The organism is Oceanobacillus luteolus, from assembly GCF_042678205.1.
GTDB lineage: Bacteria > Bacillota > Bacilli > Bacillales > Amphibacillaceae > Oceanobacillus > Oceanobacillus luteolus.
The window spans coordinates 1-91,982 of sequence record NZ_JBHUDE010000011.1 but is presented as its reverse complement, the minus strand read 5'-3'; the positions used below and the strand labels follow the sequence as shown (position 1 = coordinate 91,982).

Genomic DNA, 91,982 nt, shown 5'->3' with positions numbered 1-91,982 from the left:
TTATAAGGACGTTATCCGAGTGCATAAAACACCTTCCCTAATCGAACGTGAGAGGTTCTCACGTGCTACGAGCACATAAAAAACTTACCTAATCAAACGTGAGAGCTTCTTGCATGCTACAAGTGCATAAAATACTCTTCCTAATCGAACGTGAGAGGCTCTAACGTTCTACGAGTACATAAAACACCTTCCCTAATCGAACGTGAGAGGCTCTAACGTGCTACGAGTACATAAAACACCTTCCCTAATCAAACATGAGAGGTTCTCACGTGCTACGAGTTCATGATGATACCTTCTAATCGACAATTACTCCAAATATTAGAATGTGGTTTGTTTTTTATGAATATAGTTCTCTTTCTTTATTGCAACAAAAAATAATAGAGAAAGGAGAATAGATATGGCGCATTATAACCTTATCTATGACTTCAAGCACACTTTAGTGGGGGAGAGCAGGTTATTGAATGACAAGGGGAACAAACAGACTATTACCTTGAGGCTGAGCTCTCAAGAAATCGGATCAGGCGGGCGTAATGATACCTTCGTCGTTCAATTACAGGCGCAGGTTCAGCGTATGTGGTTCACTGTAAAGACGGCTTCGTTCCCAAGGAATGGGATGAAAGAGGTAAAGTGGACTGGTATGGCTGGTACTTCATATCGACTACGTATGGAGAAATCAACAGATGATGTCCGGGTAATCGGCGTTGGTGTACTGCATAACTAAGCTGGCATCATGAATTGACAGTATGCACGACAATATTATAAGTATTCTTGTTTCTTATGAAATCTCCATCCCGGTATTTTGTAGTGTAAACCCTTACAAATATAATATAAATGACCATGATTAAACAATAGAAGATTGCCCTAGAGAAAAAGTGGGTGTTTTTCCAGTAAATGGAGGGTAAAAATAACACAGCACCATATTTGGATGTGTTATTTTTTGCAAAAGGAGCAGGATTGCCTTAAGCACGTTGTATGCAAAAGAACCTCAAATTATATTGGGTTCTCAATAAGTTATTCTTTCGCTTTCAGTTCACAATACTTCTTCACAAGATCGGAAGAATGACTCGCGTGCTCGATGAGTTTGTTTAGAAGTTGCTTTTCTTTTTCCGACAGGTCTTCATCCATCAGACATTTTGTGTAAAGTGTTTGGGTTTCTCTGGCTTTGCAGAAACAAGCCATCCCAAATCTTCCATTTTGATAACAATCACCCCCATCATCTACTTTTTATTATCAGCTTTAATGACATCGGAAAGATGCTTTATGATAGCTTCTAAATTATCTAATTTGCGTTCAAATCTAGCGAACAGGTAAATGGTTATAGCGATAGGGAACCCGAAGTTCCCTATTATCGAAATCCAAATAGGGATTAATTCTGGAATCATGTGGCATCCTCTCCAATCTTATAAAGTCTGAAAGGTGCTACTCATTAGAACCGTCTTATCGATTGGCTTTACCATCATATGGTGCGTATATCTAGTAAAGTGATTTCGATTTTTAAGATTAAATCAATAAAATAATTATTTCTATGGTTGTATTTTGAGAGTTCAAAATCTCTTTAGTATGTAGAAGGGGGGTGAGCTAAATGTTAATCATCTTGTAATTGAGAAAAGTTGGTTGGACTATACATCAAAAGGATGTGTAACATGCCTGCAAGCAGGAAGGGACTTACGGAGAATAGTGTGGGCAATATTTTTTACTATATTGCATGTGAAAGGCGATACTCATTATAAAAAACAAAAAACGCTCCATCCCTTGAAGGATAAGCGTTTTAAAATATGGAGCATGCGGGGCTCGAACCCGCGACCTCTTGCATGCCATGCAAGCACTCTCCCAGCTGAGCTAATGCCCCGTTAATAGTAAGAACAATATTTATTATAGGAGTAAACTAGAAATATTTCAAGTGAATTGTTATCGAATTAAAACAGTCTATGATTAGGTTAGGGACTATATAACCTTTTTCAAGAAATAATAGGAATAACGTCCTTTTTCCAGTCTGATTTAACGAAAAATTAATAGTAATATAAAAAATTACATGTAATATTTAAGATATCCGGTAAATAAGCGGAGGAAATTAAACTGAGGAGGGAAAAAAATGAGAAATCCAGTAAGTGAGAAGGCATTTCATCTACTGCTTGCTTTTGCTTTAGTCCTAATGAGTTTTACTGGCGTATTTGCTATTATTTCAACGGCTGAGAGCAATGAAGTTACGGCGGATGAATTGTTTATATCAGAGTATGTGGAAGGCAGTTCCTTTAATAAAGCGATTGAAATTTATAATGGGACTGGTGAGGCTGTCGATTTATCAGATTATCAAATATCACTTTATTCCAATGGAGCAGCACAAGCAACGCAATCATTGAATCTTTCTGGAACATTGGAGCATGGGGATGTTTACGTTCTTGCTCATGGTAGTGCAGATTCAGCTATCCTCTCGATTGCAGACGTTACGAATAATACAGTTATTAATTTTAATGGTGATGACGCTTTATCTCTAAATAAAAATAGCGAAGTCATTGATGTAGTTGGAGAAATTGGCGTTCGGGAAAACTTTGGCCAGGATAAGACTCTTGTCCGAGGGTCTGGAGTGACTGGACCAGTAACTGTTTATCAGGTATTAGATTGGGATGAGTATGCATCAAATACGTTTGCTTATTTAGGCAGTCATGTCATGGATGGCGTTGATCCTGTTGATCCACCAGAAGAACCGGGAGAGCCGGGGAATCCGGATGTTGATGAATATACGATTGATGAAGCTCGTCAACTTGCTGACGGGACAGTCGTCCGAGTGGAAGGAATTGTTACAGCAGATAGTCGCGCTTTAAGTAATGGTGCACAGTTTACAACTTATATTCAAGACGAGACAGCAGGCATTAATCTTTTTGCTTATAACCAAGATGCATTGCCTGATGTTAATAAAGGCGACAAAATTGTCGTTACAGGAGAACTCGCTACTTACAACGGGTTAAAAGAAGTAGTTCCTGCATCAATTGAAGTAGTGGCAGAAAATCAACCACTGCCAGAACCGAAGCAGATTACATTGGAAGATTTACAGAACCCGCAAATTGCAGAAAACTATGAAGGTCAACTTGTCGAGGTGCAAGGTTTCATAAACAACATCCCAGCTAGTCCGGCGGGTGGTGGGTATAATGTTTCCTTGATTGATGGAGACTTTAACGGTACAACTCTCCGTGTAATGGAAAACGCTCTGGATATTACACAAGTGGAGGAAGATTTCTGGTATGATATCACAGCAATTGTCAGCCAATATAATACATACCAGCTCATTCCTACAGAACAAGCTGACATTGTGAAAAGTGAAGTACAACCAGACCCGCCATCAGCTTCCGGGTATTATGAAGCAACTGTTGAAAGAATTACAGATGGAGATACAATTCGCATTCAAGATCCTGTATTTGGTGAAACTCGTATTCGATTCTTGAATATGGATACAGCAGAAACTTATGCAGCCAAAAACAAAGATCCAAAACGGGCCGAAATTAACGCGAACCAAAAGTATTATGGAGATTTAGCGACAGAGCATATTTCAACACTTATTCAGCCAGGAGATAAAATCTATCTGAAAGTAGGCGATCAGCCAACTGATGATTACGGTAGAATTTTGGCTGAAGTAATCCGTGAAGACGGCTTAAACGTCAACTTGGAAATGGTCCGTGCTGGATTCGCTTCAACTTACTTCCTTGCCCCGATTGATGAAGAAGCTTATCCAGTATATCAGGAGGCAGTAAGAACTGCTGAGGAACAAGGATTGGGGATTTGGAATCCAGAGAACCCATTATTGGAACTTCCATTTGCTTTCCGGGCGAATGATGACCAAAAAGGATTCCTTCGCTATGTAGGTAATTCTGACACGATGGAATATGTCGAACCTGATTTATGGTCAACTGTTCCAGTAGATAAACGTATTTTCTTTGTTAGTGCAGAGGAAGCAGAATCTTATGGTTTCCGCCCAGAAGGTTCTGAAGAAGAACCTGAAGAACCAGTAGATCCGGAAGAGCCGGTTGAACCTGAAGAACCGAACTATGTCGTGATTGAACCGAAGAAAAATAATGGTACTGCTACTATTCATAATAAAGAATTTGATAAGGTTCAAGATGGCGATCATGTATTAATCAACATTTATAACGAGAAAAAATCTCGCAGTCTCTTATTGAATAAGAAACAAGTTGACTTGTTGAAGGAAAAGAATGCTTATCTGACGGTCACAGATGGAACGAAGTCAGAGACGTTTAAAATGACAGATGTAAAAACATCCGTTTTAAAAGTAACTTTAAAGTAAAGATGGTAGCTGACTCAAGCATATTGCTTGAGTCTTTTTTATCTTAACGCTTCACGAATCATTTAGACTCGGATAGAATAAAGACATATATTTGGAAGTGTTCATTCCTAAGGGGGTAATTATATGGAGGAGAACAGAAAACAAATTGTTGAAAGAATCGCTAATCGTGAAGCTTTGATAGGTATTGGACTGGCATTATTTAATTTTATATGGTGGTTCGGATTTGCATATGGGCTAGGCAGTAAAGACCCATCAGAGTATACATATATTTTGGGTTTTCCAGCTTGGTTCTTTTACAGTTGCGTTTTGGGCTTTATCGTGATGGTGGTTATCTTAATCATCGTCATAAAGAAGTTTTTTGTTGATGTGCCATTAGATGAAGAGGAGAAGCGGAAATCATGAACTGGGAAGCGATTATACCATTATTACTATTTTTAATGATCATAAGCATCGTTGGGGTGTGGGCGAGTAAATATGTAAGAACGACGGATAGTTTTCTCCAAGAGTACTTTTTAGGCGGGAGAAGTCTTGGTGGTTTTGTTCTTGCAATGACGATGGTGACGACATATGGGAGTGCCAGCAGCTTCCTAAGTGGGCCTGGAGCAGCTTACAATGAAGGGTTAGGCTGGGTGTTGCTTTCTATGGCCCAACTCGTTACAGGATATTTCACACTAATGATTTTGGGTAAAAAGTTTGCCGTTGTCACACGACAGTATAAGGCTGTCACGATCGTTGACTACTTAAAAGAACGCTATCAGTCAAAATGGGTCGTCATTATTTCTGCCATCAGCATTTTATTATTCTTATTTTCTGCCATGTCAGCACAATGGATCGGTGGTGGCAGACTGATTCAGTCTTTAACGGGACTTTCTTATTTCTCATCTTTATTGATTTTCTCTATATCTATTCTTATTTACGTCATTATCGGCGGATATCGTTCGATTGCACTTACAGATGCGATTCAGGGAATCATTATGGTCTTTGGAACGTTGGTTTTACTGATAGGTGTTATTGTTGCAGGAGGCGGGGTTCCACAAATCATTTCAGATATGGCTGCTGAGAATCCGAATCTGATTACCCCATTTGGTGCGGAAGGGACACTTACTCCAGCGTTTGTATCGTCATTTTGGGTGCTCGTTGGGGTCGGAGTCGTAGCCTTACCACAAATCGCTATTCGTACGATGTCTTATAAAAATTCAAGAGCGATGCACCGGGGCATTATTATCAGCACAGTTGTTGTTGGATTCATTATGCTGAATATGCATTTAATTGGAGCACTTTCACGTCCTGTGTTACCTGGTATTGAAATAGGGGATACGGTAATGCCGCTTGTGGCACAAGAAGTATTGCCGAACTGGCTGACCGGAATTGTCCTTGCTGCACCGATGGCGGCGATTATGACGACAGTAAACTCCTTATTGCTCTTAGTTAGTTCAACCATTGTAAAGGATGTTTATTTAAATTATATTGAGCCGACCGCTGCGGAGAATAAAGTACGTAAAATTAGTATGGGAATAACCACGTTACTTGGAATCATTGTTATTTTATTATCTTTGCAGCCGCCGGATCTGATTATTTGGTTGAATCTTTTCTCTATGGGAGGTCTGGAAGCGACTTTCCTATGGCCAATCGTTCTAGGTCTTTACTGGAAAACAGGTAATAAATACGGAGCAATTGCTTCGATGGCAACGGGTGTAGGTAGTTATATTGTTTTTGAAAGTTTCTACCCACAACCATTCGGCATGCATTCCGTTGTCACATCAATTCTTATCTCTCTATTAGGTTATGTGCTGGTAAGTCTTGTAACAAAGGGGAAGATAAAAACTATTTGAAGATTGGACAGGGGGGAAACTCTCTGTCCATTTTTAGCATATCCATAAACCTAACTCCGTCTAGGGTCGGAGGATATTTCATACGATAGCATGTTGGAAAGAGAGCTTTTTTTTAATAAGCTAAGCTTAAGAATAAAGGGATGGGAGTGGTTTTAAATGGTGGGATTTTTTCATAAAATGGGGCATCCGATTGTACAAGAAAATACAGTAGAAGCTGAAGAAATTCGAGAGCTTGCTGTATATTCTGATGTGACGAATATATATTTTTCCGTTCATGATAAAAAACAAGTTCATTTGGTGCTTGAAACGTTTGAGAAGGGACCTGAACTTGGGGTACAGTTCATGGATCGAAGGTTGGAAATTAATCTGGAATTCCTTAAGAAAAGAAGTTTTATCCAAATGAAACAAAATACCAGTACACTTACGATATATTTACCTAGAGATTGTGCTGACTACTATCATATCCATTCTTCAGTTGGTAATATCCGGTTTACAGATTTATTTTTTATTGAAGGGAAGTTCAAGACAGGCGCTGGGAATATTAAAGTTGAGGATGTGGATGCGGAAAAAATTACAATAGAGTCCGGTGCAGGAAATATCAGATTGAATCGCGTTAATACAGAGGATTTACATGCCGTTTCAGGGGCAGGAAGTATAAAAGGGAGAGAATGCAGAGGGAAAATAAATATTAAATCAGGTGCAGGTAATGTTGATTTCCATGTGGATGGTGAGGATGATTTATCCATGAAATCTGGAGCGGGAAATATTAGCGTAGGATTCTCAGGTATTGCTAATCTGAATGCGGCTTTACAAGTAAGTGCAGGATTTGGTAACGTTCAAACAGATTTCCCACTGGAAGGAAAAAAGCCAAGTAACTTATCAGGAGTACTTGGTAATGGTGATAAACAATTTATCTTTAAAACAGGTGTCGGAAATATTAACCTATATTATCCCTGAAAAATATAAATGCTGAGAAAGAACACACGATAAAGGAATTCGTGTGTTTTTTTAATTGTCGTTAATTACGGAATGATAATTTTGCTTGGATATATGATAGAATGTATTTATTCTTTATAAGAAAAGTGCCAACTATTATACAACTTTAAAATCTAAGCAGTTCTGATTTCCTCTATAGACAAGAGGAAGCAATTGTTTTAGGGATTGCTTTGAGGAGGGTATCTATGCCTAACCAAAAAAGAATTAGAGATTATGGAATTAAGATAGGAAAATTGGAACCAGGTTTTTATAACTCGATCACGGATGTTGAGGGAGTGACTGTTGGCCATGTCACACTTGATGAACAAGATATTCAAACTGGAGTAACTGCGATTTTACCCCATCAAGGAAATGTCTTTAAAGAAAAGCTGGTCGCCTCCAGTCATGTCATTAATGGATTTGGGAAGTCGATAGGAACGATTCAAATCAATGAATTAGGCACATTGGAATCTCCTATATTATTAACTAATACATTAAGCATCGGAACAGCCACTGATGCATTAATCGGTTATATGCTAGAACAAAATCCTGAAATCGGCAGAACAACCGGTACAGTTAATCCAGTTGTATGTGAATGTAATGATATGGAACTCAATGACATTCGGAAGCGCTCCATTACGGAGGAACATGTTATTCAAGCATTGCGTCAAACATCAAAAGAGGTAATGGAAGGTTCTGTTGGTGCGGGAAGGGGAATGCTTTGTTATTCATTAAAAGGCGGTATAGGAACTTCCTCAAGGCTAATGGAATTGAACCATGGTACATATACAATGGGGGTTTTGGTTTTATCTAATTTTGGTACGTTAAGCGATTTAAAGGTGAATGGAAAAGCTGTCGGGGAAGAGCTGAAAAGAGCCCTGCCAAAAGCAAGGGAAGAGAAAGATAAAGGCTCCATCATCGTTATCGTCGCTACGGATTTACCTGTAACAGAAAGGCAGTTGAATCGGATAATCAAGAGGTCCGTGACGGGATTGTCCCGTACTGGATCCACCATCGCAAATGGTAGTGGGGAAGTGGTGATTGGATTTTCAACAGCTACGAAAATTCCTCATCAAAAGCCATCACATCTTCTCTCAATCCCCATGATACATGTGGAGGATATGGATATAGCCTTCCGAGCGGTTGGAGAGGCTACCGAAGAGGCGGTATTAAATTCACTTGTAACAGCAACGCGTGTTTCGGGACGAGATGGGAATGAAAGACTTGCTTTTAAGGATGTAGTAGAAGAGTATAATATAGAGTTAGGATAATAGGAAAAGGTGGTTTTCTGTGTGTCAGATGAACCACCATTATTTACTTCATTAGAAAGGAAGCACCATCTATTACTTCAATGTCATCCCTCTGCTTTACTTCCCCCATTAATTGAAAAAGTGCCTCATCTTTCCGCTTTGCTTCAATCATACAGTCGATTTGCGGGACACTTCCTTTAATTGCATGGAGGAATTGAAAGAACATATCGCTGTCTACATAGTCGGCATGGTGACGAAATGCTTTCTCGTTCTTTGGACTGGAAATATGCATTTTAATCGGGAGTGGAGAATGTTTCCAGGTGTCCACTACTCGATCCCAATGGGTTTCCCAATTTTGGTGTTGATGATGAGCGAGGTGATGGTGATAATCAAAGACTAAAGGGATGTCCAACTTTTCACATAAGTACAGCGTATCATCTAAGGTAAATGACGTATCGTCGTTCTCAAGCATAATCATGTTTTGGATAACCTTTGGGACGTCCATCCAATTATCGATGAACCGCTCGAGTGACTTATCCGTTTCCTTATAATTGCCGCCGACATGCATGACACAACGATGTGTCGGGTCAACCTTCATTGCTTTTAACAATAAATAATGCATCTTTAAAGTGCGGATGGAATTCTTCAAGACCTGTTTCTCTTTTGAGTTAATAAGAACAAAATGATCTGGATGGAAATCGATTCGTATTCCATGTTCTTCTGCAAAGTTTCCGAGCTTACGCAAGGCTTCATATAATTCCAGTCTAAAAGTTCTTTATGGTTTGCTAATGGAATGAGGCGAGAGGTTAATCGATAAAAATGAATGTCTGAGGCGGCATTATGTTTTAAGAGCCTCAGGGTATTCTGGATATTCGAAAGTGCGATACGCTCCAATTTACGAATCGCGGCTTCCCGATCAGATATTTTATTGAATTGGGCAAATGTCATCGTTTGGGATGGGGATGCGTTCGTCAGTTCCATACTCATTGCAACATAGCCGAGCCGTACAATTGTCACGTTTAACCACCTCATTGATTTTACATTATTTAATCACCATTCTACAGCAGCGCCTGATATACGTTTAACACTACGTATTCGAGATATCTCCTCAACCAGCCTGTGCATGGCCAAGTTTTTTTGTTTTGCTTCAATCATGATGTCGAAATCCTGATTCAGTTCTTTAGCCAATTTTAAGAAAGGAAGGATAAATTCTAAAGATACATGATCAGCATGTGAACGATATGCCTTTTCAGACTTTGGTGAAGATATATGTACTTTAGGTATTAGGTGAAAGTCATTCCATGTAGCGAAAATACGCGGTAAGTAGTCAGCTAAGTCACTTTCCGTTGGATTCGCCATATGGTGATGATAATCCAAGAGCATAGGAATACGCTCTCGTTCACACGTTATCAGAGTCTCCGAGACGTTATATGTTTTATCATCATTTTCCAAAGTCATGACATTTTTTATTTGAATTGGCAATTGTTTAAGATTCTGATGAAATCTAGTTAATGTTTTTTTCTTATCGCCGTAAGCCCCACCTATATGAATATTGATCAAACCTTGTTCCTCTGCATTCATCGCCTGGAGCATATCATAATGATATTGCATATCCACAACGGCATTTCTCGTCACTTCTTCTCTGGCGCTTGTAAAAAGTGTAAATTGATTAGGATGAAAACTTACCCTTAATTTAAATTTTTGTATAAGATCTCCAATTTCCTTCCATTCACGTTTGAAAGGAGTGATGAAGTCCCATTTCACTTCGGGGTGAGTGGCTAAAGGAACGAGTGAACTTGAAAGACGATATAATTCAATTTGATGTGCGATATTATAATATAAAATTCTTTTTGTATGATGAAGGTTTTGTGCAGTGACTGATTTTAATTTTTCCATTCTTTCTTCTTTTGGAAGCGATGAGTAGCGTGCAAATGTTAAAGCCTTTGACGGGCTGGCATCCCATAAATCCAATGCATTAGCTACGTATCCAAATCTAATTTTCATTTCCTTCCCCCTAAAGCTTTTAATATTAATATCTGTAATTGTTAATGGATGTATGCAGAAATGAAGATGGAGAAAATTTATAGGGTGTAAGATGGTATAGAAAGGGAAATTGAAGTGTAAGTAAACTTTTATGATAACTAATTTAGGTTATTATAATGATTAATGTTACTATTGATAGAAGTCGTCACTAGGATAACACTCATGATAAATTTAAGGAGCAAACAGTATGTCTAATAAAAAGTCCAATTATCGAAAAGACGCCAAATCGATAAGTGTTGAAGTAAAAGAAGCTGATGAACTATTAGCATTTCTATTAAAGGTAATGTCTAACCGAAGCAGGAATTCCGTCAAATCAATCCTTGCTAGAGGTCAAGTGACGGTCGATGATCATATCGAAAAGCAGTTTAATTATAACTTAAAGCCAGGTCAAAGGGTTACTATTTTAAAGAATAAAGCTGCAGTGAAGCAAGATGTATTGATCGGAATGAAAATACTTTATGAAGATGAACATATTATCGTTATAAATAAAGAAGCTGGATTATTATCTATTGCGACAGAAAGTGAAAAACAGCAGACAGCATTACACCAATTAATGAAATATGTGAAAAGAGAAGACCCGGACAACCGGATATTCGTAGTGCATCGTTTGGATAAGGACACGTCGGGTGTCATGATGTTTGCAAAAAGTGAACAAGTAAAAAGGAAACTGCAGGATAATTGGAACCAGACTGTTAAAGAGCGGATATATGTAGCGTTGGTTGAAGGTAAGGTATCCAAGCGGGAAGGCTATATTACTTCTTGGCTGCGAGAAACAAAAACACATCTCATGTATTCCAGTCAAACACCAAATGATGGCTTATTTGCGAAAACTAGATATAGGGTCATCCAAGGGAATAATGAATTTTCATTGTTGGAAGTGAGTCTGGAAACCGGCCGAAAAAATCAAATTCGTGTCCATATGCAGGATTTGGGCCATCCTGTTGTAGGTGATAAAAAATATGGATCAAAGAAGAGAAATGCGATTGGCAGGCTTGGGTTACATGCAAGGACCTTAACTTTCCTTCACCCGGTAACAAATAAACAAATATCTTTTAAAGCTGATATACCAGCATCATTTCTTAATAAATCCAAATAAACGATTGTTTTAAAAAATGCATTTTGGACGAATAAGCAACGAAAGTCTTTTAATGATAACTCATGGAATTTCAAAGATGTGAATAATAACGGTGTATTTTCAAACACTAATAAAAACTTCACACTAGGAGGAATGATCTTGAGTAATAAGAAAAGACAGTTCAAGGAAAACACACAAAGTGGGGAGCATCGCAACGGACGAAAAAGTCAATACAAAAATTATAATGCTGAAAAAGGTGAAGCCCCTAACGAATACTTGAGTAAAAGGGATTAACAATCTAGTTATTGACATAAAAATAAACATCATCGCTTTAAACAGCCATGATGTTTTTTCATTTGTATTCATTTGACCTCATTTTATCTTGTTTTTAAATGAAATGCTACCTGTTTAAAATCCCTTTTTGTAAATAGATCATTTCTTTAGCCAGTTTTTCCATTCTGTCATGGATTCTTTCATCAATAATTTCATTGCTTTCAATATCAAATGCATCATTATGAATAAAAACATTCCCTGTCGGGGTTAGCCCTTTGAAATAATTTAAAATGGATCCCAAGTGGTATTCCAAAACAAGAAAATGTCTATTTGTCCAACCTGTTGCGACCATCCCGGTCACTTTATTTTTAAAAGCATATTCAGGTAGATGATCCAGCAAGTTTTTTAATGCACCAGACAAGGATGCCTGATAGATAGGGGTCCCGAACACTAAGAAGTCAGCAGCTAATATTTTTTTGACGACGTTCCAGGTGTCTTCGTTATATCCTGATAAAGGAAGGCCTGAAGCGAATTCAATATCGTAATCCCTTAAGTCGATTAATTCCGTTTTTATCGAAGGGTCATGGCGTCTAGCTGCAGCAAGTACACCACCAACAGCAACGGATGTTTTTTCTCCGGCAAGTGCTCCTGATACACCAACAAGTTTCATTATCCATCCCTCTTTTCTTTAAAGAGTTTCATGAGACTCGAAGCTCCATATATTTAAAGGTTATATTATGGAAGATTATCTCATTTTGGACTAGTCAAGGTCAATATAATCGGATTGCCAATTCACCCTATATTTCTCCAGATCTACTCTACCTGAAGCATCCACTTCAACTCCCTCTGCCTGCAAGGACATCATTTGTTCGTAGTAAGTGGCCTCATCTTGTATAGCAATTTGTCCTTTTGCATTAATTACCCGATGCCATGGCAGATGATGTTTTTTACTCATACTATGGAGAATCCGTGCTACTTGGCGTGCAGCTTTCGGATGTCCTGAAAGCTTGGCAATTTGGCCATATGTCATGACTTTTCCTTCGGGGATTTTTTTGATAACTTGTATCACTTTTTCGGTAAATGGTAACATATTTGCACTTCCTTTTTAATAAAAGTGTAAATGAACTTTAGTAAACTGTCATATTCTCACTACCTTACTACAAGGGAGCGAGCTACCACTACAAAAATCCTTTGTATAATTATATATTATTAATATATATAAATAACATATATTATACTTATCGGACAAATCTTAGTAATATTTAATTAGTGGGAGAGTTAGTAAATCAAAAGGGGGAATCACTATGATTATTGGATTGCATCATGTTCAAATTACTATTCCCAAAAATACGGAAGAGCAAGCTAAAGACTTTTACTGTAATATTTTAGGATTGCCTGAAATCGAGAAACCTGAACCGCTAAAAGGACGAGGAGGATTCTGGTTGAGGGTAGGGGATAGGGATGTTCACGTGGGAACGGAAGATGATGTGGATAGGACGAAGACCAAAGCCCATATTGCATATCAAGTTGAAGATATAGCTTATTGGAAGGGTACATTAGAACAACATGATATTAAAGTAATTGAATCCGTTCCTATACCTGGTTTTGACCGGTTCGAATTCAGAGATCCATTCGGGAATAGGGTGGAAATGATACAAACGATTTAAATAAATACAAGGCTTAGGGATGCTGATATGCAATCCTAAGCCTTGTATTTTATTGCAAATGTACAGGATGTAAGACCCGCCTTCTAATATAAGGCCTGCTCGATAGAAAAGGTGGGGACCCTTGACTGAATGAATATTCACATTATAGTTTTTCTGCAAAATCCATGAAGTACTCAAGGGAGCGCTGATTACCGAGTGACCCTTTATTTACCACACGATCAACTGGCTGTCCCATAAGGATTTTTTTGACAGGTACTTCTAATTTTTTACCGTTCAACGTTTTTGGCAAATCCGGAGCAGCATAGATTTCAGTTGGTACATGTCTTGGTGAGCAGTACTCCCGAATATGTTTTTTGATTTCTGTTTTTAAATCATCAGTAAGTTCATAGCCTTCTTTTAATACGACGAACAATGGAGTAACCGAATCACCAGAAGGAGAAGGGATGTCGACAATTAAGCTGTCTTCAATCTCCGGAATTTTATCAACGGCCCGATAAATCTCAGCTGTACCAATCCGAATTCCACCTCGGTTAATTGTTGCATCAGAACGACCATAAATGATACAAGTTCCGCGATCCGTTACTTTGATGTAATCTCCATGACTCCAGATTCCATCATATAAGTCGAAATAACTTTCATAGAGACGTACTCCATTTTCATCGTTCCAGAAGAAAATTGGCATCGATGGAAATGGTTCGGTCAAGACGAGTTCACCGACTTGATTAATATGCGCTTCACCTAACTCGTCAAAGCTTTCGACTTTGGCTCCAAGTCCGCGACATTGCAATTCACCTGCATATACTGGTAAAGTTGGTGCTCCAATGACAAAAGCTGTACAAACATCGGTACCGCCACTTACTGAAGCAATCCACAGGTCATCTTTTACATTGTCATAGCACCACTGGAAGCCTTCTGGAGGAAGTGGAGAACCGGTTGAACTGATATTTTTCAGCGCACTTAGATCGAATTTATCCTTAGGCACCAGACCGTCTTTCATACATGCAGTGATATAGCTTGCGCTCGTGCCAAAAACAGTCATCTTTGTATCCTCAGCAAGCTTCCATAGTGTATCAGTAGAAGGGTAAGCCGGATTACCGTCATATAGAATAATCGTCGTGCCTGTAAGCAATCCACCTACAAGGAAGTTCCACATCATCCAGCCGGTCGTTGTGAACCAGAAAAATCGTTCGTTTTCATCCAAGTCACAGTGGAAAGAAATTGCTTTAAAATGCTCAATTAAAATACCGCCCTGACTATGTACAATTGGCTTTGGTTTCCCAGTTGTTCCAGAAGAGAATAAAATCCATAACGGATCGTTGAACTCCACATGCTCATAGGTTAAGGCAACATTTTCCGTAGATTGAGTAGCTTTCTCCCAAGTAGTTGGATTCTTTAAATCACTGAAGTCGGCATCTGCATCCAAATAAGGTATAACAATGGTAGCTTCCAGTGAAGAGAGCTCAGACTGAATATCTTTTACGGTTTGTAGTCTATTGAATTTTTTTCCGCCATAGCCGTATCCGTCTATGGTAAACATCACTTTAGGGTTGATTTGTTTGAATCGGTCAATTACGCTCTGTGTTCCGAAGTCTGGTGAAGCACTGGACCAAATGGCTCCTAAGCTGGCAGTAGCCAAGAATGCTACAATTGTTTCATAATTATTGGCACTATAGCTTACGACCCGATCACCTTTCTCCACGCCTAGTTGTTTCAATGTTTGTTGGACTGCTGCGGTGTCTTGATAAAGTTTTCCCCAGCTGACTTCATGAAGCCCAGGTCGTACTTCCGAAGTATGGATGATGGCCGTTTTCTCTAAATCTCTATTTCTGAAGATATGTTCTGTGTAGTTGATTGTTGCGCCTTCAAACCATTTAGCACCAGGCATTTTACGTTCTGATAAAACAGAATGGTATGGGGTTTCGGACTGGATATCAAAGTATCCCCAAAGTGATTCCCAGAAGTCTTCCACATCGGTCACCGACCAGTCCCAAAGTTTATCGTAACTGTCGAATGATAAGTTCTTCTCTTTTTTTAGCCAATTCATGTAGTGATTTAGATTGCTATTTTCTATTCTATCTTTCGTAGGTTCCCAAAGTAGGGTACCTTCTTTTAGACGCTCCATATGTACGACCTCCTTCAATTATGTGTGAATTAATATCATTATATGAAAACGCTTTCTAGTTGTAAAGATAACTACTAATCTAATTGAGTGTTAGGAGTATACTACTATCATATCAAACTTTTTACCCAACGTATCCCTTCTTCAACGAATTTTCGGGTAGGGTTGGAATGTGGCGTGTGCTCAAAAATAAAAAAGACATCTGAACTTTTTGCAAGGAGTTTTATTAAGTACCCAACATTATAATAGGAGGGTGCTGTCTCATGTGATGGATGAACTGGTACCCAGATGTACTTGTTTTGCTGAAATTCAACATTATGCAAATGGACTACTTTAATATGGTCTTTCCACTTTTCGATATAACTCGATGTCTCATCCTCCACGGCCAATAAATAATCACCGATATCGATACAGATGTTTATTCCATACTTATCCCATATTTCTATTGGGAAAGAATGGAGGGCCTCAATTCCAAAGGTTGAACGATTATGCCCGAGTTTTGGTTCACACACGATGGGGATGGAGAATTTTTCTTGCAAGATACTTAATTTTTTTAAAGCATCTTCGATCACTAGATTCACGTCGTCCGTTATTTTATCTTTGAAATATGGGAAATGGACCAGAATATACTCTGCCCCAAATTTAGACATCAACTCGACTTCAGATTCAAATTGTATCCAAGCTTCCTCTGAATGGAATTGTACTTTTTCCAGTAAATCATATTTGCTTTGGTTTCTGTACAATGGGGAATGCAAGCCAAATGTTTTATTTTCTTCTTTTAAGAGTTTTAGAAACTGATGAAATGCAGCTTCATCAGGAAATTCTCCTATCTCGATATGATTAATGTGATCATAAGTAAATAATTGAGACAGCTTTGCAGGTTCAGACATGATGATACTTCCGGAAAGCCCGATAGAGCGTGGCAATTCATCCTCCTCCTTTACTTTTAATTTTTCTTTAAAAAATGGTTCAACATTGTTACGTTTGCCTCGAAAAAATGTTTGTTCTTTTCTATTCCTCGTCGTATCGACCAGCCAATGCTGTTGAAGGCATCTGTAAAACGATAAAAGGGAAGTACAGCTTCCAGGTCTATCAATGGTCTTACACTGCTATATCCTGTTTTGTAGTTCTCCAGCAAGCTGATATCATAGCTTAAAAAGTCCCGATACAATTTAGTGAAATCAATTTCGGTAGACCCGAAACGTACACTTTCAAAATCGATGATACCTGTAACTTTATCGTTATCCACAATTATATTTGCCGGACGGAAATCCATATGGACGAAACTCGGTCCATCCGGTTCAGGCAGTTGGCTTTTTATGTTCTCAAACTTTTCCAGGGCCAAATGGTACGTACTCTCATCTAAAACAGTCTTTACATCTTGGGCAAAACTGTGAAATTGCTTGTCTATAAATGAAGACCAATTGGGAAATTCATTCTGTATACCGGCTAACAAATGAGCTGGAGGTGGTATGTTGTGCATTTGAGCGTGGATGACTCCAACTTGGTATGCGATGGAACGTGAGTCTCTTGCTGATAAAGGCCGTCCTTCTAATTCAGATAATAAAAAAGCGCCTGGAATTTCCTCATCCCCAGGCCAATAATCCAGAAGCTTAGGAATAGGTATGTTGTCTTGTAGAATTTGATAGGCTTCTAATTCTCTTTGGTATTTCAAAGTTGTATAGGGGATTTTTATGTAAACATGATCACTTTCTGGTAATCTGCACTTATATACCATAGAACTATGTGAATCATCTACTTCATCAATGTTTGTAATCTGCAATCCGAATTGCTTAATGACTTGAGTTAACATATCAAACTCCTTTACATGTATTAAACACAGACTTACTTTCCCATATTAAGGTTTTATCGTAATATATCCGACTAAAGCCAGAAAGAACACAAATGTTTCTAGATTAACGAAAGTTTGGTTTGGCTTTACATTTGTAATACCCTTCATCTGCTTTACTACACTCTGCTCCAACACGATGAGTAAATAATAGAAGAAGAATAGACTAAAAAGAAACATGATAGCAGCCATCATCATCTCATCATTTTTCCAAAACGAAACACCTAAAAACCAGGCCCATATACACTTGAAAATATTAGCTAATCCTTCCATAGGGTTGGATATTACCGCCATCATGTAATCTCCATGCATTTCAGATATCTGATGATCATTATGCTTTACGATATATGAAATATGACCAGCTTGAAGTGCCATTGCAATAACAATCATGACTAGATAAATGAGTCCGAATATTGTCCCAACCAGCAGCAAATCTGTATTCAATAATCGATAAAAAGTTAAAGGTAAGGGCAGCCACATCGCATACATGAATGTCATTAGTACATGAAGGAAAGCGTACTCATTATCTTTCATCAACTTTCGAAAAGTGGAAGCGATCAGCACAAAAATTGAAATCCCGACCCATCCCATTATCATACTGGAGGCTATCATACGTTCACCCTAACTCATTAATTATCAAAGCATACCGAGTTGTATAGCAACAAAGAAAGCTGTAGTTAATAAACCGAGACAAACTAACCTGGTAAGGGTAAGTCTATATATTTTACGATTTGCAACGTGCTTCCATTGCATAAAGACTCGTAGACATTCAGTAGTGAATATCATGACAAACAGGAAATACCATGGTTGCCAGTACCACAGGGGTTCTTCAGGCAGCCTTGAAACATTGATAACATATCCGATGAACATTAAAACCATAAATACGACTCTAGTTGTTCGATCCAACTTCTTATGAAATGGATTCATGAACGTTGATGCATAATATTTGTCTTCTTCCCTCTCTATTCGAAACAATTTTCTAAGCAAAAAATAGATAAGGAAAATGAGCACTGCAAAAGTAGCTAGAAGGATAAACAGTTGCAACCAAAAGGTAGATTTTACTCCATAAGGTGCAGTTGACATTAAAAAATCCTTTCATTTAAAAATTCATTTATTTCCATATATTTAGTTTATACATATTAGTAATAGAAGTAAATCATTTAAAAACGAGTTCGCAAAATAAAAAACTCCTAAGCGCTGCTTAGGAGTTTAACTTAATCTTTTTTTATTACTGCTTGCGTCATTTGATGCCAGACGGACCCTTTTGCTTCTTTACCGCCTTTGATTCGTTCGAGTGCGAGTTTAACCTGCATACGCACTTCGAATTCCGGATCGTCCAATTTAGCTTCAAGTGCGGGAATTGCACTTTCATCGCCGACTTCGTATAAGAACATGGCACCTCTCCAACGTACGATTTGACTAGGATCATCAAGGGTTTTGATCATTTCGGGAATTGCTTCTTTAAATCCTAGGTCTGATAGACAATCGCCCGCCGTGCGTCTTACGTTTACTGCTTTATCTTGTAAAGCTTTATAAAGTAGTGGGAGCACTTCTGGCTCCTCAATCATTCCAAGATACGCAGTGGCTAAACGCCGAACGGAAGCTTTAGCATCATCCAATGCCTTGTCCAATAAGGGAAGATGCTTGAGAGTAGGCTCAATAATTCTATCAAGGGCAGCATATCGTACTTTCCAATCCGGATCATCCATGATTTCTAAAGGAATGTCTACATCTTTATCTTCAGTACGTTCGGATGCATCTTGATTTTCGAGTGCTAATTTCACCAATTCATTCAGCCGTTCTTCATTATAAGTGGCCATTATTTCTTCCACTATATCGTTACCAACTTCATTCCAGTTCCCGTAGCGGGGATCCTGCTCAACCCATTTCCGTTCAAAAATAAAAGTATCTGATGCTGCAGAAGCTTCCATAATCGCTTTTTGGAAAGGTTCTGGAAGACCAAATCTTTTTTCTTCATCGCCTTCCTCGAGCTTCACTTGGATTGGAATGCCGCGGTAAAATTGAATAAATACTTTTATCTCCCCGAAGTCTGTTGCTGGTGCACTAGTCTCTAAAAATTCCAACTCATCTAAATCTTCATCTGTACCCAGAACATCGCGTACCTGTGGTAATATTTCTTCCCAGGGGGTTTTAGGGGCTCTGGCTAATGCGATGAAGTCAACAACACGATATATATTTTTGACCCCTTGAATTTGGAAAAGTTTCTGTACATTGTGTGGAGCATCTGTTAGGTCGTCTGTATGTTTATAGTTGTAGTTTTCACCAGCTGGCAACTCCTCACTGACATTTATTTTCATGGAATGAGGACTTGGTGTAGGTTCAATTGAAACAATTCTCATGGTTTTACCTCCTCTAAACTTGTGGATCATCGGAACCATTTCTTTATTTTATCGAGGATGGTGCTTTCTGTTTCTTCCTGTTGCTCCTCTATTGGTTCTTCTTCCTTAATAAATATTTCTTCTTTATCAATAGCGTAGTCGTAAGTTAAGACAGCGCCGATGTCTGTTTTATTCTCTTCATCTGTTACGGTCGTGTATGGAATATTGTATTTTGCAGCGAGTGCCTTTTCCTCTTTTAAAAAGCGATAAGATACATGTCCATTCATGATCAGTCTCGCTTTAGGATGTTCTTTCATGGCGGCTTCCAATTTTTTAAGTCCAGAATCGCTCATAACTTGTCCAATCGTAAGTGCAATTACAATTCTCTCTCTTAATGTCCCTAGAAAGCGAATCCTTTCTCCTTCTTTTGGAAGGCGGACACCGTGAATTCCTTCTGTTAAATAGTCATCGACACTTTTTTTTGTCATTATGTTCAATCCTTTAGATGTGTTTTTCTTTAATGTACGTGATAAATAGCTAAAAATCAACCAGAGCGTAGGCTGTAAATAAAAATCAGGCCTCCATGGAAATGAAGGCCTGATCTGTCTATTTACCTTTCACTCTTCTTTCCGCAGCCTTGCTTCTCGCTTGAGCTTCGCGATCGTCGGTATCCGCCAGCTCAACGGAATACTCTACATCAATACCGTCACTTTCACGCAATTGTTGTTTTGGCGTCTGTGCGAAACGGGAATTCTTATTTTTATTATGCTCGTCTCTACCCATGGTAAGCCTCCTTTATATAAAGCTCTACATGGATAGTATGTGCATCTTGTCCATTTTTACGACTATCTTCTGTCGCCACCAAGTAAATCGAATAATCCGCCAGCGATGCTACCTTCTTCTTTAGAGCCACCACGTTGAGGTGCTGCAGCAAAGATTCTACTTGCTAAACGGGAGAATGGTAATGATTGCACCCATACTGTTCCTGGTCCTCTGAGTGTTGCAAAGAATAGTCCTTCACCACCGAATAGAGCAGTTTTGATGCCGCCGACATATTCGATGTTATAATCCACATCACCAGTCATGGCAACAAGACAACCTGTATCCACCCGTAAGGACTCTCCAACATCTAATACTTTTTTATGGACTGTTCCGCCTGCATGAACGAACGCCATTCCGTCTCCTTCAAGTTTTTGCATGATAAAGCCTTCTCCACCAAAGAAGCCAACACCTATTTTACGTTGGAATTCCACGCCTACACTAACTCCTTTAGCAGCTGCGAGAAATGCATCTTTTTGACAGATGATTTTTCCGTTTTTCTCGCTAAGGTCCATTGGTATGATTTTACCGGGGTAAGGGGAAGCAAAAGATACTTTTTTCTTGCCGATTCCTTCGTTCGTAAAAGTTGTCATGAATAAACTTTCTCCAGTGATCACTCGTTTACCAGCTCCGATAAGTTTACCCATAAGTCCTGGTTTTTCATCCTCTGAGCCATCTCCAAAAATAGTTTCCATTTGAATATGATCTTCCATCATCATTAAGCTTCCTGCTTCAGCTATTACTGTTTCTTGCGGATCTAATTCAACTTCTACAAATTGCATGTCATCTCCGTGAATAATGTAATCAATCTCATGGTTATTCATACATGCTATCCCCTTTTCATTTTAGTAATTCTATTACGGGAAAAAACGAAAAAGGATTCATTTTAAATTTTATTATAAGCAAAGAGGACACGAAAATAGGCAGGTCCTATTTTCGTGTCCCTAAAAGACCACGGTGCAACGATGTTAGTGTGGCATCTGGCCTTGTATTTTCGCAAAACTGTTCATATAAGCTTGCATATCTTCGTCTTTTAACTGAGGAACTTGATAATATTTATTTTTGTTTTGGTAAAGGTAAATTTCAAACGCCATTTCAATCAAGTTTGGAATACTGTCAGCAAACACACGACGCATGACAGGGTTGGTTGCTTCCAAAGCTGTCATAGTGAAATGAGAGGCACAAGCTTTCAAGTGTCCCATCATAAAGCTGGAAAAACAAGAGTCGTTAAGTTCATTCACAGATTGTGCAGGTGTTTTTGGTTGACTCGCTTCCATACCGTATACGGTGTTATTGTCAAAAGGCATATTATAAGTCTGAGTCTTGACTGCTGGTTCTTGACCTGTCTGTAAAGTTTCCACAATCGTATTATACAGCTGTGTCAAATATGATTTCTGTCTAGTCATCAGTTGTTTTAATTCAGGATCTTGAATATGTGGTTCGTATAACACACTATGCTCAAGGGCTGCAACTAAACCGCTGATTGCTTCATGGGAGTCAAATAATTCATGGCCACCGTGACTGTTTTGTGCAGACATCTGGGTAGAACTTTGGAAATCCTCATTTTGCTGTTGATTGAACAATCGAATAACCTCCTTCATATTTTCCGTATTATTTTCTTCCGATTGAGAGATGTTATACATGGGAAATAGAGGGAAGGCTTTATTTTCCCTAATTGGCTTGAAGTAAGTTAGTTCCGGAAGATAAAACCGCTTTACTTTCCCTAATTGATGTGAAGCGAGTTAGTTCTGAAGATATAACCGGTTTATTTTCCCTAATTTGCGTAAAGTGAGTTAGTTCCCTAAGATAAAGCATTTTTACTTTCCTAAAACAGCATGAAGCAAATTAATTCGGTAAGATAAAAGCTCTCCTACATTAAATTTCGCACCATGAAGCTTGTTTTGGTATGATGAGGTTAAGAAATTTAATGAAGGGGGAGGGCTTTTCATGAAGGAGAAAAATCCAATTCAATTGGACGACCGAATTTCGTTGATTGATGGGTTTGATATGGATATTCCGAACAGAACAGGTACATATGTCATTGATGAAGAGGAATTGACGCTTGTAGAAGTGGGGCCAAGTCCATCCGTGAGATATATTAAAAGAGGTTTGGAGGAACTGGGTCATACGTTTGCGGATGTGAAGTATATCATCGTGACCCATGTCCATTTAGATCATGCTGGGGGCGCTGGATTTCTATTGCAGCAATGTCCCAATGCAACATTAATTGTTCATCCAAGGGGAGGAAGACATTTAATTGACCCATCTAAATTAGCGGCAGGGGCAAGAGCTATTTATGGGGATAGTTTCTCGGAAATATATGACCCGATCGTGCCTGTACCTGCAGACAGGGTTGTGGAAAAGTCAGAAGGGGATACACTGAAAATAGGGGCGAACTGTACACTGGAGTTTTGGGATACGCCTGGTCATGCGAAACATCACTTCAGCATTTACGATCCGGTAAGTAATGGAATCTTTACGGGAGATACGACAGGTGTCCGTTATGAGTTGTTACTGCAGGAAGGGGTAGAGTTATACCTGCCAACTACTTCGCCGAATCATTTTAATCCAAATGATATGCATGCTTCCATCAAGCGGGTTCAAGAAAAAAATGTAGATCGGATCTACTTCGGGCATTTTAGTATGACAGAGAACCCGGATGCTGCTTTGAAACAAGTGGCAGACTGGTTGGATATCTACATGGATATATCTGAAGAGGTAATAGAGGAAGGCGGCGATTATAATGAAATTGCCAATCAGATTATGGCAAGAGTGAAATCGCATCTTCAAGGATTCGGTATTCATGACGATCATGAAGTCTATATCATTCTTAACCTTGATATTCAGATATGTGCTTTAGGTATCATGGATTATTTTAAAAAAATCAAGCAATAAAAATAAGGGTCAATCTGGAAATTCCGGATTGACCCAACTTCTTAGTTTGAAAGTACATCTTCGTCCAATTCAAGCATGATTGGACAATGATCGCTGCCCATTACTGATGGATGAGCCACTGATTCTACCAGTGCATTCTCCAGCCGCTGTGATACGATAAAATAATCTATCCTCCAGCCGATATTCCGCTCACGGACGGTTTTCATGTATGACCACCACGTATAAATGCCTTCCGTATCTGGGTGGAAGTAGCGTAATGTATCAATAAAACCATTCGATAACAAACGGGACATTTTTTCTCTTTCTTCTACTGTGAAACCAGAGTTCCCATAATTTGTTTTATAGTTGCGAATATCAACCTCTTGATGAGCTACGTTCAGATCTCCGCAGTAAATGACAGGTTTCTGTTTATCGAGTTCCAACAAGTAGGTGAAAATTTTATCTTCCCACTGTAGTCGTTCTTCAAGTCTTGTTAAGTCCCTTTTTGCATTCGGAGTATACACATTGACGAGATAAAAATCTTCATATTCCAATGTGATGATTCGACCTTCCTCTTCTGTTTCCTCTTCGCCGACACCGTAGTGTACATGGAGCGGCTTTTTCTTCGTAAAGACAGCTGTACCGGAGTAACCTTTTCTTTGTGCGTAATTCCAGTACTGATAGTACCCGTCTAAATTCAGATCGATTTGGCCTTCTTGAACCTTCGATTCCTGGATGCAAAAGATGTCAGCATCCACCTCAGAAAAGTAATCCAAGAACCCTTTACGGACACAGGCACGGATCCCGTTTACATTCCATGATACTAATTTCATATTATGTATGAACTCCCTTTGTCTCGCTTCAAAAAGCATGTTTTCCACAAACTCCATTGTAACATAAAGAGCTGTTTTCCTCGTGGAGAAGGGATTCTTTGATAAGATTCGTATTGACAGTATAGTGTACTAAGCATATAATACATCATGAAGAGTGTATCAACCATCTAATACGCTTAAATTCAAAATCAAGAACGACTTATTCTTTATATATTTTTTATCCTCTATGTATTAAGTATTTAATACAAGGGTGAACCAACAACAGGAAATGAGGAGGGGCATATTGAAAATTACGTTTAATAAACGAGATCCGGTTTACGTACAAGTAATGCAGCATTTCAAGGAACAAATTGCGAGTGGAAAATATGAACCGGGACAGGAAATCCCTTCCCGACGTGAACTGGCGAACCAGCTTAAAATTAATCCAAATACAGCACAACGAGCATACAAAGAAATGGAGGAAGCGGGCTTGATTTTTACAGAGGGGAATAATCCGAGTCGTATTACGAAAGATGAACAAGTTTTACGCAATCTGCGCACCGAATTGATTGAAGAAGCTGTGGACACATTTATAGCTGCAGTGAAACCGGTGAATATACCGATGGATGACTTGATCCGTTTAATAAAAGAGAAGTATGAAAAGCAAAAGGGGGAGCATAGTTGATTGAAGTTAAGAATGTTACAAAGAAATATGGCCGGAAAAAAGTGCTTCAAGGTGTCTCCTTTACAGCGAATAAAGGGGAAATAACTTGTCTGATTGGTGTGAATGGAGTAGGGAAAACGACCATTCTAAATGGGATTATGAATCTGACACCAATGACAAGTGGAGAAATATTAATCGATGGGGAAAAGCTGACAAAGGAATCTTATGAAAAAATAGCTTTTATTCCTGATGCAATTACGATGCTTCCGCACATGAAAATTGCTGAAGCGATTCAGTTTATGAAAGACTTTTATAACAGCTGGAATGATGAAAGGGCAGAAGAGCTATTGGGCTTTTTTAGACTGAAGAAAGAAGAGCGGATTTCAAGTTTATCGAAAGGGAATGTCGCAAAAGTAAATTTGCTGCTCGGTCTTGCGCTTGATGTTGACTATTTATTAATGGATGAACCTTTTTCAGGGATCGATATATTCAGCCGTGAACAAATCGCTGATGTATTTACGAGTCATTTGGTGGAAGATCGCGGTGTTGTCATTACGACCCATGAAATCAATGATATTGAGCATCTCATCGATAAAGTGGTCTTACTTGATGATGGAACAATCGTAAGGGAATTCCATACAGAGGAAATGCGTGAGATGGAAGGGAAGTCTGTAGTTGATGTAATGAGGGAGGTATATCGTGGATGAATTATATAAAATTGTTGAATTTTGAATTGAGTCGATTTATTAAAATTTATTTCGTGCTTATAATTATTACGATTATCTCTCAACTTATCAGTACTTACAGTGTGGCTAAAAATTATATGAACCAATTTAATCTCGCGGTATACAGAGATGGGATTTCGATTGAAAAGTATGTGGAACAATTCGGTCAGGTCAGTCTAATGGATTTACAACACTCAGGCTGGTTCAATTTGCCGATTGTTATTGCAGCGGTGACGTTGCTGTTATATTGTTTTTTCATCTGGTATCGGGATTGGCTTGGTAAAAATACGTTTATTTATCGGCTGCTTATGCTTCCGACAGCGAGGATTAATATTTATCTTTCAAAGGCAACGGCAATCTTCCTTATGGTACTTGGGCTCGTCGCTCTTCAGGTCATTTTATTGCTGATTGAAGGAAAAATATTTAAATGGATGGTCCCGGCTAATTTACGGCATGATTATTCGATAATGGAATACCTGGCTAATACGGTTGGAGACCTGTACCTTGGAGTACTTATCCCTATGAATTTCATTCAGTTTTTAATTCATTATGGAATTGGTTTTATGTTTGTCTTTGTACTGTTCACCTCCATTCTTTTTGAAAGATGTTTCAAATGGAAAGGTATTATCTTTGGAGTTGTTTATGCATTAGTTTCAATGAGTATCTTTTTCATCCCATTTATCCTGGAAATCATCTTTGCGAAGAGGTATTTATATCCTATGGAATTATTTGTTGTGGAAATTGTATTAGGATTAATCGTTACAGCAATGAGTATATGGATCGCTCATTATCTATTGAACAGAAAGATTACGGTATAGGGGGGAGTTTCATGAAGCGTTATTGGAAAGTCATCATCTTACCGATATTTATTATCATCACCTTTGGTGTACTTTATGTTCATCATGCGATTGCTAAGAACGGACTGCCGGAATTTGAATTGGTGACCGTAGAAGGGGATAAAAAGATTGGTGAACAATTAATGATATATGGCGATTATCACACGAATAATGATTCCATGTGGCATTCATTCAGACTGACAGCAGATGGTATTGTTTACCAACGGGACTTAAATTTCTTTGAGCAATATAATAATTTCTTCGAGTCAAATGTAATACAAAAGTTAATTGAGGAAGATTCGGGTTTTATGAGAGGGAAAACAGAAGAGTCCAACTTATTTGTGGATACAGATAAACAGCTAGCATATGTCGGCCCTGACTTCATACACAATCAAATGGAAGTGGATGTCCAGAATAAGGAAAGCGGAGATAGGACTTCTTTTCGTCTCGACATCCCGGAAAGATCAAAATATCATCAAATCTATGTCGAAGAAGTACAGATGATTGAAGATACACTTTATGCTGTGACGATAAATTATTTTGGAGAGAACAAAGATGTAATGATATATGAAATTTCCATCGATGAAGAAAAAATTATTGATCATTATCCTTTGATGGAATTACCATTCCTAGATTCGGTGAATGTATTGAGTAACGATACTGATATTGGTCAGAAAGAACAGATTGTTGTCAGCGTGGATCACATCGAGGTTACAAGTGATGGCCACCACTTAGCGGAGAGTGAGTATTTCACATATCATTTTGAAACGAAGGAGAGTAAGCCAATAACTTTCCCTGATGATTTTACAGATAAACCTGAAGATCCATTTGGAGCAGAGGATTATCTGTCGCAAGGCCATATCGTTACTGGAAAAGATAATTTGTATTTTATTAACTTTACACCAGATGGGCTTACTTATTATGTGTATGACCTTGTACAACATAAGTTTGAGGAAGAAGAGAGCATTACTCTCGGAACAAGCGTATTAGAGGGATTGTATGGCATTTATCCTGAGGGGGATTCCCTTTATTTATATAGCCAGGTCAATGAAAATGGTATTCAGTTCCGTAAGGTATTTATGGTTGACTTAGTGAATGCAGAGAATTTGTATGAAGGTGAAATTCGTATGGTAGATGGAGATGAAACAAACGTATACGGGTTGGAAATATTCCGGATTCAGGAGAGATAATATCATGAAAACGTGGTTGGCATCAGCTTTCAACCACGTTTTGATATATTTTATCAAGTTTTTCCTGTAGCAGATCCATATGGACGATCCTTGCTTCTCGTATATATTCCTTTCCTTCCACGAATAATAAAAGTACAGGCACCGTAAAAATGGAAAAATGACCAGCTACTGCTTCTACTTTATCCGCATGGAGATGTCCTAACTTAATTTTAGGATATGATTTCATCAACTCTTGGACTTTCGGCAAGAGGGCATGACAAACACTGCAATTATCCCGTGAAATATAAAGAAAGGCTAAGGAATGATCTTCAATAAAGGTATTAATCTCATCTATCGTTTCGAGTTCCTGGAAATCATTCATTACAATACCTCCAATAGAATTTGGTATTTATTCATTATACCCGTTTCCTTCAGCCTATCCAGAAATATGTTTACCAGAATCATTAGTTGGATAAAGGATAGAAAAGGATATGAGGTGAGTGTCATGAATGATAAACAGAAGAAGGAATTTGAAAAAATGGAGAATTCGAAGCGATCGACAGCACATGACGAAGACCGTACGAAACTTGATGAGTTTAAAAAGCAGCAACTTGTAGATGATATTCCTCTGGAAGATTTGAAGATTGAGCAGGAAGATGAACGTAAAAAACACAAAACAAAAGACGACTCTCAAAGTGAACGAAAATATAAATAGTATAATAAGTATTTGAGGCTAATCATTTTCTTACCGATAGGCTACTGGAGGTGAGTGGTATGCCGACAGAAATGATTATTCGACTTATTCTGGCTGCGATTTTGTTCGTTGTGATTGTTATTATATTGGTGCGTTTCCGCCGCGGAAAGTCAAATACAGATGCACGTGACTCTCTTGAAATAATGAAGGAAAGATATGAAAAAGGCGAGATTACCAAGGAAGATTATGAGGAGCAAAAAAGAAGAAGAGGTAAAGCTTGATAGCTAAATAAAAAGAGCATTTGCTTATTGGGCAAATGCTCTTTTTATTTTATTCGTTGTTATATTTTAAAGCGGGTAAATTTCTCATCAAGTGGGGTCCGTTCTTTCGGTGCAGGTTTTTCATCAAAGTATCCTAGGTGAATAAACCCGACAATCTTTTCATTCTTTTTCACATCTAATATTTCTTTTACCTTATCATCATAAATATGTGGGTTTGTTTTCCAAACCACACCAAGTTGTTTTTCCCAAGCAAGCAACCAGAAATTCTGAATCATGGTCGCAATCGCACCGAAGTTCTCATCCCATTGCTTCTCTAATTCGGGTACTTCCATTATTGCAACGAGAATAGCGTTTGGTTCATTTAAATAGTTTTCCCGATTTTCCCGCATATTTTCAGGATAAGTTTCAGCGACTCGTTTGGCGAACACTGGAAGCTCCTCTTTTCCAACAAAAACAAATCTCCATGGTTGACGCATACCATGGGTAGGTGCCCAGCGGGCATCATTCAACAATTCTCGAACTGTTTCCTCTTCGACTGGTTTGTCATTATACCCTTTTTTAATCGCCCGGCGTTCCCGGATTATTTTTGCTAAATTAGATTTTTCCATAGCACATTCCCCTAATCTATATGATATGTAAATTGTAGTGCAGCCGTAACCTTAAAGCAAATAAACACATTATTGTGAGATGAATCACTGACAAGATGAAGAAATAAAGTAAAATGGTAGTATAGATAAAATAGGAGGCTGCTTATGACTTTTTACAACACCCTTGTATTTATACATATTTTTTCAGCGATTCTCGGAATGGGACCTGGGCTTGTCATGACAGCGGTAGTGACGCTCTCTAAACCTGCTACAATGAGTGAGTTGAAGCATTCATTTAAAATTAGAAATACTTTACATATCTTTACGATGGTAGGTGGAATTTTATTACTCGTTACGGGACTATTGATGGGAGTTTTGCATCCATATTGGTTTTCTCAAGGCTGGTATATTACTAGTCTCATCTTGTATCTAGTTGCGCTTGCGATGGGCCCGTTTGTACTTAAACCACGGTCAACACCTATAAAGCAAATGTTTATTCATGTAGAAGGGGAAACCATTCCGAGTACATATGCTGATTTATCTAAGGAATTGTTCTTATATGAACGTATCATTAATATCTTGTTTATCATTATCATTTCACTTATGATATTAAAACCATTTTGATAAAGTTTGAGTTCCTGCATAATCGGTAATTATCCATTGTAAATCCTTTTGAAATATGTTAAAATCGTAAAAATTTACCCGAAAACTATTTGGGTGTAGGTGTTAATTAAAATTACGATCAAAGGAGGATTACGAATGGGACGAGTCACACTAGAGGAACTTTTCCTCCATCCGATTACACAAAAATATCTCAAGCGATCAGGCATAGCCCATGCAGTATCAGTGGCGGAATATGCTTATATCTTTGCAAAACGCTTTAATGTAAATGTTGATTATGCAACAAAAGCAGCTCTGCTTCATGATATAGGGCATTATACATGGTATCGTGATGGAGAATGGGATTACGACCTGTATAAAGAGAATGATATTCATGCAATCAAGGGTGCAAGCCGTGCCCATAAACTATTAATCTCGCTTGGTGAAGAGCGTCATGCAGCAAAGAAGATTGCTATTGCGATTTTGCTTCATACAGATTCTTATTTACCAGAAGGCCATTTAGAGCTGGATCCACTCCAACAGGTTGTAGCCATGGCAGATGAGGCGGACGAAGAAGGTGGCGGCAATCACCATTATAAGCGGATTGATAATGATACAGCACTGGAAAGAATTCGTGCGCTTGATGCCCAGATTGCGAATGGAAAAAATAAAACTCAGGGTGTCGGTTGATGACATAACATACCCCTGAGTTTTTGTGTACATTAATTTTCTGTAAAGTATTCTTCGAGCGTTAAATCATTTTCCCAAATCTCTGTCGCTGCTCGAACTCCGACATAGCGCAGGTGCCAAGGTTCGTATTGGTATTGGGTGATCTCTTCTTTACCTTCAGGGTAACGAATAATAAATCCGAATTCATGGGCATGTTCTGCAACCCATTTTCCTTCCGGAGTATTACCGAAGTCAGTAGTCAGTTGATAATTCACTGCTTCGCTCGTAATATCCATAGAAAGGCCGGTTTGGTGTTCCGATTCTCCAGGACGTGCACTGAATACATTCGCTTCCTCTTCACCATGTTCTTGTGAATAGGAATCAAACAAAGCGACTTGGCGATCATAGGAACGATAGCCGGATTGTGCGTATAGTTGATGACCCGCTTCCTCGGCTGCTGCAAATAACTCTTCTAATGCTTCAGCAGCAGGAGCACGTAACTGTTTTTTAGGAAGGTCTTCCTCAAAAGGAAATGCCACATCTGGTACTACGAGATCATGGGGTTCATAGTGATCAGGAAGAGCTTGATTTTTGTTGACGACAGCTAGCAAATCATAAGGATTTCCTGTGACTTCAGAACCCGAATCAGTAAATACAGGCTCTGCAAGCGGCGGTAATCCCACTCCGGCTTCAATTGTTATGCCTTCTTCTAATACTTTCTTTAAAGCTATACGTGTTTCTTCATCGTAAATACCTGTAACATCAAGTTCTTCTGTCTGTAACTGAAAGTCTGTAATTGCCCAGGATAGAATGTCTGAATAAATCCCATCTGTGGGGATGGTATATCCTATTTGTGTCAGTGCCTCTTGAAGTTGAAGCACAGGCTCGCCTTCATCTTTTTTCTGTAATTCTGCTTCTGGAAACTCAATATTCTCGGCGACCTCAGGAGCCGCGTCATTTGTTTGTTTCTCTTCTATAGTAGATTCCTCTTCAGATTTATCATCAACAGGCGCTTCATTGTTTGCACATGCAGTTAGAAGTAATGTAAGTATTGATAAAGTAACTAATTTCGATTTCATTTTAATCCCTACAATCTTTGAGAGTTTCTTGGTCCACGCTCCATTTTCTCACAGGAATTGGGGAAGGGCAAGATACATTTTGAGGAGGAAATAATGTTCATAAAGACGTCATGATAATAGTGGAAAATGAGTTGCAAATTACCGCATACTTGCATATAATCTAAATAGACTAACCAGTCAGTTTTATTAGGTGGGTGTAAACGTGCCAAAAATTTCAGATGAAGCAAAAGAACAAAGAAGAGATAAAATATTACAAGCAGCATTAGAATGTTTCTCCACAAAAGGTTATTATGCATCTACTGTGGATGATATCGTAAAGAGTTGTGGTTTAAGTAAAGGTGCGGTCTATAACTACTTTAAAGGCAAAGAGGAGATATTTTTAAGCCTCCTTGAGCAGCGCAGTGAAACAATTCTACATGATTTAAAAGAGCGTTTGGCCGAGATTTCAAGTCCATTAGAAAAATTGAAATACTGGATAAGAACCGATATACCTTATAACCTCGAAAAGAAAAAATTCATGCACGTTCATATTGAATCTTGGTTGTATGCCACTGACGCCCCACATGTACAGAAGGAGTTAAAAGCACGCTTTGACACCCTGTATCAATTAACTGAAGAAATAATCAAAGAAGGCCAAAGGATTGGTGAAATCAACCCCGAAATCGATTCCGATTCGGCTACAGCTATGTTTTGGTCCCTACATGACGGGATCTGGCTTCACGCATCTATTGGTTACGATGAAGAAAAGTTAGAAAAAAGAATAATAGAAATGGAAAAAACTATGCTTGCTTATTTAACAACTAGTTGAAAAGCAGGCAATCTATATAACCTTAAATAAACCGACTAGTCATTTTAATTAGAAGGAGGAAAAATGATGTTAATCTGGTTTAATCGATATAATAAGCTACGTAAATCTACGGTTAAAGATTATGCTCAGACGTATGAACAGAATGAAGCGCAATTAGTGCGTGAACGAGTAACCCTTGAATATGATGTTTTACGATCAGCTTTAAAATAATCGGCAAGAAAAGAGCATTCGTTTAAGTCGGACGAATGCTTTTTTTATTTTAATTAGACCCCTGCAGCAGCCATTCCTAACAATGTTCCCAGGATTCCACATGCAACGCCCATCACCATAATAATCGTCGCATGTGTGTCGTTGTGTACGCCGGTCTTTTTCAATAAATAGCCCATAATGAAAGCTCCTGCCCCAAAAAGTATTGGTATAAACACGAGAGAGGTCAGTACAAAAATCCAGCCAAATAACTTAAAGACAAAACCATTTTTTTTAGGTTCAATTGTATCGGAGGGATTCGAGTGATTGAGGTTTTCCTTGAAGCGGTAACCACATGAAAAGCAAAAGTTTACGTTTTGGTCAGTTTGTGTACCACAATGAGGGCAGAACATGGAAATTCCTCCCTTCCTAATTTAAATATATATGATTAAGAGGGAGGAATTATTCTATTGATTATCTTAGTTTATGCATTTGCTTCGCTATTTTCTGCAAATAGTTTTGCGATTTCAATGATGACTTTGCTTGCTTTTTCCATGTTGTCGACAGAAATATATTCGAACTTGCCGTGGAAGTTTTCGCCACCTGTAAAAATGTTAGGAGTCGGTAGTCCCATGTATGAAAGTTGGGAACCATCTGTACCACCGCGAATAGGTTCGATTACCGGTTCAATGTCTAAGTTTTTCATTGCTTGGCTTGCAATATCGACGACCTCTTTTACTGGCTCAATTTTTTCGCGCATGTTGTAGTATTGATCATTCATTTCAAGAATGACTTGATTCTCACCATATTTGGCTTTCATCTCTTCCACAAAACCTTTTAGCGTTGCTTTTCTGTCTTCGAACTTCTCTTTATCATGATCGCGGATAATATAGTAAACTTGCGTAGTTTCTACATCCCCTCGAATCGAGATAAGGTGGTAGAACCCTTCGTAGCCTTCTGTATATTCGGGTGCTTCCTTCTCAGGAAATTTACCAATAAATTCAGTTGCAAGCTTACCGGAGTTCACCATTTTATTCTTTGCAGTTCCTGGGTGCACATTATTACCTTTAAATGTCACCTTCGCAGCAGCTGCATTGAAGCTTTCATACTGTAATTCTCCAAGTGGTCCACCATCAACAGTGTAAGCAAATTTCGCATCAAAACGCTTCACATCAAAATGATGCGGTCCACGTCCGATTTCTTCATCAGGCGTAAAAGCAACTCGAATTCTTCCATGCTCAATTTCCGGATGTTGAATGAGATAATTCATAGCTGTCATAATTTCGGCTATACCAGCTTTATTATCAGCTCCGAGTAAGGTCGTTCCATCCGTCGTAACTAAAGTATGGCCCTTATAGCTTGGCAGCTCTGGGAACTCTTTTCGAGATAGAATTACTCCTAGATCTTCATTTAAAGTAATATCTTCTCCATCAAAGTTTTCAATGACTTGTGGATTGACATTCTTGCCTGTAAAATCAGTTGCTGTATCTAAGTGGGCAAGGAAGCCGATAGTAGGAACATCCTTATCTGTATTGGCAGGAAGGGTTGCCATTAAATAACCATTTTCATCCGCTTCTATATCTTCCATACCAATTTCTTTCAACTCTTTAATGAGGACTTCCACTAGTTCCAATTGTCCTTTTGTTGTAGGCACAGTGTCAGAATCTTCATTGGATTGCGTATCGATTTTTGCGTAGGTTGTCAATCTTTTTATTAATTCCTCTTTCATCGAAGTACACTCCTTATGTAATTTTAGTATTGAACGTGTTATTGTATAGAATAACAGTATTTTAACATAATTATATCGGAACTCGAAATAGTTTATAGTTCTTGCCATCACCATACCGTTATCGCAGTTTGAGGAAAAATCTTTCTAGTATGTTAGGAAACATATACAATTAAATTAGTAGAAAAACATGGAGGGGTTTTATGACGAACTTAATCAGTGTCGAACGCTTAAAAAGACGTCTGGAAAATGGGCAAAATAATACAGTAGTTGTAGACGTTAGATTTAAACTGGATGATGAAGATGCAGGCAGAAAAATGTACCTCGAAGGGCATCTGCCTGGAGCGGTTTATTTAGACTTGAATCGGGACTTGTCAGGGAAAGTGGAGAAGCATGGAGGTACCCATCCTTTGCCGGATTTCCCTACATTTATTAAAAAGTTGGAGAATATCGGAATCAATCATGAGACAACGGTTGTTATATATGATGAAGGAAATGACATGTTTGCTGCAAGGCTTTGGTGGCTGCTGGAAGCGATTGGCCATGAAAGAGTATATATATTGGAGGGCGGCTTCAAACAGTGGGTAGAAGATGGAAATGAAATCACCTCCGATATTCCAAAACTTGAACCCAAAAAATTCCATGCTCAATTCAACGAAGATAAAATCGTCGATATGAAAACGGTGAGAGAAAAACTGGAGACAAATGCTGTGCTGATTGACTCTCGAGCGGAAAACCGTTACTTAGGTGACTTTGAACCATTTTACAGTAAAGCAGGCCATATACCAGGTGCCAAAAATTTTCCTTGGCAAGCAGTTCTCACAGAAGATGGGAGATGGCTGAAAGGCGAAGAACTGCAAGAACATTTCTCGAGCTTGGATAAGGAAGAGGAAGTCATTGTTTCATGTGGATCTGGGGTATCTGCTTGTGTAAATATATTGGCACTGAAGGCTGCTGGATTTAAACAAGTTCGTCTTTACCCGGGAAGCTTTAGTGATTGGATCTCCTATGATGAAAATGAAATTGAGATTGGTGAGGGAGAGTTATGAGCCGCTCCCGTTGCAGTTGGGTGACAACAGACCCGGTTTATCTGGATTATCATGACAACGAATGGGGCAGGCCGGTGTATGATGATCGGAAGTTATTTGAGTTGCTGACGTTGGAAGGTGCTCAAGCCGGCTTAAGTTGGGTCACCATTTTAAAACGGAGAGAAAATTATCGTAAAGCTTTCGATAACTTCCAACCTGAAATTATTGCTGGATATAATGAGGAGAAGGTAGAAAGTCTTTTGCAGAATGAAGGAATCATCCGTAATCGTAGAAAGATATTATCCGTCATCCAAAATGCAAAAGCCTTCCTTGAATTACAAGCCGAGTTTGGTAGTTTCGCAGCTTATGTCTGGCAATTTGTAGATGGTAAATCACTGGTGAATCATTGGGAGCAGGTGGAGGATGTCCCAGCAAAAACGGAAATATCTGAGAAGCTTAGCAAGGACTTGAAGCGAAGAAATTTCTCCTTTGTCGGACCAACGATTTGTTATGCCTATATGCAAGCAGCTGGTTTAGTGAATGATCATGTGAAAAGTTGCTTTTTATATGGCGAGATAAATGACTAAAGATAAAGACAGGCCGAGTGATTATGGCCTGTCTTTATCTTTGCGTCTTTATCTTAAGTAATATTTTTCGCTTCTATTACTTAAACACTCTTTTTACTGCAGCTTCAAATTCGCTGAAGAATTGAGGGCGATTTACCTCACTTAAGCCATGGTCCATATTCATAACAATGGCTTCATTGTACCACTGTTGTTCTTTGTAACCGGCATTAAAGATTTTCCAAATCTTCGGACCAACTTCTTCAAGGTCTTTTTCCAAGGATAAAAGATTGTCCAGACGATCGGCAACGATTAGCTGTTTTACTTCGAGGTCGGCTGTTTTTAATGTGTCAATTGTATGTTGTTTTCTTTCTTTCCATGTCTTTGATTTGTCCTCCGTATGTGCTTGGACAAGATTAGCCACATGTTTACCGAATTCAGCTCTTATTTCCTCAATCTCGATGGGAGTGTCTTCAACGACATCATGAAGAAAAGCTGCACATATTAGAGCTTCACTCGCTCCTGCACTTTCCAATATATTTGCGACGCGTATGGGATGTGTGATATAGGGGATGTTTCCTGCCTTTCGAAAGTGTCCTTTGTGGGCGTTTTCAGCGAAACGTTTCGCTTTTTCCTTCACTTTTCCTCATCCTTCCAACGATTTATAAATGATGGGATCCTATAATTGCCAATCTGCAGCTAGTGTCTTTTTAAGTTCATCATATGCCGCCTGACCAAGTGCATTTTTGATTCGTTCTTCCAATGCCTGTTTTAATGCTTTATTTTCTTCATAGCAATTCAGCCCCAACTGGGTCAATTGTACATACTTATTGCGTTTATTTTCATCTAAGTTAGTCAGTTTTACTAGGCCTTGTGCTTCCAGTTTTCTTATCAGTTTATGAGTTCCTTGACGAGTAATTTCCCCATTTTTACATACATCGGCAAGCATTTCCTGACCATAATTAATGCGATCCAATATAAACCACTCTGATTTTGTAAGCTGAATTTCATTTTTATTATTCCATCTATCTTCTATTGCTTTACGTATTTCTCTATTTTTTTTACTTAATAAATCAAATAAGTCTTTTTCGTTTAACTCCTCTTCCAAAGAAGAAACACCTCTACTTCTATTAAGATTGTCTTCTGTACTATACAAAGCGAAGTGAAGGGTTGTCAACTAGTTGACAAATTGTTGAAATTGTATTACAATTAGAACTGAAGCTCTACGGAATGAGCCTGAGAAAATGGAGGTTGGCAAATGTTTAAAGTCGGTGATTTGATTATCTATTCCACACATGGGGTATGTAAAATTGATGACATTTGCGAGAAAAGCTTTAAAGACGTGACACGTAATTATTATATTCTCCATCCACTGGATGATCCGAATTTAACAATCAGCGTGCCCGTAGATAATGATCAGGTCATCATGTTGGACATCATGGAGAAGAAAGAAGCAAGAAACATCCTGAAGTCTTTTGAAGAACCTGGTATTGAATGGATCGATGATGCGAAAGCACGTAATAAAAAGTATAATAGCATCATTAATAGTGGTGATCGTGACAAAATCATTAAGATTGCCAACACACTTATGCGCAAACAAAAAGAAGCTGAGCTTAATAAAGAGCGCATGTATGACCAAGATACAAAAATGCTTGAACACATTCAGCGGATTATGTTCCAAGAATTGGCAGCATCCCTAGAAACAACCGTTGAACAAATCGTTGACCGAATCAATTCAATGATACCGGCAAAGGTTTCATAATATAAAGAAGAAATTGACCTCGTTTCATTGGAAACGAGGTCAATTTTCTTTGTATTGGCTCCCGGAAAGGAGACCACAATATGAAGGTAGCTCGTATGGTGGCATCAAAGTTGCTTCTCCTTTCAATTCAGGTGTAAAACAAGTAGAATAGCTAATAGAATAAATTTTACTTTTCGGAGGTACCCATACATGGATAAAGGAATTAACCAAAGAAAGACAGAACATATCCGACTTTGTTTAACTGGAAACGTAGAAGGTGTCAACAAAACAACGGGCCTGGAAGGGATTCATTTCATACATAATGCATTACCAGAAATAAATTTTGATTCCATTACATTAGAAACGAGTTTTTTAGGAAAAGCATTAAAAGCCCCGTTTTTAGTCAGTTCTATGACTGGTGGTTCAGAGCTTGCCACAACCATCAATCAAAACTTGGCTATTGCTACTGAGGAAAAGGGCTGGGTCATGGCAATTGGCTCTACACGTGCATTTTTAGAAAGCGATCAATATAAAGAATCATTCCTTATCCGTGAGCAAGCTCCGACTGTACCGTTAATTGTAAATATTGGAGCGGTTCAATTTAATTATGGATATGGTGCAGAGGAATGTCAGCGGATAATTGATAAAACAGGTGCCGACTCTATTGTGCTGCATTTAAACAGCATGCAAGAAATTGTACAAGACGGGGGAGATGTGAATTTCGAAAACCTTCTTCCTAAAATTGAACAAGTATGTAAAACGCTTGAAGTCCCAGTTGGAGTAAAAGAGGTTGGATTCGGTATCGATGGGGAGGCTGCTCAAAGGTTATATAATGCAGGCATTTCCTATATTGATGTAGCAGGTGCTGGCGGTACTTCTTGGAGTCAAGTTGAAAAATTACGTTCCCGCAATAAATTGAAAAAGGCTGCAGCAGAAGCATTCAATAACTGGGGAATTCCTACGAAAGATTGTATCGTATCTGTACGAAGCAAGCTCCCGGAAGCACCTCTTGTAGCGAGTGGTGGTATGAGTACTGGTGTCGATGCGGCTAAAGCAATTACAATTGGTGCAGATATTATTGGATTTGCCCGTCATTTGCTGAAAGCAGCTACCGAATCACCGGAAGCAGTCCTTGAGACGATGGAGCAAATCGAATTAGAGCTCAAGATGACCATGTTTGGTATTGGTGTGAAAAACTTGGATGAATTGAGAAATACAAAACGTGTTAATATCATGGGTACTTCACTTATGGATGAAATGTAAAAAGTTTTATCCCTCCTTGCACTGGGTAAATGAATGATAGAGCTAGGAGGGATAACTATGGTATGGACACTTGAGGATTATCCTCCATCAATGAAGAACTTATCAGATATTGTTAGAAAAAAGGCAATTGATATCGCAAACGCGATGGTGGATGAAGGTTATAAAGAGGAAGATGCCATTCCAATTGCTATCAGTCAGGCGAAAGAATGGGAAGATAGCGCTGAGGATGAAGAGATTGAGCATTTTCGTAAATATGGGAAGGTGACGACCCGTTCTCCAGAAGGCCAAAAGTATGAAAGTAATCCGGAGAGAATGGAAGAAGGAGAGGTTGTCCGCCCGCATGAAGATGGCTGGGCAGTGGAATCGGAAGGCGCTCAAAAACCAAGTAACGTTTTTGATACAAAAAAAGAAGCGATTCAACGAGCAAAGGAAATAGCTGAAAACAAAGGTACATCTGTTACTGTCCATAAAAAGGACAGAACGATCCAAGAGAAATATTCATTTAAAGAAGAATAAAACAGTGAGGCTGAAATGCTTTGCTGTTTTTTTGTTTATAAAAGAGGAGATGGTACTACCCTGTGACTTTTAGAAATGTGCAAGGCCAACTCTTGAGATAAGCACATTATTTCATTCTAAAAAGCCCCTGTGCTACAATGAATGCAACTTAATGGAGTGATGAAAAATTTTCATTTCGGAAGACGGTTTCATACGTTATACTAGTTATCGTTATGTTAGTGAAAAAGGAGATTCAAAGTAAATGCTAATTGAAATATGGTCAGATTTTGTGTGCCCTTTTTGTTATATAGGAAAGAGACGGTTGGAAGCAGCCCTAGAAGGATTTCAACATAAAGAAGCGGTGACGATAGAATATAGGAGTTATCAGCTTGATCCAACTGCGAAGCATATACCGGGGAAAAATTTCTATGAAACATTCTCTGAGTTGAAGGGTATGCCGATCAAACAGGTGAAAACGATGAATCACCAAGTAGCAGAGCAGGCTCGAGCTGTTGGCTTGGACTTCCGGTTTGATACGATGCAATACACCAATACGTTTGATGCTCATCGATTATTTCACTATGCAAAACGTCAAGGTAAGGGAAATGCAATTACCGAACGATTCCTCCATGCTTATTTTACAGAATCCGCGTTGTTAAGTGATAAGGAAACGTTGGTGAAACTTTCCGTTGAGGTTGGGTTGGATGAAGAGAAAGTAAGGGAACTATTACAATCTGAAAAATATACTCAAAAAGTAAGTGAGGATATCGCCGTAGCACAACAAATCGGAGTACAAGGTGTACCGTTTTTCGTTTTTAATGAAAAATATGCTGTTTCAGGAGCGCAATCTAGTGATGTATTTTCTCAAGTACTTGAGAAGGTATGGGAAGAAGAGGAAAGCAATCCAGCAGCGAAAAAAGGGAAAGCGAAAACATCCTATTGTACGGATGAAGGCTGTGTTGAGCACGAATGAGGTATCGTGGTCAACCAGTGGACTTACATGAAGAACTTTACCGGTAAAAAACTACGTTTGTTTATTCAAAGAGATTTCTTTTGATAGATGTATCAAAAAGGGTTCTGCACAACTGTAGTTGTGCAGAACCCTTAGTTTACTTATTCTAAATTTTTTCTGTTATTAGTGAGAATTAAAGTATACACAAAAACGGCAACCATCTTGCATATGGACCGGGATATGCATATCATAAACTTCTTTCAATGCTTCTGAATTAATAATTTCATGTGTAGGGCCATTTTTTACGAGACGTCCATCTCTTAAAGCGACGATTTGATCGGAATAAACGGAAGCAAAGTTAATGTCATGTAATACAATCACAACTGTTTTTCCTAGTTCATCAACAAGTTTGCGTAGTATTTTCATGATTTGCACAGAGTGCTTCATATCTAAATTATTTAATGGCTCATCTAATAGAATATATTCGGTATCTTGTGCAATAATCATTGAAATAAAAGCACGCTGTCTTTGACCGCCAGAAAGTTCATCCAAGAATTTATGTTGGATATCTGAAAGGTTCAAATACTCTAATGCCTGATCAACGATTCTATTATCTTCAGCATTTAGTCGACCTTTTGAATATGGATATCGGCCAAACGAGACCAATTGTCGAATTGTAAGTTTTACATTTAGGTAATTTGATTGTCGTAAAATGGCAATTCGCTTCGCAAATTCATTAGATTTTATATTTTTTACATTATTTTTGTCAAGTAACACTTCACCTGTATCTGCATCCAGTAGTCGGCTTACCATTGAAAGTAACGTTGATTTTCCCGCGCCATTTGGACCGATAAACGAGGTGATCTGTCTAGGCTTGATTTCAACCGAGACATCATTAATGATTGATTTATTTCCAAATCTTTTTGATAACCCTTTTATTTCGATCATTCCTCAACCCTGCTTTCCCTATGTAATTATCTAGACGGAATAATTAAAGCCAGTAAAGCTAATAATAATTATGGATATATGTTTAAGGATAAATGTCCTCAAGTTCTTCTACAATTTCATATTAAAAATTTCTCCAGCTATAAAAGCTACTTTATAAGAATTATCAATAATGATAATCATTATCACTATATTCATTTTATATGATGTCGGTAGGAAAATCAATGCTTGTGCTTAAGAATAGTCTGTAAAATCTCCCTTATTAACTTCAAATTTTGAGATGGAAGGAAATTCTGATCTACTGTCAATGGATAGATATTGGAACATCGTAAGCGGATAGGAGTGGTTATAGGAGGAGTCTAGTACACAATAATAATATTTTATTATAAAAATAATTTCATTAAATTATAATTGACAACTTTTTTGGATTTGCTATACTTTGATTAGGTTATTGAGATTGATTCTCAATATCAATTGTTTGTATTTTTTAAGTGCACTATAGTATATTTATGCTTTAATTCTTCAAAATTGCGCATAAAAATAAAACAAAGTTATTATCAACTCAATAATCTAAAACACTTACAAGGGGAGAAATTAAAGAAATGGGAAAATCAAAATATATTAATTCATCATTCATAGTATTAATTTTTGCAATTTTAGTTTTGTTCTTAGCAGCTTGCTCTGGATCAAGTGATGATGCAGAGAATGCGGAAGATACAGCAAATAATTCAGCTGGAACAGAAGAGAAGGAAGACGAGTCTACTGAAGATGCAACTATTGAAATAACGGACGCACATGGTACGGTTGCTGTTCCAGTGAATCCACAGAATGTAGTGGCTCTTGATAACCGTACATTTGAAACTCTAGCTGATTGGGGTATTGAATTAGCGGCTGCTCCTGTGGATCTAATACCTGAAGACAATCCTTATAAAAATGATGATTCCATTCAAAATATTGGAAACCATCGTGAACCAAATTTAGAAATTATCGCTGCGGTAGATCCTGAACTTGTAATCGTCGGTCAAAGGTTTGCAAGCTATTACGAAGATATTAAAGCATTGGTACCAAATGCTGTCGTTATCGACTTGAATATCGACGTTTCTGAAGAGGCTGAAACACCAGGTGATAATTTGGTTAATGGATTTAAAGATATTACAACTTCCCTAGGCCAAATTTTTGATAAAAATGAAGAAGCTGAAGCGTTGATTGCTGAGTTTGATCAATCAATTGAAGAAGCTAAAGCCGCATATAACGGGACAGATAGAATTATGAGTGTTATAGTATCTGGTGGAGATATTAATTTTGCAGCTCCCCAAACTGGTCGTGTATGGGGGCCATTATATGATATATTTGGTTGGACTTCAGCTTTAGAAATTGATCAAGCTTCTGCAGACCACCAAGGTGATGATATTTCTGTTGAAGCAATCGCGGAAACTGATCCTGATTGGATTTTTGTAATGGACCGTGATGCTGCGGTATCTTCTGAAACGGATGCAGTTCCAGCTCGTGATGTAATCGATGGAGCACCTGCCCTTCAAAACACAACAGCAGTTAAAGAAGGACAAATCGTGTATGCACCGGCGGATACTTATACAAATGAATCAATTCAAACCTTTACTGAATTATTTAACGATCTTGCTGAAGCTCTAGCTGAGTAGATAGAGGAGTATAACTATAGTGCCGAAAAATACAATAGAAAAAACGTTCGGGGCTGGTAATTTACAGCCCCCGCGACGTTATAATAAGGAGAAAATATGGACGAAGCCTTTTATAATAGCAGTCATTATTGTTATTATTCTAGGTGTTATTTCTTTGTTTACTGGAGTTTATGATATTAGAGGGCGAGAAGACGGGATGGATATGTTTTTTATAACTCGTATCCCAAGGACAGCTGCGATTATGCTGACTGGAGCAGCTATGGCAATGTCAGGGCTTGTCATGCAGCTTATCACCCAAAACCGTTTCGTTGAACCGACAACAACTGGGACAATCGAATGGGCGGGCTTAGGTTTAATTCTAGCTTACTTATTATTTCCTGGACCAACATTAGTCCTTAGAATGACTTTCGCAATCATTTTTTCCTTTATTGGAACGATGATTTTCTTTTTGTTTTTAAGAAGAGTTAGACTACGTTCTTCATTAATCGTACCAATTATTGGAATTATGCTTGGAGCGGTCATTTCTGCATTTTCTACATTTGTTGGACTGGCTTTTAACATGTCGCAAAATATTGAATCCTGGTTTGTGGGTTCGTTCTCTTCTATTCAAGTTGGAAGATATGAATTTTTATGGTTAATTGTTGTCATTAGTGTTCTTATTTATATCTATGCGAACAAGCTCACTTTAGCAGGCTTAGGAGAAGATGTTTCAACAAGTCTTGGTGTGAACTATAACCGGATTGTTCTTATTGGTACTGGACTTATTGCTGTTGCAGTTGGAATTGTAGCATCTGTGATTGGTAATCTGCCATTTCTAGGTTTAATCGTGCCTAATATCGTTTCCATGTTTAGAGGTGATGATCTGAGAAGTAACTTGCCTTGGGTAAGTGTCATTGGTATGGGTGCTTTGCTTGCTTCAGATATAATCTCTCGAACTATTATTATGCCTTTTGAGGTACCTGTTTCTCTGATACTCGGAACAGTAGGTGCAATCGTATTCATTACTATTCTATTAAGAAGAAGGAGGCTAGGTTAACAAATTGGAAACTACAAACAACAAAGTCGTCAAAATTAATTCTAGCCTTCCTAATGAAGATAAACCGTCTAAAGCTTTTCGGTCCAAGAAAGAAGAAAGGCGTTATTGGATCCTTTTAATTACACTGATCGTTTTGGGTGGTCTTGCTGCGTTTGGACTATTAGTGTATAACAATCCGGTTCCAGTAGATTCCCCTTCCTTTATTCCAGTTGTTGAAAGAAGATTGGATGCCCTTACTGCAATGTTTATTGCTGTAATCTGCCAAAGCTTGGCGACTGTTGCTTTCCAATCAGTAACGAATAATAGGATTATAACTCCTTCACTATTAGGATTTGAAGCACTGTATTCAACAATTCAAACTAGTACAATGTTTTACTTTGGTGCCAGTGTATTTATCGGATTTAGCGGCACTGGACCATTTTTAACCCAAGTTATTATTATGATTGTGCTCTGTTTGGTACTTTATGGTTGGTTACTTTCAGGAAAGTATGGGAATCTCCAGTTAATGCTTCTAGTCGGAATTATTATTGGTACCGGACTTCGGTCATTATCATCTTTTATGCGAAAACTACTTGCACCGTCTGAGTTTGATGTTTTACAGGCGAGATTATTCGGTTCTGTCAATAATGCAGACCCTGAATACTTTCATATTGCAATACCAATTGTAATCATTGTGGCATTACTGCTCCTTGTTTATTCAAAACGATTAAATGTAATGTCACTTGGTAAAGATATCGCTAGTTCTTTAGGAGTAAACTATCGATTTAGTGTCATTTATGTTCTTGTTTTAGTTTCCATATTAATGTCAGTATCAACTGCTTTAGTTGGACCACTAACTTTCTTTGGGTTTTTAGTTGCGACTCTAAGTTATCAGTTGGCACAAACTTATGATCATCGATACATATTTCCGATGGCTCTTGCATCCGGTTTCTTAATTTTATCAGGTGCATATTTTATCATGTATCATGTATTTAATGCTCAAGGTGTCGTTTCTGTTATTATCGAAATGGTTGGTGGTATAACATTCTTAGTCATCATTTTAAGGAGAAAGACTTTGTAACAAAGAACAAATATTTATTGGAATCAGACTGTATTACATTTTCTAATTTGACCAGAGTATGGGACATAAAGGATCTTATTGAAAAAAGGCGTTTAATGAGATGAATAAAGCAAATACCCAAGTATTTTGTTAAAACTTCATGTTCATTAATAAAGATAAGAACTTTTGTCCCGGCTCTTCAGTTTTGAAGTGAATCTACCCTAGTATTCCCCTGTAACCAGCCCCCATAAACCTTCTTGCAGAAAGTGCCTCATCAATTCCCAGTGCTTCCAATTGCATGGTCAACAAGTTACCCTAAGGTCATTATAATTTATAGTGTTTTTCCCTTGTGTTTAAGAAAAGTGAAGGATGAACGGATCATTGTATATGACTTTAGCCTTAATCACACTTTCGTTATTGAATTATTAGGGTGTTTTATGTTTTACTGGAGTAAGACCAATTAGGAGGTAATAATTAAATGAAGAAAAGAATCCTGCTTATTACAGCATTATTTTTAACGTTGCTATTAGCTGCATGTAATAATGATGACACAGAGAAAGCGGATGACAATAAGGATACAGAAGAGCAAGCAACAGAAACTGTGGAGATTTCTGATGAGGAAAAGGTTGATAATGACTCCGTCGTCTTGAATATTAATGGTACTGAGATCAACGGAGCTAAATATAATAATGTTTATAAACAATACAAAACAATGCTTCATATGTATGGACAAGATGTAAGTGATTTGGACATGTTGAAGGATGAAACAGTTCTGATTCTAACTGAGCAGGAATTGATTCGTCAGGATGCACTCGATAGTGGAATTGAAGTGACGGAAGAAGATGCTCAAGAAGAGATTGACAATATCATTGAGACAAATGGAGAAGAAGCTATTCAAACCATGCTTGAAGAATATGATTTATCTGAAGAACAGTTCAGAGAACAATTGATGGATGACTTGTTGATGGTCCGTTATATTGAGTCTGAATTTACTGTTGAAGTGACCGATGAAGAAGTGGAAGAACAATATAACCAGATGAAAGAACAGAGTGAAGAAGTGGGCGAACTTCAGGAATATGAAGAACTGATCCGCCAAAGCGTCATGGAGCAGAAGCAAAGAGAAATGTTGGAAGCTCGTATCGAAGAATTAAAAGAAGAAGCTGAAATTGAGACGTTGATTTAAGACAACAGTAGGATGACGCACAGAAAGTTGTGCGTCATCCTATTTTTATTTTTTCAGAAGTTTATCGAGCACCTGGAAAAACGTGTCCATCTCTACTTCCGTACCAATTGTAATTCGTAAATATTCGTTAATGAGTGGTTTATTAAAGTATCTCACTAAGATCTTATTTTCTTTTAACTGTTCATACAGGCTGGAAGCTTCCTTGTCTGGATGAGTTGCAAATAGGAAGTTTGCTTGAGAGGGAAGCACGTTAAATCCACGTTTTCTCAATTCCTGAGTGGCCCAAATCCTTGTCCTTTTAATTTTCTCCCTTGTTGCTTCAAAGTAAACTTTATCTTTCATTGCTGCAATACCGCCAGCAATAGCTAGGCGATCAATTGTATAAGAATTAAAGGAATCTTTTATCCTGATGAGCCCCTCAATTAATTCAGGTGAGCCAAGAGCAAATCCTAAGCGAAGTCCAGCAAGAGAACGGGATTTGGACATCGTTTGAATAACGAGTAAGTTATCATATTTATGAAGCAGCTTGACTGCAGATTCCTCGGCAAAATCAATATATGCTTCATCAACAATAACAACCCGATCCCGATTATGCTGAAGAATATCTTCAATTGCCTCGAGCTGTAAATAGAGGCTAGTTGGTGCGTTCGGATTTGGGAAAATAACGCCGCCTTCTGAACTGTGAAAATCACTTGCCTGAATAGAGAAGTCCGCTTGTAAAGGAACTTCCTCTACTGGTATGTTAAAGAGTTTGGCATAAACCGGGTAAAAGCTATAAGAGACTTCTGGGTAACGGATTTTCCTCCCGGATTCAAAGAAAGCCATAAACGAAAAGGCAAGCACTTCATCTGAACCGTTTCCGATAAATACGCTGTCCTTACCCAATCCATAATAGTCAGCGATCTCATTTCTCAGCTCATCCACTGTTGGACTTGGATAGAGTCTGAGAGACTGATCTGCTTCCTTCTTTATCGCATCTAAAACCAGAGGGGAGGGAGGATATGGGTTCTCGTTCGTATTTAGCTTAATGATTTTCGGATCATTCAGCTGTTCCCCTGGAATATATGGATCACTACGTTTTACTGCACTGCTCCAAAATTTACTCACGGTTTTGACCTTCCTTTGTCAGATGGCGTTTTAATAATTCCGCTTTAATTTCATTTAGAGTTACTCCTGACGTCTCCATCACGACAAGAAGGTGATAGAACAAATCGGAGATTTCGGCTGTCAGCTCCTCTTTATCTTCATTTTTTGCAGCAATGATAACCTCGCTCGTTTCCTCGCCAACCTTCTTCAACATTTTGTCGATACCTTTTTCAAACAAATACGTCGTATATGCTCCTGGGACAGGGTTTTCCCGTCTGTCTTTAATTTTGTCAATGACTTGCGTTACGATATCCAGAGATGGTAACTCTTTTTGGTCGAGCGTTTCATTAAAGCAAGTCACTTCACCGGTATGGCAGGCAGGGCCAAGGGGCTCGACTTGGACAAGTAGAGCATCTTTATCACAGTCATAGTTGATACGCTTTACCAGCTGTTTATTACCTGACGTTTCCCCTTTGTTCCATAAGGACTGTCTGGAACGGGAATAAAACCAGGTTTCACCTGTTTCAATTGTTTTTTCCAATGACTCTTTATTCATATAAGCAAGGGTCAATACTGTACCGCTTGCTGCATCTTGGACGACAGCAGGCAGGAGCCCGTTTTCATCAAATGCTAAATCTTCTAGTTGGATTGTCATTCTTTTATCCCCCTGACCAAAACATTTTCATTTGCAAGATATTCTTTCAATGCAGGTATTTTAATTTCGCCAAAGTGGAATACAGATGCTGCAAGGGCCCCAGCTGCACTGCCCTCTGTCAGTGCTTCTTTAAAGTGTTCGGGTTTTCCAGCTCCACCGCTTGCGATTACCGGTACATCTACAGCTTCGGCGATTTTCTTGGTTAATGCTATATTATAACCCGACTTCGCACCGTCATCGTCTATGGCATTCACGACGACTTCACCTGCTCCAAGTGTTACTCCTTTGATTGCCCATTCAATTGCATCAATGCCGGTATCCACCTGTCCTCCTTTGGAAAAGACATTCCACTTCCCAGGTGCAACCTCTTTAGCATCTAATGCAAATACAATAGTTTCACTCCCGTATTTCTGTGAAGCTTCACTAATGAGATCTGGGTTTTCGATGGCGGCACTGTTGATTGAAACTTTGTCAGCACCGGCTTGTAATACTTTTTCAATATCTGCAATGGAACTAATTCCACCACCTACGGTAAAAGGTACTTGGATTACTTTTGCGATGTTCTCGACAAGGTCGATAAAAACATTTCTCTTCTCTACAGATGCTGTAATGTCATATAGAACAAGTTCATCTACTTGATCTTTATTATATTGCTTTGTAAGCTCTACTGGATCTGCGACCTCTTGAATGTTTTGAAACTGTTGTCCTTTCACGACTCGGCCATTTTTGACGTCGAGACAAGCGATGATATTCTTCTTTTCCATCTTCTCACCATCCATCAGGTTCTTGAAATTTAATGTGCCGTCGTATAGTGCTTTTCCAATAATTGCACCGTACATCTTTTGTTCCCTTAACCTCTTAACATCTTCTTCTGTTGTCACGCCGCCGGAAGCAATGACATCAATCGTTGTTGCTTGATTGACCGCTTGGAGCTCCTCAAAATTTGGTCCTTGCAGCATGCCATCTTTCAAAATATCGGTGTAAACAATTGTTTGAACACCGACTTCTTCCAAATCTTTCACGAGATCAAGTGCCTTGACTGTGCTTTCTTTAGTCCAGCCGTCTGTTGCAACAAAACCATTACGGGCATCAATTGAAACTGCAATTCTTTCGCCGAATTTTTCCACTGCTTCACGCAAAAATTCTGGGTTTTGAATGGCGGCTGTACCAATGATGACTCGGCTCACTTCCCGGTTCAAGTAATTTTCAATTACTTCTATCGAACGGATGCCACCACCAACCTGAATGGGGATGGATACAGTTTGCGCAATCTCTGCAATCAGACCTTGATTAATCGACTTTCCTGTTTTGGCACCATCCAAATCAACAATATGGATATACTCCGCACCTTGTCTCTCCCATTCTTTCGCGACTTCCACAGGGTTATCATTGTAAATCGTTTCTTTATTATAATCTCCTTGGGTTAGACGTACGCATTTACCTCCAAGAATATCAATTGCCGGGAATAAAATCATGAAATCATCTCCTGTAAATTTATAGGACGCCTTTTGTAGACGGAACACCTTTGATTCTTGAATTAATTATTGTTGCTTGGTCTAATGCTCTTCCGAAGCCTTTAAAAATTGCTTCAATCATATGATGGCTGTTTCTGCCATATGCGAGATTAATGTGAAGAGTAATTTTTGCATTGCTTGCAAACGCTTGGAAGAACTCTTCGACAAGCTCAGTATCGAAATCACCGACTTTGTCTTTTAATCCTTCCACATTATATACAAGGAAAGAGCGGCCGCTAATATCGAGGGATACGTTGACCAACGCCTCATCCATCGGAGAAGTGACCGATGCATATCTCGTAATGCCTTCTTTTGTTCCTAAAGCTTCCCGGAAAGCTTGACCGAGAGCAATTCCAATATCTTCGACAGAGTGATGTTGATCCACCTCGAGGTCGCCGTCACATTTCACCTTTAAGTCAAACAAGCCATGCTTTGTCATCAGTGTTAACATATGATCGAAAAAACCGATACCTGTATTAAAATCACCTTGTCCGGTACCATCTATATTAAGGTCTAACTTGATCTTTGTTTCCGCAGTATCTCTGGCAATTGAATAACTACGCATCCTGATCATCCTTTCTGATTTGAATAGCATTTGCGTGGGCAGACAAGCCTTCTACGTTTGCTAGTGTAATAATTTGATCGCTGACATCTTCCAATGCTTGTCTCGGGTAACTGATGATCGTTGATTTCTTCAAGAAGTCATAGACACCAAGCCCTGAGGCGAACCTTGCTGTACCACTTGTTGGCAGCGTATGGTTTGGCCCGGCAAAGTAATCTCCCAACGGTTCAGGTGAATAGCTTCCTAGGAAAATTGCTCCAGCATGTTTAATCTGAGGTAAAAGCTCCGTTGGATGCTCGACCATCAATTCCAGATGCTCCGCTGCGATAATATTGGCCACTTGAGCTGCTGACTCCAGGCTGTCTACGATGATTATTCTGCCGTTTGCCTCGATGGAAGCATCAATGATTTCCTTTCGTTCCAGTCTACTAGTCTGTAAAACGATCTCTTCCTGGATAGAGTCTGCAAGTTGTTCGCTCGTAGTAATACAAATCGCTCGGGCAGATTCATCATGCTCCGCTTGAGATAAAAGGTCAGCAGCTACATATCGTGGGTTTGCTTTCTCGTCAGCAATAATACAAATCTCACTTGGACCAGCAATCATATCGATGCCGACTGTGCCATATACCCACTTTTTGGCTCGAGCAACATAAGCATTGCCGGGACCGACAATTTTATCTACCTTTTTTACCGTTTCTGTTCCGTAGGCAAGCGCTGCGATCGCTTGTGCTCCGCCTATCTTATAAATCTTTTTGATTCCTAAAAGCTCAGCGGCAAGCAGCACATAAGGGTTTACTTTTCCATCTTTACCAGGCGGGGTAGTAATTACAATCTCCTTTACTCCAGCCAGTTGCGCAGGGATCACTGTCATTAAAACGGTGGAAGGGTAGCCGGCTTTTCCGCCCGGAACATAGACACCAACACGATCAATAGGGGTAATCTTTTGGCCAAGCATTATTCCATTGTCTTGTTCAACTAGCCAAGATTTCTCCTTCTGTTCGTTATGATAGGCACGGATATTTTTTGCTGCTTGCTTCAAAGCGGTAAGGAATTCTGGAGTTGTGAATTGCTTTGCCTCACGAAATTCTTTTTCAGAAACAACTAAATCATCGAGGGTCACCCCGTCGAATTGTTTCGTATATTCATATAGTGCTTTATCCTGCTTTTCTCGTACTTTACGGATAATCCCGAGAACTGCATCGTCCAGGGCAGCGTCATTTTCTTCTGCGCTGGTAGAATTATTCCATTCTGCGATATATTCTTCTGCAGTAATTATTCTCATGCTGGTCACTCCAATGCATTTTTTAGTTGGTCAATGAAGTCTTTTACTTCCGTTGATTTAGTTGCAAAACTAGCTTTATTTACAATGAGGCGGGTACTAATGTACTCGATATCTTCCAAAACCACCAAGCCGTTTTCCTTCAATGTACTACCGGTTTCCACAATATCGACGATGACATCGGCAAGCCCGATGAGTGGCGCCAATTCAACAGAACCATTCAATTTGACGATTTCAATGGACTGGCCAACATTTGAAAAATACTTCTTCGCTACGTTAGGATACTTTGTGGCAACGGTTAACGTTTGGTTGGAATCTGCCGTGTAATCAGGAAATCCGGCAACAGAGAATTTACATTTACCAATTTTCAAATCGAGCAGCTCGTAGACATCGGCTCGGGATTCAAGAATATTATCTTTTCCGACGATGCCTATGTCTGCTGCCCCTCTTTCTACATAAGTCGGAACGTCGACAGCTTTTACGAAGATTAATTTAATCGTTCGTTCTTCATTAAAGAAAACAAGTTTTCGGCTATCTGCGTGAAAGTCAATAAAATGCATGCCGGCTTTCTCCAACGTTTCAATGGTATGTTTAGCTGGTCGTCCTTTCGCTAATGCAATCGTAAGCTTCTCCATTTTAGGCCCCCCCTTTTTCAACTAATCGAATCAATTCTTCCGTTGTTTCGAAAGTCTGTTCCGTCTCATCTATTAGTACATTTTTATCTTCTAGAAAAAGGATTCCAGCTTCAGCAGTTCCAATTTCGAGTTGTTTTGTAATCACTCTATACTCTTGCTCTCTTAAAGATTGAGCTGCTTCCAATGCTTTACGCCTTTGTTTCGCTACATAGTAAAGTGTTAATGGAGCAGGTTCGTTTCTAACATCGGTAAGTTTATGTTGATTTATTGCTTCAAGTAAGTCATCAACTTCATAGGCAAACCCAATGGCAGGCATATCTTTACCGAATTGTTTGCCCAATTGATCATAACGTCCGCCCATTAGGACAGGTTTTCCGATATTTTCGACGAAGCCTTGGAAAATAACATCCGTGTAATAATCCATGTTATTGATTAGCCCAAGATTCAACGTAATAAAGTCCAGCACATCATAATCTTCAAGAACCTCTATGACAGCCAGCAAATTATCCAGGATATGTTGCATCCGTTCATTTTGGATAATAGACTTTGTCTCTTCCAATACTGCTGACGGACTGCCGTAAAGAAGTGGAATGGCATAAAGTGCTTCTTGTATTTCAGAAGGTAAATCAAGCTTAGTTAAAAAGGGCTCCATCTCAACCATATTTTTGGATTGAATCAGTTCCTGAAGTTGTTGCAGGTCTTGCGGTGATAAGTTTGCCTGTTCAATCAATTCCTTGAAAAACCCTGCGTGACCAATTTCGATTTTAAAATTGTTGAACCCAATCTCTTTCAACGTATGAACGGCGAGTGCGATAACTTCAGCATCGGCTTCCGGCTTTTTATTTCCGAACAATTCCACACCAGCCTGGGTACTTTCTTTTTCTGTGCTTTCACCATTCGGATGGCGGTATACATTAAAAACATAGAAGAGCCTTTGCTCACTTCCATTGATTTCCCGGTCAGTAACTGTCAAACGTGTCATCGGAATCGTTCCATCTGGCCGAAGCACGAGGACTTTCCCAGATCTATCAATTACTTTAATCATTTCATCTTTATTCACTGTTTGCTGGATGGAATTATACATATCGTAATCTTCAAAAGTTGGGGTATGTACTTGTTCATAACCATATGTTGAAAAACGGCTTTTCAATTTATGGATGAGCTGGTTCTTAATTTTGTAATTCATGACCGCTCGATTACTGGATTTCTCGATACCGTTCCGCATTTCTTATTCTCCCTCCAAAAACTTTATTGATTTATCACTTTATCACTTCATCTAATTAAAGTTATATAGTATTATAATAATTATGATAGATTATAAAGTCAAATGATTTCTTCACGAAATTTTATGAAAAGCTAGATTAATAGCCGAAAGATAAGACAAAGGAGAGAGCAGCATGTTTGATTACCATATGCACAGTAATTTCTCGGCCGATTGTGAAACGCCGATGGAGAAAACAGTTGAAAGAGCAATTGAATTGGGATTAAAGGAAATCTGTTTTACTGACCATATTGACTATGATTACCCGGATAAAGATTGGATATTTGAATTTGATCTAAAAGAGTATGATAAAAAAATTAAAGAGGTCCAAGAGAGATACCGTAATCAAATCCGAATTAAAAAAGGAGTGGAGATTGGGCTTCAGCCACATATCCTCCAGAGATATGAAGATATGATGGAACAAGAACAGTTCGATTTTGTCATTTGTTCCTTACATGCGACGGAAAAAAAGGATTTGCATTTCGGTGAGTTCTTTGAAGGAAAAACAGTGGATGAGGCATACGAAATTTACTATACGGAGCTGTTGACATGTGTAAGGGATTTTAAGGAATTCAGTGTACTTGGCCATCTTGATTTAGTGAAACGCTATACGAAGGAAAAAAGCAAAAATAACTTCCATCATATTATTAAGGAAATATTTGCTGAAATCATCCCAGCAGGAAAGGGGATTGAAGTGAATACTTCTGGCTATCGTTATGGTTTGGAATCTGGTATGCCAAGTCTTGATATATTGAAGTTGTATAAAGATTGTGGGGGAGAGATCATCACATTAGGTTCAGATTCTCATGTGGTGGACACACTTGCAGTTGAATTTCCACTTGCCATCGCTCATTTGAAGGAAGCGGGTTTTAAATATATATGTACATTTACGGATGGTAAGCCAGAGTTTCATTACATTGATAATTTATAATAAAGGTGACTTTTTTACGAATTTCACATGAAGCAGGGATGAGTACCGTCTCGCTATGCTATAATAAAAAAGAAAATAGGCCACTGCTATTTGGCAGTGGCTAATATTCTTCCATTACATATTGGTTAACAAGCAAGGTGAGTGAATTTGAATGAATAAAGGAAATATCATCACAGGTCTTTTTGCATTATTACTTTTACTCGGACTGGGGGGTTATTCATTGATGCCGAAAAATACAAAGTCAGAAGGATATGTAGGAATACCGACTGTCTTTGTACATGGATATAAAGGAACCGTCAATTCTTTCGGCAATATGCTCCAACGTTTTGAAAATGAGTATAAATATGGGGTAGTAGGGATGACTTATTTTGTGAACGCTGATGGTTCCCTTCATACACAACATTTGGCCCGAAGTAATGGTAAACCGTTATTCATTCAAGTCGTTTTTGAAAATAATCGTACCAGTTTTGCAGAGACGACAAATTATCTTGCGAATGTGCTGCACAATCTTAAAAGTACGTATCAAATAGACACGGTGAATCTCGTAGGACATTCAATGGGTGGGATAGTGTCCTTAAAGTACATCATGGAATATGATGGTAAGGCATACCCCCGTGTAGAGAAACTTGTGACCATCGGCAGTCCGTTCGCTGGTATCTTTGATCCGAATTATTTTATTACACATACGGATAGAGGAGCAGAGGATTTGAAGATGGACTCGCTTGCATTAAGAATGCTCCATACGTCCACCTTCCCAGAACATGTGAAAGTACTTAGTATTGGAAGTACAGGCGACGCTGTTGCGGTTCCTGAAAGTGTAGCCCAACTCAGAAAAATTGTCCCATCAAGCCAACTGAAAGAAGTGATGTTGGAAGATGAGACTTTAGGACATAGCGCACTTCATGAACATGCAGGGGTAGATCAATTGATTTATCGTTTTTTGTGGCAAGATTTAGCACAATAACTTAAACTATAGAAGCAAGCTAAAATGAAATGATATTCCATGGTGAATAATGGATGGAATTTTTTATTAAAGGATGATATACGTTGACAATGAATGACCCAATTTATAATAAACTAACGCAGATTACTGCGGAGGAAAATGTATTGAAAGACGAACCTCTAAAAGAGCATACGTACACACGACTTGGCGGTAAAGCCGATTACTATGTGACTCCTTCAACTTATCAGGAAGTGCAGGAAATCGTTTTGCTGGCAAATCAGGAAGATGTAGAATTTACTTTGCTCGGCAATGGTTCGAATTTAATCGTCCGTGATGGCGGAATTCGCGGAATCGTAATGAATCTGCAAAAATTGGCTACGATAAAAGCAGATGGAGATAGTGTCATTGCGGAAAGTGGCGCAAGAATTATTGATGCATCCAGATTTGCATTGAATGAACGGCTTACCGGTTTAGAATTTGCTTGTGGTATTCCTGGTTCTGTAGGCGGGGCGTTGTATATGAATGCCGGTGCTTACGGCGGTGAAATTAAAGATGTTCTCAGAAGTACGCTTGTCTGCACGAAAGATGGCGAGCTTATCACGCTGAGTGCAGATGAATTAGATCTTGATTACCGTACAAGCAACATTCCGGATAACGGTTATATTGTATTGGAAGCTACGTTTGATTTGAAGCAAGGTGAATATGATGACATAAAGGCTGTCATGGATGATTTGACGGAAAAAAGGGAATCCAAACAGCCATTGGAATATCCATCTTGCGGAAGTGTGTTCAAACGTCCACCGGGATATTTTGCAGGAAAGCTGATTCAGGACAGCAACTTGCAAGGAGTGCAAATTGGTGGTGCACAAGTTTCCAAGAAGCATGCTGGCTTTATCGTAAATATTGAAGATGCAACGGCAACAGAGTATATCTCCCTGATCAAACATGTCCAAGCAACAGTGAAAGATAAATTTGGAGTCACTCTTGAACGTGAAGTACGAATTATTGGTGAAGATGTAGAGGTATAGTAAAATGGCGCTTTCTTAAGGAAGGCGCCATTTTTTGGTGTTTTTTGAGAATCCGTTCTTATGACTTGAATGGAACGAATTATTCTTTCTTCGAGTACTTAGATTGGTTCTAACGACATGAATGGGGTGAATTTTCTTCCTTCGTGTACTTAGAGTGACTCTAACGACATGAATGAGACGAATTATTCTTTCTTCGTGTACTTAGATTGGTTCTAACGACATGAATGGAGTGAGCTATTCTTCCTTCGTGTACTTAGAGTGGCTCTAACGACATGAATGGGGTGAGTTTTTCTTCCTTCGTGTACTTAGAGTGACTCTAACGACATGAATGAGACGAATTATTCTTTCTTCGTGTACTTAGATTGGTTCTAACGACATGAATGGAGTGAGCTATTCTTCCTTCGTGTACTTAGAGTGGCTTTAACGACATGAATGGAACGAATTATTCTTTCTTCGTGTACTTAGAGTGGTTCTAACGACATGAATGGGGTGAGGTATTCTTCCTTCGTGTACTTAGAGTGGCTTTAACGACATGAATGAGAACGAATTATTCTTTCTTCGTGTACTTAGACTGGTTCTAACGACATGAATGAAGTGAGGTATTCTTCCTTCGTGTACTTAGAGTGGCTTTAACGACATGAATGTGACGAATTATTTTTTCTTCGTGTACTTAGATTGGTTCTAACGACATGATTGGAACTAATTATTCTCTGTTCGTGTTTCTAGATTGGTTTTAGCGACCTGAATGGAACGAATTATTCTTCCTTCGTGTTCCTACATTGGTTTAAATGACATGAATGAAACGAATTGTCTTTCTTCATGGCATAGAAGCATCCTAAGGACAAAAATAGAATAGAATTTTTCTTAGTACCTGTTCATGTTCTTATAATACTTTTAATATCTCTAATAAAATAACATTATTATGATAAGTGTATAAGTAGAAATAAAAATACCGGAAGCTTTTTATCGGCATCCGGTATATTTATATCGAACGATTATTAAGCACGGAATCTGCTTAAGAAACTCTGCAGCCGCTCATTTTGTGAATGCTCGATGACGTCGCGTGCTGAGCCTTGTTCCGCAATAACTCCTTCATCTAAAAAGAGAACTTTATCTGCAATATCCAAAGCAAAATCCATTTCATGAGTAACGAGAACCATTGCCATGTCTTCGTGTTGTGCAAGGTCGCGGATCACCTCAAGAACTTCCCCGACGAGTTCAGGGTCAAGGGCTGATGTCACCTCATCAAATAACATGATCTTCGGGCGCATAACGACAGCTCTTGCCATTGCCACACGCTGCTTTTGTCCACCTGAAAGTTGGCTTGGATAATTATCGATTTTGTCACCTAGTCCGACTCGTTCCAGCATCTGAATTGCTCTTTCACGGACCTCATGTTTATCTTCCTTTTTCACATGAATCGGTGCTGTCATACAGTTTTCTAAAATTGTCATATGGGGGAATAAATTAAAATGCTGAAACACCATGCCGATGTCCCCGCGTACTTTGCGTAAGTGCTTCTCATTGGCACGAACTTCTTTACCGTTTTTCTCCATTTTCCACAAATTCTCTCCGCTTACAATAATATCACCAGATGTAGGTTCCTCTAACGTCATCAACATCCGGATAATGGTCGTTTTACCGGAGCCACTTGGACCGATTACGGCAACCTTCTCTCCGGCATGAATATCCAAATTGATTCCCTTTAATACTTTTACATCTCCGAATGATTTATAGACATCCCGATATTGAACAATAGGTTCCGTCATTTTTCATACTCCTTTAATACGTTATATGGTTCGTAAAACTCCCACCAAATTGAGGGCACGGGAAAAAAGTAAATGCAATATGTTAAACACATATTATATTGTCAATTTTATGAGCTTTTAGCAAGCGCATTTTTATCAAATCTCTTATTCAGCCTCAATTCAAGTCTCTTAATGAGAAAAGCAGAAGCGTAACTTAAAACTAAGAAGATGATACCGACAATGGTAAGTGGTTCTAAATAAGCAAAATTTCTCGAACCGTACGTATTTGCTAAAAGTAATATTTCCGACACCGTAATGGTGGAAACTAGAGGGACTTCCTTAAATAAAATGATTAGATAGTTTCCTAGCATAGGTACGGTTGGCGGAATCGCTTGAGGAAGGATAATCTTTTTCCACTTATCCATTGTGCTGAAATTCAGTGCCTTGGCCGCTTCCCATTGTCCCTTGCCTACACTATCGATTCCTGAACGATAAATTTCAGAGATGTAAGTACTGTAGTGAAGACCAAGACCAAGTATTGCACTTTGTACTGGACTTAAAGTGATCCCAATAACAGGTATAACCGGCAATGCAAAGAAAATGAAAAATAACTGCACAAGCGGTGGTGTCGAACGGATAAATTCCATTGACCAAGTGACAATCCAATTGAATGGCTTAATGGGTATTCTTCTTAAAAGTGTCCAAATAAAACCAACGATAAGAGCAAAGGCAAAACTGGCAAATGTGAGGAATATTGTCATCCATAAGCCATCTAAGACAATAGGCAGGGCTTCGAAGAATCTCTCCCAACTCCAATATGTAGTGTTCATGAACTAGCCGCCCCTTTCTTTGCGATTGCTTCTCCTTTTCTTGTCATCCAAATTAATGGCAAGGCAAGAATAAAGTAGAACACGAGAATAACACCATATACAATTGGTGTCGCTGAAGCATTTGTACTGCGGATGATATCTCCGTAATAGAGAACATCATGCAGTCCGATTAAAGAAACGAGTGATGTACTCTTAAGGATTAAAATCGTATAATTACCAAATTCAGGAAGCATCATGCGTACGGCTTGTGGAAATATTATGAGCCTCATTCGTTGGAAACTCGACATATTCAAAGCAGTTGCAGCTTCAGACTGTCCTTTATCAACCGCAACAATCGATGAACGGACAACTTCAGATAGATAAGCACCATAGTTCAATCCGATTGCAATCACACCAATCCACCAGTTTGTTCCAAGCTGAATACCGAACAGCATGGGAATAGCATAGTAGAGCCAGAATAATTGTACGATTAGTGAGGTTCCGCGGAAGATTTCCACGTAAACACCAGTCGCTTTTCGGATGAGCACATTATTCGATAATTTAGAGAGCCCAGCCACAAATGCCAATAAATAAGCTAATAGTGCTGATGCAAGTAAGACGGTGATCGTCACTTGCAGACCTTTTGCAACTTGAGGAATAACCTCCATTATTGCATTAATGATAACCACTCCTTATAAAATTTTAATAAAGTCGGATAAGATACATAGGGAAGAAGTGCGAGGAGACAAGTTAACGGTATTTACCCGTTTTTTGAATATTCAAACCATGATATGCATGTTTATCCTGAGTCTACGAAAAAATAAAGGGTCCAGCCCTGGAAGAGGAACCGGACCCTTTAGCCACTTACTTCATTTCTAACAGAAACTTATGAATTAAATTTCACCATTACAAAGTTGTTCTGTTGTTACCTCGCCATCGCCGACAAAATTCATCTCTTCGCTGAATCCATTTTTTTCTAACAGTTCAGCAATGGTTCCATCTTCTTTTAATTTTGCTAAAACTTCATTATAAACATCTCTAAGTTCTTCATTTTCCAAGCTGAATGCAGCAGCACCATAACTAGGCACTCCTTCAATATCAGGCTGTTCAAATGTCTCCACAAATTCTAACTCATCGGAATTAAAGGATTCCAGCGCCATTTTTACCGTCATTTCTGTACCAGTAGTAGCATCTGCTCTACCTGCTTGAACTGCTGAGAAAGTAGCTGGAATGTCAGCTGCAGTCGTAATTTGATCTTCACTTACTCCTTCTTCAAGTAAGAAACCGATTTCCGTAGCACCTTCCATAACAACTACGGTTATGTCTGGGTTGGCTGCAATATCCTCATAGCTATGTATATCGTGAGGATTCCCAGCCTGAACAACCAATCCTTCTCCATATTGCATTTCTGGTTCACTGAAAAGCGCGTTTTCGCAGCGTGCTGGTTGAATCGCCATACCTGCTGTTACGACATCAAACTGTCCCGCTTGAACTCCAGGAATCAATTGACTGAAGTCTGCCAACTGGGATTCCATGTTTTCTACACCTAACTCCTGAAAAACTGCTTTTGCGATATCAACAGCAGCGCCCTTTAGTTCGCCATTTTCTTCATATGCATAAGGTGCCTCGTTGGCAAAACCAATCGTTACCGTACCGCTTTCACGCAGTTGTTCTAATTTGCTTTTACCCTCTGCGGCATCAGCATCTTCATCGTTCGAACCGCAGGCAGCAAGTAATAATAGTGCAAAACCTAGTAATAATATCCCTAATTTCTTCACAATAAATTGGACCTCCTATATTTTTATGAAACTTTTCTCCCCTTTTTATTCGTAGTAAATATTGGGCGAGAAGGGTACCCATATTAGTCTTGTTTTAATGGTAACGATAATTCAACATTCACTCAAACTCTATTAAACTAGATAAAATGGGTTTATTCCTCAAATAGTTGGATGAAAGTCCTCAGAACAGACTATGCTAATATATCCTCCAAAATCATCCCGTTTCCTCTTAAATACCAAATATTCGTTATTATGAGAAGAAAAGATAGCTAGACATTGGTATGAAAAAACTTTAGTATTAAATTAAGAAAAAAGTTTCAAGAGAGGGATTAATATGGGGGCTTATGTAGCAGTTGTTGCTGCTTCAATTGTATTGATTATTATGGTTGTTGTCGGGTCGTTGATAACGATTAATAAAGGTTACGGGTATAAACATTCCGTTGATCCACTTCCTGAAGACGAAGAAGAGCGTAACAGCAAAAAGAATGAAAGCTAGTCTATAAGAATGGAGTGTCCATAGATGGAGATCATATTATGGATCATCATCATCGCATTATTTATAGGATGTTTTATAGGAATCGTGTTTCCTATTATTCCATCCGTCCTGTTTATTTGGCTCGGTTTCATCATCTATCACTTCGGAATAGATGGTGGAGAGTTAAATACATTATTTTGGATAGCAATGATACTATTGACTGTAGTTCTAGTCAGTTCGGATATCATTGCAAACAGTTATTTTGTTAAACGCTTTGGCGGAAGTAAAGAAGGAGAGCGGGCCGCAGCAATCGCTGTTATAATCGGTTCCTTTATTACACCGCCATTCGGGATTATTTATGTCCCATTTATTGCTGTCTTTCTTATTGAATTGATTATGAAACGGACTGTAAAACAAGCATTTCGCGCCTCGATTGGCTCGTTAATCGGTTTCTTAAGCGGTACGGCAGCAAAAGTTATTTTACAATTGTTGATGATTGCGTGGTTTTTTATTCTTGTTATTTTCTAGCATCATATCAACAGAAAATGTCCTGCTGGGCATATCACCTAGATTAAATCTTCTATAGTAGTAAAAGGAGTTTTGACATATGGAATATCCTGCAAGAGTAATCACTATCGCGGGTTCTGCTGCAGGTGGCAGTGCAGGGATACAAGCAGACTTAAAAACGTTTCAAGAGTTGGATGTCTATGGTATGAGTGTTGTGACAGCTATTGTCGGCAGACATCCGAAAACGAACAAGAATGTGCATCCACAAACAATAGAAGCGATTGAGGCACAATTTGAAACAGCAATGAAGCAAGTCGGTATGGATGCTTTAAAGACCGGGATGCTGTTTTCTAAAGAAGTAATTGAAGTAGTAGCGGGATTGATTAAAGAATCCACTATCGAATCGGTCGTCATCGATCCTGTCATGGTGGGGAAAATGGATTCCAAGTTATTGAAGGAAGATGCCATTGAGGCAATGAAAAAGCGGCTCATTCCATTAGCGACCATCATCACGCCAAATATACCGGAAGCTAGGTTCCTTCTGGATGATAGACCGATAACGAATGTAGAGGAATTGAAGCAGGCTGCAATTGATTTATACGAATTAGGCTCAAAATTTGTTCTTGTAAAAGGTGGCCGTCTGGAAGGACCAGCAATTGATGTGTTATACGACGGACAGAATCTGACCTTATTTGAAGCACCACGAATCGATACGGTTAATACAAGTGGAGCGGGTTGCACCTACTCTGCAGCTATCGCAGCTTATTTAGCAAAAGGAACAACTGTGGAAAAGGCTGTTGAGCAAGCGAAGCAGTTTGTTACGACAGCAATAAATCATGGATTTACTTATACCGAAATGGTCGGTCCTACTTATCACGCTTCTCAAAGGAAATATGGGGACGCCTTCCAAATTAAAGTGGAAAAGACGAATTAGGAGGATGAATCATGGTAAAACGAGCATTGATTAATGTTGATTATACGTTTGATTTTGTTGATGATGCAGGTTCATTGACTGCGGGTAAACCAGCTCAAGCGATTGAGGAGAAAATCGTTTCCCTGACAAAGGAATTTATTGATTCTGATGATTATGTAGTATTTGCAATCGATGCCCATAAAGAGGGGGATGAACTTCATCCTGAATCCAGACTTTTCCCGCCTCATAATATCATTGGGACTAGAGGCCGTGACTTATATGGGGAGCTTGCGGATGTATACGAAAAGAATAAGGATAAAGATAATGTGTATTACTTCGATAAAACACGTTACAGTGCTTTTGCAGGAACGGACTTGGAAATCAGATTGCGGGAACGTGGTATTGAAGAAGTCCATATTGTAGGTGTTTGTACAGATATTTGTGTGCTCCATACTGCTGTGGATGCTTATAATAAAGGTTTTGACATTGTTGTACATAAAGATGCTGTAGCGAGTTTCAATGCAGCAGGTCATGAATGGGCTCTTGGCCATTTTACCGATACGCTGGGCGGAAAGGTCATCTAAAGAGGTGTGCTTGACTTTGGGTACCTCTCCTTATATAGTAGAAACTAGAAATGAATAGTAACGTTGAAGCGGAATAGTATAATTCATGGTCTTCTAAAAGAGAGGAAATGGTCGGTGTGAATTTCCAGGAGATAGAATTAGAACCTGCCGTCTGAGTTCGCCATCGAAAGGATCATTCTGGTCTATAAGATGTGCGCGGTTCGAAAGCCGTTATCTAATGAAGTGTGCATGCTTTTTGAGTGCAAACAAGGGTGGTACCACCACGCAAAGGTCCCTTTTTCATATTTAGGGGTCTTTTTTTATTGTAAAAATAAATTTAACTATAAAGAGGTGTTTTACTTGGCTAAGAAAAATAAAAATTTCGTAGAAAAAGTTACAGCTATGGAAGACGATTTTGCCCAATGGTATACAGATGTCGTTAAGCAAGCAGAACTTGTAGATTATGGACAAGTAAAAGGTACGATGATCATTCGTCCTTACGGATATGCAATTTGGGAAAATATTAAAGATGAATTGAACAAAATGATTAAAGATACTGGTCACTCCAACGTCCAGTTTCCAATTTTCATACCTGAAAGCCTATTGCAAAAAGAGGCGGATCACGTGGAAGGCTTTGCTCCTGAAGTTGCTTGGGTAACACATGGTGGAGATAATGAACTTGAAGAGCGGATTGCGGTAAGACCTACATCTGAAGTGTTGTTCTGTGAGTACTATTCGAAACATATTCACTCCTACCGTGACCTGCCTAAGCTTTATAACCAATGGGCAAACGTTGTACGTTGGGAAAAGACAACTCGTCCATTCTTACGTTCATCCGAATTCCACTGGCAAGAAGGACATACAGCACACGCAACAGATGAGGAAGCTGCAGCTGAAACAGCTAAAATGCTTGATGTATATGCTGACTTAGCAGAAAACTATTTGGCAATTCCTGTATATAAAGGAAAGAAAACAGAAAAGGAAAAGTTTGCTGGTGCGAACTACACACTGACAATTGAAGCGTTGATGCATGACGGTAAAGCTTTACAATCGGGAACAAGTCACCATTTTGGTTCCGGATTTGCCGAAGCATTCGATATTACGTATTTAGATAAAGACGGAAAGAGTCAATTTGTCCACCAAACTTCTTGGGGATTGTCCACTAGAATCATGGGGGCATTGATCATGGTACATGGAGATAATCGTGGATTAGTAGTTCCACCGAGAATTGCACCAACACAAGCGATGATCATCCCGATTGCGCAACATAAAGAAGGGGTGCTCGATAAAGCTTATGAGCTGCGTGATCAACTGAAAAATATCGTTCGTGTAGATATTGACGCAAGTGATAAAATGCCTGGTTGGAAATTTAATGAATACGAGATGAAAGGAATTCCAGTTCGTATTGAATTAGGGCCAAAAGATATCGAGAAGAACCAGGTGGTACTAGCTCGCCGCGATACAGGTGAAAAAGAATTTGTCGCCCTTGCAGATCTTGAAAAACGTTTGCCTGAGCTGCTTGAAGAAGTTCAACAAAATCTTTACAATAAAGCATTACAACATCGTAATGAGATGACGACATCTGTCACTACGATGGAAGAATTTACTGAAGTACTTGAAACTAAAGGTGGATTCTTAAAAGCAATGTGGTGTGGTGACTTGGAATGTGAAGAGAAAATCAAAGAAGACACAACGGCAACCTCCCGCTGTATCCCATTCGAACAAGAAAAACTATCCGACAGCTGCGTCTGCTGTGGCAAACCAGCTAAAGAACTAGTCCTTTGGGCAAAAGCTTATTAAAAGAAAAGTGAAAACGACCGTTTAGGGACGGTCAAACTGCGCCCCACAGGACGTGGGGTGGTTCGATGTTGCCCCGGGATGGGGCGTACTTAATCGAACTTCCCCTACTTCACAGATAAAGGAAACACAGCGAGGTACGAGCCGATGTTGACTTATCGATTGGAGGCGCAGGAAGTTTGAACAGTCCCTGGTCGTTTGAGCTAGACATAAGAAAAGCGAAAGGACGCGTTTAGGGACGTCTGAACTGGAATGCGATGCAGGAAGATAAAGGAAACATGCCCCTTTAGGGGTATCCGGCGTTGGGCTTTAGCCCGGTTTTAGTCGGGCAACCTTTAACTTGAGTCGATGTTGACTTATCGACCGGAAGCGCATGAAGTTCAGGCAGTCCCTGCGTGCTTTAGCAAGACATAGCAAAAGCGAAAACGACCGTTAAAGAGTGGTCCAATCAGAGTCTATTCTGTTTGGAGCACTCTTTTCATATTATCTTTGTAAGACACGCTACTCAGTGATAAAATATAAAAAGTATAATTATATTTTGCTATATGCACGTCTAACAAAGTTTTAGAATAAACATAGGCTAGTGGACTAATTTTTTGGAGGAAAGAATATGAAAAAAAGAGTTGGCCTGATATTTGGCGGGAAATCTGCTGAGCATGAAGTTTCATTACAATCTGCAAAAAACGTATTGGAAGCCATTGATAAAGACAAATATGAAGTGTTATTAATTGGGATTGATAAAGAAGGGAAATGGCATATGCATGACTCCTCACATTTCCTTCTAAATGCTGAAGATCCGAAACTTATTGCTCTTAATAAAACAAATGAAGGAGTTGCTTTTGTTCCAGGAGAGACCCAGAACAAGTTAGTGAAGACAGATGGAAAATCAGCACTTGGTGAATTGGATGTCATTTTTCCAATTCTACACGGAACGTTGGGTGAGGACGGAAGCATTCAAGGGATGTTAAGAGTAGCTGAGATTCCATTCGTTGGATCTAGCGTATTAGGATCAGCGGTGAGCATGGATAAAGATATTGCAAAACGCCTACTACGGGTAGCCGGATTGAAAGTTGCCGATTCTTATACATTCACAAGAGCTACAAGAGAAAATATTTCTTTTGAAGACATAGAAAAAAGCTTAGGTCTGCCTTTATTCATTAAACCTGCGAATCAAGGTTCTTCTGTTGGAGTGAGTAAAGTAGAGTCGAAGGAAGAATTTAATGCAGCAGTTACCGAAGCGTTTAAATATGACCACAAAATCCTTATTGAGGAAGCAATTCGTGGAAGAGAAATTGAATGTTCCATTTTAGGGAATGAGTATCCGAAAGCTTCTATACCTGGTGAAATTATTGCGGTAAATGACTTCTACTCTTATGAAGCGAAATATATTGACGAGCATGGGGCGACATTACAAATCCCAGCCGAATTAAATGAAAAACAAGTGAAGGAAATCCAAGATGTTGCAATTCAAGCCTTCCAAGCATTGAACTGTGAAGGTATGGCAAGAGTGGATGTTTTCTTAACGGAAGCCGATGAAATCATTATTAATGAAATTAATACGATACCTGGATTTACAAAAATCAGTATGTATCCGAAATTATGGGAACATAGCGGAATCTCCTACAGTGACCTTATTGACCAGTTGATTCAATTGGCAATCGAGCGACATGAACGGGATTCAGCTTTAGAAAGCTCGTTTGAAGCGGAATAAACTAAACTACCTCTCTGTTTTGCAGGGAGGTAGTTTTATTTGTTTTTACTTTTATAAATCAGTGGAGTTTGCTCACTTATCGCAAAACGATGCCTACGCGTTAATTAATAACTCAATATCCTTTTTCAACTTTGCAGGTTCTTTTTGTGGGGAAAAACGGTCCACTACTTTACCATTTTTGTCGACAAGGAATTTAGTGAAGTTCCATTTGATATCTTCGGTTAAAATCCCTTTTTGTTCCGATGTTAAATATTTGAATAAAGGATGGGCATTTTCTCCTTTTACATCGACTTTGCTGAACATCGGGAAGGAAACTCCATAGTTTGCCGAGCAAAACGAACTGATTTCTTCATCCGAACCAGGATCTTGTCCACCGAATTGGTTGCAAGGGAAACCTAATATTTCAAATTTTTCATTGCCAATTTCCTTATATAGTTCTTGCAAGCCTTTGAATTGGGGTGTGAACCCACACTCACTCGCTGTATTAACAATCAATAATACTTTGCCTTCGAAATCGGCAAGGGATTTTTCTTCTCCATTAATTGTTTTCGCTTGATATTCATAGACGCTCATTGATATCAAACCTCCTTAAAAAAAGCATAGCAAGCCCATAATCCTCTGTCAAAACATAGAGCGACATAAATTTAAAATACCAGCTTGACAATTTACACAGAATATTTAGAATAAAGATTAAGTGTAATATGTAAGGGCTTACAAATTGCTTGAATTCATATTTTGAAAGGAGAAATGCGAAATGATGAATACCCAGTTAACTTTTCCTCTCATGATCCAGCACACTGAAAAGTTCTTCCCAAAGAAACAAATCATCTCCCGTACACAGAAGCGGACGCAAACACTTACTTATGATGAGTATGTGCGACGGACAAGGTCACTTGCCAGTGTTCTCGATCGCTTAGGTGTGGAGAAAGGGGACCGAGTAGGAACAATTGCTTGGAACCACCACCGTCATCTGGAAGCTTATTTTGCCATACCAAGTATCGGGGCGATTTTACACACCATTAATTTACGGCTTTCAAGGGAACATTTGATTCACATTATAAACCATGCTGAAGATAAGGTTTTATTGATCGATGTCGATTTGCTTCCATTGATTGAAGGAATAAAAGATGAAATCAAGACAGTGGAGGCATTTATTGTGATGACAGACGATGAAGAGCTTCCGTATTCTGGACTTGCGCCGCTGTACTCCTATGAGGAATTGCTTGCTAATGGTGATGAATCCTTTTCATTTCGTGAGGACCTTTCAGAAGATGATCCAGCAGGTTTATGCTACACCTCTGCGACAACTGGGAAACCTAAAGGGGTTTTATATTCACATCGTGGCCTCTATCTCCATAGTATAGCACTTGCCCTTGCTGATACTGCTGGCCTTTCCGAGCAGGATGTTACAATGCCTGTTGTGCCAATGTTTCATGCGAATGCTTGGGGTATACCTTTCGCAGCTACATGGCTTGGGTCCACACAAGTTTTACCTGGACCAGCACCGACACCTCAAATACTTGCAGAATTGATTGAAGAACATAAAGTAACCATTACAGCTGGTGTACCTACTATTTGGTTAGGACTACTAAAAGAATTGGAATCCGGTAAATACAATCTTAACAGTCTTCGGGCTGTTTTATGCGGTGGATCAGCGGCTCCGAAAGGCATGATTCGGACTTTTGAAGAAACACACGGAATTCCATTCATCCATGCGTATGGGATGACAGAGACTTCCCCGATTGTTACAGCTGCCAATCTGAAGAGTTATCAAGGAGATCTTCCGTACGAAGAAAAATTGGAATTGCGCTCCACACAGGGTAGAGTAGTTCCAGGTCTGGAGATTAAAGTGATTAACGATCAAGGGGAAGCAAAAGCCGATGGAAAAGACATGGGTGAACTACTTGTCCGTGGACCGTGGATTGCGGATTCCTATTATAAAGATGAACGCAGTAAAGATGTTTTTGTAGATGGTTGGCTCCATACCGGTGATGTTGTGACAATAGATGAAGAAGGTTATGTGAAAATAGTTGACCGGACAAAAGATTTGATTAAAAGCGGTGGAGAGTGGATTTCCTCTGTTGATTTGGAAAACGCATTGATGGCACATCCATCTGTATTTGAAGCGGCAGTAGTTTCTGTCCCGCATCCAAAATGGCAAGAGCGTCCGGTGGCTTGTGTAGTATTAAAAGATGCGGATAAAGGTAGAGTTACAAAAGATGATTTACTGGAGTTTTTAGAACCTCAATTTGCCAAATGGTGGTTGCCGGACGAAGTGATATTTATGGAAGAAATCCCTAAAACATCCGTAGGGAAATTTTTAAAAATGGCTTTAAGAGAGCAGGTTAGGAAAGAGTTGGCTTTATAATGGAGGTAAGGACCGGTACTTTGTAAGAGTACTGGTTCTTTTAATTGAAAAGAGTGACTTTTTTTGTCCACTTTATAATTTGTACGATTTTTGTTATAATACTCGTTATGCAAGAGATAAATTAATAAAAACCCCAACATTTGTATCTTGCAAATATAAATGATAGGTGGTAAATCACTATGGAGAATGAAAAGTACCAAGTTTTATTGTACTACAATTATGTACACATCGAAGACCCGGAAACTTTCGCAGCTGATCATTTGAAGTTTTGTAAGGAGCTTGGCTTGAAAGGCCGGATTTTAGTCGCTGAAGAAGGTATCAACGGAACGGTATCCGGTACTGTTGAACAAACACAAAAATATATGGATACAATGCATGCGGACGAAAGATTCGCAGACATGGTGTTCAAGATTGATGAACATGATGGTCATGCCTTTAAGAAAATGCATGTTCGTCCACGTAAAGAATTGGTTACACTTCGCCTTGAGGACGATATTAACCCGCATGAAATTACTGGGAAATACCTCGAGCCTAAGGAATGGTATGAAGCGATGCAACGGGATGATGTTGTCATTCTAGATGCTCGTAATGATTATGAATATGATCTTGGCCATTTCCGTGGAGCAATCCGTCCAGATATTGAAACATTCCGTGAGCTGCCAGACTGGGTACGCGAAAACCGTGAAATGTTTGAAGGTAAGAAGATTTTAACTTACTGTACTGGCGGAATCCGTTGTGAAAAATTCTCTGGCTGGTTAGTTAGAGAAGGATTTGAAGATGTAGCACAACTTCATGGTGGTATTGCCGTCTATGGAAAAGACCCTGAAGTCCAAGGTGATCTTTGGGACGGAAAAATGTATGTGTTTGATGAAAGAATCTCTGTTCCAGTAAATCAGAAAGAACATGTCATTGTTGGTAAAGACTACTTTGATGGAGAGCCTTGTGAACGATATGTCAACTGTGCAAATCCAGAATGTAACCGTCAAATGCTTTGTTCTGAGGAAAATGAACATAAATATCTCCGTGGATGCTCTCATGAATGTCGAGTGACTCCACGTAATCTATATGTAAAAGAGCATAATCTAACCGAAGAAGAAGTTGCTGAACGTCTTCGTGCACTTGAAGCAGAAGAACAGCATGCTTAATGATTAAAATGGGAAGCCGTACTTGAATTAGTGCGGCTTCTTTTTGTTTGGGAAATAACCATATTACCTTAAGTTTATTAGCTCTAAACACCCGAACAACTGCTTACTATTCTTATTTAGTCGCTCATTGGCGCTCTAAGCGCCCAAACTCCTGCTTACTTCTCGGATTCGGTCACTGATAGGTACTCTAACTGCCCGAACTCCTGCTTATTTCTCGCATTCGGTCGCTCATCGGTGCTATTACCTCCCGAGCAACTGATTACAGCTCGCGTTCGGTCGCTTATCGGCTCTCAAACCCGCCCGAATTACTGCTTACTCCTCGCATTCGGTCTATAGTATCGTACTCGTCCCCATTCTCTGACAGCGATTACAAAAATAGCCTCCAAATAAATTTAAGTTTTTATGTATATTAACATTTGAAAGTGGTTAAGAATAAAATACTTAGAAAAAGTTGAGAAAAAAATTAAGAAAAGCTTGCATTTTTTCTCACTTCAAGGTAAAGTTTAAGGTGCAAATGGGAATTGGAATTAGAATAATACTTTACGACTCTTTTTCAAGATGTGTAAAAGTATTAAAGATTCAATCACTTTGCACGATATTGAAAAAGGAGGTCATTTAAATGACTGGTAAAGTAAAATGGTTTAATGCAGAAAAAGGTTTTGGTTTCATCGAGCGTGAAGACGGAGATGACGTATTCGTACACTTCTCAGCAATTCAAGCTGACGGATTCAAAACTTTAGAAGAAGGTCAAGAAGTTGAATTCGAAATCGTCGAAGGAAACCGTGGACCACAAGCTGCTAACGTAGTTCGTCTATAATTAAAAAATTCTTAAGCTTACTTCCATTGGAGGTAAGCTTTTTTAAATTCGGAAGCAGGTGAAATTATGGATAAAAAGGAAGTAGAAAAGAGAATCATTGAAAATTATCAAAATGATGAAAGAATGATGATTCTCATATTTTGCCAATGGTGTGTAAATCATGATCTTGATCCACAAGAACTGTACGGTAGAGCTTACCCTGAACAACCTTCTAATGCGCTAATAGAAGAGATGAAAGAAAGTACGGTGTCGAAGGAAGAATCGGATGTCATTTCTGATGCAACTCTTCTCCAAGTTCTTCAACTATTTGGAAATAATGACTTGGCATTTATTGTCCAAGAGGAAGTCGAAAAGCGGGATAAAAGTTAATTTACTCGAAATGGGATAAAAAAGTGGTCAACCTGAATTACTGATTGACCACGTAAATCCTATTGAAATAATTTGATTAATGCTTGTGTTCCGCTGTCCGCTTCTCCGTTTTCGGCCAATTCTTTGTAAAGTTTCAATGACAGAGCAAGTCCAGGTGTGGACATTCCCATTTCTTCTGCTGATTCTAATGCAATGGTCATATCTTTGATAAAATGCTTCACATAAAATCCTGGTGCGAAATCACCTTTCAACATACGTGGTCCTAGTTGGGACAAGGAAAAGCTTGCCGCAGCACCTCTACTTATACTGTCTAGAACTCGTTCGGGATCTAAACCTGCTTTTTTAGCATACACAATTGCTTCGACTACCCCGATCATGTTAGATGCGATAGTGATTTGGTTGGCGAGTTTCGTGTGTTGTCCCGCTCCTGCATTCCCTTGATGGATGATATTTTCTCCCATCGATTGAAAAATCGGTAAAACTTCCTCAAATGCACTGCCATCACCACCAACCATAATAGCAAGTTTGCCTGTCTTCGCTCCGATATCTCCACCTGAAACTGGAGCGTCTAAAGCATGGATATTTCTTGCTTTAGCTTGTTCATAAATCTTAACTGCTAAAGAGGGTTTGGATGTGGTCATATCAATGACGTATGAGCCCTCTTTTGCATTTTCTAAAATGCCATTTTCTCCAAAATAAACTTCTTCGACGTCACTTGGATACCCAACCATCGTAATAACAACATCAACATGCTGAGAAAGCTCTTTTACCGTTTCAATCCAAGTTGCCCCTTGTGTCAGCAGGTCTTCTGCTTTTTCTTTCGTCCGGGTATAAACGTAAACTGGATAACCCGCATTCATTAAATTTAAAGCCATACTTTTCCCCATGACTCCAGTGCCAACAAAACCAATTTTTGCCGATGTACTTAATCCCATTATTCTTCCCCTTTCCATCATTTGGTCACCTGAACTCCCGCATCATTCTTCTGTTTTTACACAAAGTATATGTAGCTTTATTATAGCAAAAAACATTCCTCTTCCAATCATTAAGGTATAAGAACATGTCAACCTTCAACAAGATTATCCCGCGTCGATCATCTTATTCATTCACAATAAAAAGACCCTGGCTTTCATGATTCACCATCGAATACAGTTCCTTTATATCTTCATAAAGATGGGAGTTTTCCGTATGCTGACTAAAAAGCAATTATCACGTATGAAAGACCAATTGGAAAGTAGAGAAAAAGAACTTATCCACCAGTTAAAGGACCAATTTGGTATGAAGTTTGAATTTGCGCAAGAAGTAAGTGGAGAGCTTTCTAACTATGATAATCACCCGGGGGATCAAGGGACGGAATTATTTGAGCGTAGTAAGGACTTCGCATTAAATGAACACGCTGAAAAAGAATTGGAAGACATTAATGAAGCGCTTCACTCCATTGAGGAAGGCTCTTATGGAATTTGTGTCACTTGTGGAGAAGATATCCCTTATGAAAGGCTACTTGCAGTTCCAACCGCGGATCGCTGTATCGAACACGCAAGTAAGCAAACATTCACTAGGGAGCGGCCGGTTGAAGAAGAAGTGATGGCTGCCAATTTCCATCCAGAGGAAGACCAAAATGACGAAAATGTAGCTTATGACAGGGAGGATGCATGGCAAGATGTGAGCCGCTATGGATCTTCAGATGGTCCGTCTGATTTATATGATGATCATGAAAGCTACAATGAAATGTATCCAAATAGTGATGAAAATACGACAGGGCCTGAAGATATTGAGAATTACATTGCTGCAGATGAAAGTGGTAATTACGATGAAAATACATTAAATCTATATCGTAATCAAAAACCTGAATAAACAAAAAGACCGCCCAAATAATAGGCGGTCTCATTTTATGCTGCATCATCTTGATTAATCTCTTCAAGAATCAGTTTAGTCGTCTCCACTTTTCCATCTCGAATATATTCTACTTCGATTTCATCACCAACAGTTGTTTCCGAATATAGATACTTCCGTAGTTCTAAAATCGATGTTACTGGTTGACCATTTATTTTCGTAATGACGTCAAACTGTTGCAGTCCTGCCCGATCAGCTGGAGTGCGAGGCTCAACATGAGCGATGACCATTCCGCCTTCCACATCTTCTGGAAGATTGATTTCATAGCGGTATTGCGGCGGTACTTGGTATAAAGCAGCAGTACTGATGCCGATTAATGGTCGGGTGACTTCACCTTCTGTTTCTAGTTGCTCCATAATTGGCAGTGCTGTGTCAACAGGAATCGCGAAACCAATTCCTTCTACAGAGTTTTTGGCGATTTTCATGGAATTGATACCGATGACTTCACCTTCTGCATTGACTAAAGCCCCGCCACTATTACCTGGGTTAATCGCAGCATCTGTTTGCAACACTTCGGTCACCCAATCAGGTTGACCATCTTGGTTCGTATCAACAGGCACAGAACGGTTCAATCCACTGATGATTCCCTTTGTAATCGTGTTGGCAAATTCAAGTCCAAGCGGATTTCCAATAGCTAGTACCGTTTCGCCAACAACAAGGTCTGATGAGGAGCCGATTTGAGCAACTGTATCGATGGTTTCTCCATCAATTTCGAGAACTGCCAAGTCGGTTAATGCGTCTTGCCCTAGCACAGTCGCTGGTAGTCTCTCTTCGTCATCAAGAACGACTTCGACATGCTCAGCCCCGTTTACAACATGCTGGTTTGTTACAACATATGCTTTTCCATTTTCCTTTTTATAAATGATACCTGATCCGGTACCTGCTTCTTCATTTCCTTCCCAAATACTTCTTTGCTGCATATTGACCACACCAACAACAGCACTTGATACTTCCTCTATGTTCGTAGAAACCTCGGCATCTTCAGTGGCTAATGTTTCCACGATTTCTGGAGCGACATTAGTATCTTCTTTAGAAGATGTTTGATCCTGTCCATCAGCTCCTCCGACATTTACAAAAATCAGAGCAACGATAATGGCTGCGACCACTCCGCCAATTAATCCACCGACGACAGCGCTAATTCCATGCCATTTTTTCCGTTTTTCTCGTGTTTCTTGACCAGTTTCATTAGGAGATGATGTAGTGGAAGGTTCCGAAGAATGAGGTTGGAAGGTATCAAACTCTTCTTGGTCATCTGGTGCATTTGAGGAAGATGGTTCGTCCTCGCGTTCATATGATTGCTCTTGCTCTTTTTTCTTATCATCAAAATCCATGTCATTCACCCTTTCACTTCATTATTATATCGATAGAATTCAAAAAGTATAAGAAAAAAACAGAGGAGCTGCTGAAAAGAAATTTTTACAGCAGCAACTCCTAGAAGGTAAAAACAAATGGGATGAAATTTGCATCTTACCTTCCTGAATAACTAATTAAGGGGGAAGTTATAAGGAAGAAGGTATCAACTAATTGAGAGTCACTTCCTTACATTTCTTATTCTACCCATGAGAAAAGGAATAGGTTTGGAGTAAATGTGGAAAAAATGTGGAGAATCGTCTTTTTGAAACTTTTTAGTGTAATCTTCGTACTTTCTATGTAAAAATGGAATTAAGTATCATGAAGAAAAAGGTGACAGGCATGGGCTACAAAATTGGATTAGTTGAAGATGATAAAAATATCCAAAATATCGTACGGGCTTATTTAGAAAAAGAAGGTTATGAAGTGACGGTTGTTGCTTCAGGTGAAGAAGGCTGGGAAGTTTGGGAAAACAACCCGCCGGATATGTGGATTCTTGATATTATGTTGCCGGGTATGGATGGATATGAATTCTGTAAACGGATTCGGGCGGAAAGTGAAGTGCCAATTATCATTATCTCAGCAAAAGATGATGAAATCGATAAAATCCTCGGTCTTGAATTAGGTGGAGATGATTATTTAACAAAACCTTTTAGTCCTAGAGAACTTGTCGCTCGGGTAAAGAGATTGTTTAAAAGGACGGTACCACAAAGACAAACTAAGCAGCAAAACCTCGAACGGATGAAGGTTGGAGAACTTCTGATTTATCTCGATGAACGGCGTATTTTCTGGAAAGGTGAAGAATTTGAAGTGACTACGAAAGAATACGATATGCTTCTGTTGCTTGCCCAAAACCCAAATCGGGCATTTTCCCGAGAGGAGTTGCTTTTAAATATTTGGGGCAACGATTATTTTGGAAGTGATCGGGCAGTCGATGATCTAGTGAAGCGTATCCGGAAGAAATTGCCCGATATCCCTCTTGAAACGGTATGGGGATTTGGTTATCGTTTACGAAAAGATGAGGAGTAAAGATGAAACTAAGATCACAACTAACATTGGCATTTACTGGCCTTCTGCTCGTTGTTTTAACAGTGACAGGTTACTTAATTTATTCATTGATTTTAGAAATACTTGTACAGGATGAGCGAAGGCAATTGGAGGAAACGGGTGAACTTCTTGTCAGTTTCTTGACCGAACAATATGGAACTTCAAGAGATATCCAGGATTTCAACCAATTTTTGAATGAACAAGAGCTCCAATTGATCCTTTATGATCGTCACCAAGATAAGGTATTATTCTCGACTATGTCGAATGCGGTGGTTGCAGGGTTTATTAAAGAGAATAACTTTGCAAATCCAAAAGAAACGATGTGGCAGTTAGGGAGTGATCGTTTCGTAACCTCCCGGATTCTCTTCAGCCCAGATATACTCGGTATTGAGTTGGTTCTGCTTACTCCAATGACTGACTTACATGCGGTACAGCAAAACTTCTTCTCCAGGCTCTTTTTGATATTCCTTATCGGTGCATTACTTGCCATTTGGCTCAGTTATTATTTAACGAACAAACTAGTTACGCCACTGACATTATTGCAACACCAATTGAAAAAGATCGAAAAGCGTCAATTTGATGATATGGAGAGGATAAAAGCAACTGGGGAAATAAAAGAAGTGGAACAAAGCGTTTATGAAATGGCGAAGGAATTACAGCGTTATATGAAGTCACAGCAAGTATTTTTCCAAAATGCGAGTCACGAGCTGAAAACACCCCTCATGTCGATCCAGGGTTATGCCGAGGGGATTAAAGATGGAATCTTTGAAGGAGAAGATAGGGATAAAGGTCTCGAGACGATGGTGGAAGAAGTAAAGCGGTTGAAGGTCATCATCAATGAAATGATCTTATTGGCCAAGCTTGATACTGAGAAAGCATACGAACCTGTAAAACTCTCGGGGAATGTCATGATTGATTCAGTCATTGATCGAGTCATCCCTTTGTTGAATGAAAGTAATATAACACTCGAGAAAAAAGTAGAGGATAACATCACTTTGTATGCGGATGAAGAGAAATTGTTGCGTGCCCTTTCTAATATTGTATTAAATGGAATCCGCCATGCAGAAAGTCAGATATTTGTCCATGCATACACAGAGGCTAAAAAGACGATCATCACCATTGAAGATGATGGGGAAGGGGTAGATGAGGAGCTCATCCCACATATTTTCCATCGCTTCATTAAAGGTAAAAGCGGTGAAACAGGTCTCGGCTTAGCCATTGCTAGAGCAATTATCGAGCAGTCGAATGGTAAAATTTCTGTCGACCGTTCTGCCCGTTTGGGGGGGGCAAGATTCACCATCACTTTTTATGAAAATAAAAATAAGAAATTAAAGGAAAAATTGTAATATAATACCGGGATTGTTTCTTATCCCGGTTTTTTGTGTTTTAAAAAGAGGGAAAGGGATAGATTATATACGAGGGGAAAATATTATGGTATAATTATGGCTTGACTTATCCCTAATAATGAGGAGCGTAAAATTTATGCGAAGAGAAGACATACGTAATATTGCGATTATTGCACACGTTGATCATGGGAAAACGACAATGGTTGATCAGCTGTTAAAATACTCAGGGACTTTCCGAGAGAACGAAAATGTGCACGACCGTGCGATGGACTCTGGTGATATTGAGCGTGAACGTGGTATTACTATTTTAGCCAAGAATACAGCGGTAAAATATAAAGATGCAACAATTAATATACTTGATACACCGGGGCACGCGGACTTCGGTGGTGAAGTGGAACGGATTATGAAAATGGTGGACGGTGTAGCACTTGTTGTCGATGCTTATGAAGGAACAATGCCTCAGACAAGATTCGTATTGAAGAAGGCTTTGGAACAAAAATTACGTCCTATCGTTGTATTGAATAAAGTCGATCGACCGAATGCAAGGCCGGAAGAAGTGGTCGATGAAGTACTTGATTTATTTATCGAGTTAGGTGCGGATGATGACCAATTAGAGTTTCCGGTAGTATATGCCTCTGCCCTCAACGGTACTTCAGGTTTAACACCGGATGACCAACAGGAGACAATGGATCCTATTTTTGAAATGATTATGAAGCATATCCCTGCTCCAATAGATAATCGTGATGAACCTCTTCAATTCCAAGTGACATTGCTTGATTATAATGACTATGTTGGAAGAATTGGTGTAGGTCGGGTTGCGAGAGGAAAAATTCATGTCGGTCAGCAAGTGGTTGTAATAAAGAAAGATGGGACTCAAAAGAATTTCCGTATTACGAAGCTATTTGGCTTCCTCGGATTAAAACGAATTGAAATTGATGAGGCTCATGCTGGAGAGATTGTTGCTGTATCTGGCTTAGAGGACCTTAATATTGGGGAAACGGTTTGTCCAAAAGAACATCCAGAAGCACTTCCTTGGCTGCGAATTGATGAACCAACACTTCGAATGACATTTCTTGTAAACAATAGCCCATTTGCAGGTAAAGAAGGAAAGTATATCACTTCAAGGAAAATTGAAGAGCGTCTTATGAAGGAATTGGAAACGGACGTCAGTCTGCGAGTAGATCCAACTGACTCTCCGGATGCGTGGGTCGTCTCTGGACGTGGTGAGCTACACTTATCGATTTTAATTGAAAATATGCGCAGAGAAGGTTATGAATTACAGCTTTCGAAGCCAGAAGTCATCATTAAAGAAATCGATGGAGTAAAATGTGAGCCGATAGAAAGAGTACAGGTTGATATTCCAGAAGAGTATACCGGAGCGATAATGGAGTCACTTGGGGCAAGAAAAGGTGAAATGCTCGATATGGTGAACTTTGGGAATGGACAAGTTCGGATTGAGTTTAAAGTTCCATCCCGTGGGCTACTTGGTTATACGACTGAATTTATGTCACAAACAAGCGGCTATGGAATCCTGAACCACACATTTGAAGCTTACGAGCCGATCGTGAAAGGACAAGTTGGCGGCAGACGTCAAGGAGTTCTCGTTGCGTTGGAAAAAGGTAAAGTATCTACCTATAGTATTCTGCACCTTGAAGATCGAGGAACTATTTTTGTTGATCCAGGTCTGGAAGTATACGCTGGTATGATTATTGGGGAACATAACCGGGATAACGATCTGACGGTTAATATTACGAAAGAGAAACATTTGACCAACATTCGTTCAGCGAACAAGGACAATACAACAACAATCCGTAAATCGAGAAGAATGTCTCTTGAAGAAGCTCTCCAATACTTGAACGATGATGAGTATTGTGAAGTGACTCCTGAATCAGTCCGTTTACGGAAGAAAATCTTGAACAAGAACGAAAGAGAAAAAGCAGCAAAAAAATAAATAAATGCTATCCAATACGTTAAAAAAACCATATGGGAGACTCATATGGTTTTTTTTGATATATTATATTAGGCGCCAAGTGTTTATTTCAGGTGTCTGAAGGAAAATGCTATAGGGAATATAACTTCACACACACCAAAGATACTACATAGTCTTACAGACTGAATTATTGAAGGAGGTTTATCCTATGGGAGATAAAATTTTTGCACCCTTAACAGGAAGGGTTGTCCCCTTAGAAGAGGTACCAGATCCTACGTTTTCTGGAAAAATGATGGGGGATGGTATTGCGGTTGACCCAACCATTGGTGAAGTAAGGGCTCCATTTCATGCTACTGTTATTTTGGCATTCCCAACCAAGCATGCCATTGGTTTGAAAACAGACTCAGGCTTGGAAATCTTAATTCATGTTGGACTGGAGACCGTGAATTTAAATGGAGAAGGATTTGAAGTTCATGTTTCACAAGGTGACGAGGTCAAGCAAGGTGACAAATTAATCAGCTTCGACTTGGATTTCATTGCCGAAAAAGCGGCAAGTACGATTACGCCTATCATTATCACAAATGGTGATATGGTCTCTAAGTTGGAAAAAACGTCTGAAGCGGAAGTGACAGCTGGAGAATCCCTGTTATTGACAGCGACATTGAATCAAGGAGAATCAGATCAAAATTCGAATTCTGCTTCAGAAGAAAAGAGTACAAGTGATCAGCCTTATAGTAAGGAAGCGAAGGCAATTGTACAAGCGGTTGGTGGCGAGGATAACATTCGAGCGGCTACCCACTGTGTGACCCGTCTGCGGTTCGCTTTGGCTGACGATGATAAGGTAGATAAAGAGGCGCTGGAAAAGATGGATATTGTAAAAGGTGTCTTTTCAGCGAATGGTCAATATCAAGTTGTTATCGGGCAAGGTACTGTCGATAAAGTATATCAGTCCATGGTTAATGAAACCGATATCAGCGAAGCGACAAAAGAGGATGTAAAAGCTGCGAGTGGCCAAAAGCAAAATGCATTGCAGCGCGGAATTAAAGTCTTGGCAGATATCTTTATCCCGATATTGCCAGCGATTATCACTGCCGGTCTATTGATGGGGATCAACAATATCTTAGCGAACCCTGGCATTTTTGGTAAGGACTCGCTTCCGGTTATCGAGATGTATCCACAATGGGCAGGCCTTGCTGATATGATCCATATCATTGCCAATACTGCGTTCACCTTCTTGCCTGCTTTAATCGGTTGGTCTGCAGTAAAACGCTTTGGCGGAAATCCGTTATTTGGTGTCGTCATTGGACTTGTCATGGTTCATCCGGACCTGTTGAATGCATGGGCATATGGGGAAGCGCTTGAAAAAGGTGAAGTACCGACATGGAATCTATTCGGATTGGAAATCAATAAAATCGGTTATCAAGGCCAAGTTCTGCCTGTTTTATTCGCTTCTTGGATATTAGCCAAGTTGGAACTAGCCTTGAGGAAAAGAGTGCCGGACTCACTTCAATTACTGATTGTTGCTCCAGTAGCTATCTTGGTCACAGGATTCCTGACATTCCTGTTCATTGGCCCGATCACATTTACAATTGGAAACTGGATTACAGATGCGCTTGTTGCAACCTTCAATGCTGTACCACTTATCGGTGGACTAATTTATGGGGCGATTTATGCACCGCTCGTTATTACAGGAATGCATCATACTTTCCTGGCAGTAGACTTACAATTGATTGGTTCGACGGGATCTACATTCCTATGGCCGATATTGGCATTATCCAATATCGCACAGGGGGCAGCAGCCTTTGCAATGATGGTCGTTGCAAAAGAGGAAAAATTAAAAGGATTATCAGGAACTTCGGGAGTTTCTGCTTGGCTGGGAATCACTGAACCGGCAATGTTCGGGGTAAACTTACCATATCGTTATCCATTCTTTGCAGCAATTATTGGTTCTGCAATTGCCGGGGCATTCATCACCCTCCAAAGTGTACAGGCAACTTCAATTGGAATCGGTGGTCTGCCAGGTATTCTTTCAATCATTCCAGGAGGATGGATAAGCTTCTTGATCGGTATGGCAATTGTAATTGTAGTACCGTTTGTATTGACTTACTTAATCGCTAAACGGAAAATGAATACGAATTAAGATTGGAGTAGTGATACGATGCACGAACCTTGGTGGAAAAAATCGGTCGTTTATCAAATTTACCCGAAAAGCTTTATGGATACCACGGGAAAAGGTACAGGTGATTTACAAGGAATCCGCAAAAAATTGGATTACTTGCAAAAGCTTGGGGTCGATGTCTTATGGTTAACACCAGTATACCAATCTCCTCAAAAAGATAATGGATATGACATCAGTGATTATTATTCCATTGATCCTTTATATGGAACGATGGATGATTTTGATGAACTGCTGCATGATACACATCAGCGGGGGATGAAATTGATTATGGATTTGGTTGTGAATCACACCTCGACCGACCATGAATGGTTTAAGAAATCCCGGACTTCAAAGGACAATCCATACCGTGATTTCTATATTTGGAAAGACCCGATTGACGGGAGAGAGCCGAATCAATGGCAATCGAAGTTTGGTGGTAATGCATGGGAATGGGATGAAGCAACTGGACAGTACTATTTGCATCTATTCGATAAGACTCAGGCGGATTTGAACTGGGAAAATCCAGAGGTAAGGGAAAAAGTATTTGAATTGATGCGTTTCTGGGCGGAAAAAGGGATTGATGGTTTCCGATTGGATGTAATCAACCTCATTTCCAAAAAGCAAGACTTCCAGGATGATCCAGATCCTAAAGGGGATGGACGCAGTCAATATACAGATGGTCCACGTATTCATGAGTATTTGCATATGATGAACCAAGAGGTATTTTCAGAATACGATATGCTTACAGTAGGAGAAATGTCGTCTACAACTTTAGATAATTGTGTCCGTTATACCCAACCTGAGCGTCAGGAGCTGTCTATGACGTTCAACTTCCATCATATGAAAGTCGATTATCCGAACGGAGAGAAATGGACGTATGCTCCTTTTGATTTCCTTGAATTGAAGCAAATTCTGTCTGATTGGCAAATCGGTATGCATGAAGGTGGAGGTTGGAATGCATTATTCTGGTGTAACCATGATCAACCACGAGTCGTATCACGCTTCGGTTCAGAAGGAGAATATCGGGAATTATCAGCGAAAATGCTGGCTACAACCTTGCATTTTCTAAAAGGAACTCCGTACATTTACCAAGGTGAAGAGATTGGGATGACGAACCCTAATTTCTCATCTATCGAAGATTATCGTGATGTGGAATCACTGAATGCGTATCATATCTTGCAGGAAAAAGGCTTGTCTGAACCTGAAATTATGAAGATTTTAATGCAAAAGTCTAGAGATAATGCAAGAACTCCGATGCAATGGTCAGCTGATGAGCATGCAGGATTTACAGCTGGGAATCCGTGGATAAATGTAGCGGATAATTATAAAAAGATTAATGTGGAAGAGGCTCTTGCTGATGAGGATTCTGTATTCTATCATTATAAAAAATTGATTGAGCTACGGAAGCAGTATGACATCATCACATACGGCGACTACGAGCCGCTGTTCCTTGAACATCCACAGGTCTTTGCGTATTCCCGTAATTGGCAGGATGAACGAATCCTTGTCGTAAGTAACTTTTTTGAAGAAGAGGTAACAGTCGATCTTCAAGTTGATAAACAATTTGCCAATCCTAAACTGTTACTATCGAATTATAATGATTCTAGTGAGAGATTGGAGCAATTAAAACTTCGTCCCTATGAATCAGTTGTTTATTATATTAAGTAATAAATAAACCCGAGAGAAGCACATGCCTTCGCTCGGGTTTTTCGTCCTGATCCATTAACGCTGATTGGTTTTCGTTTTCTTTTTTTCTTCATTAGGAATATATTTTGTGAAATAAGCAGCGAGTATCAATAATATAAATGCAATCCCCCATGCTGCAATTCCACCCCAGTAAATATCCATCATGTTTCCAACGATGATAATGACTGCGCTTATTCCAATTAAAATGCCGGACAAATAACGTTTCACAACGATTCCTCCATCACCTCTAACACGTTTTGTGGGCTTCATTTAAGTCTTTCCAAAAAAACAAGGGTATAAACTTCAGTAAAACATACATGGAATGAAGTTTCGTTTTATCTCTATCTGTTATTATACTATAACCAGTTTTGTCCAGTGTACCATTATGCGTGTAAAGTTTCTTTAAAGTTTGTTAATTTTAAGAATCTATTGAGCGAATGATTTATTAGCAGTAAAATAATATTAGTCGTGCAGAGAACAAAAGGGAAGAGATGGGGAAGAAGACATGAAAAAGCTCACTGTATTTCACGTTTCGCTTGTTTTTTGTTTCATTAGTTTGCTGACTTCTTGCGGGACGTCAACTACAGAATTGATAGGTACCGATGAATCAGTCGTAATAAAGGAAAATCGTATAGTCGAAAAAGCATCAATCCCCGTGCGGTCAGTGAAAGAAATCACTATATCTTCCATAGGCGATGTTTTGATTCATCAACCAGTATATATTGATGCGTGGACAGGAAGTGGTTATAACTTTACCCCTATGCTGGAGAAGGTAAAACCTTATTTAAGTGCGGCAACAATTACGATTGCAAATCAAGAGTCGATGATTGGGGGAGAGGAGTTTGGCTTATCTTCTTATCCGACATTCAATAGCCCAGTGGAAATAGGAGCTGCTTTGAAAGAGGTTGGTGTGAACGCAGTTAACTTGGCAAACAACCATACGTTAGATCGTGGGGAAGCTGTTATCCAGCAAGCCATTCGCCATTGGGAGCAACTTGGTATAACATACGTCGGTGCTTACAAAGATGAAGAGGATTGCCAAGACTTACGTATCATTGAAACAGATGAAGGCATTTCAGTAGCTTTACTAGCTTATACATACGGAACAAATGGCATACCAGTGCCTAAAGGTAAGGATTATTTGGTGAACATAATCGATAAAGCAAATATGGAAGAAGAGATTGCCAGAGCAAAGGAAGCAGCCGATGTTATTATAATGAGTCTACATTTCGGTAATGAATATGAGCGGTTACCGAATGACTTTCAAAAATCCCTTGTACAATTCGCAGCAGATCAGGGTGTACATGCAGTGATTGGGCATCACCCTCATGTATTACAGCCTGCTGACTGGATAGAAGGTGAGGAAGGAAATGAGACTCTTGTCATTTATAGTCTAGGAAATTTTCTATCTAATCAACAAACTCTTTATCAGCGTATTGGAGGAATCTTTACTTTCACCGTAAAGAAAACAACATTTGGTGATAAGGAAGAGATTGAAATCCATTCACCTACTCTGTTGCCAACATATGTAAAATTTCGTTCAAATTGGTCCGATTATGAAGTCGTACCGATGTATACGTTAAGTAATGAAGAGTTGGCTGGAGCTTCTAATCATTACAGTGAAATCAAGAAGCATATGTCACAATGGATGCCGGAACTGCAGTTTTTAGAAGGGGAATAAATGAAGCGATCAGTAGTGATGCTGGTCGCTTCATTTAGTTTCCTGTATGCATGTCCCACTTTTTTTGATATGATGTAAAATGGACTTTGAAATAAACATACATAAGGAGATTAATCTAATGGAATGGAAGAATTTATATCGGGGAATGATAATGGGTGCAGTAGATGTAATCCCCGGCATTAGTGGAGGCACTATAGCTTTATTACTTGGAATTTACGAACGTTTAATCGAAGCAATCAATGGTTTCTTTAGTAAAAATTGGAAAAAACAGTTAGGCTTTCTAGTGCCGCTAGGTGTTGGAATGGTCACAGCCATTTTTTTATTGGCTAGTTTGATAGAATGGTTGTTTATTAATTATCCTACTCCAACCTTATTCTTTTTTCTTGGGTTAATTCTTGGGGTTTTACCTTATTTATTATATAAAGCAAATGCAAAAAATACTTTTGGTATAAAACATATCTTCTTTATGATTGCAGGAATAATTCTAATTGTTGCAATTGGTTTTCTAAGTACAGGAGATGGCGAGATTATCACCAACATTACCCCTTCTACTTATCTTCTTTTATTCGTGGCTGGGTTTATTGGCAGTAGTGCAATGATTATTCCTGGAATCAGTGGTTCATTTATGATGCTTGTTCTTGGTGTATATCCAACTGTTATTGCCGCAATAAGTAATTTTCAATTTGATATTATTATTGTTACAGGTCTTGGTATAGCAATCGGATTTGTCATTATGAGCCGGGTTATTGGGTATTGCTTGAAAAATTATTTTTCATTGACGTTTGCCGCTACAATCGGTCTTGTATTAGGTTCTGTATTCGTTATATTTCCTGGAATACCAGGGTCTGCTGGATTAATTGTATTAAGTATCGTGACTTTCTTGGCTGGATTACTAACAGCCTATATTCTTGGACGAATTGAATACAAATAGTATAATATAGAGAAAATTATACTATTGTTCTATAAAAGGAGAATTTACATGGAGCTAATCGAAACACAAGCGGAATTTGACAAAGTAATCCAAAGTGAAAATCCAGTGATCATTAAATTCTTTGCTAACTGGTGTCCAGACTGCAGAGTGTTTGATATGTTCTCTGACCAAGTCATCCCAAAGTTTAAGAATTATAATTGGTATGAAGTAAATGTAGATCAAATTGAAGGGATTGCCCAGAAGTACGATGTCATGGGAATTCCAAGTGTATTGATTTTCCAAAACGGCGAAAAGCTCGCCCATCAACATAGTGCTTATACAAAATCACCAGAAGAAGTAACGGAATTCTTAGAGCAGCAATTAGGTTAATAGTGAAATTAGTGGGTAAGGTCATCGGAGGGTGACTTTACCCACTATTTTTTTACATTTCCATGCACAATAATAAGTTTAGACTCTATAAAGATACAAATGAAACAACAATGATTCTGTTCATGTCCTTAGAAGTAGTGTAGGAACACGAATGACATAAAATTGGTGCTGTTTCATGTCCTTAGAAGTAGTGTAGGGACACGAATGACATAAAATTGGTGCTGTTTCATGTCCTTAGAAGTAGTCTAGGAACACGAATGACACAGAATTAATGCTGTTCGTGTCCTTAGAAGTAGTATAAGGACACGAATGAAACAAGTTGGTACTGTTTCGTGTCCTTAGAAGATGCATAGGCATCAAATCAAATTGGATCAAGCTTGTTTCCTTTAAATGTTCTTATCCTATTTAAATTAACGTCAAAAGCTTCTATGAAATACATTATCTCACTTACTACGTGCTGGAGGTTCAGTAATTTTTCCGGTAAACAGAATAGCATCAGTCTGTTCGTCTATAATGACAAGAAAGAACGGCCGGTTGATTTCCATTACAGAAGGGCCATTACCAGGCATGGATGTAGTACTCATTTCCACGGAGGTAGCCCCCGCAGCTTCTGTTCCTTCTTCATCAACGAGGAGGAATGTTTTTTGCTTGATTTCACTTATATAGACTTCATCCGTTTCTTTCACGAGTTTGGAGAAATTTGCATGTTCATTAAAAGCAGTCGTCATTCCTAAGTCCTCAAGTGCTTCGTTTAGTGTTGCTTCAAACTCCACTTCGAAGGCTGGAAGCATCACTTGCACATCTTCTTTTTGAAAGTCGTGTTGCCAGCTTTCCCATTTTTCTAATGTGAATTTTTCATCAAAGTCATCGATCCCCTCTTTAGGCAGGAAAATTTGCATACTCATTTGCCCATCTCCGTAAGGCAAGACAATACCCTGAAAATCCGATTGTTCTAGATAGTCGAATTGTTCTACCTGCATCATCATTTCCACTTCTTTTGTGGAATTATCTAGAAGATGAAACTCACTTGTATGAGTCGAATTTGAATCAAACGCATGCTGCCAAGCTGCATCGAGGTAAATGGCATTAATCAAAAACGTAACAATCTCTGGATCCAATGGGCCTTCGACGATTTCCTCAATCCGTCCTTCTGTATTCTCCTTCACCCAATTATTGATCAAGTCAGTTGTAGAGGGATCAGCTATATCGACTTCACTTATTTCAGCTTCATAGAATTCATTCATACTATCCTGAAAATCTCTTTGAAATTGGAACTCATCATTTAGCCAAATTGAATTGGCTATTTGAAGTGTAATTCCGGATTTTTCGTTCATCAACTGTTGATAAAAGCTCTGATTGGACTGGTTCAGTTGATTTACTTCCTTGAATCCAAGTAGTTCATCCATTTCACTTTTAGTTTCTCCATCCGCCCCATTATAAACGAGTGATAATGCGATATAGAGACTGGCAGGGGAGAGGAAGACATTATCCGCTGTATCATTGGATATCTCGGCTAAAAGATCAAATGCCAACTGATTGTTTGCATGTACTAATGTGTTGACTTCGCCCTCTACATGATCCCTTTCATCCTCTTCGTTCTCAACATTGGATGTAGCGCATGCAGCAAGTATGCTAACTAATAGAATGACCATTACTATTTTCTGCATCCTATCCCATCCTTTCCATCTTTGACTGATTTCTTCATTAGACGTCAAAAGATGAAAATGGTTTCAACTTATCTTATTTCAAAATCAAGCTGTGAGCTTGTAGTAAATTGTAAATGTCCATTTTCCAGTTCAATCTGATTCTCTTCACTCTTTAAACGGAATACTTCAAGATAAATTGTCGGACTGCCAGGAAGTTCGATGTTGCTTAAGCTCTTAGTATTAATATTCGTCTTATCTTCCGGAAGATTGATTCCCGAACCCCATTCAATAAGGAAAGGGAGTGGTTCCTTTCCATCGGGAAATAACATCCGCCAGGTTAAGAGCTGACCTTCAGCTGTTTTTCTTGAACCGGGGAAGGGTCCATGAAAATGGATACTCTTTTCAGCAAATAAATTTAGGTAGTTATCCATGTCATTTGTCCGTAACGCATAGGTAACTAAGCCGGTATTTCCTTTCTCTAAAAAAGATATCGTTTGTTGAATGAGCGGATTGTCACTTTTACTTGCCAAATCTCGATCAAACACTCCAAGCCATTCGATGTAACTATTATTCTCAAAGAAAGCCAGATAATTATATGTACCCCATTTTTCATGCTTCCCTCCCTGAAGAACAGTTACGCCATGTTTATCAGCAAACTGTTGGGCATCTTCTTCCGGATTCTGTGATGCAATGACAAGATGGTCTATCGCTAACATATACTTCTCTCCCTTTCTAAAATGAAGATTTTTCCTTATCGTCATCATAAGCTTTTACTAGTATAATAGAAAGTGAATTGTGCTTAAAATATATTGGCAGGTGTAAATAAACATGACAAGCCCAAAAATTTTAATTGTAGAAGATGAACAGAAGCTTAGCCGGGTACTCCAGCTAGAGCTAGAATATGAAAATTATGAAACAGAAGTAGCGGATAATGGAAAGGATGCTCTTCGTATGATGGAAGAGCAGGAATGGGACCTCGTCCTTTTGGATATTATGATTCCAGAATTAAGCGGGCTTGAAGTACTTCGCCGAGTCCGACGTATCGATGAGGATACACCGATTGTATTACTGACTGCAAGAGATGAAGTGCATGATAAAGTAAGTGGACTGGATTTGGGAGCGAATGATTATATTACAAAACCGTTCCAGATTGAAGAATTATTAGCGAGGATCCGTGTACATTTACGGAGGCCAAAACCGAAGAAAGAAAGTGATAACGGTCTTCAGGTCGGTGACCTTGCAGTTAATATCAGTTCCAGGGAAGTAACTAGGGGTGACCAGCAAATCGAGCTCACTCCTCGTGAATTTGACTTGCTCGTATGTCTATTAAAAAATAAAAATATCGTGTTGACTCGTGAACAGTTGATTGAACAAGTTTGGGGATACGATTATTATGGCGATACGAATGTCGTCGATGTATATATTCGTTATTTACGCCAAAAGATAGATAAAGGTTTTGACGTGCCTTATATTCAAACGGTGCGTGGAGTAGGTTATACAATAAAGGATTTGGAACAATGAAACTTAAAACGAAGATTCAGCTTTTTTCCAGCATTTTCATACTTATTATGCTCGTCTTGGTAAATACCTCAATTTACTTTCTTTTTTATCAAAATGCCACAAAAAGCCAATTGGTGGAGTTATCTTTGCAAACAGAAGTACTGGTGGGACGCCTATCTAACGCTACGACAGCTGAAGAGGCTGGAGAAGTAATTAAAGCATTCCTTCCAGCAAATGGGATGGCAAAGGTATTTTCGAACGAAGGCAAGGCACTTGAATTTAAACTTACTGGAGAAGCTTATAAAACCTTGGAAGGTGCATTTCAAGCCGAGGAATCACGGGAAATCATCAGACCTGAACGTGGAGTTCATGTTGCGGTCATTACAAAACCGATTATTTGGTATGACGGCAGTATCGTTACATTGCAAATATCGGATAACTTAGTGGAATTGGCTGATACGATGACTATTTTATTTTACGTGTTAGTTATTGCTTCTATCATATTCCTAATTCCAACTTTAATTGGCAGTACTGTGTTAAGTCGATTTTTACTCAATCCGATTGAAAAGCTGACGAATACAATGAAAGAAAATATTAGAGATAGAAAATGGAATAAAATTGAACATCGGAATCATTCCAGAGATGAATTATATGAAATGGAAGTCACCTTTAATGAAATGATTGATCAACTGAAAACCAATTATGAAAAACAAGAGGACTTTGTATCGAATGCTTCCCATGAATTGAAAACGCCGATCCAAATTGTAAAAAGTTATGCACAGCTTATGGAAAGACGCGGCATGGATAATCCAGAACTTCTGCAAGAATCAATTCAAGCGATTGATTCAGAGGCTGACCGCATGAAGAAATTGGTGGAACAGCTTCTCGCTTTGGCGAAAAATAAAAAAAATGTTGTCCATAAAGAGGTAGAGTTTCATCAATTGGTCGAACATTCCATTGTAACTTTCAAACAAGCATATGGTAGAGAAATTGAATTCCATAAGAATATAGAATCAATCTATGTAATGGGAAGTGCGGATCAGCTGGAGCAGATCATCTATATACTTATTGATAATGCCCTCAAATATAGTAAGGAAAAAATCGTCGTCAGCCTGTTTACCTATAACGGTGAAGTGATCTTCTCTGTCCAGGATTTTGGTAATGGAATCTCAGAGGAGGAACAGGAACGGATATTTGAGCGATTTTATCGTGTGGACAAGGCAAGAAGCAGAGAGACAGGTGGTACGGGATTAGGTCTTTCCATTGCCCTTACAATTGCTGAGGAACACAACGGAAAACTTACAGTTGAAAGTACCGAGGGTGAAGGCTCCACATTTACTTTAGTTTTGCCGATTTTAAAAAAGAAAAGTCAACCAACTGAATAATCAAAGGCTGTATTATAGAACCCCCGAATCATTCGGGGGTTGTTTTACTTCATGCTGTTTTTAACTTTTTCAGGGATCATTACAACTTCAGTTATAAGATCAACTGGCTCATATGTTTCATCTATACATTCTCTCCAAAACTCGAGATGCTTTTTATCAATCCAGTGATCAGACTCTTCCACTTCTTGTCCGCCTTCCCCTTTAATGGAATACCAGTACAAAAACTCTTCGCCATTTATAAGTTCTCTAAAAATAGTTTCTACATACATTTTTTCACCATCTAAAGTGACCAGAACATCCTCCATATTATCATTCAAAAACTTCAGCCAGGCATCCACACGTGCCGATTTCCCCTCTTTTACTTTAAACCTTGTCAATTCTACATTCATCTTTCTTTACCTCCCCTGTAAATGAAAGCTGTATTTTAATCGTATCACACCTTATCTTTCAATACTTTAACTGGTTTCTCATTGTTTTCTAATCTGACTCACAGCCTCTTTTCATGAAACGTGGTTATGATAAATATAGAAGTTGACGAGGAGGAAATAAAAATGAAAAAGAAAACAGGTTTAATAATAGCTGCCCTAGCTCTGGCATTGATTCTTGGATTTTCTGCTTTTCAATCGAATGCGGATTCAGTAGGATCCATTATACCTACAGGTGAAGTAAAAGGAACAAAACAAGAGAAGACGAACCAATATGAAGATGCACTTTCGGTGGAGGAGGTAAAACAAATAGCACTTCAAAAGTTCGACGGGAAAGTCACCGATATTGAATTGGATGAAGATGATGGTAGACTTATTTATGAGATGGAATTGAAAAATGAGAAGCAAGAAGCAGATATTGATATTGATGCTGTAACTGGTGAAATTGTTGAGTTCGATATCGATGAAGATGACGATCATTGGGACGATTAATGAGATTTCTCATCAAATTCTAATCTAATTCACATGTTACTTTCATTCAACTAAGGTAAATTAAAAGTATAGAGAAGCAAAATTACTTTTTTAAAATAGATAATATGACATAGGAGGAGTAAAGATGAACAAAAAAATAATGATGGCATTAGGTGCAATGGCGATTGCAGCATTTTTAGGCTTAATCTTTAGTCAAAACTTATCCGTTTCCGCAGGTCCAGATTTAACTCGTGATGAGATAGAACAAAAAGTAAAGGCTCAATATCCAGGAAAAATCACCGAATTAGAGTTAGATAATAAAGGAAAAGATCCCGTCTATGAAGTGGAAATTGAAATTGAAGGAAAAGAGTATGAGTTAGCAATTGATGGCAATACTGGCGAAGTATTAAAACTTGATGAGAAATTAACTGCAAAAACAGAAGAAAATAAAGCGAAAGAAAAGCAAGAAAAAGAAGTAGCTAAAAAAGACGAAGAGAAATCATTAGATATTAAAGAAAAAACCGACGGTCAAGCAGATGACAAAAAAGAAACGAAAAAGGTAGAAGAGAAAAATACTGAAACGAAGCCAGCAGAAAATAAAACTGCAACAGCTCCTAAACAAGAGGTAAACAAGAAAGAAAACCAAACAAACGAAGCTACAAATAAACAAACTGCAAAGGCATCTGAATCAAAAGCTCAAGCTCCTAAAACGGAGAAAAAGCAAGAGACAAAAGCGCCAGCTAAAGAAACGAAAAAAGAATCAAAGAAGTCAACCATCAGTAAAGAAGAAGCAATTCAAATTGCTCTCAAACAATTCTCTGGTACAGTGGAAGACGTAGAACTCGATAAAGACGATGGCCGTCTCATCTACGAAATTGAAATTGAGAGCTCCCGTGGGGAAGCTGACATTGAAATTGATGCATATACTGGAAAAGTCTTGGTCGTGGATATTGATTTAGAAGATGATGACGACGATGACGATTGATTAAAATAAGATCAAATCAAAGTACGGATTTAGGGAGTGTAAAATAAACTGTGTAAGTGAGAGAGCGTACGGCTCTTGCTTCGCAGTTTATTTTTTTATTGTTAGAATAAACATATAAGATTGGGAGGTTATTC

General features: G+C 38.9%; 98 protein-coding genes, 1 tRNA gene, 1 pseudogene and 1 other annotated feature. Of the genes and pseudogenes, 56 read left to right on the top strand and 44 right to left on the bottom strand.

Annotated elements, in window-relative coordinates; all coding sequences use genetic code 11:
• Window positions 1-397: 397 nt before the first annotated feature.
• On the top strand, window positions 398-721 hold the full coding sequence (locus tag ACFSBH_RS03750) for a hypothetical protein (protein ID WP_251513894.1): 324 nt from the start codon (window positions 398-400) through the stop codon (window positions 719-721).
• 290 nt (window positions 722-1,011) lie between these two features.
• Here ACFSBH_RS03750 and ACFSBH_RS03745 read toward each other — a convergent pair whose 3' ends face one another.
• From ACFSBH_RS03745 to ACFSBH_RS03735, 3 genes are all read right to left on the bottom strand, one after another.
• On the bottom strand, window positions 1,012-1,179 hold the full coding sequence (locus ACFSBH_RS03745; RefSeq protein WP_379596092.1) for a hypothetical protein: 168 nt from the start codon (window positions 1,177-1,179) through the stop codon (window positions 1,012-1,014).
• A gap of 38 nt (window positions 1,180-1,217) precedes the next feature.
• Window positions 1,218-1,382: a YvrJ family protein gene (locus ACFSBH_RS03740; RefSeq protein WP_251513891.1), complete on the bottom strand. Its 165-nt coding sequence runs from the start codon at window positions 1,380-1,382 to the stop codon at window positions 1,218-1,220.
• 394 nt (window positions 1,383-1,776) lie between these two features.
• Window positions 1,777-1,849: transfer RNA gene (locus ACFSBH_RS03735), tRNA-Ala, on the bottom strand.
• 243 nt (window positions 1,850-2,092) lie between these two features.
• Between ACFSBH_RS03735 and ACFSBH_RS03730 the strand changes: the two genes are divergently transcribed.
• From ACFSBH_RS03730 to ACFSBH_RS03710, 5 genes are all read left to right on the top strand, one after another.
• Window positions 2,093-4,297: a thermonuclease family protein gene (locus ACFSBH_RS03730; RefSeq protein WP_379596090.1), complete on the top strand. Its 2,205-nt coding sequence runs from the start codon at window positions 2,093-2,095 to the stop codon at window positions 4,295-4,297.
• 123 nt (window positions 4,298-4,420) lie between these two features.
• Window positions 4,421-4,699: a YhdT family protein gene (locus ACFSBH_RS03725; RefSeq protein WP_379596088.1), complete on the top strand. Its 279-nt coding sequence runs from the start codon at window positions 4,421-4,423 to the stop codon at window positions 4,697-4,699.
• Window positions 4,696-6,129 (top strand): sodium/pantothenate symporter, encoded by a 1,434-nt coding sequence (panF, locus tag ACFSBH_RS03720; RefSeq protein ID WP_379596086.1) that lies wholly within the window; start codon window positions 4,696-4,698, stop codon window positions 6,127-6,129. The genes ACFSBH_RS03725 and panF overlap by 4 nt, the downstream gene beginning before the upstream one ends.
• 156 nt (window positions 6,130-6,285) lie before the next feature.
• Entirely contained in the window at window positions 6,286-7,086 is an 801-nt protein-coding gene (locus tag ACFSBH_RS03715) for a DUF4097 family beta strand repeat-containing protein (protein ID WP_251513877.1), read from the top strand.
• 224 nt (window positions 7,087-7,310) lie between these two features.
• Window positions 7,311-8,375, top strand: coding sequence for a DmpA family aminopeptidase (locus ACFSBH_RS03710; protein ID WP_379596085.1), 1,065 nt, complete (start codon window positions 7,311-7,313; stop codon window positions 8,373-8,375).
• A 43-nt stretch (window positions 8,376-8,418) separates the two neighbouring features.
• Here the strand turns inward: ACFSBH_RS03710 and uvsE (ACFSBH_RS03705) are convergent.
• Window positions 8,419-9,371 (bottom strand): annotated as a pseudogene (uvsE, locus tag ACFSBH_RS03705) (UV DNA damage repair endonuclease UvsE).
• A gap of 33 nt (window positions 9,372-9,404) precedes the next feature.
• Window positions 9,405-10,358, bottom strand: coding sequence for a UV DNA damage repair endonuclease UvsE (uvsE, locus tag ACFSBH_RS03700; RefSeq protein WP_251513865.1), 954 nt, complete (start codon window positions 10,356-10,358; stop codon window positions 9,405-9,407).
• A gap of 226 nt (window positions 10,359-10,584) precedes the next feature.
• Here uvsE (ACFSBH_RS03700) and ACFSBH_RS03695 point away from each other — a divergent pair, with 226 nt between their 5' ends.
• Window positions 10,585-11,493, top strand: coding sequence for an RluA family pseudouridine synthase (locus tag ACFSBH_RS03695; protein ID WP_379596084.1), 909 nt, complete (start codon window positions 10,585-10,587; stop codon window positions 11,491-11,493).
• A 138-nt stretch (window positions 11,494-11,631) separates the two neighbouring features.
• Window positions 11,632-11,766 carry a hypothetical protein gene (locus ACFSBH_RS03690; RefSeq protein ID WP_379596083.1) on the top strand — a complete coding sequence of 45 codons (135 nt, stop codon included), beginning with the start codon at window positions 11,632-11,634 and terminating at the stop codon, window positions 11,764-11,766.
• 106 nt (window positions 11,767-11,872) lie between these two features.
• Here the strand turns inward: ACFSBH_RS03690 and ACFSBH_RS03685 are convergent, their stop codons facing one another.
• Window positions 11,873-12,415 (bottom strand): NADPH-dependent FMN reductase, encoded by a 543-nt coding sequence (locus tag ACFSBH_RS03685; protein ID WP_251513859.1) that lies wholly within the window; start codon window positions 12,413-12,415, stop codon window positions 11,873-11,875.
• Window positions 12,416-12,505: 90 nt separating this feature from the next.
• Window positions 12,506-12,835, bottom strand: coding sequence for an MGMT family protein (locus ACFSBH_RS03680; protein WP_251513857.1), 330 nt, complete (start codon window positions 12,833-12,835; stop codon window positions 12,506-12,508).
• 214 nt (window positions 12,836-13,049) lie between these two features.
• Here ACFSBH_RS03680 and ACFSBH_RS03675 point away from each other — a divergent pair, with 214 nt between their 5' ends.
• Window positions 13,050-13,412: a VOC family protein gene (locus tag ACFSBH_RS03675; protein ID WP_251513854.1), complete on the top strand. Its 363-nt coding sequence runs from the start codon at window positions 13,050-13,052 to the stop codon at window positions 13,410-13,412.
• A gap of 142 nt (window positions 13,413-13,554) precedes the next feature.
• Here ACFSBH_RS03675 and ACFSBH_RS03670 read toward each other — a convergent pair whose 3' ends face one another.
• From ACFSBH_RS03670 to ACFSBH_RS03625, 10 genes are all read right to left on the bottom strand, one after another.
• Complete coding sequence (locus tag ACFSBH_RS03670; RefSeq protein ID WP_379596082.1) at window positions 13,555-15,534, bottom strand: acetoacetate--CoA ligase; 1,980 nt, start codon at window positions 15,532-15,534, stop codon at window positions 13,555-13,557.
• Between the two features lie 107 nt (window positions 15,535-15,641).
• Window positions 15,642-16,457, bottom strand: a complete 816-nt coding sequence (locus tag ACFSBH_RS03665; RefSeq protein WP_379596081.1) for a TIM barrel protein — start codon at window positions 16,455-16,457, stop codon at window positions 15,642-15,644.
• Window positions 16,458-16,477: 20 nt separating this feature from the next.
• A complete protein-coding gene (locus tag ACFSBH_RS03660) occupies window positions 16,478-17,344 on the bottom strand; it encodes a phosphotransferase family protein (RefSeq protein WP_251513845.1) in 867 nt (288 codons plus the stop codon).
• 45 nt (window positions 17,345-17,389) lie between these two features.
• Window positions 17,390-17,977 carry a hypothetical protein gene (locus ACFSBH_RS03655; protein WP_379596080.1) on the bottom strand — a complete coding sequence of 196 codons (588 nt, stop codon included), beginning with the start codon at window positions 17,975-17,977 and terminating at the stop codon, window positions 17,390-17,392.
• A gap of 39 nt (window positions 17,978-18,016) precedes the next feature.
• Window positions 18,017-18,463: a DUF4181 domain-containing protein gene (locus ACFSBH_RS03650; protein ID WP_379596079.1), complete on the bottom strand. Its 447-nt coding sequence runs from the start codon at window positions 18,461-18,463 to the stop codon at window positions 18,017-18,019.
• 131 nt (window positions 18,464-18,594) lie between these two features.
• Window positions 18,595-19,740 carry a conserved virulence factor C family protein gene (locus ACFSBH_RS03645; protein WP_251513838.1) on the bottom strand — a complete coding sequence of 382 codons (1,146 nt, stop codon included), beginning with the start codon at window positions 19,738-19,740 and terminating at the stop codon, window positions 18,595-18,597.
• Between the two features lie 26 nt (window positions 19,741-19,766).
• A complete protein-coding gene (locus ACFSBH_RS03640; RefSeq protein ID WP_251513835.1) occupies window positions 19,767-20,207 on the bottom strand; it encodes a YueI family protein in 441 nt (146 codons plus the stop codon).
• A 118-nt stretch (window positions 20,208-20,325) separates the two neighbouring features.
• Window positions 20,326-20,502, bottom strand: a complete 177-nt coding sequence (locus ACFSBH_RS03635; protein ID WP_251513832.1) for a YfhD family protein — start codon at window positions 20,500-20,502, stop codon at window positions 20,326-20,328.
• Window positions 20,503-20,564: 62 nt separating this feature from the next.
• Window positions 20,565-21,362, bottom strand: coding sequence for a TIGR00266 family protein (locus tag ACFSBH_RS03630; protein WP_251513829.1), 798 nt, complete (start codon window positions 21,360-21,362; stop codon window positions 20,565-20,567).
• 144 nt (window positions 21,363-21,506) lie between these two features.
• A complete protein-coding gene (locus ACFSBH_RS03625; protein WP_251513826.1) occupies window positions 21,507-22,121 on the bottom strand; it encodes a spore coat protein in 615 nt (204 codons plus the stop codon).
• 364 nt (window positions 22,122-22,485) lie between these two features.
• Here ACFSBH_RS03625 and ACFSBH_RS03620 point away from each other — a divergent pair, with 364 nt between their 5' ends.
• The gene (locus tag ACFSBH_RS03620; protein WP_251513823.1) at window positions 22,486-23,433 is read left to right on the top strand and encodes an MBL fold metallo-hydrolase; all 948 of its coding nucleotides are present in this window, start codon (window positions 22,486-22,488) and stop codon (window positions 23,431-23,433) included.
• A gap of 41 nt (window positions 23,434-23,474) precedes the next feature.
• Here the strand turns inward: ACFSBH_RS03620 and ACFSBH_RS03615 are convergent, their stop codons facing one another.
• Complete coding sequence (locus ACFSBH_RS03615) at window positions 23,475-24,245, bottom strand: exodeoxyribonuclease III (protein ID WP_251513819.1); 771 nt, start codon at window positions 24,243-24,245, stop codon at window positions 23,475-23,477.
• A 283-nt stretch (window positions 24,246-24,528) separates the two neighbouring features.
• On the opposite strand from ACFSBH_RS03615, the gene ACFSBH_RS03610 reads away from it, so the two are divergent.
• The 4 genes from ACFSBH_RS03610 to ACFSBH_RS03595 are packed head-to-tail and all read left to right on the top strand — an operon-like array spanning window position 24,529 to window position 27,639.
• Window positions 24,529-24,909: a GntR family transcriptional regulator gene (locus tag ACFSBH_RS03610; RefSeq protein ID WP_379596078.1), complete on the top strand. Its 381-nt coding sequence runs from the start codon at window positions 24,529-24,531 to the stop codon at window positions 24,907-24,909.
• On the top strand, window positions 24,906-25,595 hold the full coding sequence (locus ACFSBH_RS03605; protein ID WP_251513812.1) for an ABC transporter ATP-binding protein: 690 nt from the start codon (window positions 24,906-24,908) through the stop codon (window positions 25,593-25,595). Before ACFSBH_RS03610 ends, ACFSBH_RS03605 begins: the two co-directional genes overlap by 4 nt.
• Complete coding sequence (locus tag ACFSBH_RS03600; RefSeq protein ID WP_251513809.1) at window positions 25,592-26,431, top strand: hypothetical protein; 840 nt, start codon at window positions 25,592-25,594, stop codon at window positions 26,429-26,431. Before ACFSBH_RS03605 ends, ACFSBH_RS03600 begins: the two co-directional genes overlap by 4 nt.
• A gap of 11 nt (window positions 26,432-26,442) precedes the next feature.
• On the top strand, window positions 26,443-27,639 hold the full coding sequence (locus ACFSBH_RS03595) for a hypothetical protein (RefSeq protein ID WP_251513806.1): 1,197 nt from the start codon (window positions 26,443-26,445) through the stop codon (window positions 27,637-27,639).
• Window positions 27,640-27,661: 22 nt separating this feature from the next.
• Here the strand turns inward: ACFSBH_RS03595 and ACFSBH_RS03590 are convergent, their stop codons facing one another.
• Window positions 27,662-28,000 carry a thioredoxin family protein gene (locus ACFSBH_RS03590; protein WP_251513802.1) on the bottom strand — a complete coding sequence of 113 codons (339 nt, stop codon included), beginning with the start codon at window positions 27,998-28,000 and terminating at the stop codon, window positions 27,662-27,664.
• 123 nt (window positions 28,001-28,123) lie between these two features.
• On the opposite strand from ACFSBH_RS03590, the gene ACFSBH_RS03585 reads away from it, so the two are divergent.
• Together ACFSBH_RS03585 and ACFSBH_RS03580 are read left to right on the top strand one after the other, a co-directional pair.
• Window positions 28,124-28,333, top strand: a complete 210-nt coding sequence (locus ACFSBH_RS03585) for a hypothetical protein (protein WP_251513800.1) — start codon at window positions 28,124-28,126, stop codon at window positions 28,331-28,333.
• 59 nt (window positions 28,334-28,392) lie between these two features.
• A complete protein-coding gene (locus tag ACFSBH_RS03580) occupies window positions 28,393-28,593 on the top strand; it encodes an SHOCT domain-containing protein (protein ID WP_251513798.1) in 201 nt (66 codons plus the stop codon).
• A gap of 59 nt (window positions 28,594-28,652) precedes the next feature.
• Here ACFSBH_RS03580 and ACFSBH_RS03575 read toward each other — a convergent pair whose 3' ends face one another.
• Window positions 28,653-29,201: a nitroreductase family protein gene (locus ACFSBH_RS03575; RefSeq protein WP_251513796.1), complete on the bottom strand. Its 549-nt coding sequence runs from the start codon at window positions 29,199-29,201 to the stop codon at window positions 28,653-28,655.
• A gap of 144 nt (window positions 29,202-29,345) precedes the next feature.
• Between ACFSBH_RS03575 and ACFSBH_RS03570 the strand changes: the two genes are divergently transcribed.
• The gene (locus tag ACFSBH_RS03570) at window positions 29,346-29,804 is read left to right on the top strand and encodes a DUF2269 family protein (protein WP_251513791.1); all 459 of its coding nucleotides are present in this window, start codon (window positions 29,346-29,348) and stop codon (window positions 29,802-29,804) included.
• A gap of 135 nt (window positions 29,805-29,939) precedes the next feature.
• Window positions 29,940-30,470 carry an HD domain-containing protein gene (locus tag ACFSBH_RS03565; RefSeq protein ID WP_251513789.1) on the top strand — a complete coding sequence of 177 codons (531 nt, stop codon included), beginning with the start codon at window positions 29,940-29,942 and terminating at the stop codon, window positions 30,468-30,470.
• A 32-nt stretch (window positions 30,471-30,502) separates the two neighbouring features.
• Here ACFSBH_RS03565 and ACFSBH_RS03560 read toward each other — a convergent pair whose 3' ends face one another.
• A complete protein-coding gene (locus tag ACFSBH_RS03560) occupies window positions 30,503-31,528 on the bottom strand; it encodes a D-alanyl-D-alanine carboxypeptidase family protein (protein ID WP_251513787.1) in 1,026 nt (341 codons plus the stop codon).
• A gap of 202 nt (window positions 31,529-31,730) precedes the next feature.
• Here ACFSBH_RS03560 and ACFSBH_RS03555 point away from each other — a divergent pair, with 202 nt between their 5' ends.
• Window positions 31,731-32,336: a TetR/AcrR family transcriptional regulator gene (locus tag ACFSBH_RS03555; protein WP_251513784.1), complete on the top strand. Its 606-nt coding sequence runs from the start codon at window positions 31,731-31,733 to the stop codon at window positions 32,334-32,336.
• A 66-nt stretch (window positions 32,337-32,402) separates the two neighbouring features.
• On the top strand, window positions 32,403-32,546 hold the full coding sequence (locus ACFSBH_RS03550) for a hypothetical protein (RefSeq protein WP_251513782.1): 144 nt from the start codon (window positions 32,403-32,405) through the stop codon (window positions 32,544-32,546).
• 53 nt (window positions 32,547-32,599) lie between these two features.
• Here ACFSBH_RS03550 and ACFSBH_RS03545 read toward each other — a convergent pair whose 3' ends face one another.
• Window positions 32,600-32,935 carry a zinc-ribbon domain-containing protein gene (locus ACFSBH_RS03545; RefSeq protein ID WP_251513781.1) on the bottom strand — a complete coding sequence of 112 codons (336 nt, stop codon included), beginning with the start codon at window positions 32,933-32,935 and terminating at the stop codon, window positions 32,600-32,602.
• Between the two features lie 71 nt (window positions 32,936-33,006).
• Entirely contained in the window at window positions 33,007-34,251 is a 1,245-nt protein-coding gene (pepT, locus tag ACFSBH_RS03540; protein WP_251513778.1) for a peptidase T, read from the bottom strand.
• A 200-nt stretch (window positions 34,252-34,451) separates the two neighbouring features.
• On the opposite strand from pepT, the gene ACFSBH_RS03535 reads away from it, so the two are divergent.
• Together ACFSBH_RS03535 and ACFSBH_RS03530 are read left to right on the top strand one after the other, a co-directional pair.
• Window positions 34,452-35,297, top strand: a complete 846-nt coding sequence (locus tag ACFSBH_RS03535; protein WP_251513776.1) for a sulfurtransferase — start codon at window positions 34,452-34,454, stop codon at window positions 35,295-35,297.
• Window positions 35,294-35,863, top strand: a complete 570-nt coding sequence (locus tag ACFSBH_RS03530) for a DNA-3-methyladenine glycosylase I (RefSeq protein ID WP_251513774.1) — start codon at window positions 35,294-35,296, stop codon at window positions 35,861-35,863. Before ACFSBH_RS03535 ends, ACFSBH_RS03530 begins: the two co-directional genes overlap by 4 nt.
• 76 nt (window positions 35,864-35,939) lie before the next feature.
• On the opposite strand, the gene ACFSBH_RS03525 is transcribed toward ACFSBH_RS03530, so the two are convergent.
• Together ACFSBH_RS03525 and ACFSBH_RS03520 are read right to left on the bottom strand one after the other, a co-directional pair.
• Window positions 35,940-36,479 carry an HD domain-containing protein gene (locus tag ACFSBH_RS03525; RefSeq protein ID WP_251513772.1) on the bottom strand — a complete coding sequence of 180 codons (540 nt, stop codon included), beginning with the start codon at window positions 36,477-36,479 and terminating at the stop codon, window positions 35,940-35,942.
• A 39-nt stretch (window positions 36,480-36,518) separates the two neighbouring features.
• On the bottom strand, window positions 36,519-36,947 hold the full coding sequence (locus ACFSBH_RS03520; RefSeq protein WP_251513770.1) for a MarR family winged helix-turn-helix transcriptional regulator: 429 nt from the start codon (window positions 36,945-36,947) through the stop codon (window positions 36,519-36,521).
• 150 nt (window positions 36,948-37,097) lie between these two features.
• On the opposite strand from ACFSBH_RS03520, the gene ACFSBH_RS03515 reads away from it, so the two are divergent.
• The 4 genes from ACFSBH_RS03515 to ACFSBH_RS03500 all read left to right on the top strand — a co-directional run bounded on the left by ACFSBH_RS03515 (window position 37,098) and on the right by ACFSBH_RS03500 (window position 40,311).
• Window positions 37,098-37,601 (top strand): CarD family transcriptional regulator, encoded by a 504-nt coding sequence (locus ACFSBH_RS03515; protein ID WP_251513768.1) that lies wholly within the window; start codon window positions 37,098-37,100, stop codon window positions 37,599-37,601.
• A gap of 189 nt (window positions 37,602-37,790) precedes the next feature.
• The gene (gene fni, locus ACFSBH_RS03510) at window positions 37,791-38,843 is read left to right on the top strand and encodes a type 2 isopentenyl-diphosphate Delta-isomerase (RefSeq protein WP_251513765.1); all 1,053 of its coding nucleotides are present in this window, start codon (window positions 37,791-37,793) and stop codon (window positions 38,841-38,843) included.
• Window positions 38,844-38,900: 57 nt separating this feature from the next.
• A complete protein-coding gene (locus tag ACFSBH_RS03505) occupies window positions 38,901-39,359 on the top strand; it encodes a DUF2188 domain-containing protein (RefSeq protein WP_379596071.1) in 459 nt (152 codons plus the stop codon).
• A 241-nt stretch (window positions 39,360-39,600) separates the two neighbouring features.
• Window positions 39,601-40,311 carry a DsbA family oxidoreductase gene (locus ACFSBH_RS03500; protein WP_251513761.1) on the top strand — a complete coding sequence of 237 codons (711 nt, stop codon included), beginning with the start codon at window positions 39,601-39,603 and terminating at the stop codon, window positions 40,309-40,311.
• 162 nt (window positions 40,312-40,473) lie between these two features.
• Here ACFSBH_RS03500 and ACFSBH_RS03495 read toward each other — a convergent pair whose 3' ends face one another.
• Window positions 40,474-41,238, bottom strand: coding sequence for an iron ABC transporter ATP-binding protein (locus ACFSBH_RS03495; RefSeq protein ID WP_251513759.1), 765 nt, complete (start codon window positions 41,236-41,238; stop codon window positions 40,474-40,476).
• Between the two features lie 599 nt (window positions 41,239-41,837).
• Between ACFSBH_RS03495 and ACFSBH_RS03490 the strand changes: the two genes are divergently transcribed.
• From ACFSBH_RS03490 to ACFSBH_RS03475, 4 genes are all read left to right on the top strand, one after another.
• On the top strand, window positions 41,838-42,893 hold the full coding sequence (locus tag ACFSBH_RS03490) for a siderophore ABC transporter substrate-binding protein (protein WP_251513756.1): 1,056 nt from the start codon (window positions 41,838-41,840) through the stop codon (window positions 42,891-42,893).
• A gap of 34 nt (window positions 42,894-42,927) precedes the next feature.
• Window positions 42,928-43,929, top strand: coding sequence for an ABC transporter permease (locus tag ACFSBH_RS03485; protein ID WP_251513904.1), 1,002 nt, complete (start codon window positions 42,928-42,930; stop codon window positions 43,927-43,929).
• 4 nt (window positions 43,930-43,933) lie between these two features.
• On the top strand, window positions 43,934-44,989 hold the full coding sequence (locus ACFSBH_RS03480; RefSeq protein WP_251513754.1) for an iron chelate uptake ABC transporter family permease subunit: 1,056 nt from the start codon (window positions 43,934-43,936) through the stop codon (window positions 44,987-44,989).
• A gap of 457 nt (window positions 44,990-45,446) precedes the next feature.
• A complete protein-coding gene (locus tag ACFSBH_RS03475) occupies window positions 45,447-46,151 on the top strand; it encodes a SurA N-terminal domain-containing protein (RefSeq protein WP_251513752.1) in 705 nt (234 codons plus the stop codon).
• Between the two features lie 45 nt (window positions 46,152-46,196).
• Here the strand turns inward: ACFSBH_RS03475 and hisC are convergent, their stop codons facing one another.
• The 7 genes from hisC to hisZ are packed head-to-tail and all read right to left on the bottom strand — an operon-like array spanning window position 46,197 to window position 53,107.
• On the bottom strand, window positions 46,197-47,258 hold the full coding sequence (gene hisC, locus ACFSBH_RS03470) for a histidinol-phosphate transaminase (protein ID WP_251513749.1): 1,062 nt from the start codon (window positions 47,256-47,258) through the stop codon (window positions 46,197-46,199).
• Window positions 47,251-47,892, bottom strand: a complete 642-nt coding sequence (gene hisIE / locus ACFSBH_RS03465) for a bifunctional phosphoribosyl-AMP cyclohydrolase/phosphoribosyl-ATP diphosphatase HisIE (RefSeq protein WP_251513747.1) — start codon at window positions 47,890-47,892, stop codon at window positions 47,251-47,253. Before hisIE ends, hisC begins: the two co-directional genes overlap by 8 nt.
• Window positions 47,889-49,367 carry an imidazole glycerol phosphate synthase subunit HisF gene (gene hisF, locus ACFSBH_RS21385; protein ID WP_465264468.1) on the bottom strand — a complete coding sequence of 493 codons (1,479 nt, stop codon included), beginning with the start codon at window positions 49,365-49,367 and terminating at the stop codon, window positions 47,889-47,891. Before hisF ends, hisIE begins: the two co-directional genes overlap by 4 nt.
• Window positions 49,368-49,386: 19 nt before the next feature.
• Window positions 49,387-49,971: an imidazoleglycerol-phosphate dehydratase HisB gene (gene hisB / locus ACFSBH_RS03450; RefSeq protein WP_251513745.1), complete on the bottom strand. Its 585-nt coding sequence runs from the start codon at window positions 49,969-49,971 to the stop codon at window positions 49,387-49,389.
• The gene (hisD, locus tag ACFSBH_RS03445) at window positions 49,964-51,250 is read right to left on the bottom strand and encodes a histidinol dehydrogenase (protein ID WP_379596066.1); all 1,287 of its coding nucleotides are present in this window, start codon (window positions 51,248-51,250) and stop codon (window positions 49,964-49,966) included. The genes hisB and hisD overlap by 8 nt, the downstream gene beginning before the upstream one ends.
• Window positions 51,251-51,255: 5 nt before the next feature.
• Complete coding sequence (gene hisG / locus ACFSBH_RS03440) at window positions 51,256-51,882, bottom strand: ATP phosphoribosyltransferase (RefSeq protein WP_251513741.1); 627 nt, start codon at window positions 51,880-51,882, stop codon at window positions 51,256-51,258.
• Window position 51,883: 1 nt separating this feature from the next.
• On the bottom strand, window positions 51,884-53,107 hold the full coding sequence (hisZ, locus tag ACFSBH_RS03435) for an ATP phosphoribosyltransferase regulatory subunit (RefSeq protein WP_251513739.1): 1,224 nt from the start codon (window positions 53,105-53,107) through the stop codon (window positions 51,884-51,886).
• 172 nt (window positions 53,108-53,279) lie between these two features.
• On the opposite strand from hisZ, the gene ACFSBH_RS03430 reads away from it, so the two are divergent.
• From ACFSBH_RS03430 to murB, 3 genes are all read left to right on the top strand, one after another.
• Window positions 53,280-54,074: a histidinol-phosphatase HisJ family protein gene (locus ACFSBH_RS03430; RefSeq protein ID WP_379596063.1), complete on the top strand. Its 795-nt coding sequence runs from the start codon at window positions 53,280-53,282 to the stop codon at window positions 54,072-54,074.
• 151 nt (window positions 54,075-54,225) lie between these two features.
• Window positions 54,226-55,038, top strand: coding sequence for an alpha/beta fold hydrolase (locus ACFSBH_RS03425; RefSeq protein WP_251513733.1), 813 nt, complete (start codon window positions 54,226-54,228; stop codon window positions 55,036-55,038).
• Between the two features lie 89 nt (window positions 55,039-55,127).
• Entirely contained in the window at window positions 55,128-56,045 is a 918-nt protein-coding gene (gene murB, locus ACFSBH_RS03420) for a UDP-N-acetylmuramate dehydrogenase (RefSeq protein ID WP_379596095.1), read from the top strand.
• Between the two features lie 998 nt (window positions 56,046-57,043).
• On the opposite strand, the gene ehuA is transcribed toward murB, so the two are convergent.
• From ehuA to ehuB, 4 genes are all read right to left on the bottom strand, one after another.
• Entirely contained in the window at window positions 57,044-57,814 is a 771-nt protein-coding gene (gene ehuA / locus ACFSBH_RS03415; RefSeq protein ID WP_251513729.1) for an ectoine/hydroxyectoine ABC transporter ATP-binding protein EhuA, read from the bottom strand.
• A 107-nt stretch (window positions 57,815-57,921) separates the two neighbouring features.
• Window positions 57,922-58,623, bottom strand: coding sequence for an ectoine/hydroxyectoine ABC transporter permease subunit EhuD (gene ehuD, locus ACFSBH_RS03410; protein ID WP_251513727.1), 702 nt, complete (start codon window positions 58,621-58,623; stop codon window positions 57,922-57,924).
• The gene (locus ACFSBH_RS03405) at window positions 58,620-59,270 is read right to left on the bottom strand and encodes an amino acid ABC transporter permease (protein ID WP_285853692.1); all 651 of its coding nucleotides are present in this window, start codon (window positions 59,268-59,270) and stop codon (window positions 58,620-58,622) included. Before ACFSBH_RS03405 ends, ehuD begins: the two co-directional genes overlap by 4 nt.
• A 225-nt stretch (window positions 59,271-59,495) precedes the next feature.
• Window positions 59,496-60,380 (bottom strand): ectoine/hydroxyectoine ABC transporter substrate-binding protein EhuB, encoded by an 885-nt coding sequence (gene ehuB, locus ACFSBH_RS03400; protein ID WP_251513725.1) that lies wholly within the window; start codon window positions 60,378-60,380, stop codon window positions 59,496-59,498.
• A gap of 334 nt (window positions 60,381-60,714) precedes the next feature.
• On the opposite strand from ehuB, the gene ytzI reads away from it, so the two are divergent.
• The 6 genes from ytzI (at window position 60,715) to ddlA (ending at window position 66,346) form a co-directional block, all read left to right on the top strand.
• The gene (ytzI, locus tag ACFSBH_RS03395; RefSeq protein ID WP_251513723.1) at window positions 60,715-60,876 is read left to right on the top strand and encodes a YtzI protein; all 162 of its coding nucleotides are present in this window, start codon (window positions 60,715-60,717) and stop codon (window positions 60,874-60,876) included.
• A gap of 24 nt (window positions 60,877-60,900) precedes the next feature.
• Window positions 60,901-61,383 carry a DUF456 domain-containing protein gene (locus tag ACFSBH_RS03390; protein WP_251513721.1) on the top strand — a complete coding sequence of 161 codons (483 nt, stop codon included), beginning with the start codon at window positions 60,901-60,903 and terminating at the stop codon, window positions 61,381-61,383.
• Window positions 61,384-61,462: 79 nt separating this feature from the next.
• A complete protein-coding gene (gene thiD / locus ACFSBH_RS03385; protein WP_251513718.1) occupies window positions 61,463-62,296 on the top strand; it encodes a bifunctional hydroxymethylpyrimidine kinase/phosphomethylpyrimidine kinase in 834 nt (277 codons plus the stop codon).
• Window positions 62,297-62,307: 11 nt separating this feature from the next.
• Window positions 62,308-62,859, top strand: coding sequence for a cysteine hydrolase family protein (locus ACFSBH_RS03380; RefSeq protein ID WP_251513715.1), 552 nt, complete (start codon window positions 62,308-62,310; stop codon window positions 62,857-62,859).
• A 54-nt stretch (window positions 62,860-62,913) separates the two neighbouring features.
• Window positions 62,914-63,138, top strand: a binding site (T-box leader).
• A 60-nt stretch (window positions 63,139-63,198) separates the two neighbouring features.
• The gene (gene proS / locus ACFSBH_RS03375) at window positions 63,199-64,638 is read left to right on the top strand and encodes a proline--tRNA ligase (RefSeq protein WP_379596058.1); all 1,440 of its coding nucleotides are present in this window, start codon (window positions 63,199-63,201) and stop codon (window positions 64,636-64,638) included.
• 607 nt (window positions 64,639-65,245) lie between these two features.
• A complete protein-coding gene (ddlA, locus tag ACFSBH_RS03370; RefSeq protein WP_251513711.1) occupies window positions 65,246-66,346 on the top strand; it encodes a D-alanine--D-alanine ligase in 1,101 nt (366 codons plus the stop codon).
• Window positions 66,347-66,439: 93 nt separating this feature from the next.
• Here ddlA and ACFSBH_RS03365 read toward each other — a convergent pair whose 3' ends face one another.
• The gene (locus ACFSBH_RS03365) at window positions 66,440-66,919 is read right to left on the bottom strand and encodes a glutathione peroxidase (RefSeq protein ID WP_379596056.1); all 480 of its coding nucleotides are present in this window, start codon (window positions 66,917-66,919) and stop codon (window positions 66,440-66,442) included.
• A 181-nt stretch (window positions 66,920-67,100) separates the two neighbouring features.
• On the opposite strand from ACFSBH_RS03365, the gene ACFSBH_RS03360 reads away from it, so the two are divergent.
• The 4 genes from ACFSBH_RS03360 to ACFSBH_RS03345 all read left to right on the top strand — a co-directional run bounded on the left by ACFSBH_RS03360 (window position 67,101) and on the right by ACFSBH_RS03345 (window position 71,045).
• Window positions 67,101-68,714 carry a long-chain fatty acid--CoA ligase gene (locus tag ACFSBH_RS03360; protein ID WP_379596054.1) on the top strand — a complete coding sequence of 538 codons (1,614 nt, stop codon included), beginning with the start codon at window positions 67,101-67,103 and terminating at the stop codon, window positions 68,712-68,714.
• A gap of 179 nt (window positions 68,715-68,893) precedes the next feature.
• The gene (gene trhO, locus ACFSBH_RS03355) at window positions 68,894-69,859 is read left to right on the top strand and encodes an oxygen-dependent tRNA uridine(34) hydroxylase TrhO (protein ID WP_251513704.1); all 966 of its coding nucleotides are present in this window, start codon (window positions 68,894-68,896) and stop codon (window positions 69,857-69,859) included.
• A gap of 619 nt (window positions 69,860-70,478) precedes the next feature.
• On the top strand, window positions 70,479-70,676 hold the full coding sequence (gene cspD, locus ACFSBH_RS03350) for a cold-shock protein CspD (protein WP_251513702.1): 198 nt from the start codon (window positions 70,479-70,481) through the stop codon (window positions 70,674-70,676).
• Window positions 70,677-70,742: 66 nt separating this feature from the next.
• Complete coding sequence (locus ACFSBH_RS03345; RefSeq protein ID WP_251513698.1) at window positions 70,743-71,045, top strand: hypothetical protein; 303 nt, start codon at window positions 70,743-70,745, stop codon at window positions 71,043-71,045.
• Between the two features lie 59 nt (window positions 71,046-71,104).
• On the opposite strand, the gene ACFSBH_RS03340 is transcribed toward ACFSBH_RS03345, so the two are convergent.
• Entirely contained in the window at window positions 71,105-71,998 is an 894-nt protein-coding gene (locus ACFSBH_RS03340; protein ID WP_379596051.1) for an NAD(P)-dependent oxidoreductase, read from the bottom strand.
• 235 nt (window positions 71,999-72,233) lie between these two features.
• Between ACFSBH_RS03340 and ACFSBH_RS03335 the strand changes: the two genes are divergently transcribed.
• A complete protein-coding gene (locus tag ACFSBH_RS03335; protein WP_251513690.1) occupies window positions 72,234-72,899 on the top strand; it encodes a TraR/DksA C4-type zinc finger protein in 666 nt (221 codons plus the stop codon).
• A gap of 35 nt (window positions 72,900-72,934) precedes the next feature.
• Here ACFSBH_RS03335 and ACFSBH_RS03330 read toward each other — a convergent pair whose 3' ends face one another.
• The gene (locus ACFSBH_RS03330) at window positions 72,935-74,269 is read right to left on the bottom strand and encodes a S1C family serine protease (protein WP_251513687.1); all 1,335 of its coding nucleotides are present in this window, start codon (window positions 74,267-74,269) and stop codon (window positions 72,935-72,937) included.
• A gap of 361 nt (window positions 74,270-74,630) precedes the next feature.
• On the opposite strand from ACFSBH_RS03330, the gene ACFSBH_RS03325 reads away from it, so the two are divergent.
• The 5 genes from ACFSBH_RS03325 to treC all read left to right on the top strand — a co-directional run bounded on the left by ACFSBH_RS03325 (window position 74,631) and on the right by treC (window position 82,437).
• Entirely contained in the window at window positions 74,631-75,317 is a 687-nt protein-coding gene (locus tag ACFSBH_RS03325; protein WP_251513897.1) for a response regulator transcription factor, read from the top strand.
• A gap of 2 nt (window positions 75,318-75,319) precedes the next feature.
• Window positions 75,320-76,681 (top strand): sensor histidine kinase, encoded by a 1,362-nt coding sequence (locus ACFSBH_RS03320; RefSeq protein WP_251513684.1) that lies wholly within the window; start codon window positions 75,320-75,322, stop codon window positions 76,679-76,681.
• A gap of 136 nt (window positions 76,682-76,817) precedes the next feature.
• Complete coding sequence (gene typA / locus ACFSBH_RS03315) at window positions 76,818-78,632, top strand: translational GTPase TypA (protein WP_251513681.1); 1,815 nt, start codon at window positions 76,818-76,820, stop codon at window positions 78,630-78,632.
• A 187-nt stretch (window positions 78,633-78,819) separates the two neighbouring features.
• The gene (gene treP, locus ACFSBH_RS03310; protein ID WP_251513678.1) at window positions 78,820-80,751 is read left to right on the top strand and encodes a PTS system trehalose-specific EIIBC component; all 1,932 of its coding nucleotides are present in this window, start codon (window positions 78,820-78,822) and stop codon (window positions 80,749-80,751) included.
• An 18-nt stretch (window positions 80,752-80,769) separates the two neighbouring features.
• Window positions 80,770-82,437: an alpha,alpha-phosphotrehalase gene (treC, locus tag ACFSBH_RS03305; RefSeq protein ID WP_251513674.1), complete on the top strand. Its 1,668-nt coding sequence runs from the start codon at window positions 80,770-80,772 to the stop codon at window positions 82,435-82,437.
• Between the two features lie 54 nt (window positions 82,438-82,491).
• Here treC and ACFSBH_RS03300 read toward each other — a convergent pair whose 3' ends face one another.
• Entirely contained in the window at window positions 82,492-82,683 is a 192-nt protein-coding gene (locus tag ACFSBH_RS03300) for a hypothetical protein (protein WP_251513671.1), read from the bottom strand.
• Window positions 82,684-82,960: 277 nt separating this feature from the next.
• Here ACFSBH_RS03300 and ACFSBH_RS03295 point away from each other — a divergent pair, with 277 nt between their 5' ends.
• From ACFSBH_RS03295 to ACFSBH_RS03285, 3 genes are all read left to right on the top strand, one after another.
• Window positions 82,961-84,136 carry a CapA family protein gene (locus tag ACFSBH_RS03295; protein ID WP_251513667.1) on the top strand — a complete coding sequence of 392 codons (1,176 nt, stop codon included), beginning with the start codon at window positions 82,961-82,963 and terminating at the stop codon, window positions 84,134-84,136.
• A gap of 118 nt (window positions 84,137-84,254) precedes the next feature.
• Window positions 84,255-85,067, top strand: coding sequence for a DUF368 domain-containing protein (locus tag ACFSBH_RS03290; protein ID WP_251513664.1), 813 nt, complete (start codon window positions 84,255-84,257; stop codon window positions 85,065-85,067).
• A gap of 48 nt (window positions 85,068-85,115) precedes the next feature.
• Entirely contained in the window at window positions 85,116-85,436 is a 321-nt protein-coding gene (locus ACFSBH_RS03285; protein WP_251513661.1) for a thioredoxin family protein, read from the top strand.
• Window positions 85,437-85,879: 443 nt separating this feature from the next.
• Here the strand turns inward: ACFSBH_RS03285 and ACFSBH_RS03280 are convergent, their stop codons facing one another.
• Complete coding sequence (locus tag ACFSBH_RS03280) at window positions 85,880-87,103, bottom strand: serpin family protein (RefSeq protein ID WP_251513657.1); 1,224 nt, start codon at window positions 87,101-87,103, stop codon at window positions 85,880-85,882.
• A gap of 68 nt (window positions 87,104-87,171) precedes the next feature.
• Window positions 87,172-87,798: a VOC family protein gene (locus ACFSBH_RS03275; RefSeq protein WP_251513654.1), complete on the bottom strand. Its 627-nt coding sequence runs from the start codon at window positions 87,796-87,798 to the stop codon at window positions 87,172-87,174.
• A gap of 112 nt (window positions 87,799-87,910) precedes the next feature.
• Here ACFSBH_RS03275 and ACFSBH_RS03270 point away from each other — a divergent pair, with 112 nt between their 5' ends.
• On the top strand, window positions 87,911-88,603 hold the full coding sequence (locus tag ACFSBH_RS03270) for a response regulator transcription factor (protein ID WP_251513651.1): 693 nt from the start codon (window positions 87,911-87,913) through the stop codon (window positions 88,601-88,603).
• Window positions 88,604-88,728: 125 nt separating this feature from the next.
• Complete coding sequence (locus ACFSBH_RS03265; protein WP_379596044.1) at window positions 88,729-89,967, top strand: sensor histidine kinase; 1,239 nt, start codon at window positions 88,729-88,731, stop codon at window positions 89,965-89,967.
• Between the two features lie 44 nt (window positions 89,968-90,011).
• On the opposite strand, the gene ACFSBH_RS03260 is transcribed toward ACFSBH_RS03265, so the two are convergent.
• Window positions 90,012-90,356: a DUF6176 family protein gene (locus ACFSBH_RS03260; RefSeq protein ID WP_251513643.1), complete on the bottom strand. Its 345-nt coding sequence runs from the start codon at window positions 90,354-90,356 to the stop codon at window positions 90,012-90,014.
• Between the two features lie 162 nt (window positions 90,357-90,518).
• On the opposite strand from ACFSBH_RS03260, the gene ACFSBH_RS03255 reads away from it, so the two are divergent.
• Both ACFSBH_RS03255 and ACFSBH_RS03250 read left to right on the top strand, forming a co-directional pair.
• Window positions 90,519-90,884: a PepSY domain-containing protein gene (locus ACFSBH_RS03255; protein ID WP_251513639.1), complete on the top strand. Its 366-nt coding sequence runs from the start codon at window positions 90,519-90,521 to the stop codon at window positions 90,882-90,884.
• A gap of 124 nt (window positions 90,885-91,008) precedes the next feature.
• Window positions 91,009-91,848 (top strand): PepSY domain-containing protein, encoded by an 840-nt coding sequence (locus ACFSBH_RS03250; RefSeq protein WP_251513635.1) that lies wholly within the window; start codon window positions 91,009-91,011, stop codon window positions 91,846-91,848.
• Window positions 91,849-91,982 lie beyond the last annotated feature (134 nt).

Coding starts and splice junctions, on each gene's coding strand:
- ACFSBH_RS03750 (WP_251513894.1), top strand. CDS start 398: ATGGCGCATTATAACCTTATCTATGACTTCAAGCACACTTTAGTGGGG.
- ACFSBH_RS03745 (WP_379596092.1), bottom strand. CDS start 1,179: ATGGCTTGTTTCTGCAAAGCCAGAGAAACCCAAACACTTTACACAAAA.
- ACFSBH_RS03740 (WP_251513891.1), bottom strand. CDS start 1,382: ATGATTCCAGAATTAATCCCTATTTGGATTTCGATAATAGGGAACTTC.
- ACFSBH_RS03730 (WP_379596090.1), top strand. CDS start 2,093: ATGAGAAATCCAGTAAGTGAGAAGGCATTTCATCTACTGCTTGCTTTT.
- ACFSBH_RS03725 (WP_379596088.1), top strand. CDS start 4,421: ATGGAGGAGAACAGAAAACAAATTGTTGAAAGAATCGCTAATCGTGAA.
- panF (WP_379596086.1), top strand. CDS start 4,696: ATGAACTGGGAAGCGATTATACCATTATTACTATTTTTAATGATCATA.
- ACFSBH_RS03715 (WP_251513877.1), top strand. CDS start 6,286: ATGGTGGGATTTTTTCATAAAATGGGGCATCCGATTGTACAAGAAAAT.
- ACFSBH_RS03710 (WP_379596085.1), top strand. CDS start 7,311: ATGCCTAACCAAAAAAGAATTAGAGATTATGGAATTAAGATAGGAAAA.
- uvsE (WP_251513865.1), bottom strand. CDS start 10,358: ATGAAAATTAGATTTGGATACGTAGCTAATGCATTGGATTTATGGGAT.
- ACFSBH_RS03695 (WP_379596084.1), top strand. CDS start 10,585: ATGTCTAATAAAAAGTCCAATTATCGAAAAGACGCCAAATCGATAAGT.
- ACFSBH_RS03685 (WP_251513859.1), bottom strand. CDS start 12,415: ATGAAACTTGTTGGTGTATCAGGAGCACTTGCCGGAGAAAAAACATCC.
- ACFSBH_RS03680 (WP_251513857.1), bottom strand. CDS start 12,835: ATGTTACCATTTACCGAAAAAGTGATACAAGTTATCAAAAAAATCCCC.
- ACFSBH_RS03675 (WP_251513854.1), top strand. CDS start 13,050: ATGATTATTGGATTGCATCATGTTCAAATTACTATTCCCAAAAATACG.
- ACFSBH_RS03670 (WP_379596082.1), bottom strand. CDS start 15,534: ATGGAGCGTCTAAAAGAAGGTACCCTACTTTGGGAACCTACGAAAGAT.
- ACFSBH_RS03660 (WP_251513845.1), bottom strand. CDS start 17,344: ATGTTAACTCAAGTCATTAAGCAATTCGGATTGCAGATTACAAACATT.
- ACFSBH_RS03655 (WP_379596080.1), bottom strand. CDS start 17,977: ATGATAATGGGATGGGTCGGGATTTCAATTTTTGTGCTGATCGCTTCC.
- ACFSBH_RS03650 (WP_379596079.1), bottom strand. CDS start 18,463: ATGTCAACTGCACCTTATGGAGTAAAATCTACCTTTTGGTTGCAACTG.
- ACFSBH_RS03645 (WP_251513838.1), bottom strand. CDS start 19,740: ATGAGAATTGTTTCAATTGAACCTACACCAAGTCCTCATTCCATGAAA.
- ACFSBH_RS03640 (WP_251513835.1), bottom strand. CDS start 20,207: ATGACAAAAAAAAGTGTCGATGACTATTTAACAGAAGGAATTCACGGT.
- ACFSBH_RS03635 (WP_251513832.1), bottom strand. CDS start 20,502: ATGGGTAGAGACGAGCATAATAAAAATAAGAATTCCCGTTTCGCACAG.
- ACFSBH_RS03630 (WP_251513829.1), bottom strand. CDS start 21,362: ATGAATAACCATGAGATTGATTACATTATTCACGGAGATGACATGCAA.
- ACFSBH_RS03620 (WP_251513823.1), top strand. CDS start 22,486: ATGAAGGAGAAAAATCCAATTCAATTGGACGACCGAATTTCGTTGATT.
- ACFSBH_RS03615 (WP_251513819.1), bottom strand. CDS start 24,245: ATGAAATTAGTATCATGGAATGTAAACGGGATCCGTGCCTGTGTCCGT.
- ACFSBH_RS03600 (WP_251513809.1), top strand. CDS start 25,592: ATGAATTATATAAAATTGTTGAATTTTGAATTGAGTCGATTTATTAAA.
- ACFSBH_RS03595 (WP_251513806.1), top strand. CDS start 26,443: ATGAAGCGTTATTGGAAAGTCATCATCTTACCGATATTTATTATCATC.
- ACFSBH_RS03590 (WP_251513802.1), bottom strand. CDS start 28,000: ATGAATGATTTCCAGGAACTCGAAACGATAGATGAGATTAATACCTTT.
- ACFSBH_RS03585 (WP_251513800.1), top strand. CDS start 28,124: ATGAATGATAAACAGAAGAAGGAATTTGAAAAAATGGAGAATTCGAAG.
- ACFSBH_RS03580 (WP_251513798.1), top strand. CDS start 28,393: ATGCCGACAGAAATGATTATTCGACTTATTCTGGCTGCGATTTTGTTC.
- ACFSBH_RS03575 (WP_251513796.1), bottom strand. CDS start 29,201: ATGGAAAAATCTAATTTAGCAAAAATAATCCGGGAACGCCGGGCGATT.
- ACFSBH_RS03570 (WP_251513791.1), top strand. CDS start 29,346: ATGACTTTTTACAACACCCTTGTATTTATACATATTTTTTCAGCGATT.
- ACFSBH_RS03565 (WP_251513789.1), top strand. CDS start 29,940: ATGGGACGAGTCACACTAGAGGAACTTTTCCTCCATCCGATTACACAA.
- ACFSBH_RS03560 (WP_251513787.1), bottom strand. CDS start 31,528: ATGAAATCGAAATTAGTTACTTTATCAATACTTACATTACTTCTAACT.
- ACFSBH_RS03550 (WP_251513782.1), top strand. CDS start 32,403: ATGTTAATCTGGTTTAATCGATATAATAAGCTACGTAAATCTACGGTT.
- ACFSBH_RS03545 (WP_251513781.1), bottom strand. CDS start 32,935: ATGTTCTGCCCTCATTGTGGTACACAAACTGACCAAAACGTAAACTTT.
- pepT (WP_251513778.1), bottom strand. CDS start 34,251: ATGAAAGAGGAATTAATAAAAAGATTGACAACCTACGCAAAAATCGAT.
- ACFSBH_RS03535 (WP_251513776.1), top strand. CDS start 34,452: ATGACGAACTTAATCAGTGTCGAACGCTTAAAAAGACGTCTGGAAAAT.
- ACFSBH_RS03530 (WP_251513774.1), top strand. CDS start 35,294: ATGAGCCGCTCCCGTTGCAGTTGGGTGACAACAGACCCGGTTTATCTG.
- ACFSBH_RS03515 (WP_251513768.1), top strand. CDS start 37,098: ATGTTTAAAGTCGGTGATTTGATTATCTATTCCACACATGGGGTATGT.
- fni (WP_251513765.1), top strand. CDS start 37,791: ATGGATAAAGGAATTAACCAAAGAAAGACAGAACATATCCGACTTTGT.
- ACFSBH_RS03505 (WP_379596071.1), top strand. CDS start 38,901: ATGGTATGGACACTTGAGGATTATCCTCCATCAATGAAGAACTTATCA.
- ACFSBH_RS03500 (WP_251513761.1), top strand. CDS start 39,601: ATGCTAATTGAAATATGGTCAGATTTTGTGTGCCCTTTTTGTTATATA.
- ACFSBH_RS03495 (WP_251513759.1), bottom strand. CDS start 41,238: ATGATCGAAATAAAAGGGTTATCAAAAAGATTTGGAAATAAATCAATC.
- ACFSBH_RS03490 (WP_251513756.1), top strand. CDS start 41,838: ATGGGAAAATCAAAATATATTAATTCATCATTCATAGTATTAATTTTT.
- ACFSBH_RS03475 (WP_251513752.1), top strand. CDS start 45,447: ATGAAGAAAAGAATCCTGCTTATTACAGCATTATTTTTAACGTTGCTA.
- hisIE (WP_251513747.1), bottom strand. CDS start 47,892: ATGACAATCCAACTAGAAGATTTAGCATTTGATGAAAACGGGCTCCTG.
- hisF (WP_465264468.1), bottom strand. CDS start 49,367: ATGATTTTATTCCCGGCAATTGATATTCTTGGAGGTAAATGCGTACGT.
- hisB (WP_251513745.1), bottom strand. CDS start 49,971: ATGCGTAGTTATTCAATTGCCAGAGATACTGCGGAAACAAAGATCAAG.
- hisD (WP_379596066.1), bottom strand. CDS start 51,250: ATGAGAATAATTACTGCAGAAGAATATATCGCAGAATGGAATAATTCT.
- hisG (WP_251513741.1), bottom strand. CDS start 51,882: ATGGAGAAGCTTACGATTGCATTAGCGAAAGGACGACCAGCTAAACAT.
- hisZ (WP_251513739.1), bottom strand. CDS start 53,107: ATGCGGAACGGTATCGAGAAATCCAGTAATCGAGCGGTCATGAATTAC.
- ACFSBH_RS03430 (WP_379596063.1), top strand. CDS start 53,280: ATGTTTGATTACCATATGCACAGTAATTTCTCGGCCGATTGTGAAACG.
- ACFSBH_RS03425 (WP_251513733.1), top strand. CDS start 54,226: ATGAATAAAGGAAATATCATCACAGGTCTTTTTGCATTATTACTTTTA.
- murB (WP_379596095.1), top strand. CDS start 55,128: ATGAATGACCCAATTTATAATAAACTAACGCAGATTACTGCGGAGGAA.
- ehuA (WP_251513729.1), bottom strand. CDS start 57,814: ATGACGGAACCTATTGTTCAATATCGGGATGTCTATAAATCATTCGGA.
- ehuD (WP_251513727.1), bottom strand. CDS start 58,623: ATGAACACTACATATTGGAGTTGGGAGAGATTCTTCGAAGCCCTGCCT.
- ACFSBH_RS03405 (WP_285853692.1), bottom strand. CDS start 59,270: ATGGAGGTTATTCCTCAAGTTGCAAAAGGTCTGCAAGTGACGATCACC.
- ytzI (WP_251513723.1), top strand. CDS start 60,715: ATGGGGGCTTATGTAGCAGTTGTTGCTGCTTCAATTGTATTGATTATT.
- ACFSBH_RS03390 (WP_251513721.1), top strand. CDS start 60,901: ATGGAGATCATATTATGGATCATCATCATCGCATTATTTATAGGATGT.
- thiD (WP_251513718.1), top strand. CDS start 61,463: ATGGAATATCCTGCAAGAGTAATCACTATCGCGGGTTCTGCTGCAGGT.
- ACFSBH_RS03380 (WP_251513715.1), top strand. CDS start 62,308: ATGGTAAAACGAGCATTGATTAATGTTGATTATACGTTTGATTTTGTT.
- ddlA (WP_251513711.1), top strand. CDS start 65,246: ATGAAAAAAAGAGTTGGCCTGATATTTGGCGGGAAATCTGCTGAGCAT.
- ACFSBH_RS03365 (WP_379596056.1), bottom strand. CDS start 66,919: ATGAGCGTCTATGAATATCAAGCGAAAACAATTAATGGAGAAGAAAAA.
- ACFSBH_RS03360 (WP_379596054.1), top strand. CDS start 67,101: ATGATGAATACCCAGTTAACTTTTCCTCTCATGATCCAGCACACTGAA.
- trhO (WP_251513704.1), top strand. CDS start 68,894: ATGGAGAATGAAAAGTACCAAGTTTTATTGTACTACAATTATGTACAC.
- cspD (WP_251513702.1), top strand. CDS start 70,479: ATGACTGGTAAAGTAAAATGGTTTAATGCAGAAAAAGGTTTTGGTTTC.
- ACFSBH_RS03345 (WP_251513698.1), top strand. CDS start 70,743: ATGGATAAAAAGGAAGTAGAAAAGAGAATCATTGAAAATTATCAAAAT.
- ACFSBH_RS03340 (WP_379596051.1), bottom strand. CDS start 71,998: ATGGAAAGGGGAAGAATAATGGGATTAAGTACATCGGCAAAAATTGGT.
- ACFSBH_RS03335 (WP_251513690.1), top strand. CDS start 72,234: ATGCTGACTAAAAAGCAATTATCACGTATGAAAGACCAATTGGAAAGT.
- ACFSBH_RS03330 (WP_251513687.1), bottom strand. CDS start 74,269: ATGGATTTTGATGATAAGAAAAAAGAGCAAGAGCAATCATATGAACGC.
- ACFSBH_RS03325 (WP_251513897.1), top strand. CDS start 74,631: ATGGGCTACAAAATTGGATTAGTTGAAGATGATAAAAATATCCAAAAT.
- ACFSBH_RS03320 (WP_251513684.1), top strand. CDS start 75,320: ATGAAACTAAGATCACAACTAACATTGGCATTTACTGGCCTTCTGCTC.
- typA (WP_251513681.1), top strand. CDS start 76,818: ATGCGAAGAGAAGACATACGTAATATTGCGATTATTGCACACGTTGAT.
- treP (WP_251513678.1), top strand. CDS start 78,820: ATGGGAGATAAAATTTTTGCACCCTTAACAGGAAGGGTTGTCCCCTTA.
- treC (WP_251513674.1), top strand. CDS start 80,770: ATGCACGAACCTTGGTGGAAAAAATCGGTCGTTTATCAAATTTACCCG.
- ACFSBH_RS03295 (WP_251513667.1), top strand. CDS start 82,961: ATGAAAAAGCTCACTGTATTTCACGTTTCGCTTGTTTTTTGTTTCATT.
- ACFSBH_RS03290 (WP_251513664.1), top strand. CDS start 84,255: ATGGAATGGAAGAATTTATATCGGGGAATGATAATGGGTGCAGTAGAT.
- ACFSBH_RS03285 (WP_251513661.1), top strand. CDS start 85,116: ATGGAGCTAATCGAAACACAAGCGGAATTTGACAAAGTAATCCAAAGT.
- ACFSBH_RS03280 (WP_251513657.1), bottom strand. CDS start 87,103: ATGCAGAAAATAGTAATGGTCATTCTATTAGTTAGCATACTTGCTGCA.
- ACFSBH_RS03275 (WP_251513654.1), bottom strand. CDS start 87,798: ATGTTAGCGATAGACCATCTTGTCATTGCATCACAGAATCCGGAAGAA.
- ACFSBH_RS03270 (WP_251513651.1), top strand. CDS start 87,911: ATGACAAGCCCAAAAATTTTAATTGTAGAAGATGAACAGAAGCTTAGC.
- ACFSBH_RS03260 (WP_251513643.1), bottom strand. CDS start 90,356: ATGAATGTAGAATTGACAAGGTTTAAAGTAAAAGAGGGGAAATCGGCA.
- ACFSBH_RS03255 (WP_251513639.1), top strand. CDS start 90,519: ATGAAAAAGAAAACAGGTTTAATAATAGCTGCCCTAGCTCTGGCATTG.
- ACFSBH_RS03250 (WP_251513635.1), top strand. CDS start 91,009: ATGAACAAAAAAATAATGATGGCATTAGGTGCAATGGCGATTGCAGCA.